79 protein-coding genes and 9 pseudogenes are annotated in these 87,153 nt (G+C 58.3%); 44 read left to right on the top strand and 44 right to left on the bottom strand.

Features of this window, described 5'->3' with window-relative positions:
* Positions 1-353: 353 nt before the first annotated feature.
* Both ACM6IK_RS12800 and ACM6IK_RS12795 read right to left on the bottom strand, forming a co-directional pair.
* On the bottom strand, positions 354-1,025 hold the full coding sequence (locus ACM6IK_RS12800) for a class I SAM-dependent methyltransferase (protein WP_414874627.1): 672 nt from the start codon (positions 1,023-1,025) through the stop codon (positions 354-356).
* A 127-nt stretch (positions 1,026-1,152) separates the two neighbouring features.
* Positions 1,153-3,456, bottom strand: a complete 2,304-nt coding sequence (locus tag ACM6IK_RS12795) for a DUF3772 domain-containing protein (protein WP_414874626.1) — start codon at positions 3,454-3,456, stop codon at positions 1,153-1,155.
* Between the two features lie 537 nt (positions 3,457-3,993).
* On the opposite strand from ACM6IK_RS12795, the gene ACM6IK_RS12790 reads away from it, so the two are divergent.
* Genes ACM6IK_RS12790 through ACM6IK_RS12780 form a run of 3 tightly spaced genes read left to right on the top strand, consistent with a single transcriptional unit; the run spans position 3,994 to position 6,967 of the window.
* A complete protein-coding gene (locus ACM6IK_RS12790; protein WP_414874625.1) occupies positions 3,994-4,959 on the top strand; it encodes a Bug family tripartite tricarboxylate transporter substrate binding protein in 966 nt (321 codons plus the stop codon).
* Between the two features lies 1 nt (position 4,960).
* Complete coding sequence (locus ACM6IK_RS12785) at positions 4,961-5,443, top strand: tripartite tricarboxylate transporter TctB family protein (protein ID WP_414874624.1); 483 nt, start codon at positions 4,961-4,963, stop codon at positions 5,441-5,443.
* A 15-nt stretch (positions 5,444-5,458) separates the two neighbouring features.
* Positions 5,459-6,967, top strand: coding sequence for a tripartite tricarboxylate transporter permease (locus ACM6IK_RS12780; protein WP_218432857.1), 1,509 nt, complete (start codon positions 5,459-5,461; stop codon positions 6,965-6,967).
* Positions 6,968-7,023: 56 nt separating this feature from the next.
* On the opposite strand, the gene ACM6IK_RS12775 is transcribed toward ACM6IK_RS12780, so the two are convergent.
* Positions 7,024-7,923, bottom strand: a complete 900-nt coding sequence (locus ACM6IK_RS12775; protein WP_414874623.1) for a LysR substrate-binding domain-containing protein — start codon at positions 7,921-7,923, stop codon at positions 7,024-7,026.
* Between the two features lie 163 nt (positions 7,924-8,086).
* Between ACM6IK_RS12775 and ACM6IK_RS12770 the strand changes: the two genes are divergently transcribed.
* Both ACM6IK_RS12770 and ACM6IK_RS12765 read left to right on the top strand, forming a co-directional pair.
* Positions 8,087-9,388 (top strand): NAD(P)/FAD-dependent oxidoreductase, encoded by a 1,302-nt coding sequence (locus tag ACM6IK_RS12770; RefSeq protein WP_414874622.1) that lies wholly within the window; start codon positions 8,087-8,089, stop codon positions 9,386-9,388.
* Between the two features lie 53 nt (positions 9,389-9,441).
* On the top strand, positions 9,442-10,530 hold the full coding sequence (locus tag ACM6IK_RS12765; protein ID WP_414874621.1) for a polyamine ABC transporter substrate-binding protein: 1,089 nt from the start codon (positions 9,442-9,444) through the stop codon (positions 10,528-10,530).
* Positions 10,531-10,682: 152 nt separating this feature from the next.
* On the opposite strand, the gene ACM6IK_RS12760 is transcribed toward ACM6IK_RS12765, so the two are convergent.
* Positions 10,683-11,201: a carboxymuconolactone decarboxylase family protein gene (locus ACM6IK_RS12760; RefSeq protein ID WP_414874620.1), complete on the bottom strand. Its 519-nt coding sequence runs from the start codon at positions 11,199-11,201 to the stop codon at positions 10,683-10,685.
* 134 nt (positions 11,202-11,335) lie between these two features.
* On the opposite strand from ACM6IK_RS12760, the gene ACM6IK_RS12755 reads away from it, so the two are divergent.
* A complete protein-coding gene (locus ACM6IK_RS12755; protein WP_414874619.1) occupies positions 11,336-12,151 on the top strand; it encodes a cupin domain-containing protein in 816 nt (271 codons plus the stop codon).
* Positions 12,152-12,285: 134 nt separating this feature from the next.
* Here the strand turns inward: ACM6IK_RS12755 and ACM6IK_RS12750 are convergent, their stop codons facing one another.
* A complete protein-coding gene (locus ACM6IK_RS12750) occupies positions 12,286-12,717 on the bottom strand; it encodes a nuclear transport factor 2 family protein (RefSeq protein ID WP_414874618.1) in 432 nt (143 codons plus the stop codon).
* Positions 12,718-12,875: 158 nt separating this feature from the next.
* Here ACM6IK_RS12750 and ACM6IK_RS12745 point away from each other — a divergent pair, with 158 nt between their 5' ends.
* Positions 12,876-13,526: a DUF2238 domain-containing protein gene (locus ACM6IK_RS12745; protein ID WP_414874617.1), complete on the top strand. Its 651-nt coding sequence runs from the start codon at positions 12,876-12,878 to the stop codon at positions 13,524-13,526.
* A gap of 144 nt (positions 13,527-13,670) precedes the next feature.
* Here ACM6IK_RS12745 and ilvD read toward each other — a convergent pair whose 3' ends face one another.
* Positions 13,671-15,353, bottom strand: a complete 1,683-nt coding sequence (ilvD, locus tag ACM6IK_RS12740; protein WP_414874616.1) for a dihydroxy-acid dehydratase — start codon at positions 15,351-15,353, stop codon at positions 13,671-13,673.
* A 471-nt stretch (positions 15,354-15,824) separates the two neighbouring features.
* Here ilvD and mqo point away from each other — a divergent pair, with 471 nt between their 5' ends.
* Complete coding sequence (gene mqo / locus ACM6IK_RS12735; RefSeq protein ID WP_414874615.1) at positions 15,825-17,471, top strand: malate dehydrogenase (quinone); 1,647 nt, start codon at positions 15,825-15,827, stop codon at positions 17,469-17,471.
* A gap of 944 nt (positions 17,472-18,415) precedes the next feature.
* On the opposite strand, the gene ACM6IK_RS12730 is transcribed toward mqo, so the two are convergent.
* The gene (locus tag ACM6IK_RS12730; RefSeq protein WP_414874614.1) at positions 18,416-18,769 is read right to left on the bottom strand and encodes an NIPSNAP family protein; all 354 of its coding nucleotides are present in this window, start codon (positions 18,767-18,769) and stop codon (positions 18,416-18,418) included.
* A gap of 303 nt (positions 18,770-19,072) precedes the next feature.
* Here ACM6IK_RS12730 and ACM6IK_RS12725 point away from each other — a divergent pair, with 303 nt between their 5' ends.
* Positions 19,073-19,693, top strand: a complete 621-nt coding sequence (locus tag ACM6IK_RS12725; protein ID WP_414874613.1) for a LysE family translocator — start codon at positions 19,073-19,075, stop codon at positions 19,691-19,693.
* A 31-nt stretch (positions 19,694-19,724) separates the two neighbouring features.
* Here the strand turns inward: ACM6IK_RS12725 and ACM6IK_RS12720 are convergent.
* Together ACM6IK_RS12720 and ACM6IK_RS12715 are read right to left on the bottom strand one after the other, a co-directional pair.
* Positions 19,725-19,895, bottom strand: a pseudogene (locus ACM6IK_RS12720) (transposase domain-containing protein); the annotation flags it as partial.
* Between the two features lie 69 nt (positions 19,896-19,964).
* Complete coding sequence (locus tag ACM6IK_RS12715; RefSeq protein WP_414874612.1) at positions 19,965-20,171, bottom strand: DUF2188 domain-containing protein; 207 nt, start codon at positions 20,169-20,171, stop codon at positions 19,965-19,967.
* A gap of 283 nt (positions 20,172-20,454) precedes the next feature.
* On the opposite strand from ACM6IK_RS12715, the gene ACM6IK_RS12710 reads away from it, so the two are divergent.
* The 3 genes from ACM6IK_RS12710 (at position 20,455) to ACM6IK_RS12700 (ending at position 23,111) form a co-directional block, all read left to right on the top strand.
* Positions 20,455-20,763, top strand: coding sequence for a DUF6124 family protein (locus ACM6IK_RS12710; RefSeq protein WP_414874611.1), 309 nt, complete (start codon positions 20,455-20,457; stop codon positions 20,761-20,763).
* A 451-nt stretch (positions 20,764-21,214) separates the two neighbouring features.
* A complete protein-coding gene (locus ACM6IK_RS12705; protein ID WP_414874610.1) occupies positions 21,215-22,456 on the top strand; it encodes a molybdopterin-dependent oxidoreductase in 1,242 nt (413 codons plus the stop codon).
* 10 nt (positions 22,457-22,466) lie between these two features.
* On the top strand, positions 22,467-23,111 hold the full coding sequence (locus ACM6IK_RS12700) for a c-type cytochrome (RefSeq protein WP_414874609.1): 645 nt from the start codon (positions 22,467-22,469) through the stop codon (positions 23,109-23,111).
* Positions 23,112-23,187: 76 nt separating this feature from the next.
* Here the strand turns inward: ACM6IK_RS12700 and ACM6IK_RS12695 are convergent, their stop codons facing one another.
* The 4 genes from ACM6IK_RS12695 to rsxC all read right to left on the bottom strand — a co-directional run bounded on the left by ACM6IK_RS12695 (position 23,188) and on the right by rsxC (position 27,491).
* Positions 23,188-23,985, bottom strand: a complete 798-nt coding sequence (locus ACM6IK_RS12695) for a glycosyltransferase family 2 protein (RefSeq protein ID WP_414874608.1) — start codon at positions 23,983-23,985, stop codon at positions 23,188-23,190.
* A 235-nt stretch (positions 23,986-24,220) separates the two neighbouring features.
* Positions 24,221-24,841, bottom strand: coding sequence for a dihydrofolate reductase family protein (locus tag ACM6IK_RS12690; RefSeq protein ID WP_414874607.1), 621 nt, complete (start codon positions 24,839-24,841; stop codon positions 24,221-24,223).
* Positions 24,842-25,119: 278 nt separating this feature from the next.
* Entirely contained in the window at positions 25,120-26,094 is a 975-nt protein-coding gene (locus tag ACM6IK_RS12685; RefSeq protein WP_414874606.1) for an RnfABCDGE type electron transport complex subunit D, read from the bottom strand.
* Positions 26,091-27,491 carry an electron transport complex subunit RsxC gene (gene rsxC / locus ACM6IK_RS12680; protein WP_414874605.1) on the bottom strand — a complete coding sequence of 467 codons (1,401 nt, stop codon included), beginning with the start codon at positions 27,489-27,491 and terminating at the stop codon, positions 26,091-26,093. The genes ACM6IK_RS12685 and rsxC overlap by 4 nt, the downstream gene beginning before the upstream one ends.
* Before the next feature lie 209 nt (positions 27,492-27,700).
* Between rsxC and ACM6IK_RS12675 the strand changes: the two genes are divergently transcribed.
* Positions 27,701-28,714 carry an FAD:protein FMN transferase gene (locus ACM6IK_RS12675; protein WP_414874604.1) on the top strand — a complete coding sequence of 338 codons (1,014 nt, stop codon included), beginning with the start codon at positions 27,701-27,703 and terminating at the stop codon, positions 28,712-28,714.
* Between the two features lie 65 nt (positions 28,715-28,779).
* Here the strand turns inward: ACM6IK_RS12675 and ACM6IK_RS12670 are convergent, their stop codons facing one another.
* Complete coding sequence (locus tag ACM6IK_RS12670; RefSeq protein WP_414874603.1) at positions 28,780-29,862, bottom strand: 2OG-Fe(II) oxygenase; 1,083 nt, start codon at positions 29,860-29,862, stop codon at positions 28,780-28,782.
* A gap of 456 nt (positions 29,863-30,318) precedes the next feature.
* On the opposite strand from ACM6IK_RS12670, the gene ACM6IK_RS12665 reads away from it, so the two are divergent.
* The 3 genes from ACM6IK_RS12665 (at position 30,319) to ACM6IK_RS12655 (ending at position 32,732) form a co-directional block, all read left to right on the top strand.
* Positions 30,319-30,480: a DUF2986 domain-containing protein gene (locus ACM6IK_RS12665; RefSeq protein WP_414874602.1), complete on the top strand. Its 162-nt coding sequence runs from the start codon at positions 30,319-30,321 to the stop codon at positions 30,478-30,480.
* Positions 30,481-30,696: 216 nt separating this feature from the next.
* On the top strand, positions 30,697-31,350 hold the full coding sequence (gene kynB, locus ACM6IK_RS12660) for an arylformamidase (protein ID WP_414874601.1): 654 nt from the start codon (positions 30,697-30,699) through the stop codon (positions 31,348-31,350).
* A gap of 368 nt (positions 31,351-31,718) precedes the next feature.
* Positions 31,719-32,732: a helix-turn-helix domain-containing protein gene (locus ACM6IK_RS12655; protein ID WP_414874630.1), complete on the top strand. Its 1,014-nt coding sequence runs from the start codon at positions 31,719-31,721 to the stop codon at positions 32,730-32,732.
* Positions 32,733-32,744: 12 nt separating this feature from the next.
* Here ACM6IK_RS12655 and ACM6IK_RS12650 read toward each other — a convergent pair whose 3' ends face one another.
* Positions 32,745-33,218, bottom strand: coding sequence for an Lrp/AsnC family transcriptional regulator (locus ACM6IK_RS12650; protein ID WP_108218106.1), 474 nt, complete (start codon positions 33,216-33,218; stop codon positions 32,745-32,747).
* A gap of 366 nt (positions 33,219-33,584) precedes the next feature.
* On the opposite strand from ACM6IK_RS12650, the gene kynU reads away from it, so the two are divergent.
* From kynU to ACM6IK_RS12635, 3 genes are all read left to right on the top strand, one after another.
* The gene (gene kynU / locus ACM6IK_RS12645; protein ID WP_414874600.1) at positions 33,585-34,835 is read left to right on the top strand and encodes a kynureninase; all 1,251 of its coding nucleotides are present in this window, start codon (positions 33,585-33,587) and stop codon (positions 34,833-34,835) included.
* A 102-nt stretch (positions 34,836-34,937) separates the two neighbouring features.
* Positions 34,938-36,251, top strand: coding sequence for an OprD family porin (locus ACM6IK_RS12640; RefSeq protein ID WP_414874599.1), 1,314 nt, complete (start codon positions 34,938-34,940; stop codon positions 36,249-36,251).
* 85 nt (positions 36,252-36,336) lie between these two features.
* Complete coding sequence (locus ACM6IK_RS12635) at positions 36,337-37,749, top strand: amino acid permease (RefSeq protein WP_414874598.1); 1,413 nt, start codon at positions 36,337-36,339, stop codon at positions 37,747-37,749.
* Between the two features lie 154 nt (positions 37,750-37,903).
* Here ACM6IK_RS12635 and ACM6IK_RS12630 read toward each other — a convergent pair whose 3' ends face one another.
* The 5 genes from ACM6IK_RS12630 to ACM6IK_RS12610 form a co-directional block, all read right to left on the bottom strand.
* Positions 37,904-38,110, bottom strand: a complete 207-nt coding sequence (locus ACM6IK_RS12630) for a co-regulatory protein PtrA N-terminal domain-containing protein (RefSeq protein ID WP_414874597.1) — start codon at positions 38,108-38,110, stop codon at positions 37,904-37,906.
* 81 nt (positions 38,111-38,191) lie between these two features.
* The gene (locus ACM6IK_RS12625; protein WP_414874596.1) at positions 38,192-38,845 is read right to left on the bottom strand and encodes a hypothetical protein; all 654 of its coding nucleotides are present in this window, start codon (positions 38,843-38,845) and stop codon (positions 38,192-38,194) included.
* A gap of 277 nt (positions 38,846-39,122) precedes the next feature.
* On the bottom strand, positions 39,123-39,401 hold the full coding sequence (locus ACM6IK_RS12620; protein ID WP_414874595.1) for a DUF2790 domain-containing protein: 279 nt from the start codon (positions 39,399-39,401) through the stop codon (positions 39,123-39,125).
* A gap of 442 nt (positions 39,402-39,843) precedes the next feature.
* The gene (locus ACM6IK_RS12615) at positions 39,844-40,119 is read right to left on the bottom strand and encodes a DUF3604 domain-containing protein (RefSeq protein ID WP_414874594.1); all 276 of its coding nucleotides are present in this window, start codon (positions 40,117-40,119) and stop codon (positions 39,844-39,846) included.
* A gap of 486 nt (positions 40,120-40,605) precedes the next feature.
* Positions 40,606-41,526 (bottom strand): universal stress protein, encoded by a 921-nt coding sequence (locus ACM6IK_RS12610; RefSeq protein ID WP_414874593.1) that lies wholly within the window; start codon positions 41,524-41,526, stop codon positions 40,606-40,608.
* Between the two features lie 267 nt (positions 41,527-41,793).
* Here ACM6IK_RS12610 and ACM6IK_RS12605 point away from each other — a divergent pair.
* Both ACM6IK_RS12605 and ACM6IK_RS12600 read left to right on the top strand, forming a co-directional pair.
* A pseudogene (locus tag ACM6IK_RS12605) lies at positions 41,794-41,973 on the top strand (NAD(P)-dependent alcohol dehydrogenase); the annotation flags it as partial.
* 258 nt (positions 41,974-42,231) lie between these two features.
* Positions 42,232-43,155, top strand: coding sequence for a universal stress protein (locus tag ACM6IK_RS12600; RefSeq protein WP_414874592.1), 924 nt, complete (start codon positions 42,232-42,234; stop codon positions 43,153-43,155).
* 54 nt (positions 43,156-43,209) lie between these two features.
* On the opposite strand, the gene ACM6IK_RS12595 is transcribed toward ACM6IK_RS12600, so the two are convergent.
* The gene (locus ACM6IK_RS12595) at positions 43,210-43,773 is read right to left on the bottom strand and encodes a GNAT family N-acetyltransferase (protein WP_414874591.1); all 564 of its coding nucleotides are present in this window, start codon (positions 43,771-43,773) and stop codon (positions 43,210-43,212) included.
* Positions 43,774-43,998: 225 nt separating this feature from the next.
* On the opposite strand from ACM6IK_RS12595, the gene ACM6IK_RS12590 reads away from it, so the two are divergent.
* A complete protein-coding gene (locus tag ACM6IK_RS12590) occupies positions 43,999-44,910 on the top strand; it encodes a universal stress protein (protein ID WP_414874590.1) in 912 nt (303 codons plus the stop codon).
* An 85-nt stretch (positions 44,911-44,995) separates the two neighbouring features.
* Here ACM6IK_RS12590 and fnr read toward each other — a convergent pair whose 3' ends face one another.
* Positions 44,996-45,739, bottom strand: coding sequence for a fumarate/nitrate reduction transcriptional regulator Fnr (fnr, locus tag ACM6IK_RS12585; protein ID WP_414874589.1), 744 nt, complete (start codon positions 45,737-45,739; stop codon positions 44,996-44,998).
* Between the two features lie 383 nt (positions 45,740-46,122).
* On the opposite strand from fnr, the gene ACM6IK_RS12580 reads away from it, so the two are divergent.
* Positions 46,123-47,007: a universal stress protein gene (locus tag ACM6IK_RS12580; protein WP_414874588.1), complete on the top strand. Its 885-nt coding sequence runs from the start codon at positions 46,123-46,125 to the stop codon at positions 47,005-47,007.
* Positions 47,008-47,078: 71 nt separating this feature from the next.
* On the opposite strand, the gene ACM6IK_RS12575 is transcribed toward ACM6IK_RS12580, so the two are convergent.
* Entirely contained in the window at positions 47,079-47,504 is a 426-nt protein-coding gene (locus ACM6IK_RS12575) for a potassium channel family protein (RefSeq protein WP_414874587.1), read from the bottom strand.
* Positions 47,505-47,864: 360 nt separating this feature from the next.
* Here ACM6IK_RS12575 and ACM6IK_RS12570 point away from each other — a divergent pair, with 360 nt between their 5' ends.
* Both ACM6IK_RS12570 and ACM6IK_RS12565 read left to right on the top strand, forming a co-directional pair.
* Entirely contained in the window at positions 47,865-48,785 is a 921-nt protein-coding gene (locus ACM6IK_RS12570) for a universal stress protein (RefSeq protein ID WP_414874629.1), read from the top strand.
* Positions 48,786-48,883: 98 nt separating this feature from the next.
* Positions 48,884-49,207 (top strand): annotated as a pseudogene (locus ACM6IK_RS12565) (MBL fold metallo-hydrolase); the annotation flags it as partial.
* 182 nt (positions 49,208-49,389) lie between these two features.
* On the opposite strand, the gene ACM6IK_RS12560 reads toward ACM6IK_RS12565, so the two are convergent.
* The 3 genes from ACM6IK_RS12560 to ACM6IK_RS12550 all read right to left on the bottom strand — a co-directional run bounded on the left by ACM6IK_RS12560 (position 49,390) and on the right by ACM6IK_RS12550 (position 51,122).
* Positions 49,390-49,767 (bottom strand): c-type cytochrome, encoded by a 378-nt coding sequence (locus ACM6IK_RS12560; RefSeq protein ID WP_414874586.1) that lies wholly within the window; start codon positions 49,765-49,767, stop codon positions 49,390-49,392.
* Between the two features lie 97 nt (positions 49,768-49,864).
* On the bottom strand, positions 49,865-50,317 hold the full coding sequence (locus tag ACM6IK_RS12555) for a thiol-disulfide oxidoreductase DCC family protein (protein ID WP_414874585.1): 453 nt from the start codon (positions 50,315-50,317) through the stop codon (positions 49,865-49,867).
* Between the two features lie 139 nt (positions 50,318-50,456).
* Positions 50,457-51,122 carry a LuxR C-terminal-related transcriptional regulator gene (locus tag ACM6IK_RS12550; protein ID WP_414874584.1) on the bottom strand — a complete coding sequence of 222 codons (666 nt, stop codon included), beginning with the start codon at positions 51,120-51,122 and terminating at the stop codon, positions 50,457-50,459.
* Between the two features lie 203 nt (positions 51,123-51,325).
* Between ACM6IK_RS12550 and ACM6IK_RS12545 the strand changes: the two genes are divergently transcribed.
* Positions 51,326-51,613, top strand: a complete 288-nt coding sequence (locus tag ACM6IK_RS12545; protein WP_414874583.1) for a PilZ domain-containing protein — start codon at positions 51,326-51,328, stop codon at positions 51,611-51,613.
* An 89-nt stretch (positions 51,614-51,702) separates the two neighbouring features.
* Positions 51,703-56,922, top strand: a complete 5,220-nt coding sequence (locus tag ACM6IK_RS12540; RefSeq protein ID WP_414874582.1) for a beta strand repeat-containing protein — start codon at positions 51,703-51,705, stop codon at positions 56,920-56,922.
* 149 nt (positions 56,923-57,071) lie between these two features.
* Here the strand turns inward: ACM6IK_RS12540 and ACM6IK_RS12535 are convergent, their stop codons facing one another.
* On the bottom strand, positions 57,072-57,977 hold the full coding sequence (locus ACM6IK_RS12535) for a LysR family transcriptional regulator (protein ID WP_414874581.1): 906 nt from the start codon (positions 57,975-57,977) through the stop codon (positions 57,072-57,074).
* 128 nt (positions 57,978-58,105) lie between these two features.
* Between ACM6IK_RS12535 and ACM6IK_RS12530 the strand changes: the two genes are divergently transcribed.
* From ACM6IK_RS12530 to ACM6IK_RS12500, 7 genes and pseudogenes are all read left to right on the top strand, one after another.
* The gene (locus ACM6IK_RS12530; RefSeq protein WP_414874580.1) at positions 58,106-58,957 is read left to right on the top strand and encodes a transporter substrate-binding domain-containing protein; all 852 of its coding nucleotides are present in this window, start codon (positions 58,106-58,108) and stop codon (positions 58,955-58,957) included.
* A gap of 15 nt (positions 58,958-58,972) precedes the next feature.
* A complete protein-coding gene (locus ACM6IK_RS12525) occupies positions 58,973-59,653 on the top strand; it encodes an amino acid ABC transporter permease (RefSeq protein WP_414874579.1) in 681 nt (226 codons plus the stop codon).
* Positions 59,643-60,305, top strand: coding sequence for an amino acid ABC transporter permease (locus tag ACM6IK_RS12520; protein WP_414874578.1), 663 nt, complete (start codon positions 59,643-59,645; stop codon positions 60,303-60,305). Before ACM6IK_RS12525 ends, ACM6IK_RS12520 begins: the two co-directional genes overlap by 11 nt.
* 26 nt (positions 60,306-60,331) lie before the next feature.
* Positions 60,332-61,294, top strand: coding sequence for an agmatinase (locus tag ACM6IK_RS12515; protein ID WP_414874577.1), 963 nt, complete (start codon positions 60,332-60,334; stop codon positions 61,292-61,294).
* A gap of 68 nt (positions 61,295-61,362) precedes the next feature.
* On the top strand, positions 61,363-62,082 hold the full coding sequence (locus ACM6IK_RS12510; RefSeq protein WP_414874628.1) for an amino acid ABC transporter ATP-binding protein: 720 nt from the start codon (positions 61,363-61,365) through the stop codon (positions 62,080-62,082).
* 197 nt (positions 62,083-62,279) lie between these two features.
* Positions 62,280-62,387: pseudogene (locus tag ACM6IK_RS12505) on the top strand (SAM-dependent methyltransferase); the annotation flags it as partial.
* Between the two features lie 109 nt (positions 62,388-62,496).
* Positions 62,497-63,402: a hypothetical protein gene (locus ACM6IK_RS12500; protein WP_414874576.1), complete on the top strand. Its 906-nt coding sequence runs from the start codon at positions 62,497-62,499 to the stop codon at positions 63,400-63,402.
* A gap of 169 nt (positions 63,403-63,571) precedes the next feature.
* Here ACM6IK_RS12500 and gfa read toward each other — a convergent pair whose 3' ends face one another.
* From gfa to ACM6IK_RS12475, 5 genes and pseudogenes are all read right to left on the bottom strand, one after another.
* Positions 63,572-64,150 carry an S-(hydroxymethyl)glutathione synthase gene (gfa, locus tag ACM6IK_RS12495; RefSeq protein ID WP_414874575.1) on the bottom strand — a complete coding sequence of 193 codons (579 nt, stop codon included), beginning with the start codon at positions 64,148-64,150 and terminating at the stop codon, positions 63,572-63,574.
* Positions 64,151-64,478: 328 nt separating this feature from the next.
* Positions 64,479-64,556, bottom strand: a pseudogene (locus ACM6IK_RS12490) (integrase); the annotation flags it as partial.
* Positions 64,557-64,671: 115 nt separating this feature from the next.
* Complete coding sequence (locus ACM6IK_RS12485; RefSeq protein WP_414874574.1) at positions 64,672-65,211, bottom strand: hypothetical protein; 540 nt, start codon at positions 65,209-65,211, stop codon at positions 64,672-64,674.
* Between the two features lie 188 nt (positions 65,212-65,399).
* Positions 65,400-65,695: pseudogene (locus tag ACM6IK_RS12480) on the bottom strand (transposase); the annotation flags it as partial.
* Positions 65,694-65,777 (bottom strand): annotated as a pseudogene (locus ACM6IK_RS12475) (diaminopimelate epimerase); the annotation flags it as partial. The pseudogenes ACM6IK_RS12480 and ACM6IK_RS12475, both read right to left, overlap by 2 nt.
* Before the next feature lie 21 nt (positions 65,778-65,798).
* On the opposite strand from ACM6IK_RS12475, the pseudogene ACM6IK_RS12470 reads away from it, so the two are divergent.
* Both ACM6IK_RS12470 and ACM6IK_RS12465 read left to right on the top strand, forming a co-directional pair.
* A pseudogene (locus ACM6IK_RS12470) lies at positions 65,799-66,113 on the top strand (SAM-dependent methyltransferase); the annotation flags it as partial.
* A gap of 281 nt (positions 66,114-66,394) precedes the next feature.
* A complete protein-coding gene (locus ACM6IK_RS12465; protein ID WP_414874573.1) occupies positions 66,395-67,159 on the top strand; it encodes a tetratricopeptide repeat protein in 765 nt (254 codons plus the stop codon).
* A gap of 85 nt (positions 67,160-67,244) precedes the next feature.
* On the opposite strand, the gene ACM6IK_RS12460 is transcribed toward ACM6IK_RS12465, so the two are convergent.
* Positions 67,245-68,159 carry a LysR family transcriptional regulator gene (locus ACM6IK_RS12460; protein WP_414874572.1) on the bottom strand — a complete coding sequence of 305 codons (915 nt, stop codon included), beginning with the start codon at positions 68,157-68,159 and terminating at the stop codon, positions 67,245-67,247.
* 151 nt (positions 68,160-68,310) lie between these two features.
* Here ACM6IK_RS12460 and ACM6IK_RS12455 point away from each other — a divergent pair, with 151 nt between their 5' ends.
* The gene (locus tag ACM6IK_RS12455; RefSeq protein WP_108219477.1) at positions 68,311-69,321 is read left to right on the top strand and encodes a zinc-dependent alcohol dehydrogenase family protein; all 1,011 of its coding nucleotides are present in this window, start codon (positions 68,311-68,313) and stop codon (positions 69,319-69,321) included.
* A gap of 498 nt (positions 69,322-69,819) precedes the next feature.
* Positions 69,820-70,122, top strand: a complete 303-nt coding sequence (locus ACM6IK_RS12450) for a GNAT family N-acetyltransferase (protein ID WP_414874571.1) — start codon at positions 69,820-69,822, stop codon at positions 70,120-70,122.
* Between the two features lie 93 nt (positions 70,123-70,215).
* Here the strand turns inward: ACM6IK_RS12450 and lhpI are convergent, their stop codons facing one another.
* From lhpI to ACM6IK_RS12415, 7 genes are all read right to left on the bottom strand, one after another.
* On the bottom strand, positions 70,216-71,163 hold the full coding sequence (lhpI, locus tag ACM6IK_RS12445; RefSeq protein WP_414874570.1) for a bifunctional Delta(1)-pyrroline-2-carboxylate/Delta(1)-piperideine-2-carboxylate reductase: 948 nt from the start codon (positions 71,161-71,163) through the stop codon (positions 70,216-70,218).
* Positions 71,164-71,301: 138 nt separating this feature from the next.
* Positions 71,302-72,090, bottom strand: a complete 789-nt coding sequence (locus ACM6IK_RS12440) for an amino acid ABC transporter ATP-binding protein (protein ID WP_414874569.1) — start codon at positions 72,088-72,090, stop codon at positions 71,302-71,304.
* A gap of 17 nt (positions 72,091-72,107) precedes the next feature.
* Positions 72,108-73,349 (bottom strand): NAD(P)/FAD-dependent oxidoreductase, encoded by a 1,242-nt coding sequence (locus tag ACM6IK_RS12435; protein ID WP_414874568.1) that lies wholly within the window; start codon positions 73,347-73,349, stop codon positions 72,108-72,110.
* 49 nt (positions 73,350-73,398) lie between these two features.
* Positions 73,399-74,109 carry an ABC transporter permease gene (locus ACM6IK_RS12430; RefSeq protein ID WP_414874567.1) on the bottom strand — a complete coding sequence of 237 codons (711 nt, stop codon included), beginning with the start codon at positions 74,107-74,109 and terminating at the stop codon, positions 73,399-73,401.
* Entirely contained in the window at positions 74,106-74,825 is a 720-nt protein-coding gene (locus ACM6IK_RS12425; RefSeq protein ID WP_414874566.1) for an ABC transporter permease, read from the bottom strand. Before ACM6IK_RS12425 ends, ACM6IK_RS12430 begins: the two co-directional genes overlap by 4 nt.
* A 113-nt stretch (positions 74,826-74,938) precedes the next feature.
* Positions 74,939-75,694, bottom strand: a complete 756-nt coding sequence (locus tag ACM6IK_RS12420; RefSeq protein WP_414874565.1) for a transporter substrate-binding domain-containing protein — start codon at positions 75,692-75,694, stop codon at positions 74,939-74,941.
* A gap of 13 nt (positions 75,695-75,707) precedes the next feature.
* Positions 75,708-76,583 (bottom strand): MurR/RpiR family transcriptional regulator, encoded by an 876-nt coding sequence (locus ACM6IK_RS12415; protein ID WP_414874564.1) that lies wholly within the window; start codon positions 76,581-76,583, stop codon positions 75,708-75,710.
* Between the two features lie 442 nt (positions 76,584-77,025).
* Here ACM6IK_RS12415 and ACM6IK_RS12410 point away from each other — a divergent pair.
* A pseudogene (locus ACM6IK_RS12410) lies at positions 77,026-77,166 on the top strand (hypothetical protein); the annotation flags it as partial.
* Positions 77,167-77,205: 39 nt separating this feature from the next.
* Here ACM6IK_RS12410 and ACM6IK_RS12405 read toward each other — a convergent pair.
* Positions 77,206-78,120, bottom strand: a complete 915-nt coding sequence (locus tag ACM6IK_RS12405) for a LysR family transcriptional regulator (protein WP_414874563.1) — start codon at positions 78,118-78,120, stop codon at positions 77,206-77,208.
* Between the two features lie 314 nt (positions 78,121-78,434).
* Between ACM6IK_RS12405 and ACM6IK_RS12400 the strand changes: the two genes are divergently transcribed.
* The 4 genes from ACM6IK_RS12400 (at position 78,435) to ACM6IK_RS12385 (ending at position 82,893) form a co-directional block, all read left to right on the top strand.
* On the top strand, positions 78,435-79,871 hold the full coding sequence (locus ACM6IK_RS12400; RefSeq protein ID WP_414874562.1) for a purine-cytosine permease family protein: 1,437 nt from the start codon (positions 78,435-78,437) through the stop codon (positions 79,869-79,871).
* Positions 79,872-79,944: 73 nt separating this feature from the next.
* The gene (locus ACM6IK_RS12395; RefSeq protein ID WP_414874561.1) at positions 79,945-80,922 is read left to right on the top strand and encodes a carbon-nitrogen hydrolase family protein; all 978 of its coding nucleotides are present in this window, start codon (positions 79,945-79,947) and stop codon (positions 80,920-80,922) included.
* Between the two features lie 410 nt (positions 80,923-81,332).
* Positions 81,333-82,109, top strand: a complete 777-nt coding sequence (locus ACM6IK_RS12390) for a DUF2092 domain-containing protein (protein ID WP_414874560.1) — start codon at positions 81,333-81,335, stop codon at positions 82,107-82,109.
* A 16-nt stretch (positions 82,110-82,125) separates the two neighbouring features.
* Positions 82,126-82,893 carry a hypothetical protein gene (locus ACM6IK_RS12385; RefSeq protein ID WP_414874559.1) on the top strand — a complete coding sequence of 256 codons (768 nt, stop codon included), beginning with the start codon at positions 82,126-82,128 and terminating at the stop codon, positions 82,891-82,893.
* A 218-nt stretch (positions 82,894-83,111) separates the two neighbouring features.
* Here ACM6IK_RS12385 and ACM6IK_RS12380 read toward each other — a convergent pair whose 3' ends face one another.
* On the bottom strand, positions 83,112-83,882 hold the full coding sequence (locus tag ACM6IK_RS12380) for a DeoR/GlpR family DNA-binding transcription regulator (protein WP_414874558.1): 771 nt from the start codon (positions 83,880-83,882) through the stop codon (positions 83,112-83,114).
* Between the two features lie 264 nt (positions 83,883-84,146).
* Here ACM6IK_RS12380 and ACM6IK_RS12375 point away from each other — a divergent pair, with 264 nt between their 5' ends.
* On the top strand, positions 84,147-85,427 hold the full coding sequence (locus ACM6IK_RS12375; RefSeq protein ID WP_414874557.1) for a haloacid dehalogenase-like hydrolase: 1,281 nt from the start codon (positions 84,147-84,149) through the stop codon (positions 85,425-85,427).
* Between the two features lie 415 nt (positions 85,428-85,842).
* Here the strand turns inward: ACM6IK_RS12375 and ACM6IK_RS12370 are convergent, their stop codons facing one another.
* Complete coding sequence (locus tag ACM6IK_RS12370; protein WP_414874556.1) at positions 85,843-86,232, bottom strand: hypothetical protein; 390 nt, start codon at positions 86,230-86,232, stop codon at positions 85,843-85,845.
* Positions 86,233-86,380: 148 nt separating this feature from the next.
* Positions 86,381-86,911 (bottom strand): DUF2867 domain-containing protein, encoded by a 531-nt coding sequence (locus tag ACM6IK_RS12365; protein WP_218433192.1) that lies wholly within the window; start codon positions 86,909-86,911, stop codon positions 86,381-86,383.
* Positions 86,912-87,153 lie beyond the last annotated feature (242 nt).

Raw genomic sequence — 87,153 nt, 5'->3', positions numbered from 1 at the left:
CTGCTCGCGAAGGCGGAGTGTCAGGCGACATCGATGTTGAATGTGCCGGCCTCGTCGCGGGCAAGCTCGCTCCCACAATGATTTGGGTGGTTCGCAGATTGTGCGTACGGCCACTGAACCTGTGGGAGCGAGCCTGCTCGCGAAGGCGGAGTGTCAGGCGACATCGATGTTGAATGTGCCGGCCTCTTCGCGGGCAAGCCCGCTCCCACAATGATTTGGGTAGTTCGCAGATTGTGCGTACGGCCACTGAACCTGTGGGAGCGAGCCTGCTCGCGAAGGCGGAGTGTCAGGCGACATCGATGTTGAATGTGCCGGCCTCATCGCGGGCAAGCCGGATCGCCGCACCGCCGCTCCTATAGCCGTGGTTCGGCCACCAACAACAACGACTGCGGCACGGGGCTTTGCGGGTGCTGTGGTTCCTGCAGTCCGGCCAGTGCGAAACCGGCCATGTCCAGCGCATTGAGCCAGCTGGGCAGGGTGCGGAAATACCACGGCATGGGCTGCCACTGCCCCTTGAAGCCGGCGAAGGTCTCTTCCCGCCAGCCATCCTGATAGTCGCCCGCCGCAGCCGTCCACGGATGTAACGTCTGGATCACCAGCGCGCCACCTGGGGCGAGCAGGGCGTTCATGGCAGCGAGCAGGGGGATGATGTCCTGATGCAGCAGGGCAAAGTTGGCGCAGATCAGGTCGTAGTCGCGGCCAATGTCGACTTTCACTTCGGCCAACGCTTCATAGCTCGCCACATGCACCTTCGACGAACCCGCCGCTCGCGCCGCCTCCACCAGCGTCACGTCGCCATCCACACCCACCGCGTCAATGGCCCGATCAGCCAATGCGCGCAACAACCAGCCTTCGCCGCAACCCAGGTCGAGCACACGCTCGGGCTGGCGGCCCAGCACCGCCAGCAGGATGGCCTGGTTGGTGACCTTGAGGCGGCTTTCGATGGTGCCGCTGCGGATGGCGTCGATCCAGGCTCGGGCGTTGTGGTGCCAGCTGTCGAGGAGGGTGGATTCGGGGGCTGACATGGTCGATGTCCGGCGTGATGGCTTGGATGAAAGGATAGGGCAACAGAAGGTTAACGGTGGGGTGGAGCCGGTTTTTACCCGGCATCACCGACTGCGCGTGCCTCCCGCTGCCACATGCGGTTGCGCCTCACACGGCAGGCGGTTTCGCCAGTTCAATGCCAGCGGCACCCAGCCGCTTGAGGATTTCAAACAGCAGCTCGCTTTTGATCGCGCCGACGGTGCGTGGGCTGCCGACATAACCGGTGATGGTCAAGGTGATGCCTTCAGGTTTCAGCTGACTGAAACGCAAGAACGGCACCGGTTTATCGAGAATGGATTCGTGTTCGGTGAAGGTATCGTGCAGCAGGTTTTGCACCTGCTCAGGGTCGATGTTCAGCGGGAACATCAGTTCGAGTATCACTACGCCCTGGGCGCTGCCGCCGAGGGTGACGTTGCGCAGGTTCTGCGAAATCAGGTGCGAGTTGGGCACGATCATGATCGAGCGGTCGGCCAGTTGTATTTCCGTGGCCCGCACGTTGATTCGGCGAATGTCGCCTTCCACGCCGCTGATGCTGATCAGGTCGCCGACCTTCACCGGGCGCTCGGTCAGCAGGATCAGGCCGGAGATGAAATTCTTCACGATCTCCTGAAGGCCGAAGCCGATGCCCACTGACAGGGCACTGACGATCCAGGCGAGGTTGGTCCACTTGATCCCCAGCGACGCCAGCGTGAGCAGGACGACGGACACGTAGCCGATGTTGGCGAACAGGGTGCTCAGCGAGGCGCACATGCCAGGGTCCATCTCGGTTTTCGGCAGGAACTCGCTATCCAGCCAGCGGCGTAGCGTGCGTATCAGGTAGACACCGATCATCAGTGTCAGGAGGGCATGCATCAAATTGTCCGGGACGATGTTCAGCTTGCGCAGCCCTTCACCGCCGAGTATGGCCACAGTGCCGGTGACCAACTGCCCGAGCGTCGTACCGATCCCACCGACAAACAACGCGATGACGCCGATCAGTATCAGGATGGCGCGGCCTGCGCCGGAAAACACGGTGCAGATCTGCTCCAGGCGCGGATTGCCGATGCCCAGCAGCTGTTTGATGGCCTTGCCGGCGGGTTGCCGGGGCGAAAAAACGTAGTCGCAGGTGTCCTGGTAAACCTGTGTGAGCAGGTAGAAAGCGGCGAAGATGATGAATATCCAGACCAATTCATAGGTGATGAACCGGGCCATCGTCACGTAGCCGATCACCAGGGCGAACAGGGACACCACCACGGCAAAGCCGGTAAACGTATAAATCAGTCCGGCGAAGGTGGTGACGCCTTCGGGAGTCTCTCCGGCCACTATCAGGTCTCGGCGCGTCTTGCTGACGCGCAACAGCAACGCGCCGATCACCAGTGCCGCGACCAACGCCACGATGCCCCGACCGAACAGCACCACTTCGGCGCTCATGCCGGTGACATTGCTCATCTGCACCAGGGTCACCAGCACCAGCAGCAGGCTTGCCAGCAACCTTGGATAGGGTTCCATCGCCAGCGCCACCGGATCGGCGATATCGGGCAGGCGCCATGAAGGATGTTTGGTCGATAGCAATGCGCGACTCAACCCGGTGATCAGCACGCAGGTATAGGCCAGCTTTTCCAGGTACTGCGCCAGATCGTTCAGCAGTGGGGTGTAGGGCAGTTGGTGGGTCCCGGCAACATGCAGCAGTTGCAGGGCGATGCCGGCGGTCAGTACCGTCGCCACTACCGATGCCAGCGCAAGGGAGCTGCGCCGCAACCGGCCTTCAGGCATTCGATGGATGCACAACCATGCCAGGGCCCGGCCGGCGAGTTTTCGCCCCACGGTCCAGATGGCCAGGGCCAGGATCAGCAGGGCGGCCGTGATCCCGCGTTGTCCGGGTTGCCAGACGGCCCGGTGCGTGGCCTCCAGTTGCTCGATGAGGGTGCTGAAACGCTGGCGGTCCTCGATCGGAAGAGCGAACAATGGCGACCAGAATCCCGGGTTCAGGATACTGCTGGTTTGCTGGGTCACTTCTGCTTCGATCAGGCTACGCCGAATACTGCCAATCTGGGTGATCAGTTCGGCGGCACTTGTTTTCAGAGCGGCCAGGGTTTTGAGCTGGCTATCGAGCTTGTTTTTTTGCTCGCCGAGGGCGTCTCGTTGGGTGGTAATGGCAGACGTCACCAAGGCGTTCTCGTCGAGCGGCACCGGCCCCAGCACGTTGAGTTGCGCCTGCAACTGCGCCTGTCCGGGCAACAGCGAAGTGGACAGGCGTTCAATATCCTGAATCAGTACTTGCACCAGATCCTGTGAGCTTTCCAGCTGGGTGTAATTGCTGGCCTGGGAAACCTGCTGCTTGAGGCTGTTCAGTTGATTCTGCACCCCCAGCAATTCGCTGTCGGCGATGCTGATGACCGGGGTTGCGGGGGCGGGGGCAAGGGTGTCGGCCATGGGCGCCGCCAACAGCCATCCCGGGCTGGCCGCCAGAAGCGCGAAGGCGACGCAGATCATTGACTTCAAGACATTGCACATCGGCGAACTCGACGGGTTGTTAGTCACTTAGCCAATGAGGTTAGGTCATGACACGCACTCTAGAGCATTGTTTTGTCGCAAGCGCCTCGGCGGGTTTTTGCCTGGGCGTGACTCATGTAGCCGGTGGCTGGCCTGACAGAGTTCAGGTTAACGAGGCGATCCGGACAGCCGACCAACAGCTTGATGACAAAGTTGTAATCAAACACCGGTCGGAACACCGCGAACCCTGTAGGAGCGAGCTTGCTCGCGAAGGATGTAAAGGCGCCGGGTTTATTCAGGTAACACGCGTAATCGTTCGCGACCATCGCGAGCGAGCTCGCTCCTACAGGGGGGTGCAGCGCTTTAAAACAGATCAACCCACGACTCCATGGCCTAAGCTTGTTCGCAGGCCCATGTTCATCGAGCACCTCGATGGCCAATCGGCACCTATAAAAACAATGCAATCAGGAGATGCCCATGTCCGCTTTGATCCGTCGTTTCAGTCGCTGCGTGGCCGCCGGTTTGACCGCTGCCGTGCTGGTCGCACCCGCCTTTGCGCTGGATACCGTGAAATTCATGGCCCCGGGTTCAGTGGGCGGTGGTTACGACCAGACCGCCCGGGTGCTGGGCAAGGCCATGGTCGAAGCCAATACGGCCAAAGCCGTCACCTTCGAGAACAAGGGCGGCGCGGGCGGAACCCTGGGCCTGGCACAATTTGCCAACAGCACCAAGGGTGACCCGAACGCCTTGCTGGTGGTCGGCGCGATCATGGTCGCGGGCATCGAACAGAACAAACCGCAGATCAGCCTGAAGGATGTGACGCCGATTGCCCGGCTGTTCACCGAGTACAACGTGATCGCCGTGCGCAAGGAATCTGAGTTCAAGACCCTCGATGACCTGATCAAGGCGTTCAAGGCCAATCCGACAAGCATCACTTGGGGCGGCGGCTCCAAGGGCTCGGTGGATCACATCGGCATCGCCGAGCTGGCGGGCAAGCTGGACGTGCCGGTCAACAAGGTCAACTACGTGGCCTTTGGTGGCGGTGGCGAGGTGGTTGCCCAGGCGCTGGGCGGCCAGCTCAAGGTGATCACCGGCGGTTACGCCGAGCTGGGCCAATACATCAAGACCGGTCAGTTCCGTGTCCTGGCCATCGGTGCGCCAGAGCGGGTTCCCGGCATTGATGCACCGACCCTCAAGGAGAGCGGCTATGACGTGACGATCGGCAACTGGCGCGGCGTTTACGGTGCAGCGGGCCTCACCCCGCAGCAGCGTAAAGAGGTGATCGACGCGGTGGTGGCCGCCACCAACAGCAAGGTCTGGCAGGACAATATCCAGACCAACGCCTGGACGCCCAGCGTGCTGACCGGCGATGAGTTCGGCAAATTCGTCGAGGAAGAACATGTACGGTTGCACGCCATGCTGGTCAAGGTCGGGCTGATTTGAAATGGCCACACTACGTACAGTGGTGCCGACGCAATTGGCCGTCGGCATCGGCCTGATCGCCATCAGCGTCGTGTTGGCGATGGGGGCCTACCGTTTTCCGCCGGAAATGGGTTTCGTCATCCTCCCGGCGTACGTTTATCCCTATGTCGTGGCGGCGTTTCTGGGTGCAGTGGGGCTGCTGCTGGGGTATCAGGCCATCAGCGGCGGTTTTCGCGAGCTGGATAACGACACCGCCACGGTGCCCGGTGGAAAAGCCGGTGCGGCCTGGGTGACCGCGGGGCTTGTCGGGGTGGCGGTGCTGATCAATCTGATCGGTTTCGTGCTGGCCGCCGGGTTGCTGTTTGCCTGTTCGGCGCGGGGTTTCGGCAGCCGCCATCCGCTGCGGGACCTGGCCATCGGCATTGCCTTGACCCTGCCGATCTACTGGCTGTTCAACGCCGGACTGGGGGTTTCCCTGCCGTCGCTGATCAACATCTGGCTTTGAAGGGAGATCGACACGGTGGACATTCTTTCAAGCCTGGCGATGGGTTTTGCCGCGGCGCTGACGCCGATCAATCTGATGTGGGGGTTCATCGGCTGCCTGCTCGGCACCGCCATCGGCGTGTTGCCGGGGATCGGTCCGGCGCTGACGGTGGCGCTGCTGTTGCCGATCACCGCCAAGGTCGACCCCACTGGCGCGCTGATCATGTTCGCCGGTATCTATTACGGCGCGCAGTTCGGCGGCTCCACCACCTCGATCCTGCTCAACACTCCCGGCGAGTCGTCGTCCATGGTCACGGCCCTGGAAGGCAACCTGATGGCGCGTAACGGCCGGGCAGGACCTGCGCTGGCAACGGCGGCGATAGGCTCATTCGTCGCCGGCACCATCGCCACGATTTTGTTGACGCTGTTTGCACCCATCGTGGCCAGGCTGGCGCTGAATTTCGGCCCGACCGAATACTTCGCGATCCTGGTGTTGTCGTTCACCACCGTGTCGGCGGTGCTCGGCGCTTCGATGCTGCGCGGGTTCGCTTCGCTGGGCGTCGGGTTGACCATCGGCTTGATCGGGCTGGACTCGACCTCGGGCATTGCCCGCTACACCTTGGGCGTTCCCGAACTGGTGGACGGTATCGAGGTGGTGCTGGTGGCGGTCGGGTTGTTTGCAGTCGGCGAAGCCCTGTACAGCTTGCTCTATCAAACCGAATCAAACGAAGGACGGCATCGCCTGACCTCGTTGTGGATGACCCGCGCCGACTGGAAACGCTCGGTGCCTGCATGGCTGCGGGGCACGCTGATCGGTTTTCCGTTCGGTTCGATTCCGGCCGGTGGCGCCGAGATTCCGACCTTCCTGTCCTATTCCACCGAACGCAAACTCAGCAAGTACCCCAAGGAGTTTTCCGCCAACAAGGGCGAGGGTGCCATCGAAGGCGTCGCCGGCCCGGAAGCGGCGAACAATGCCAGCGCGACCGGGTCCCTGGTGCCGTTGCTGACCCTGGGCATCCCGACGTCCGCCACCGCTGCGATCCTGTTGGCGGCGTTCCAGAACTACAACCTGCAACCGGGGCCGATGCTGTTCGAAACCTCCGCCGACCTGGTCTGGACGCTGGTGGCCTCGCTGTATATCGGCAACGTGATTTTGTTGGTGTTGAACCTGCCGCTGGTAGGGTTGTGGGTCAAGCTGCTGCAAATCCCCCGGCCGTACCTGAACGCGGGCATCCTCGTGTTCGCGACCATCGGTGTGTATGGCATGCGCCACTCATCCTTCGACCTGATCCTGATGTTGGCCATTGGCTGGGGCGGGGTGCTGATGCGCCGTTTCGACTTCCCCGTCGCCCCGGTGATCGTCGGCATGCTGCTGGGGCCGATGGCCGAGAAACAACTGCGTAACGCCTTGTCCATCAGCCAGGGCGACTGGATGGTGTTCGTCACGCAACCGATCTCGGCGTTCTTCCTTGCCCTGACGCTGCTGGTGTTGGTGGTGCCCCATGTGCTGCATAAACGCGGCATCAAGTTGCATGAGGATGATTGAGTCCTGCGAATGTGCAACTCCTGTGGGAGCGAGCTCGCTCCCACAGGTTCTGGGGCTTACTTGACGGACTGCGTTGTGGTTTGCGCGGTGAACCATTGCATGACGGGTGCGCAGGCCGGATGCGATGCCGCCGAAGGTTGCAGACACAGCGAGTAAATTCCTCGGGTCTTCAACGGCTCACCGAACGGGATCACCAGCTCGCCGCGCTGGATCGACTCGCCCGCCAGGGTCATGTCGGTCATCGCCACCCCCAGGCCCCGCGCGGCGGCATCGAGTGCCAGTTCGTCGAGGTTGAAGGGGATGTGCCGGTAATCCTGCAACGACCTGCCACCATTGGCTGACAGCCAGACCTGCCAGTCATTCTGGTCGCTTGAGCGGTGCAGCAAGGCGTACCCCGGCAAATCTTCCAACGCCGCCAATGGCTGGTCCGGGCTACCCAGGCCCGGTGCACACACTGGAACCAACGCTTCTTCGAACAGGGTCAGACAATCGGGCGCTGTGGACGGTTCAGGTAAATAGAGAATGTAGGCGTCGCTGTCACTGGCCGGCTCCACTACTTCGGTGGCCACGGTTTCAATTGCCAGGGATACGTCCGGGTGATGCCGGTAGAAGTCACTCAGCTTGGGCAAAAGCCAGCGCACCGCCAACGATACGTGCATACGAATGCGGAACGGGCGTTTTTGTGGCGCGAGCCGGTCTTCGAGGGTGCGCAACTGTTCGAGGATGCTGCGGGCGCTGGTAAGTACCTGTTCGCCCTCTGCGGTCAATTGCAGGCTGCGGCTGCTGCGCACGAACAGGGCGACACCGAAGTGACTTTCCAGCTGCTGGATCTGCCGGCTCACCGCACTTTGCGTCAGGCAAAGCTTTTGCGCTGCCTGGGTGAAGCTGCCCGAGGCGGCGACTTCCACCAAGGCCTGCAAGCCCTGCAGAGAGGGCACGTGGCGAATCTTGTCCATGCGTTTTCAGAATGCCTCGATGATTTAATAACGTTGGTTGCCCGTGTTTGGAGCCTTTAGATTCTAGTCATCGCCACCGTCTTCGAAAACCATTTATGCAAATCCTGCATGCAGTACTGCTTTGGATCGAAACGGTTCGCAGAACAAGAACCTGAGGTGACACATGGAAAATATCTGTGGCTGGATTGCGCAAGCGGGGAGTTCACCCCTGCGTGAGCCGCTCAAGGGCACGCAACAGGCCGACTGGCTGGTGATCGGTGCCGGCATCACCGGCCTCAGTGCGGCGCACGCCCTTGCGCAAATGCACCCCCAGGCGCGCATTGTGGTCGTTGACCGCCAGCGGGCTGCACAAGGGGCATCGGCGCGCAACTCCGGGTTTGTGGTGGCCCATGAGCATCCCGCCGCTGGCGAGTTGACGGGCAGCGACGGGTTCGCCGGGTATCAAGTGGATACGGCTATCGGCCGCGCAGCCGCCGACGAGGTCCGCAAGCAGATTACCCGCCATGGCATCGAATGCGACTTCAGGGAGTCGGGCTATTTCTTCGCTGTCAGCGATCCACACAAGCTGACCCACGTCGAGGCCAAGTTGCAGACTCTGCAAGCTGTTGGCGCCAGCGCGCAGTTCCTGCAAGGCGAGCCATTGATCGAGAAACTCGGCAGCCGGCACTACCGCGCCGCGATCTGGTGCGGTAACGGCAATGCGCTGCTGCAACCGGCGGAGTATGTGAAGGGCTTGCTCGATGCCTTGCCGCCGAAAGTGACGGTCTATGAGAACACCGATATCACAGGTCTTGAGCGCCTGAGCGACGGCCGAATTCGCGCCCGGGGCCAAAACGGCTGCGTCGAGGCCAAACAAGTATTGGTCTGCCTGAACGCCTTTATCCCTCGCGCGGGCATCGACGACAGCGGCACATTTGCAATGGAACTCAGCGCCAGCCTCACGCGGCCCCTCAGCGATCAAGAGTTTCAAGCCCTGGGTGCGCCAGAGCCCTGGGGCGTGCTGTCGACCCGACCACTGGGCGCCACGGTGCGCCTGACGCCGGATCGCCGGGTGATGATCCGCAACACTGCGGAATACCGCTCGCGGGATCTGTCATTGAGCGAATTGTCGACTCGTCGCCAACACCATGTGCTGGGGTTGCAACGGCGTTTCCCGATGCTCGGCGAGCAGGACATCGAATACACCTGGACCGGGCATCTCAGCGCTTCGCGCTCCGGGCAACCGTACTTCGCCAAGGTCGAGGAGGGCGTGTTCGCCGTGGCCGGGTGCAATGGTTCGGGAGTGGCGCGCGGCACGCTGTGGGGCCGCTTGCTCGCGGAACTGGCCTCGGGCCTTGATTCACCGCTGCTGCGCTCGGTCATTGAACGGGCGCAGCCCGGCTGGCTGCCGCCCAAGCCGTTGCTCGACATCGGTGCCATGCTGCGTATGCGCGTGGAAACGGTCCGGGCCAGAAGCGAAATCTGACAACACCCGCTTCACAACAAGAACAAAGCACTTCCCATCGAAGGTGATTCAACATGCGCGTCAATACGCTTTCCCTTGTGGTCCTTATCTCGACCTTTTCCGCCGCCACTCATGCCGACGAAACCGTCAATATTTCCAACTGGAACGGCTACATCGCCGACGACACCCTGGTCAACTTCAACAAGGACACCGGGATCAAGGCGACCTACGACATCCACGACAGCAACGAAGTACTGGAATCGAAGCTGATGACCGGCAACACCGGTTATGACGTGGTCAGCCCGTCGAACCACTTTCTGTCGCGCCTGATCAAGGCCGGTGCGATCCAGAAACTCGACAGGAGCCAATTGCCCAACTGGAAAAACCTCGACCCGGCGTTGATGAAGAAACTAGAGGTCAACGACCCGGGCAACCAGTACGGCTATCCGTACATGTGGGGGACGGCGGGCATCGGCTACAACGTCGAGAAGATCAGGGCGATCTTCGGCAATACCGACGTCACCCATTCCTGGAGCCTGTTTTTCGACGAGAACAACATCAAGAAGCTCAGCGAGTGCGGCGTGGCGATCATCGACAACCCGACGCAGATCCTGCCGATCACGCTCAACTACCTGGGCCTGCCGCCCCACAGCCATGAGCCTGCCGACTACAAGAAAGCCGAGCAGGCGCTGCTGAAGATCCGGCCTTACGTGCAGTATTTCCACGCCTCCAAGTACATCAGCGACCTGGCCAACGGCAACGTCTGCGCGGTGATCGGTTTCAACGGTGACATCGTGCAAGCCGCCGCCAGTGCAAAGGAGGCGAAAAACGGGATCGACATTGCCTACTCGATCCCGGACGAAGGTTCCACCTTGTGGCTGGACATGGTGGTCATGCCCAAGAACGCGCCGCACGAAAAGAACGGCTACGCCTACATGAACTACCTGCTGGAGCCGAAGGTGATTGCCAACATCAGCAACAGCATCCATTACGCCAACCCCAACAGTGCGGCGGATGCCTTCGTCGACCCGGCGGTGAAGCAGGACCTGGCGATCTATCCGCCGAAAACCGTCATGGACAAGCTGTTCACCGTCGAGGACTTGCCCGCAGCCATCGCACGCCTCAGCACGCGCTTGTGGACCAAGTTGAAAACCAATACCTGATTGCAAATCTGTCATTTGAGCAAAATCACTGTGGGAGCGAGCTTGCTCGCGATAGCGGTGTGTCAGACACCTAAGATGTCGACTGACACTCTGTCATCGCGAGCAAGCTCGCTCCCACAGGTTGTTTCAGACAAGACTTACGTTAGATCGGCTCAGGCTTCGATGGCCGGGAAGTCGATGTCAGTCAGCGCTGTGTTGTTCAGGTAGTTGGTCAACGTCTGCGAAGCCACGTGGGCGATCACTTCGATGATCTTGCCGTCGTCGATGCCGGCAGCACGTGCCGCGGCGATCTGTTCGACGGTCAGGTGGCCACGGCTTTCGGTGACCTGGCGGGCGAGGGTGGCATAAGCGTTGAGTTCGCCCTGACGCGCACTGAGGATGTCCTGGCCCGACAGCCCGGCCTTGCCGGCAAACAGCGTGTGGGCCGCCAGGCAGTAGTCGCAGCCGTTGACCTGGGAGGTGGCGAGGAACACCGCTTCTTTTTCCGTGGCGCTCAGGGATGTCTTGCCCAGTGCGGCCGAGTTTTGCAGGTACGACGCCAGCACCGCCGGGGCGTGGGCCAATACTTTGAAGAGGTTGGGCAGAAAGCCGATTTTTTTCTGCACGCCTTCCAGCAGCGGGCGGGTGGCGTCGGTGGCGTGTTCGATGCTGATCGGGGCAATGCGGGTCATGGTGATACTCCGTGGTGTGAAGCGCGGTATGCGCTGGGTACGGAGCTGATGTTAGAGACAGTGCTTGGCTTGTTGGGTGCAAATCGTCGAGGATATGCGACAGATCGTCCAAAACCGCCTTCGGGAGCCTTGTCATGGATCGCTTGTCCACGTTGCTCACGCACTTCGGCGTCAATGCCGGCACCTTTCACAGCGGTACGTTTTGCGGCACCACCGCCTACGACGGCCAACAGGCCAGCGGCCATTTGCATCTGCTTCAGGCGGGCGAGTTGCTGCTCAAGATGGGCGATCAGCCGGATCTGCAATTGACCGAACCGAGCCTGATCTTTTTCCCCCGGCCCTATCGACATCGCCTGTTCGCGTCTGATGCCTTCGGCACGCAACTGGTGTGCGCGACCCTGGATTTCGACGGCGGTGCGGGCAATGCCCTGGCGGCGGCGCTGCCGGATTATCTGGTGCTCAAGCTCGATGAAATCCCGACCCTGGCCGGGACTCTGGAATGGCTGTTCAACGAGGCGTTTGAAGGTGCGTGCGGACGCGAAGCGGTGATGGATCGCCTGTTCGAGCTGCTGGTGATTCTGTTGCTGCGGCACATCTTGAGCACCACTGGCCAGCAACCGGGCATGATGGCTGGCCTTGCCGATTCACGGCTGGCGCGGCCCCTGAGCCTGATGCACGAAAGCCCGGCCAAGGCGTGGAGCGTGGCCGAACTCTCGGTCGCCGCCAACATGTCGCGGGCCAGTTTCGCCGAGCACTTTCGCCGAGTGGTCGGGCAGACGCCGGTGGATTACCTGGTGAGCTGGCGCATCAGCCTGGCGCAGAAGCGTCTGCGCGAGGGCCGGCCGATTGCGTTGATTGCCGAGGAAGTCGGTTACGAAAGCCCCTCGGCGCTGGCCCGGGCGTTTCGGCGCAAGACCGGGCTCAGTCCCAGGGAGTGGAAAGGTAGTTGATTCACCCGAAAACCCTGTGGGAGCGAGCTTGCTCGCGATTCGGTAGCCCATTCAACATCAATGTCGACTGGCATGACGCTATCGCGAGCAAGCTCGCTCCCACAGGTCCGGCGGTGCGGCTTCTTACGTGAGCATCAGAACTTGAACGCCTGTCGTCCTACCAGCAGCCATTTACCGTCCTGTTTTTGCCAGATCTGGAAGTTCTCGATTTCGGTGGGCACCACTTCAGTGCCTTTGAGCGCTTGCGCCGAGAAGTGGTGACGGACCAGCGCGACATCGCCCGAGACGGTAATGGTCTGGTTTTGCATCTCCAGGGTCTTGAACGCGCTTTTGCCGGTTTCGATGTCGGCGATGAAGGCCTGCTTGTCCTGGATCTTGCCGCTGGAATGCCCGTAGGTCAGGTTCTCGGCGGTCAAGGCGTTCAGCTCCGGGATGTCTTTGTGCAGCATGGCCTGGGTCAGGTGATCGACCGCCTGGGCCACATCCTTGTCCGCGGCAACCGGGGTGGCGGCAACGTAGCCGCTGAACAGGCACAAAAAACCAAACAGCACTTTTGCTTTTTTCATGGGTATTTCCTTGTTGTTGTAGGGGTAGCGCGACGACTGGGAGAATATTCATCAGTCATCGTACAACTTATCATGCGATGGAGGAAAAAAGCGAACTTGCCCGACGGCCTTGTCTCGAAATTAAAAGGGCGATGTCCTGACTTCGAGGTAGTGCAGTCATGCAGCCGAATCAACGTTTACGGCACGACCTGACATTGCTCGTGGTATTCCTGCTGATTGTCGTGGTGTCGGGTTTTTCTCCCCGCAGCCGGGTGGACTGGGCGCTGGAAAACCTGCTGGTGCTGTTGCTGGTGGGGACGCTGGTGGCGGTTTCTCGCTGGTTCCGCTTGTCGTCGACATCGATCACGCTGGTGTTTGCGTTTCTCTGCGTGCATGAACTGGGTGCCCACTACACCTATTCCCTGGTGCCTTACGATCATTGGTCTTTGGCGTGGTTCGGCTTCAGTTTCGAGCAGGTGTCAGGTATTCATCGCAATCACTACGATCGACTGGTGCATCTGAGCTACGGACTGCTGCTGGCTTATCCGGTGCGCGAAGTATTGTGGCGCCTGACTTCGCTGCGCGGGTTCTGGCTGTTTTTCGTGACCCTGAACGTCATGCTGTCGACGTCCGCGGTGTATGAACTGGTGGAGTGGTTCGGCGGGGCCTTTCTGGGCAATGACACGGCGAATGCCTTCGTCGGCGCGCAAAACGACCCCTGGGACTCGCAAAAGGACATGGCCGTCGCGGTGGTCGGTGCGTTTGCCACTCTGTTGCTGGTGTCCTTGCGCGGCAGGGTGCAAAAACAAGCGATGACGACCGCAAGGTGATCGGGCAGACGGCTTCGGCGGGGTAGCTGTCGCGGTCAGGTTGCAGAGCACTGTAGGAGCTGGCTTGCCAGCGAAGGCGGCCTTGAATGATGCATCGGTCTTTCGGGCCTCTTCGCTGGCAAGCCAGCTCCTACAGATCGGAGGCTACAGATACTTGTCCGTCACAGCCCCCTCCGAAGCACTGGACACGGTCTTGGCATACTTGGCCAGCACCCCTCGCTTGTATTTCGATTCCGGGCGCACCCAACGGCTCTTGCGCTCGGCCAGGTCCGCGACAGACACATCAACGGTAATCTGCCGTGTCTCAGCATCAATGATGATCCTGTCGCCATTCTCGACCAGCGCAATCGGCCCGCCCTCAAAGGCTTCCGGCGTGATGTGACCGACCACGAAACCGTGGGAGCCGCCGGAGAAACGGCCATCGGTGATCAACGCTACCTCCTTGCCCAGGCCCTTGCCCATGACTGCCGAAGTCGGCGAGAGCATTTCGCGCATGCCCGGCCCGCCCTTGGGGCCTTCATAGCGGATCACGATCACCTCGCCGGGCTGCACTTCGCCATTGAGAATGCCGGCCAGCGCACCTTCCTCGCCGTGATAGACCCGGGCCGTGCCTTCGAAGCGCAGGCCTTCCTTGCCGGTGATCTTGGCCACGGCACCGCCCGGCGAGAGGTTGCCGCGCAGAATGACCAGGTGGGAGTCTTTTTTGATCGGCTGGTCGAACGGCCGGATCACGTCCTGGCCGGCCGGGTAGTCGGGCACGCTGGCGAGGTTTTCCGCCAGGGTCTGGCCGGTGACGGTCAGCACATCGCCGTGCAACATGCCGGCATCGAGCATGCGCTTCATCAATGGTTGAATGCCGCCGATGGCCACCAGCTCGCTCATCATGTATTGGCCGCTGGGGCGCAGGTCGGCGACCACCGGGGAAATCTTGCCCAGCTCGACGAAGTCATCCAGGGTCAATTCCACATCCACCGCGTTGGCCATGGCCAGCAGATGCAGCACGGCATTGGTCGAGCCGGCGAGGGCGATCACCACGCGAATGGCATTCTCGAAGGCTTTGCGGGTCATGATGTCGCGTGGCTTGAGGTCGAGCTTGAGCAGCTCCATGACCTGCTGGCCGGCGCGGAAACTGTCCGAGGCCTTGTCGCCGCCAATGGCGTCCTGGGAGCTGGAACCGGGCAGACTCATGCCCAAGGCTTCGATGGCCGAGGCCATGGTGTTGGCGGTGTACATGCCGCCACAGGAACCGGGGCCGGGAATCGCCACTTCCTCGATCTGCTTGACCTGAATCTCGCTGATGTCGCCCCGGGCGTGCTGGCCCACGGCCTCGAACACGGAAATGATGTCGGTATGCCCGGCCCCCGGCTGGATGGTGCCGCCATAGACAAAGATCGACGGGCGATTGAGCCGCGCCATGCCGATCAGGCACCCCGGCATGTTCTTGTCGCAGCCGCCGATGGTCACCAGGCCGTCGAACCCCTCGCAACCGGCCACCACTTCAATGGAGTCGGCGATCACCTCGCGGGACACCAGCGAATACTTCATGCCTTCGGTGCCGTTGGCGATGCCGTCGGAAATGGTGATGGTGTTGAAGATCACGCCCTTGGCGCCCGCGGCATTCGCGCCTTTTTCGGCTTCGAGCGCCAGCTTGTCGATGTGCATGTTGCAGGGCGTGACCATGGCCCAGGTCGAGGCGATGCCGACCTGCGGCTTATGGAAATCTGCATCGGTAAAGCCCACGGCCCGCAGCATGGCGCGTGCCGGTGCGGCTTCCACGCCGTCGATGACGTGGGATGAGTATTTGCGTAGATCGTCTTTGTCGCTCATGACAACTCCTCAAGGCCTCACCAGGGAAACCCGATGAGTATAGTCCCCCACCGCCAGACCCTACACGCGTGGCCCCTGTATACGCCGGTCCTGTAGGAGCTGGCTTGCCAGCGAAAGCGCCCGAAAGGTCAATACACGACTCAAGACCGCCTTCGCTGGCGAGCCGGCTCCTACAGATCCATAACGCGCGGGTTTGCCATGACGTGATATTCTGCGCGCCAACTTGGTTTGACCTATTCAGTTTGCATGTCCGCAAGACGTGCCGACGGAATCACTGTCGCTCAAGTAGCTGAAGCCAATAAAGATAAAAAGTCAGTTCAGAAGGGACATTAAAACTGGGGGCGACGCGGTTCGTCGGCCTTGTGTGCCCACCCTGCAATCCTTGAGTGCCGCATCCGTGACTGCCGTGAAACATGGGGCTGTGCGCGTGAGGATGGAAGGGCGGATGGCGTTTTATCATAGGTGCTACAGATGTTTAAGAAAGTGAACACGGCCCTGCTGGGGCTGGCTTTGTCGATGGGGATGATTTCCGTCCACGCGCAAGAGACAAAGAAAGTCGATGTGCTGCTGATTGGCGGCGGCATCATGAGCGCGACCCTGGGTGTGTGGCTCAATGAGCTGGAACCTGGCATGTCGATGGAAATGGTCGAGCGCCTCGACGGCGTCGCCCAGGAAAGCTCCAACGGCTGGAACAACGCCGGTACCGGTCACTCCGCCCTGGCCGAGCTGAACTACACCCCGGAAGACGACAAGGGCAACGTCCAGATCGCGAAAGCCGTTGAAATCAACGAAGCCTTCCAGATCTCCCGTCAGTTCTGGGCCTGGCAGGTTCAGCAAGGCGTGCTGAAGAACCCGCGTTCGTTCATCAACTCCACTCCGCACATGAGCTTCGTGTGGGGCGATGACAACATCAAGTTCCTGAAGAAGCGCTACGAAGCCCTGCAAGCGAGCCCGCTGTTCGCCGGCATGCAGTACTCCGAAGACCCGGCTGTGATCAAGCAGTGGGTGCCGCTGATGATGGAAGGGCGCGACCCGAACCAGAAAGTCGCGGCCACCTGGAGCCAGCTCGGCAACGATATGAACTTTGGCGAGATCACCCGCCAGTTCGTCGCGTACCTGCAAACCACGCCGAAGTTCGACCTGAAGCTGTCCAGCGAAGTGCAGGACATTACCAGGAACGAAGACGGCAGCTGGCGCGTCAGCTACAAAAACCTGAAAGACGGCAGCAAGACCGAAACCGACGCCAAGTTCGTGTTCATCGGCGCCGGCGGCGGTGCCCTGCACCTGCTGCAGAAGTCCGGCATTCCTGAAGCCCGTGAATACGCAGGCTTCCCGGTAGGCGGCTCGTTCCTGGTGACCGATAACCCGACCATCGCCGAGCAGCACCTGGCCAAGGCCTACGGCAAGGCTTCGGTGGGCGCACCGCCGATGTCGGTTCCGCACCTGGACACCCGCGTGCTGGACGGCAAGCGCGTCATCCTGTTTGGCCCGTTCGCGACCTTCAGCACCAAGTTCCTCAAGGAAGGTTCGTACCTGGACCTGCTGACCACCACGACCACGCACAACGTGTGGCCAATGACCAAGGTCGGCATCAAGGAATACCCGCTGGTCGAGTACCTGGCAGGCCAGTTGATGCTGTCTGACGAAGACCGCATGAACGCCCTGAAAGAATACTTCCCGAACGCCAAGGCCGAAGACTGGCGTCTGTGGCAAGCCGGCCAGCGCGTGCAGATCATCAAGCGTGACGAAGCCGCCGGTGGCGTGCTGAAACTGGGCACCGAAATCGTCGCTTCGCAAGACGGCAGCATCGCTGGCCTGCTGGGCGCCTCCCCAGGTGCTTCGACCGCCGCACCGATCATGCTGACCGTGCTGCAGAAAGTGTTCAAGGACAAGGTCGCGACCCCTGAGTGGCAGGCCAAGCTGCACCAGATCGTGCCGAGCTACGGCACCCAGCTGAACGCCAGCCCTGAGAAAGTCGCTGAAGAGTGGGCCTACACCGCCAAGGTGCTGCAGCTGACTCCGCCACCAGCGATGATCGCACCGGCTGTGAAGCCAGTGACTGTCGACACCGCTGTAAAAGCGCCGAAGGCTAATGCTGCGAGTGATATGGCTCTGTAATTAGAGACCGGATCAAAAAAGCCCACTGAACCGGCGACGGTCAGTGGGTTTTTTTGTGGGCTGGAAAATGATTCTGGAGGCATGATCGGCATTATGTTTGTAAGCGTCCGTCCAATACACCTTGCGCAACGAAACTGACCTGCACCGGGCTAGAATCCTAACCCAGCCGCGTCGGGGATGCTGTAATCGCCAAGCGGTTCTTGGGGCGGAGAACATGGGGACGAAATTAAGTCCAAGCTATATGCGGCAGCGCCACCTGATTTATCGGTAAGCTACGCTTTTCGCTCGCTGTAAATCCACTCCAAACCACACTCTGATGACCAATATGCTTGACTGGGACACGCCTTCCGACGCAGCGGGCGAGTGAGATCGAAGATGGAGCGAATCACAGTCGGACTGGATCAGTGCGCGCTACGTCCCGAATAAGGCCATTCCAAGCGATGGGTGAGAGTAGGGATACTACGATAAGGAAAGCTACCTGGGACAGGTAGAACGGCTCCACCCACTGTTGCTTCAATGCGACGTAATAAGTGTTATGGGTTACGTCGACCAAAATAATCGCTACCGTCAGCACGATTCCGGCTCTTGGTTTGATGAAAAGTAGCAGTGCTGCAAGCGGGTCAAAAAATGTAAGCGCCCCCCAGAAAATACGGCTGGCCAAGTAAGTGCTATGCCCGTACCCGTAGTCCCAGAGCAATCCATACGAAACGTCTGCACGGATGTGATTAACGGTTGCGATTAAAAGGCAGCATGCGAACAAAATTCTGACGGCGAATGACAATCTTGGCATAGCGTTATCTACATTCGTGATCTACGCCCTGCATGATAGCGGGATCGACCAACGACGCGTTGCAAACTGGGAAGGTGTGATTGCTGATCGCTTACCACACATCTTCCTGATCCCCGCATTTAAGGCTACGGGGGTCTGCCTTTGTCGATGTCAGCTATGCGGATCGAGCTTCGGCTCTAGAAGCTCTGAAGACCTCAATTACGTCTTGAGTGAGCGCCATAACTGTCGTTGTACTGACTTCAATGAGACTGATAATGTCTGCTCGCGGGCCCTGTTTCCAGGCAGCGCTTGCGTAAAAAATATCTTGAGATGCCAGGCGATGGCTCTCGCTTTGATAGGAGCGAATCAGGTGATAGCTGTCACAATCATGCAATGAGCTGCCATAAGAAACGACATCCATGCCGGCTTCCAGGTGAAGCGGAACACTTACACTCTGCATTATTCGGTGAAAATCCAATCCCGATCCTGGCTTTAAGGTGTACATCAGGATTTCAATAATTCGAGTCATTCCAAGTCTTCCCTGTGGCGTTTCAACGTGAGCATCCGTACATCCCGTTTTCCGTTGTTAGGCGGTAAGCGTCCGGCCAACAAACCCTCCTGAATCCAAACCTCAATGACGCACACACCAGCGCCCCAGCGTTGGGATCAGAACGAGATGTTGGCTGAATGGTTAGGTCGATGGTAGCGTCCGGGGGACACACCTTTGCATGTGGCTACTACTGTGCTGGCCGGCACTGAATTGGCTCTGCGGCTAATGGCATATCCTGGGCTTCAAATGTAGCATTGGCGCAGAATGATTATGGAGATGCATATGGATCATGCGACGTTAGCGTTATTCCTGCCAGCGTGCTTTGCACTGAATATGGCGCCTGGACCTAACAATTTGCTATCTATCAGCAATGCAACGAGATATGGATACCGCACATCTTGTATGGCAGGTGCCGGTCGCTTGCTGGCTTTCGCGATCATGATTGCACTCGCGTCGGCGGGCTTGGCTGTCGTGCTGGAAACCTCAGAACTGATCTTCTATGGGATCAAAATAGTTGGCGCTGCGTACCTATTCTACTTGGCGTATCAGCTATGGGGCGCTGTTCCGGAAGCTGAGGCTGAGTCAGAAAAAGTTCGAGCAGGTTTATGGGCGCTGGCACGGCAGGAGTTCCTCGTTGCCGCAGGTAATCCCAAAGCTATTCTGATTTTTACCGCGTTCCTACCGCAATTTATTGACCCGGCGGCAGATATTGGTTCTCAGTTTACGTTGCTTGGACTGTTTTTTCTGGCGTTGGAATGGATTGCCATTGGGATCTACGCATACATTGGATTGCATATGCGCCGCTGGTTTGCGCAGCCTCGGGGTAAGAAGATTTTCAATCGCTGCTGTGCTGGTTTATTGTCCGCGGCCGCCTCGATGCTATTGATGGCACGTCGGGCTTGATCGTATGCGCCGGACATCACGCCTTGCGTGATTAAACCGGCTGCCACTTATGCGGCAGCAACTGGTCAATTTCACTCGCCCGCTGCGTCGGCTGGCGCGCTAAAATATCCTTCAGGTAAGCAGACGGATCATGCCCGTTGAGCCGGACCGACTGGATCAAACACATGATCGCCGCCGCACGCTTACCACTGCGTAACGAGCCTTGAGCGATGGCATCAGGAAGGTGTGTTGCCCGGACGGTTATGACAATTAGCCTTTAGGTGGAGATGGATCATTTTTCATGACCATCTTTGCTTCCAGTTTTTCCGTCTTTATTGTGTATCAGTAACTCAGTTTCTTGGTTTTTGCTGATCTCACAAACTCGGTTTACAGCATCTTTTTTGGTATCGAAGTGACCAGATGAACGCTGACCACCACTATACATATGCAGCGTCCCGCCCGGCTTTTGATGACTTTTTGTTGGTTTGAAAGCGGTCATTAGTCTCAAGTTTTTCCATCTCCCATGGGGCTTGCACTTCACAACCCACCTCGCTAACCTTCGCCCGTCGCTGCCAATTCAGCGAACGGGTGTGGTAGCCCGGTTTCTTCATAGACCCAGAACGCCTCAGGGCGTTTTTTTGTGCTGGCTGCTTTGTGGCGGCTGTGCATGGGAGGCTTCGGCCTGCCGGGTTCCTATGACCGGTCTACCACCCCGTGTACAGTCGTCTCCCTATTTTGCGTGGTAGCGGATGGGGAGGGGCTCACTTCATAGGAGCTTCACAATGATAAAACCAACTCCGAATCCCCCTGAAACGGACGCGCAGATAGACACCGATTCCGAGTCCTCATCTCGCAAGCCCCAAGTGGCCGAGCGCCGTCCCAACCCCATCTTCACCATCGCCCCCAACGTCAACAACGAAACCCTCCTGGTTCATGCCTGTGAAACCCTTGCCTCGGCCAGTGTCATGGCCAGTGAACTGGCGTTTATCCTCTCTGGCCCAAAATGCAATTTGGCACTGGGGGTTCAACAGATGATTGCCTTGGCGGAGCTATCGGTGAACCGCGTGCTGGATCAGGTCGATCCGCAGTAGCAGGCGAGGGCGGTTTTAGCCTGACGTGAAAAAGCCCACTGAACCGGCGACGGTCAGTGGGCTTTTTTGGGTTCTTCACGCAATCCCGGGAAACTGTAGGAGCGAGCTTGCTCGCGATGGACGTTAACGATAACGCGTATTTACTGGCTAAACGTGGCGCTCTTGAGTCCATCGCGAGCAATCGAGCGTCGACCGGCTGCTCCTACAGAGGGCCACATTCGCTTAACTGAACAGCATTGCTCTCTATGCCGCACGCTTCGGCAGCCCCTGTCATCAATTGCCAAGTCACTGACGCTCAATGTGAAGCAGCCCGCTTGCACGTGACGATACTGGTTTGTTTTCCGAAGTCGAACCGTATAGCGAAACCGCATTGGCACATGAAGTCCTGCCCCACTATTCTGATGAAGGACTGTCAGTTGCTTCTCAATAAAACAATCAGAGAGAGCGCAGAATGAAGTTCAGTTTTGTAGACAGCAGCCAGCCGAGCCGCCGGCGGGTTTTACGCGATGCTTTCACTCTGGCTTTGGCGGCCTCGCCGTTGGCAAGCCTCGCCAGGGCAGCCGACGAAAACGCCGAAGAAGTGACCTTTGCCGCTGGCCCGCGACCGCTGGTGCAATACCCGCAAAAACGCCCGTTGACCCTGGTGACCACGCGCCCGCCGCATCTGGAGACGCCGTTCCCCGTCTTCAACGAAGGGCCGATCACGCCCAATGACGCCTTTTTCGTGCGTTACCACCTGGCCGATTTCCCGACCAGCATCGATCCCGACAGCTACCGCCTGACGATCAAGGGCACGGTCGACACGCCGCTGTCACTGTCCCTCGCCGAGCTCAAGGCCCTCGCCAAACCGGTGGAAGTGGTGGCCGTCAATCAGTGTTCGGGTAACAGCCGTGGCTTCTCGATGCCGCGGGTGTTCGGCGCTCAGTTGGGCAATGGTTCCATGGGCAATGCGCGCTGGGTGGGGGTGCCGCTCAAGGCGGTATTGGAAAAAGCCGGTGTGAAAGCCAGCGCCGCACAAGTGACCTTCCGTGGGCTCGATAAACCGGTGTTGCCGAGCACGCCGGCGTTCATCAAGGCGCTGGACATCAGCCACGCCATGGACGGCGAGCCGATGATTGCCTGGTCGATGAATGGCAGCGACCTGCCATTTCTCAACGGTTACCCGATTCGTCTGGTGGTGCCGGGCTATTTCGGCACGTATTGGGTCAAGCACCTGAGTGAGATCGAGGTCATCGACCATACCTATGACGGTTTCTTCATGGCCAAGGGATACCGGGTTCCGGATAACGATTGCTTCTGCATTGCCCCCGGCACCACGGCGGCGAAAACCCGGCCGATTTCCAGGCTGCCGGTGCGCAGTTTCATCACCAGCGTTAAACACGGCGATGTATTGCCGCTGAACAAAAGCGTGGCGCTCAAGGGCATCGCGTTCGATGGTGGCGTTGGGGTCAACAAGGTGGAGGTGTCGATCGACGGCGGAAAAACCTGGCGCGAAGCTGCGCTTGGGCAGGACCTTGGCCGTTTCTCTTTCCGTGAGTGGACACTGCCGATCAGCTTTACCAGCAAGGGCGCCACACAGTTGATGGTGCGAGCCAGCAACAGTGCGGGCGAGACGCAGCCGCTGCAAGCCGACTGGAACCCTGGTGGTTACCGCCGCCACGTCGTCGAAACCACCCACGTGACCGTCGCCTGAGGAGGACTGCATGAAACTTGTGAAACTCATGAGCGCCGTGCTGTGCGCGGCTCAGGTTGGTCTGGCCAGCGTGGCGAGTGCAGCGCCACTGTCGATCACCTTGCCGCCCGAAACGGTGGCGCTCAAGCCCAGTACGTTGCCGGGCTACCCATTGGCGCAGCAGAAGTGTTCGATCTGCCATTCGGCCGATTACATCAACTTCCAGCCGCCCGGCATGAACCTGGCGCAATGGACTGCTGAAGCAGGCAAGATGCAGCAGGTGTACGGTGCGCCGATCAGCGACCAAGAGGTGAAAGTGATCGGCGCCTACCTGGCCGTGACCTACGGCAGTGCCAAGGCGAGCGATGCCGATGTTCAGGCGGCCTCGAACCCGCCGACGGATCAGCCACCGACGGTGTCGGTAGCGAAAGTCGCCTCGGCCTTGCTCCAGGACAACGCCTGCCTGTCCTGTCACGCGGTCGGCCACAAGGTCGTCGGCCCGGCCTATCACGATGTGGCGGTCAAGTATGCCAATGACCCGCAGGCGCTGGCCCGGGTAATGTCGAGCATTCAGCACGGCGGTAGCGGCAAGTGGGGGGATGTGCCCATGCCACCGTTCGCGCAGTTGAGTTCGGACGACCTGAAGAGCCTGGCGACGTTCATCATGAAGCAGTGAGTCAGCGTTGGCCTGATGCGAAAAAGCCCACTGAACCGGCAACGGTCAGTGGGCTTTTTTGGGGGCGCAGGTTTGTCTAAGAGTTGGTTGCACTGAAGCGCTTGAGAATGTCCTGGTACATCTTGGTCCGTCGATGATTCTGGCCATATCCACCTGCGGCAGCAACGGTGCCGGCCTGGACGTGGTCCAGGTACTTGAAGATTTTGCCGGGCGACACAAACACGACCTTGTAGCCAAGCCCGATCACCCGGTCTTGCAACTCATAACCGGGCACACGGTCGTCGATCTGAAAATGCAGACCCTGCTGCTTCATCAGCCTGCAATTCCATAGGGTGCAAAAGCTTTTCAAGTAAGTTTCCCTGTAGGGTTTCGGCTCTTTTGAACGCAGGCCGAGCGATCGCTTGAGGCGCCGGTAATGGTGCTTGAGCAGGCGTGAAGTGAAGCGCCACAGGGTCCTTGGCAGTCCGCGGTTGAGTTGTTCCGTGCAGCCGACCGCGATGACTTCTCGATCTTTTGTGCAGTGGTCCATCATCATCGCGAAGACGTTTGCATCGAAGACGAACGTGTCGGTGTGCATCAGCAACAGATAGTCGGTATCGACCCTGGCCAGCGCCATGTCCAGTGCCTTGCCATGGGCGATGTGGCCCGGCTCTTTGGTGGGGGCATCCCGCTCGATCAGATTGATCCAGTCGAGTGAGCGCAAATACTCGACGCTGGCGTCCGCCGAACCGTTATCCACCACCCAGACCGGGATTGCGGCTTTGCGGGCAGGCTCGCGCAACAGGTCCAGGCAGATCCTGGTCAAATCAAGGGTTTTGTAATTAACCAGAACGATGCTGAACGGTGGCTTGGCGTTTGTATCGACACTACTCATCTTCGAAATGCTCGACGACTTGAAAACGTCGAAGACTAACAGAGGCAACCTTAGCTCAGGCTTAATTTCGGTTCTTCACGCAATCCCGGGAAACTGTAGGCGCCAGCTTGCTGGCGATGGACTCAAGTACGCCGCGTTTATCCGGCTCACACGCGTTATCGACCATCGCTGGCAAGTCGGATCGCCGCACCGCAGCTCCTACAAGGGAGCGTGCCCAGGCTTAATTTCACCTGGGCTATTGCTCGAATGTGCCTGTGCGCACCTCGCCGCTGCGGATGTAACGGGCGATCAGCACACCCCCGGGCGAGCTGATCGAGTTCAGCAAGGTGAAGGCCGACGCTTGTGCGTTGTCGTCGAACAAACGCTTGCCGCGCCCCAGCAGGATGGGATGAATCATCAGCCGCAACTCGTCTACCAGGCCGGCGGCAAGCAGTTGGCGCACCAGTTCGCCGCTGCCTTGGGTTAGTAGCTGAGGACCGTCCTGGCGCTTGAGTGCGCTGATCGCGTCGACCAGGTTGCCCTGCAGCGCGTGACTGTTCTGCCAGGCCAGCGAATCGGCGCGATGGGTGGCCACGTGCTTGGGTACGCCGTTGAATAGATCAGCAATGGTGTGGTGGGCGGAGTCGGCCTGAATGTGGGGCCAATAGGCGGCGAAGATGTCGTAGGTTCGACGTCCCAGCAGCAACTCGAACGGCTGGGAGAACAGGTCCTGTACGGCCTGACCGGTGGTTTTGTCGGCGTAGGGGACGATCCAGCCACCGAAGCGAAATCCGCCACTGGTGTCCTCCTCGGGCCCGCCGGGCGCTTGCATGACGCCGTCCAGACTCACGAACGCGGCAACGGTGAGTGTGCGCATGTTCTTCTCCTGATTCATCCGGGTGAAAGAGCTCAGGCAGGGAAGTCTGCGATCCCTTCAGACCATTGCCTGAAAGATAGTCGAACCGGACGCTGGGAAATCGACAACAGGCTGCGCGTTTTTATTTCTCGTGGGAATGCATGGCGATAAGCCCCCTGTTTTCCAGTGGCCGCTGGTGGACGCACGACGTAATGCGGTAGCCGGTCAACTGCTACCGCATCAGTGGGCGCGAATCCAACCACGCAAGGCGTGTCGGGTACCCGCCGAAGAGGCGCGGGCTACCCGCTGCACAGGCTCTGAGTGCCAGGTGTCCGTGTGTACCAGGGGCGCTGTAGGCGCAGCACCAACTGGTCGATCTGCGGCACCAGCAGATTGGCGGCCAGCACGGCGAAGCACAGTCCATCGGCATAAAGCCCGAATTCGCGAATCAATTCAGTCACCGCTCCAATGGCCACGCCGAAGAGGATGCGACCGGCGCGTGTATCGGGACTGGTGACCGGATCGGTGGCGATGAAGAAGGCCGTGAAGAGATAGCCACCGAGACTGAGGTTGTACAGGCTTTCCTGTAGGTTATGACCGGCTGCCAGGCACAGCAATACTGTGCTCGCGAGCATCGCCAGCGGAATCTCGATTCGGATCACCCGCAGGCCTGCCAGCATCAAACCGCCGGCAATGTAGCCGTACCCCGACAGATTGGGGGTGATCAGTGTGAACTGGTTCTTGGCCAACTGAGTGGCGCCGGCGAACGCATCGAGGTTAAGGCGTGGCGCCAGCTGCAACTGTTGTAGAAGAACCGCCTTGGCGTCCAGGGCGAGCGTCCAGGGGGCATAGTTCGAAGGCGCAGGGTACAGTTGCTGGTAGAAGCAGATAGCGATGATCCCCAGGCCAACCATGGCGGGGTTGAGGCGGTTGCGACCCAAGCCTCCACTGCCGTGTTTACACAGTGCGAGCGCGGCAAAACTGGCCACGGCGATCATCCACAGCGGCACCAGCAGCGGCAATGCCCGAGCCAGTATCAGGCCCAGCACCAGCCAGCTCAGGTCGCTCAAACCCTCACGGACATTACGTCCGCGCAGGCGCAGCAGGCCGGCTTCGAAGCCCAGGGCGAGCAGCACGCACCAGAAGGTCTGCAACCAGACCACGCTGCCAAATTGCCAGGCGTACAGGGTGGTGCCCGGCAGCAGACACAGGCTGACCAGCAGCATTATTGTGCGCAGTGGTCGGTGCGCGGTAGAACGGAATATCAGGCTCATGCACGTAGCTCCGTCTTGCTCTGGCGGAAACGTTCGCGCAGCGGCAGATTGCTCGGGCAGGTGCTGCTGCAGCTGCCGCATTCGATACAGGCATCCAATCGCAGTTCCTGCAGGCTGGCCTTGTCAAGGCGTTCGGCCGCAGCGTAGAGATCCAGCGGTCTGAGCGACATCGGGCAGACATCCACGCAGCGCGTACAGCGAATGCAACTGCTTGCGGGCTGAGGTGCCGGCAAGTAGCGCTCGGCGCCGAATATCAGGCAGCTACTGGTCTTGCTGATGACGGCAGTGGGGTCCGGTAACGGCTGTCCCATCATCGGCCCGCCGACCTGGGTCAACTGGCCTTCGGGGGCCGCGCCAGCAACTGCGCGCAGTGCGCTGACCGGGTAACCCACCGGCACCAGGACATTCCCGGGGCGCTCGCAGTACCCGGTCAGCGTCAGCACGCGTCTTACCAGTGGTTCGCCGTGGAAGACGGCCCGGCCCAGTGCATAGAGCGTCGCGACATTCAGCGCCAGTACGCCGATATCGGCGGGCAGGGTCCCTGGCGCCAGATTGCGGCCACTAAGGGCCTTGATCATCAACGGCTGCCCTCCTGCCGGGTAACGCGCTGGTAGCGGCCATATCTCGACCCGGGTGCGCGCCTGGCGAGCGGCGGCGCGTAACGCGGTAATCGCCTCAGGTTTGTTGGTTTCGATACCGAAGCGGGTCAGTGTTATTCCCATCAGGGTGGCGACATAGTCGGCGTACTCGATCAGCGCCTCGGCACGTTCGCGCATGAGACGGTCATCGCAGGTAAGGAAGGGCTCGCATTCGGCACCGTTGATCAGCAGAAGATCGGGCTGCCGGGCGCCGGCCAGCTTGAGGGCGGTCGGGAAACCCGCCCCGCCAAGACCGACTATGCCCATCTGCAATGCTCGTTCGACCAGCGCCTCGGGCGTTTGCGGCAGCCCCGGCACCGGGCGTTCGATCCACTCATCCAGACCGTCAGCGTTCAGAATGACGGCCATGACCGGCTCGGCCGAGTCGGCCGCGAAGGCGAGATCAATCCGTTCCACGATGCCGGAGGTGCTGGCATGCACCCAAGGGGTGTTGTCATCGCCAATACCGATCACCTCGCCCTTGCGCACATGCTGTCCCGGCTGCACGCAAGGCTGGACGGACCGGCGACCGCGCTCGAGCGGAATCGCCAGCTGTATGTTTGCAATCGGGACCGAGGCAACCGGCGTGGCGTTGGATAATTCTTTGTAGCCCCTGAGCTCGATCCCTCCCTGCCAACTAAGCTGTGAGGGTGAGGCGATGGCCAGCAGGTTGCGCCAGAAGGGTTTCTGTTGCGGTTGGCGCTGGGCGCGGACGCGGCTCTGCATGCGCTCGACGCTCTGCAACGAATGGTTAGACATTTTCTGTCCTCCAATTTTTGGGCAAAAAACACCCCTATGCGCTGATGCATATGATGGTTTTTTTGCTTCCAGGACGTTGAGCGAAAAGGGAGGGGGACAATTGATCACCCCGCAACTCAGAGTGCAGAGTAAAGGTTTTGTTCATTTTTTGATCAGGCTTGCTGATGAGCGGTAGGTCATCCCACGCGGGATCACAGAGGTGTTGATTGATGCGCGTAAGCCTGCTGGTGATGCTGTTGACGTTGCTGTATGGCTGTGGCGAACGGATCGAGCGCATTTCCGGACCCACCATGGGGAGCACTTATTCGATCCAGTACGTACCCGCCGCGCAGACGCCCGACTCGCAGCGAGTAAAGGCCGAAGTCGAGACGATACTCGCGGCGCTCGACCAGCAGTTTTCCAACTGGCGCGGCGACTCCGTGGTATCCCGCTTCAACGAATTACCGGCCGGCGCCTGTCAGGCGTTGCCGGAAGATATGCGTCGCTTGCTGGCGTACGGTGAGTTTCTGTTCCGCGAGAGTGGCGGGGCTTTCGACCTGACGGTGCAGCCATTGATGAACCTCTGGGGATTCGGTCCGCAGTCACGGGGGGAGCGCTTGCCGGATGCTGGCGCGCTGGCACGGGAGCGGGCACGGGTAGGGCATCAGCACTTGCACCTGGATGGCGTAAAGCTGTGCAAGGATGTGGCGGCGCAACTGGATTTCGACAGCATTGTCGCCGGCTATGCGGTGGATCAGGTCAGCGACAGGCTTTCGGCCCTGGGCATCCAGGCCTATCTGGTCGAGATCACCGGCGAACTCAAGGCGGTCGGCCGCAAGCCGGATGGCTCGCCCTGGCGCATCGCCCTGGAGGTGCCGAGCGGCGCAAGCGAGCGGCAAGTGGAGCGCACCATTGCACTGGATGGCTACAGCGTTTCCACCTCCGGCGATTATCGCAACTATTTCGAGGAAGGTGGCCAGCGCTATTCGCACACCTTCGATCCACGTGTCGGCACGCCAGTGAAGCACGCGCTGGCGGCAGTGACGGTGGTCGACCCTTCGGGGCTGCATGCCGATGGCTTGTCTACGCTGTTGATGGTACTCGGCCCGGAGGAAGGTTATGCCTTCGCCGAGCGGCATGACCTCGCTGCCTATTTCATCATGCGCCAGGGGCAGGGTTTCGTTGCCCGGGCGACGCCGCGATTCGAGTCGTTGTTTCCCGAGCAGGGCAAGACGAAGCAGTAGTTGACGCAAGCCTTGCCTACCGTTCGACCAAGCGCTAATGACAGCTCAATTGTGTTGCACACGAGTCAGCGTCCAATAAATGGAAGATTCTCTTCTCGAATGGCGCGAGCGGCATCATCGTATAGAAACGGGAGAAACATATAGCGGCGACCTTGGGTTACAGGCGTGGCTTCGTGCAAAAGTGAACACGAAAACACCACGGCTCCTCCTGTTGGAGCGCTGTAAAGCACTTTTCCAAATTCTGGAAAATGCAGAAAACCGCCTTCGTACTCTCCCGAATTAAGAAACAGGGAAACTGCAAAACGGCGATGCGCTGTACCCTTGGTGGTGTTGTCCCTATGGGGCCGGAAATGCCCGCCTTCGTCGCTGTTGTAGCAGGCCACCAGATAGCGCTCCATTCGAGTGGCATTGAACTGGAACGCTTTGTGTAACTCTGGAAGCAAACGGTTGGCTATACGCAGCGAGCATGCCTTGGATAGAGCCTTGTCTTCGATAACGCAGTCACGACGTTGCTTGTGGCCATGGTCGGTGACCTGGACGGTTTTACCCGACTGCTCCGTCATGAATCCGGATTCCTCCCCGCCACGTTCGTCGTAATAATGGATGAGTGCTTTACACAGCCTGGGCTCAAATATACGGGGAAGCACGAGGACGGGGGCGTGAGGAGTGGCGGCATGTGGCGCAGCCAGTGCGGGTAATCTATCCAGAAAGCGCATTAACGAGGGTATGTGGTTATCGACCGGCTCCTCTATCGGGACGATGGCCAGGACACGCAGCGCAGGGTCGAGCACATAGGTCATTTGCCTGAGGCTGCCGTCTGGCTGCAATGTACCGTAGAGCTGACTGACTGACCGATCGAAGTCCCAGATGAAGCGCATGCCAGGTATCGCACTTTCTACCCGCTTGAGTTTTTCGTCCTCGGGATCTACGGAAACACCAAAGAAGCTGACGTGATCGTCATTGAACCGCTGGCGATGGGCCCGAGCACCTTCCAGAACTTTGATTGATGCAGGATCAGCCGCGGAACCAAAAAAACAAAGCACGACATACCGACCGGCGACAGTGTCGAAACAAAAACGCTCTCTATGTTGAGTGCGGCAATGGAACCAGGGGGCAGGTCCACCGATTGAAAAGGCTGTGGCGCGCATCACAACTCCTTGCCGGCAGGCAGTGGATCGCTATTGTGGTCCTCTGTAGGAGCGAGCTTGCTTGCGATGGACTCAAGAGCGCCGCGTATAACCAGTAAATACGCGTTATCGTTAACGACCATCGTCGGAACGCCGCCCGGAGCAAGCTCGCTCCTACAGTTTCCTCAACTGAACAGCATTACGCGTACAAATGGGCTTGCGGCACCGCTCACTGCGATGCTGATGCAGGAAAAACGCCAGGCACTCGAAGCTTGGAGGTAAAACTAGCTCAGTCTTGTTGAATCTGCCCAGAGCGCGATTGCTCGGCTGCCTGACCAAACGCTGGGAGATTTCATGTGGCAACGCAGACCGTTTAACACGGTGCATGCGTTTTCACGCAGCCTGGACCTGAACAGGGAACTGGCCGGGCACTTTAAGCTGATATCATTCAGGCACTTGCAAAAGGAGCAGGAAAATATGAATCGTCGTAAAAAAATAAATCAGTTATTAAAGGCTAACGCCAAAAAGGCCAGTGCCAAATTGGCACCGAAAAGCAAGTCAAAATACATCAGTAAAGCGGACCGATTGAAGCTGGCCGCTGAGTCCGGTCAGGACTCCAGCACCTGCGCTGAGAGCTGATCCCTATCGTCGTTCGCCACAAGAAGGGCGGGTATGGCGTTTGAGAGAGCCCTGCACCGAACTTTGTGAAAACGACACGCGTTGAAATTTCCTGCCGCAATCGCGCTCATCCACGGCGGTTTGTGCGAAAGCCCGCACGGTTACCCAAGGTTTTTGCACGAATCTTCACCGCTGTCGCTCGTATCATTTCACTCGGTAAATCCGGTGAGCATTGCGATGACAAAAATCACAACGTTGTGGGACATCAGTCCACCCTTGAGTACCGAAACGCCGACCTGGCCGGGGGACACGCCGTTCCAGGAGGAGCGCGTCTGGACCTACGGTCCCGAGTGTCCGGTGAATGTCGCACGCATCACCCTGTCGCCGCATACCGGCGCCCACGTCGATGCACCGCTGCATTACAGCGCTGATGGTGCGCCGATTGGCGATGTGGCGTTGGACGTCTATATCGGGCCCTGCCGCGTGTTGCATTGTCTGGACAGTGGCGAACGGGTGCAGCCCGGGCAACTGCAGGGACGTTTGCACGACGTGCCCGAGCGCGTCCTGCTGCGCACCTATCGACAAGCGCCGCTGACAGCCTGGGATTCAGGGTTCACGGCCGTTGCCAGGGAAACCATCGACTTGCTGGCGAGCCTGGGTGTGCGGTTGATTGGCATCGATACGCCGTCACTGGACCCGCAGCAATCCAGGACCATGGATTCACACGCTGCCGTGGCCCGCCATCACATGGCGATTCTTGAAGGCATCGTGCTGGACGATGTCCCGGAAGGCGATTATGAATTGATCGCCTTGCCGTTGCGCTTTGCTCATCTGGATGCCAGTCCGGTCAGGGCGATTCTGCGGCCGCTGAGTACCTCGCAACGCGGGTGATGATCATCGGCTCGCGGCCGGCATACAGGGTCACGAAGTCGTGGTTGTTGGGTGGCGGTCTACCCGATAGGTCGACGAAGGCAGTCCGTGAATTGGGGGCAGGTAACAGTGGGTTGGGCAGCGATGACACAAATCCCGCACCAGGTGATAAACGGCTGCACCTGATTGCGCCAATCAGATAATGTTTTGCGCTACACCATGTGCTGATCGAGTGCTTTTGCGGCTTTGTCAGCCATGCCTTATCCGCTTGGTTGCCGATCACTATCCGTTAAGTGGGCGCCGACGATTCATGGCGTGGAAGTTGCTCCTTTCCAGCCTGGTACGCGCCGTCAGAGCGCGCCGAAAACATTGCCTGTGAGTGCACCATGATGAGCAGCAAAGTGGATCCGCAGTTTCGCGACATTCGTGTCGACAGCGATGACCTGGAGGCCGCCAGAAGCTGGATGTCCGGTATCTGCGGGCCCCATCGACTGGTGAGTGCGAACCCCGAACGGATCCGCTTTCATCACAATGCCAACATGTTCAAATCGATGGCCACTACCCTGGGCACTATCGAATACGGCACCGATGTCACCATCGATATCGAAGACGCCGAGCACTTCAGCAGCTACAGCCTGAGCCTGCCGTTGGTGGGCCAACAGGAGCTGAGCAAGGACGGCAGCGTGCTCAGGTCCGACCGCGATCAAGGGGTCATCGTGTCACCCAATGAAAACCAGCTGCTGGCGATCTCCGGTGACTGTCGCAAGGTTCAGGTGGTGATTACGCGAATCGCGATGAGCGAAGCGCTGGAGGGGATGTTGCAACGGCCTCTGGACGCGCCGCTGCGCTTCGAGCCGGTGATGGATGCGATCGATGGCGCATCGGCGTCGTGGTGGCGCATGGCGCGTTATTTTATCGACGAGCTTGCGCGCAGCAGCGAACTCTTCGAACAAGTGGCCTTCACCCGGGACATTGAAAGCTCGCTGATCAAGGGCCTGATCCTGGCCCAGCCCAACAACTATTCGCAGGCGCTGCGGGACGTGCTGGGCGTGAAGTTGCCGCACTACCTGATCAGGGCTCGACAGTACATCCACGACAACGCCCGCGAAGCGGTGCACCTGGAGGACATCGAGGCCGCTGCCGGCGTTTCGCGCTTCAAGTTGTTCGATGCGTTCAAGAAGTACTTCGCCATGTCGCCGATGGTCTACCTGAAAAAGTACCGCTTGAACGCCGTGCGCCAGGAGATGCTTGAGCACGGTTCGGCACGCAATATTTCCGCGATCGCGATGGGCTGGGGGTTCATGCACCTGGGGCGTTTTTCCACCGAGTACCGCAAGCTGTTCGACGAAACCCCGAGCATGACGTTGCAGCGCAACGAAGCCCGGCGCCTGCACGGGCATTGAAGGTCGACGTCCTTACTTGCGTACCACCAGATCCAGCAATTGCTCGCGCTCCTTGATTTTTTGCAGGACGATTTCCGAACGTATATCGGTGACGCCGGCGGTGCGGTTGAGGTGGTTGACGATGAAATCCGAGAAGTGTTTGAGGTTGCGGGCCTGGACCCGCAGCACATAGTTGCTTGCCCCGGTAACGACATACGCGGTGACCACCTCCGGCCACTGCTGAACCTTCTTGATGAAGGTCTCGTGCCAGTCCTCGACGTCCTGTCGCAGCGACACATGAACGATGGCTTCCAGTTCAATGCCCAGCCGTTCGGCATTCAGCACCGCGCGATAGCCGGTGATGATTCCTTCGCTTTCCAGCAGGCGCAAACGACGCAGGCAAGCCGACGGTGACAAGGCGACTTTCTCCGCTAATTCCTGATTGCTGATACGGCCATCCTGTTGCAATTGATGCAGGATTCGCAGGTCTGTCGAGTCAAGATTCATGGTTTGAATAAATCCGCGTTTATTGGGCGTTGATTAGAATATTCTGCGAAATAACTACTACATGACCAGTTACTTTGCACGAAAATTCTTCAAAGGTTCGTTCATTATCTCTCCACCGAAAGGCAGTCGGATTGCCTGGTACCGGTCAGTTAAGCCCCGGACACTGTGGGAGCGAGCTTGCTCGCGATTGCGACGGGTCAGTCAACATTGGTGTTGAATATTAGGCCCCCATCGCGAGCAAGCTCGCTCCCACAGATTTCGAGTGTTAACTGATCGGTATCAGGTGAATTGCCTTGATTCAGGGCGCCCGGGCAGGCTGATGCAACCTGCCCGGATGGCGTCGCATAACAAAAAACAGGACACCCGATGACGACAAGAAACAGTTGCCTGGCGCTTGATGCCCAGGACGCGCTGGCGCCCCTGCGCCGGCAGTTTGCGCTCCCCGAGGGCGTTATTTATCTCGATGGCAATTCCTTGGGTGCGCGGCCGGTCGCTGCTTTGGCCCGGGCGCAAGCGGTGGTCGCCGAGGAGTGGGGCAATGGCTTGATCCGCAGCTGGAACAGCGCAGGCTGGCGCGAGCTGTCCGAGCGTCTGGGCAACCGCCTGGCGGGCTTGATCGGTGCGGGGGAGGGTGAAGTCGTGGTGACCGATACCACCTCGATCAACCTGTTCAAAGTGCTGAGCGCCGCTTTGCGCGTACAGGCCACCAGGTCGCCGCAGCGACGGGTGATCGTCAGCGAATCGAGCAATTTCCCCACCGACCTGTACATCGCCGAAGGCCTCGCGCAGATGCTGCAACAGGGTTACACCCTGCGCCTGGTGGACAGTCCTGAAGCGTTGCCGCAAGCGATTGACCAGGACACGGCGGTGGTCATGCTCACCCACGTCAATTACAAGACCGGCTACATGCACGACATGCAGGCCCTGACCGCGCTGACCCACGAATGTGGCGCGTTGGCCATCTGGGACCTGGCCCATTCCGCGGGTGCGGTACCGGTCGACCTGCATCAGGCGGGTGCCGATTACGCCATCGGCTGCACCTACAAGTACCTCAATGGCGGGCCGGGTTCTCAGGCCTTTGTCTGGGTTTCGCCACAGTTGTGCGATCTGGTGCCGCAGCCGTTGTCCGGCTGGTTCGGCCATTCGCGGCAGTTCGCCATGGAGTCGCATTACGAGCCGAGCAGCGGCATCGCGCGCTACCTGTGCGGTACCCAGCCGATTACCTCATTGGCGATGGTCGAGTGTGGCCTGGACGTGTTCGCGCAGACCGACATGGCCAGCTTGCGCCGCAAATCCCTGGCCCTGACGGACCTGTTCATCGAATTGGTCGAGCAGCGTTGCGCGGCTCACGAACTGAAGTTGATCACACCCCGTGAGCACGCTAGACGTGGCAGCCACGTCAGCTTCGAACACCCCGAAGGTTATGCGGTGATCCAGGCCCTGATCGAGCGAGGCGTGATTGGTGATTACCGCGAGCCACGCATCATGCGTTTCGGGTTCACCCCGCTGTACACGACCTTCACCGAAGTCTGGGATGCGGTGCAGATCCTCGGCGAGATCCTCGACCGGAACACCTGGTCGCAAGCCCAATTCCAGGTTCGCCACAGCGTGACCTGAACCCTGCGGCATCCGATTCCTGCCGCAGGATTTTCTCCGCGGCAGGGCTTCGGCCGCCGGCAATAACCAGTTCTGCAATCACAATAATAAGGAGCACGCAGAATGAAACTGTCCCTCTGGCCTGCCTTGCCGCTCGCCATTTCCAGTTGCCTTGGCCAAATGGCCTGTGCCGCCTCCGACAACGGATTTGTCGAAGACAGCAGCCTGACCCTGACCAACCGTAACTTCTATTTCTACCGCAACAACCTCAACAACCCGGGCGGTCAGAACTATCGGGACGAGTGGGCCCACGGGATCATGCTCGATTACCGCTCTGGCTACACCCAGGGAACAGTCGGTTTCGGGGTCGACGCCTATGCGCAGTTGGGCCTCAAGCTCGACAGTGGCAAAGGTCGCACGGGCACGGGTCTGCTGCCGGTCGATGCCGATGGCCGTCCCGAGGATGAGTATTCCGAAGCGGGCGGTGCGGTGAAGGCGCGGATTTCGCAGACCGAACTCAAGTACGGCAACCTGACTCCGCTCAACCCGGTGTTCGGCACCGGCAATGCGCGCCTGTTCACCAGCAGTGCCACCGGCTTTCAGTTGACCAGCAATGAGCTCAAGGCATTGCAGCTGGACATCGGTCACTTCACCGCCGGCAACGACAGCAATTCGACCAATGCCAATGGTGCGCTCAAAGCGCTGTACGCCGGCGTGGAAACCCGTAGCGTCGATTATCTGGGCGGCAGTTATGCCCTGAGCGATCAACTGAGTGTCAGCCTGTACGGTTCGCAGTTCACCGACATCTGGCGCCAGTACTACGGCAACGCCAACTACACCTATGCCCTTGGCGAAGGCCAGTCGCTGAACCTGGATTTCAATCTCTATCGCACCAACGACAGCGGCCAGAGCCTGGCCGGCAAGATCGACAACACCACCTGGTCGCTGTCCACCGCGTACAAATTCGGTGCCCATCGGTTGACCCTGGCGTACCAGCGGGTCGATGGCGACGAGCCGTTCGATTACCTGGGCTTCGACCAGCAGCCAGGCACGTCGATCTTCCTCGCCAACTCGATTCAGGTCCTCGACTTCAACGCCCCCAACGAACGCTCCTGGCAACTGCGTTACGACCTGGACATGGCGCCTTTCGGCGTGCCGGGCCTGAGCTTCATGTCGCGTTACGTCAGTGGCGACCACATCGATGACAGCCATTACAACGGCGGGCCCAATGGCGCCTATGGACGTTACGGCGATGACGGCAAGCGCTGGGAGCGCGACATCGAGGCGCGTTATGTCGTGCAGTCGGGCAAGGCCAGGGATCTTTCAGTACGCGTGCGTCAGGCCAGTGTGCGTTCCACTGCGCAGGTCGCCCGCGCCGACACCACGGACAACAACGAAGTCCGGGTGATCATCGAATATCCGCTGAGTATTTTCTGATCCGTGTCCTGCTGTGCGTGGCTGATCCCCACCGTTAAACCTACGACGTGCTCTTCAAGAAAGACAAAATCCAGAGGACATAGAAATGACCGATAACTGCGGTTTCGAAACGATATCCAACCGTGAACACGGCTTGCGGCGTCAGCTGACGTCGGGGCAGATGAGCATGATCGCCATTGGCGGTGCAATCGGCACCGGGCTGTTCATGGGCAGCGCCTATGCCATCGGGTATGCGGGGCCGAGCGTATTGCTCAGCTATGCCATCGGCGCAATCATCACGTTGCTGTTGATGGGTTGCCTGGCGGAAATGACCGTGGCCCATTCGACCTCGGGTTCGTTCGGTGCCTACGCCGAATTTTATGTCAGCCCGCTGGCCGGGTTCCTGGTGCGTTATGCCTACTGGGCGGCGATCGTGCTCGCGGTCGGCACGGAAGTGACGGCGGTGGCGATGTACATGAAGTACTGGTTTGCCAACGTGCCGGAGTGGATCTGGATCGTCTCGTTCTCCAGCGTGCTGGTCGTGCTCAATGCCATCAGCGTGAAGACCTTCGGCACCTTCGAGTACTGGTTCTCGACCATCAAGATCGGCGCGATTGTCGGCTTCATCATCCTGGCGGTGTATGTGGTGTTCGGTTCCGGCAATCCGGACTACGGCGTGCACAATTACACCGCTCACGGCGGTTTCTTCCCCAACGGCCTGCAAGGGATGTGGATCGCGGTGATCGTATCGATCTTCAGCTACCTGAGCGTGGAGATGATCGCGGTGGCTGCCGGTGAGGCAAAAGACCCGGAGCAAGCGGTGAAGAAAGCCTTTCGCGGGACTATCGTGCGCCTGGTGGTGTTCTACCTGCTGACCCTGGCGTTGATGCTGGCGATCGTGCCCTGGGTCCAGGCAGGCAATGCCCAAAGTCCGTTCGTCACGGTGATGCAAGCCATCGGCATTCCCGGCGCCACCGGCGTGATGAATTTCGTGATCCTGATTGCCGCGTTGTCGGCGATGAACAGCCAGTTGTACATCACCACGCGCATGATGTTCAGCCTGTCCCGTGCCGGCTACGCGCCAAAATCCATGGGTGCGTTGAGCAAGACCGGGATCCCGTTGAACGCGCTGTTGCTTTCGAGTTCGGGTATCGCCCTGGCGACGTTGCTCAACATCCTTTACCCGGAAAGTTCGTTCACCCTGATGATGGCGATCTCGATGTTCGGCGCGATCTTTACCTGGTTCATGATCTTCCTCACGCACTTCTGTTTCCGTCGTTTTCACGAACGCAATGGCAACCGCAAACTGTCGTTCCGCATGCGTCTGTTTCCCTACAGCACATTGCTGGGGCTGGTGCTGATGGGGGCGGTGATGATCACGACCTATTTCACTGAGGCCTTCAAGATGACTCTGGTGTTCGGTGTGCCGTTCCTGCTGGTGCTGTCGATTGTCTACGGTATTTTCTTCAGGAAACCCAGGGCGGTCACGCGTCAAGAGCGAAAAATACTGGCCCCATAAAAAAATGCCCGTATCTCACGATACGGGCATTCTTCAACCACGACACTTTTGTGTAAGCGGGATTTGTGTCAAACAAGCAAAAGCAGCACATTGGGTGCTGCTTTTGAGGCTTGAGGCCGCACATTTCTGTCGGCCCGGGGACGCGCTATACGGATCAGCTGTTGCTGCGATCGGCTGCCTTGGCCTTGCTTTGAGCGACAGCGGCTTCAGCCTTCTGTTTCTGGGCAACCTGGAAGGCTTTCATCGAGACTGTCCGGGCCGACTCCATGCGTGCGACGGTCCGGTCACCGCCACCGGTGGCCATCGCCAGAGAAGAAGCGGTCAGGGTGGCGACTACGAAGAGAACTTTCATGGATTTCATTTGGGTATCCTCAAGTGAAGTTTGTTAACGGTTAAAGCGGAATTCATTGGCGAGCGCTGAACGTCCTTGTTCAACCGGACTTCACCAGCCAGCCAGGGCGGCGTTGCCTGGTGTCGCGGTGCCTTGCTCCAGGCGCGCTTGGGTGTCTTTGTCTTTGGCCCAGGCAGTGAGCAGTAGCATCATCCCGAACCCACCGACGATGAGCACCGGATAGGCTGCCAGCAATTCCAGCAGGGAGTACTTCCAGGCCAGCGGACGACCCACACCCAGCATGGCGGCATAGAACCACGACACGCCAGAGAACGCGCCCGAGAACAGCGCCAGCATGCGCAGGCTGAAGGAGAGTTTCAGTAACGAACCGGCTTTTTTCAGCGCCGGCAATACAGCGCGATGCAACACGAAGCCGTTAATGGTCAACAGCACAACGATGCCGATCTTGGCTTGTATTTTTGGGTTGAGGAAATACTCCATTCCCTTGCCGGCATAGTCGATCCCGACAATGGCAATGCCCGTAATCCAGAGCACCACAAGTGCAAGCGATACGGTTTTTTGAAGACTGTCCATGTGCGCGTCATCATGCTGACTCGACACATCGCCCTTCAGGAGTTGCTTGACCATTGCAATGTCACTGGTTAAAACCAGTCCGATTGCCACGCAGCAGGCGATAAGATGGAAATATACAACGCCCAAGCGCAAATATTCCACGGTGGACGAAGAAAACATACTAAGTTCCATGGTTACCTCTTGGATTCAATAGTGAATCGACTTGGCTATCGGCACGGCATAATTGGCGTTTACCGTGGCTGATTGCAGTTAAGACTCAGCCATGACGATTAGTTAATCTTGCGGCATTACGCTGCCAAGATAAGAGTGACGCTCGCGAATGAACTTTTAATCATTCGAATGTTTTCATTTTCAGGTAACAACAAACATCATCCGCACGGGGTGCCTATGAAGTTTGACTTCCGCTTGTGGGGCGCAGGCGAGGCCCGGAACCCTATCGGCGAGCGGATCAGGCAATGCTGGTGGGGTCGGCGGGGCTTGCACCCCATTCGAGGAAGCGGATCTTGTGAATCTCGCCCTCGCTGTCTTCGTAGACCAGGGTCACCGGCACCATGCCGGTCTTGTCGGAGGTATCGGTGCGCTGCAATACCCGTTTCACATCGATGTCCATTCCGTAGTGGTATTCGACGGCCGAGACATGCGCGCCGGGTTCCAGCAGGCTGCTCTGGTCGAAGACACTGGGTGCGAGACTGGAAATCACGGCACTGACAATTGTGGTGATGCTCATAAGGCTGACCTCTTTTGTAGTTCGCTTGACGAGGACCTAATGTGACACACGGTGAGAGTGAAGTTCACCACACCGCGACGAACGTGCCCGCCTGAAAAGCCTGTAGTGGCTGCAAACTCCCGGCAATTCCCCGCGCTTGACGCCTCTCGACCGTTCGTCCTTAAACCCCCGTATTTGTTGGGTAAAGTCCGTTTTTTAAGGAGGTCATGACATGTCATGACGGATTTTTGCGCGGTGGTTGTGACAGTACGTGGACCGAAAACGCCAGCTATCGAGCCAGGGGGAAATGTAGGGTATTGGCCGTTTTGTGCCTGTCACGACCGGCTGAAAACGACTCGAAGCAGACTTCCATCGATGCCTGCTTTCGGTAACAGTGCCCATTCAAGTATCAATGTCTGGATTAGTACATTGGGGCCGATTCGCGAACAGCTTTCTTTCTGAACTACGGCAATATCACCAGGCCTTGGCCTTCTGTGCCATAGACGATCTCGAACGTCTGGCCGTTTTTGCTCCAGCCCTTGATGATCTGGATTCGGTCGAGGTTGCCATCGTCGACATCCTTGACCGCCCACACCACGAAGGACAGCGACTGTTTACCCTGTTTTGCCGGCAAGTCGCCGCCCATGGCATCGAAGATCAATTCACGGGTGTTCTCTTCGGCCCAGACACCGGCCAGCACCTCGTTGCCTTTTTGCGTTGATCGTCCATCCAGCCCCACAAATCCTCCGGTTTGTCCGAATCGAGGGCTGTGAAGGGCAGGTTCGGCACCTTCTTCGAGTCGCGGGAAAACACATTTTGGCCGGCTGCAGCCCTTCGCGCGGGCAGCAATCGATTCATCTGTCGATATGCGCTGAGATTTTTCTCAACGCATGCAGAAATGCTGCCTTTCGCAATCAAGGCAGAGCATAGAGCTTGAACAGCATCCGGTGCGCGATTGATGTCTGTGCGCCAGGTCGGGCCGGTTTTAGCGACTTCACCTTACCGTTGGCTTTGTCACCGTGCTGGGTACTGAATGGGGCAACGTCAAGTACATACCCCAGTACCACCGACTGACTGTTTTGCATCCGTTCAGGAGTGTTGGCTTCAGCAACAGATGGCCTAATGCTGGTAGTTACGCAAGAATCAAATTGGCAGCTTTGGTCAGTTGAGCGTTCATTCCTCATTCTCCCATCACCTGTTTTTTTGATACGGCGTTATCCATCGTTCAGATTTTCTCTGGGGAAACCACCCACACGCTGCAGGGCAACTTGTACAGCAGATGTTCCACCGTACTGCCAACTAACCGCTCCATGCCGCGGTGTCCAACACGTCCCATGACAATCACATCGGTGTCATAGATCCCGGCGTAGCTGGATAGCACCCTGGCTGGATTGCCCATGATCATATGCTGGCGCTCTGGCGGGATACCATTGCGCTCAGAAAGGTTTCGAAACGCATCAGCCTGTGCGTCGAACAGGGTTTTGGCTTTTCCCGAGGAAAAAAACGCCGAGCCATTACTGAAACCGAATTCGTCCGCACTAATGCTGGAAAGGTCGTGGGCGTAGATCACGTCCAGTTCCGCATTGCAGGTGCTCGCCAGTTTGGAGGCCTCATGCAGAATTCTGTCGTTGAAGCCTTCGTATTGGTCATCGGAATGGAAAGGGTCGACGGCGGCGACAATCTTGCGCGGCAAAACGTTGTGCAAATGACTGACAAAATGCAGTGGCACTGGGCATTCGCGCAGCAGGTGGATATCCAATGGCGTAAACATCAGGCGTGAGAGAAGTGATTCGTGCTCCAAGGCCTTGATCAATGCGGCCATCGGCTGTTCTTTGAGGTGAATGAGGATTTCCTGCAAGGGCCTCTCTACCCAGACGACTTCAGTGGTCACGTGCACACCGATCTTGCGCAAGGGGCGGGCCTGGTCTTCGAGCCACTGGCGATGGCGCTCGACATAACCCAGCCGCATCTGTTCCAGCGTCTGTTCGTTGACCATTGCGGCAGTCGCCAGCCCTTCAAGATAATCGAACGCCACGATGTGCAGGGCAGCACCTGAAGCCTTGGCCAGGGCGGCGGCCCGGTCGAAGGCGGGGCTGTTTTCCATTAACGGCGAGACGACCAGCATGAAACGTGATTGATCGGACATGACAGATCTCCGGTAGGTAGTCGCTTGCCTCAATGGCTGCGGTGTTATTGGGCAGTGAAGCCTTGTACCTAGCCTGCCGATGTTCGGGGCGCCAGGGTTGATCTTTGTCAAATCGAGGGGAAAGGATGGTATTGCGTGACGTGCGGTAATCCGGGCTTCGTCCCGTGACGAAATGGTTGACCATGATCAATCTTTCGTCCAGCGCCCCAGCGCAGTCTTTGGGCTCGTGCTGAACGTTGACTTTCGAACGGTAATGGAGGGATCACCATGGCAACGATGAGAGCGGCTGTTTTCGTTGAAAAGAACCGTATCGTGCTGGAAGACAAACCCGTCCCTGAAGTCGGACCGCTGGACGCATTGATCCGTATCACCACCACGACCATTTGCGGCACCGACGTGCACATCCTGCGCGGCGAATATCCGGTGGACAAAGGGCTGACCGATGGCCGTGGTGCAGAGCGGTGGTGTGGACCTGTCCAATATGGTTACCGTTACGCAGGTTGGCCTGATTCTGGGGGGCGGGCGACGCTTCGCCGCTTACGTAATCCCGGGCCAGGTGTTGCTGACCCTGGCGTTGTGGGCGGGGATGGGGCTGTTCTGAAGGATATCGCGCGCGCAACTGATAAAAATCAAGTGGTCGGAACAAGGCGCAATCAATCTGTGGTTCTACTCCTGGATTGAAATGGCCGTGTGCCAAGGTGCCCAATGTCGCAATCTCAGCGTTTACTCTTGATCGCTCCTTCAGCCATGACTCGGACACCAGCATTCGACCGGGCTGCTGCGCTTGCGCTCGCGATGCAATTGCCGTTACACATCATGGCATTCGACTATTCACAGGCCCTGGCGGTGGCCGGGCTGTTCGCCCCGGAACAATTCAGTCTGGCTCGGGACGGCTATCTGCAAACCCATCGACAATGGCTCGTGGAGCAGGCCGGATTGATGAGCAAGCATGGCATCGAGGTCACCAGCGAAGTGGTGTGGGTACAGCATCCATATGACGAGATCCTGAACTTCATCAATGACATGCCGCTGACGCTGATCATCAAGGACGCCCAGGAAGAATCGGTGTTCAAACGTGTGTTTTTCACTCCGCTGGATTGGCAGCTGCTGCGCGATTGTCCTGTACCGGTGCATCTGGTGACGACTGCGCTGAATGCCCGGCCACGCAACGTACTGGCCATCATCGATGTGTTGCGCGATGAAAATCAGGACCGTGTGTTCAACGACCAGATCATCAACGCCGCGGCGAAACTGGCCGCGGTCTGTGATGCCAGTCTTGAGTTGCTGCATGTGTATGACTGGACGGCTGTATACGTCCAGGACATGGGCTTTGCCGCATTACCGCTGGCTACCGGAGTTTATGAAATGCTGGGAACGGCACAGCATGAGACATTTACCGCCATCGCTGAACGTCACGGCGTGCCCCCGCAACGTCGTCACTTCATCGAGGGGGCACACGTGCCGGGTATCTGTGAATTCGCCTCGGGCCACCGTACCGATATCATTGTCATGGGCACGGTGCAGCACAAGGGCTTGAGCAAATTACTCGGAACCACGGCCGAGCAACTGCTGCATCGGGCACCGTGCAGTGTGTTGGCGATAAAGCCAGGAAGAATGCTGCAATCCTGAGGGCTTGACCGCCCCGCGATGAGCGGTTGGCCGGAACATCGTGCGGGCGATTTTCTACAGGTAAAGACGATGAATCACCTGACGGCTGTCGTCGGGATCATTGTGGGTTTCGAATCCGAGCGCCTTGGCCAGGTCGCGCATGGGGGCATTGCCGGAGGAGTCCACTGAATACATCTGGCGAAAGCCGTTTTTGCGAGCTGCCTTGATCAGGTGTTCCATCAGTAATGTGCCCAGTCCCAGGTGTGTCCATTCATCGGCGACCGTGGCGGCACATTCACACTCATGCTCGCGGGTGGCCGCGTAACGGCTGATGCCGATTTCGACCAGTTGCCCGTTGTCATGGACCAGGGCGATATAGGCCACACGCTGGTTATTGTCCGTGTCCATCAACTGATTGAGCATCGCAGCGCCGGGTTCATTGATCTGCGCGAGAAAACGCATGTGTCGGGATTCGGGAGACAGTCGTTTGATGAAAGCATATTCACGGTCGCGATCCTTTTCCGCCAGTGGCCGAATCAGCACGTGGCGACCGTCCCTGAGCGCTTCGATCCAGTATTGGCCGTCGACCGCAGCGTAGGTGGCCGCGGCCCGATCATTGTGGTCTTTGACGGTAAGCATGGGGGTGTTCCTCCAGTGCGCTTTGAAAGGTTGGCATTCGGTAAAAGAACTGCGTTTGAACCCTGTTCTACACCGCTGTCGGTGCTTGAATCTGATCTGGATCAGACACCCGTGTCGGCATCGTTGATTCGTGTGTGCTTGATGTAAATCAAACTGCGCACGGTGATGGAGTGCAGTCTTGAAACATGCCGGCACTGTATGACCGGAGTCGAACGGAGGTGTGTGATGGGGCAATATCAACGTTTTCTGCTGATCGCTGACCAGACCCTGCATCAGTCTCCTGCCCTACTGCGTGCCGTCGCCTTGGCCAAGGCCGCCGGAGCCGTACTGGATGTGCGGGCCTTTGTCGAACCGGCGCCGGTGGTTCATTTATGGCAAGAAAAAGTCGATGACGCAGAGCATCAGCGCTATTTGCGTCGCTACCGTCGCTGGGAGGCCGAAGAGCTCGATCGGCTCAGCGACTTGGGGCTGGAGGTGACGGTCAAAGCCGTCTTCACCACTCATCCGCTGCTGGACATTTTGAAGACGGTCGAAGATCTGAAGCCAGACCTGTTGATCAAGGATGTAACACTTGAGCCTGTGCTCAAGCGGGTGTTCATTACCCCGCTTGATTGTCACTTATTGCGTGAATGCCCGATCCCCGTGCATCTGGTCAACCACGTCCGCTACAGCTTGCCGCACAGGGTCGTAGCGGCAGTGGACCCGTTCGATCCGTCGACACAAATCAGCGGATTGAACGACACCATCATTCAGACTGCCAACGCCTTGGCGCTGCAATGCGATGCGCCGTTGCACCTGCTTTACGCCTATGATTTATCGCCCGCCTTCAACGGCGACGCGCCATTGGCCGGGGGCGGTTGGGGTGTGGATTTCAGCGAAGAGCTGCGTCAATCCTTGCACCAGGCGTTTGTTGCACTGGCGGAGCGCTACGGGGTGCCACCGGAGCGACGGCATTTCGTCATGGGACTGCCGGTGCCGGTGATCAGTGAGTTTGTCGAGCAATACCTGGCCGATGTCGTGGTGATGGGCACTGCGCATCGGGTGGGGCTCGACCGGTTGATCGGTAGCAACACAGAGCGAGCGCTGTACTCTGTGCCAGGCAGTATTTTGGTGGTCCGGTCGCGCGTCAGGGAATGAGCACTATCGCGCCGTTCAACTGACCTGAGCACAACAGCGCCAGCCAGAACCATGGCATGCCTGAAGATTTTCCAGTCAGCAGGTGTCAGCGGATGTTGCGATGGCAGCCTACGATCAGTTGCTTGAGCCCGTCCATGTTCAGGATGTTTACGTCGCGGCCGTTTATTTCCACCAGTCCCTGGTCACGCAGGTGCGCGATGCCCCGACAGATGGTTTCAAGGCGCAGGCCCAGGTAGGAGCCAATTTCCTCCCGACGCATTTTCAGCACAAAGCTGCTGGATGAATAACCGCGCGCATTCAAGCGCTGCGACAAATTCAGCAAAAAAGCGGCCAAGCGTTCATCCGAGTTCATGTTGCCCAGCATCATCAGCATGTCGTGATCGCGAACGATCTCCCGGCTGAGGATTTTGTTCAGGTTGTGCTGCAATGACGGCAATTCTCGGGCCAGCTTTTCCAGGTGAGCAAAATGGACCGGGCAAACCTCGCTGTCTTCCAAAGCAACCGCATTACACGCATGCAGCTCGGTGCTGATAGCGTCTAGACCAAGCATTTCGCCCGGGATCTGGAACCCCGTGACTTGCTCGCGACCATCGACCGAAAGCACGCTGGTCTTGAACGAACCGATTCGCACGGCATAAAGCGAACGCAACGGATCGCCTGCGCGGTAGAGTGCTGCGCCTTTTTTGACCTTGAATCGTTGAACGATCAGTGTGTCCAGACGTTCAATTTCCAGCCCGGTCAGGCCAAGCGGCAGGCACAGCTCCAGGACGCTGCAGTTGGAGCATGCAGACTTGAGGTTTTGACTTTGGATCGGCCTGGTTTCAGACATGCTCTAAATGCCCCCCGTATGGATGGGATAAGCATAGGTGCTGCCTGTCCAAACCACTTTTTGTTCCAAACGATTGTGGACGTAACAGACGAACGGGTAAAACACCCGTTCCGGCGGCTGGCTCCCATGCGCAATTCAGTTCATATGCAGTCTTTGAGACTTGATGCAAATCAAGTCGTGAGCGCTTCAGACTCTCAGAATCGAGGAAAAACCTGCTGGTTGCCTGATCCTTTGGCGGAGAAGTTCATGATCGATTATCTGAGTGCCGAGCAACTGCAGGGACATGACGTCCAGGCTGTGCCGGCAATGGACATTGATGGCCAATCCCTGTCGTCTACACAGAGGCAGTCTGCGTCGAATATCCACCCCACTGGAAATTAATCATGAGCCAGTATCAAAGCCTGTTACTGATCATCGACCCGGCCTTGCGCCATTCACCTGCCATGAATCGTGCGGCAGCGCTGGCCAAGGCCAGCGGCGCGAGTTTGCATGTCGCGGCGCTGATCCCCTCATTCAAATGGTTATCACTTCTTGAAGAAGGCGATCGAGAACTGGCTCGGGAGCGTTACTTGCAGGACCATCGTGGCTGGCTTAAGGCTCAGGCCGAGAATTTGCGTGGCAGGGGAATTGAGGTAACCACCGAGGTGGCTTGGGCTGAGGACATGAAGCAAGCCATCATTGATCACGTCACAGACATGCAGCCCGACTTGTTGATCAAGGAGGTTCAGCATGAGTCCGTGCTCAAAAGGGCCTTCTTCACTCCGTTGGACTGGCACTTGTTGCGCCACTGTTCGGTACCGGTTTATCTGGTGGGCGGGAGCGGCTTCGTTTTGCCCCGCAAGGTTGTAGCAGCGGTCGAGGTATCGGATGTCGAACCAGCCGACAATGAACTGAACGACCGAATCATCAAGCAGGCTTGCAGCCTTGCGATGCAGTGCAATGCCGAACTGCATTTGCTGTTCGCCTGCGATATCTCAGCCGCTTTTCTGGCGGACATGGGCGGCCTGGCACTTGCTGACCTGACCAAAGCGCTTCGCAGAGACCTGGAAAAGTCTTTCCTTGAGTTGGCAGGTCGGTTCGGAGTGCCCTCCGATCGTCGACATTTCATTGAGGGAAACCCGGTCACGGCGTTGAGTGAGTTTGCTAATGAACACAACGTGGATGTGATCGTGATGGGCAGAGTCCAGTCCCATGGGGTGGACAAGCTTCTGGGCAGCACGACCGAGCACATTCTGTATCAGGTGCCATGCTGCGTTCTGGCGGTTTAGATCGAGTCTGTACCAGACTTGAACCAGACCCTCAGTTCGACAGTTGAGTCTGATACGAGTCAGAAAGGGGATTATTTGCGCTTCCAGTACTTTTGCATCTCCAGAAACAGGAAGGATGCGGTCCATGTGATGAGCACCAGCCCGGTCAGGGCTTGCAGGCCGGTCAGGTATTTGAGGTTGCCCACCGGTGAAATATCGCCGAAGCCGATCGTCGTGTACGTCGTAAAGGAAAAGTAAACGCAGTCCATCAACGAACCGTCGAAGTTGCCCGTCAGGCTGCCCCATCTCCCTGAGTGCACCATCAGGTAATAGACCAGCGCAAAGCACCAGACCTCTATTGCGTGGGCCAGGAGGGCGCCGAATACTCCAACCACGATTCTGAACCGGCTCCACAGCTTGAGCCGGGGTAGCCAATCATTCAGGCGTAACAGGCATTCGTAGTGGATCACTACGGCGACGATGACCACCAGCGTATTGATCAGCGTGACTGCCAGCATGGCAAATCTCCAGCGATAGGGGAGGCGGTGAATCAGAGTGTTTCTACGCCAGGAAGCCGGAAAATCGTTGAGCTGAATCAACAAGGTTTTAAGTAATCCAAAATCAATCGTCCCGTTAACGATAGCTGCTGATTAGTTGATAAAAGTCAGGTCCCTCGCGGCACAACGCCAAATAATCAAACTACAGCTTTGCGGTCGCAACCAATCGACAGGACGCTTATGAAAACGTACTTGTTCGTTGTATTGCGGGATATTTTGCTGGCTGCAGTCACGAGCCTGCTCGAAGTCACAAGCGTTTGACTCAAGGCTTCGACAGCCAGGCGGGATTGCACTCAGGCAGGTTTCAGGGCGAGGTATGTGATGCTCAAACTCAAACGCATTCTATTGATAGCCCCCAGCGAAATGACCTTGACCCCGGCGTTTGAGCGTGCGCATGCCTTGGCTCGTGCAACCGGAGCCTTATTGCACATTGTCGCGTTCGATTATGTCCAGGTCCTGGCGGTAGCCGGTCTGCTTGACCATTACGCGATGGCTCAGGCACGAGAAGGCTATCTGCAGGTGCACCGTCATTGGCTGGAGCAGCAGGCCCGGTTTCAACGATGCGGCGGCATACAGGTGACCACCGAAGTGGTCTGGGCCAAGTCGAGCCTGATAAACCTGCTTGAGTACGTGAACGACTTTCATCCGGACCTGGTGATCAAGGACACCCATTATGTGCCGGCACTTGACCGGGCCTTTCACCGGCCTGTGGACTGGCGACTGCTGCGCGAGTGTCCGACCCACCTGCACCTGGTGACCAGCGCGAAAAATCCAAAACCCTTGAAAATTCTCGCGGCGATCGATCTGTCCCATTTGGAAGAGATGACGCAGGGTTTAAATGACCGAATACTTGACCTGGCCTCTACTCTGGCGGCCAGTTGCGGTGCCGAGTTGCACTTGCTTAACGTCAGTCGCTGGTCAGAGATAAACGATGTGCCGATGAGTGTGCCGACAGGCAGTCTGGGTGACAGTTTGAGGGACGCAATCGAAGATGCCCAACAAGAGGCTTTCGATGTGCTTGCCGAGCGCTATTGCATCAAGGACGCCCGTCGACATTTATTGACGGGCTCCCCCCACAAGGTCATCGGATTGTTCGCTCAACAGCATGCCTTCGACATGGTGGTGCTGGGCACGGCTTATCACCATGGGCCTGACCGGTTTATCGGCGATACCGCCGAGAGCGTGTTAAACCGGGCGCCGTGCAGTTTGATAATCGTCAAGCCGTTAGCCTCGCCCGATTGACAGCAACGCCGTCGAGCTGGCAGTTGATAAAAATCAGCTGGCCTTGAGCCAAAAGGAGCGATCAATAGCGTTCCCCTGAATGCGCAGGGAAAACGGCCATGCGAATCACATTTCCAGGTGCCGCAGGCATGGTGACAGGTAGTAAGTACTTGCTGGACCATCGCAACCAGCATGTGCTGACCGATTGCGGTCTGTTCCAGGGCTACAATCAACTGCGATTACACAATCGGGACCCGTTCCAGCTCCCGGTCAGCGATCTCGACGCCATTGTCCTGACCCATGCCCATCTCGACCACAGCGGCTATTTACCTGTCCTGGTGCGCAATGGGTATCGCGGCCCGGTCTACGCCACGCCCGCTACCTGTGAGCTGGTGAAAATTCTGCTGCTGGACAGTGGCCGCCTGCAGGAAGAAGAGGCTGATTTACCTGTCACGACTGCAGCCGATTGCTGCGAGATGCGAAGAACCACCCGAACTTGTATTAATCCGAGATTGTTCATTAGCGATGTGCCCGCGAGAGGTTTGAGGGCTCACCGGCATTGCCCCGCAAGCCCTCAAACCTGAAATGGCTCCTGGATTTCTGTGCCTGCCTCTCAACTCGAAAATCATCGGGTTTTTGAAATCACGCCACTCATGTATTGATTTAAATCGCGCAGATCTTGAATACTCCATGAGTGCGGCGATAGCTTTACACCATTCTCTCGCAAAGTTTTTGGAATCAAGTCTCCATTGGGACGAAGTATTATCGATGATACAATCACGCCCGGATAATCATTCAATCGTTTTTTGAAAGTGGATGTTGTTAGATCAGGTGCAGGAGGATTGCTTTTATTAGCCAATGGTCCTGTTGCTTTGAGATCTGTTCCGTGGCACATGGTGCATCGCTGTACATAGAGATTTTTTCCATTAACATTATCCGCGAAGGATAGTGATGTTTGAATTAGCGATAAAATTCCCAGCGACGCGATGAATGATATTTTCATTGTTTTTATCTTCCTTGATGGATCAGCAGCGTTTACAGGCATTTGGCGGTGATGCCAGATGTGCAACGGGTGATCCGGTTAATGCGTGTGCGGGCGTTCACAGGGGCGCTTTCAAAAAGCGCTGTTCATGATCAGGCTCCGGCAACAGGCACGTGTCGTATTTCCCGAAGAGCCGATAACGATTAAGCGCAATGCGGTCGTATGCCCAATTTCGAAGTTTGCGAGGGACGATGCGCAACAGGTTCACGGGGCGCCAGAGTGTGGAAAACTGGGCGATGATTTCGAAAAATGCATCCGAACGGTCCCAGTAGTGTCGGTCGCGGATCACCGCTATGGTGTCGAATTGATCCATGGGCAAACCTGCCCACGCGAGCAGAGCCTGCCCCTCGGGTGACTGAACCGCCGCCAACCGCACTCGCTGCTGGCGGTCATGGCGAATCACGAACTTCACCCAGCCATTGCACAGCTTGCAGACGCCGTCGAACAGGACCACCGTCTCTCCTGGATTGAGCAGTGGCGCGGGTGAGGGGCGGATTTGTGAGGCTGGCATAAGCGTGGGTCCAAGGGCGCCTGGTTATCCCGGATCATAACTGCGTGCCAGCGTTAAAGTCTGCATTTGGCTGTGGATTCAACCGGCCGATGCAAAACATCTGAATTCTGAGTCAGCAGAAGGCGTATTGCCGCAGTCCTCAGTCGCCTGTGGAAAGGCCATGCTTGTGTGCGTAGGCGTACAGATCTACGCGGTTCGTCAGGCCCAGCTTGCTGTAGATCGATGTTAAATGGTTACGTAGCGTGTGCTCGCTGATATGCAGCTTCTCGGCCACCAGCTTGCCAGGGGCTGAGGGGTCGCTGGCCAGCGATGCAATGGTTTGCTGCTCGCGGCGCGTCAGCTTGGCGATTTTGTGTTGCTCCGGGCCTACATCGCGCTCGGCTTTCTTGCGCGCCAGTTCAAGGAAGATACGGCTGGTCGCATTGCGGTCAATCCAGAGTTCGCCGTCATGCACTTTTTCTATGGCTTTGAGCAATGTCGATGCGGAGGCCGACTCCCGTTTGTCCACCACGCCACGTGCGCCCGCCAGCACCGCTCTGTCATGCAGCGCCACGTCGCTCGACCCTGTCACTACCAGAATCCTGGCTTTGGTCTGGCTGTGCAAGTCGATCAGCGACTCGATACAGTCCTCGCTGTCCAGATCCAGTACCACCACATCTGGCGTGTATTGGTGCAGCGAAAGCAGGTATTGCGCCACCGACGACACCGAACCCGCCAGCATCAATCTCGGTTGAGCGCTTTCCACCAGACGCTCAAGACCCCAGGCCACGAGCGGTAGTGCTACTAACAGGACTTGAATTGGCATGCAGGTCGCTGCCTCTTTAGACGGGTTGTGTTAGCTGATCATGATAGCAATCGTTGCAGCCTGTAGCTTTTTTCTATAGCGCTTCAGGCACCCCCTCCCATGACATTTGTCCCGTAAAGCCCTGTTTTCATGGCTGATTGACTCCCAGAAAAAAGGGATAGCGCTCCCATGTATAAAACAGCGGTCGTTTTTAGACTGCAGCCATGAAAGGCACCTACCGAGTTGAGCCCCGTGAGCAAGTCACCCTGTCGCTGCAACTGATCGGCGGGGGCAACGGTGTCACCCGTGACATCAGCGCCTGCGGTTTGTATTTCGAAACCGATAGTGAACAGCAGGTGGATAGCTTGATTGACTTCGAGATCGAGCTCGACACTCCCGGCGGCCCCATGAAATTCAAGGCTCAAGGACAAATCGTGCGCATTGAACCACTGGGCGGCAGGACCGGGGCGGGCGTGAAGCTGCTGGCCAGCCGGCTGGTGCCGGTGGAATGAGGTTTTCGTGGGTTGAGGAAGAAGCGGGTTGTGGCTGTTAGCGGCCCACGGCGGTTTTTTGCTCAGAGTGACATTCTTGGGAGAGAGACATGGCTAGCACTACAACTACAAGCGGCGGAACCGTTACCTCGTTTTCCAACACGCCGCAGGGGAAGGATGACATCTTCACCACCACTGAAAATCTGCTGGGGGTCGTGTATTGGGACGTCATGTCCAATGACCTCGGTGGCAACGCGAAGACACTCTGGTCACTCGACAACGCGGACAGTCTTTCTACTGTCACCAAGGTTTATGCTCCGGCCGACCTCCTGACCCAGGATACGGCGAGGGCTGAGGCGACGAGTGCTGACACCAGCGAGAACGGTGCAAAAATCTGGATCACCTCGGACGGCAAGGTCGGCTACGACGCCGCTACTTTTTCAGATGCTTTCAAGGCACAACTCCAGGCGCTGGCTACTGGCGAGCTCCTGACGGACAGCTTTACCTATGCGATTCGTCTCGGCAACGGAACGCTCAGTTGGGCCACTGCGACGGTACAGTTTTCGGGTGTGAATGATGGTATGACGATCTGCCTTGGCGCGCAGGCCGGCTCGGTGACCGAAGACGCCGACACCACGGCGAGCACGACCGACTCGCTGACGGCCAGCGGCACGATTGTCTTTAACGACGTCGACCTGAGTGACACGCACATGGCCTCGTTCGCGCCGGCGGGGGACAACGCTACTCATCTTGGTACGTTCGTGCTCTCGCCGGTAAGCGAAGCTGCGAACTCGGCCAACGGTTCGGTGCAATGGACGTACAACCTGAGCAATGCGGCGGCGCAGTACCTGGCCCAGGGACAGACAGTTACCGAAACTTACCTGGTCACCCTCAGCGATGGTCATGGTTCATCGGTAACGCAGAATGTGACCATCACTATCACCGGCACCAATGATATGCCGACGGTGACGGCGGCAGAAATCGAAAGCGGGGCGGTGACCGAAGACGGCACCACGGTGGCCAGCGGCAGCTTCGCCTTCGGCGACGTGGACCTGGCCGATGACGCCCATGTGGTCAGCGTGAGTGCGCCGTCTGGTGCGCTGGGTACGCTGGTGGCCAGTGTCAGCGACGAGAGCACCGGCGACGCGGTGGGCAGCGTGGGCTGGAGCTATACGCTGAACAACAGTGCGGCACAGTACCTGGCCGCGGGTCAGATCAAGACCGAAGTGTTCAAGGTGACGCTGACCGACGATTTCGGGGCGGCGGTGACCAAGGACGTGACGATTACCATCACCGGCAGCAACGACGCACCCGTGCTCAGCTTCGCGACGGGCAATGAGGCCGGCGCGGTGCGGGAAGACACCACGCTCAGCGTCAGCGGCCAGTTCAGCTCGGCCGACATCGATCACGACGCCACAGCGACCTGGAGCATTGCGGGTACGGATACGGGCACCTACGGTTCAATCGCGGTGGACACCACCGGCCAATGGACTTACACCCTGGCCAATGGCACCAATGGGGTCGCCAGTGCGGTGCAGGCGCTGAAGGCGGGCGAGAGTCACGATGACGTGTTCACGGTGCAGGTCAGCGACGGCCTGGGTGGCGTCGACACCCAGCTGGTGACCGTCACCGTCACCGGCAGCAACGACGCGCCCGTGCTCAGTTTCGTGACGGGCAATGAGGCCGGCGCGGTGCAGGAAGACACCACGCTCAGCGTCAGCGGCCAGCTCAGCTCGGCCGACATCGATCACGACGCCACAGCGACCTGGAGCATCAATGGCGCGTCAACAGGCACCTACGGTTCGATCGCGGTGGACACCACCGGCCAGTGGACCTACACGTTGGCCAATGGCACCGATGGGGTCGCCAGTGCGGTGCAGTCGCTGAAGGCGGGCGAGAGTCACAATGACGTGTTCACGGTGCAGGTCAGCGACGGCCTGGGTGGCGTCGACACCCAGCTGGTGACCGTCACCGTCACCGGCAGCAACGACGCCGCCGTGCTGTCCTCGGCCAGTGTTACGCTGAGCGAAACCAATGCTCCGCCGACCACCGCCGGCAGCCTGACCATCAGCGACGTCGACAGCCCGGAAAATTTCCAGGCGCAAACCAACACCGCCGGCAGCTACGGCCAGTTCTCCGTCGGCACCGGCGGTGCCTGGACCTACGTCGCCGACTCCGCCCACAACGAGTTCGCCGCCGGCACCACCTACACCGACACCTTCGCGGTGAGCAGTGCCGACGGCACCCTCACTTCGGTCGCCGTGCATATCCTCGGCAGCAACGATGCGGCCGTGCTGTCCTCGGCCAGCGCTACGCTGAGCGAAACCAATGCTGCGCTGACCACCGCTGGCACCCTGACCATCAGCGATATCGACAGCCCGGAAAGCTTCCAGGCGCAGTCCAACACCGCCGGCAACTACGGCCAGTTCTCCATCGGCACCGGCGGTGCCTGGACCTACGTCGCCAGTTCCGCCCACAACGAGTTCGCCGCCGGTACCACCTACACCGACACCTTCGCGGTGAGCAGCGCCGACGGCACCCTCACTTCGGTCGCCGTGCATATCGCCGGCAGCAACGATTCACCGACGATCACTTCCAACGGCGGCGGTGCAACGGCTTCGATCAACGTGGCGGAGAACACCACGGTGGTCACGACAGTGGTGGCGACCGATGCTGATCTGCCGGCACAAACGCTGAGCTACAACATCGTCGGCGGAGCGGATGCCGCGAAGTTCTCGATCGTTTCAGGCACAGGCGTGCTGAGCTTTATCTCTGCACCCAACTTTGAAGCACCGACTGATTCGGGAACGAACAACGGTTATGACGTGATTGTGCGGGCGTCGGACGGCACGCTGTTTGACGACCAGGCAATCGCGGTAACCGTGACGGGAGTCAACGACAACTCCCCAGTGATCACCTCCAACGGTGGTGGTGCGACGGCTTCGGTCAATGTGGCGGAGAACACCACGGCGGTTACGACGGTGGTGGCGACCGATGCCGATCTGCCGGCGCAAACGCTGAGCTACTCGCTTCTGAATACGGCCGGGACGGACTTCAGCAAGTTCTCGATCAGTTCGAGCGGGGTGCTGACGTTCAACTCAGCGCCCGATTACGAGAATGCCCAGGATGTCGGTGGTACTGACGGCGACAACGCCTACGTTGTGGGCGTTCAGGTGTCCGACGGCAATGGTGGAATCGACACGCAAACGATTACGGTGAACGTGCAGAACGTCGTTGAGACGCCAGTTGATACCGTGGCGCCAACGGTGATAGTGACAGGGACTGCCTTAGGGAGTTCGATGGATTCAACGTCGACGGTCACATTCCAGTTCAGTGAGACGGTGAGCGGTTTCAACCTGTCTGATGTAGCAGTGACGACAACGAGCGGAACGCCACGCGGAATCTTCAGTAACTTTACCCAGGTTGACGGCGATACCTACACGGCAACGCTGACCAGAACGCTGGGCGGTAGCATAAAAGTCGACGTTGCCGCGAACAGCTACACCGACCTGGCGGGTAATCCTGGTGCGGCCGGGAGCAGTGAAAACCTTCCGGCAGGCGTTGCCGGCGAACCCATCAATCTGGCCCTCAACGTTCCACTGGTCGATATTAGCGGCCCCGTGACGGTGACTATCAGCGGTGTTCCTTCGGGGTGGGTGTTCAATGCAGGAACCGACAACGGCGACGGCACCTGGACCGTGCAAACCAGCGATCCCGCCGCATTGACTGTGACAACTCCAAGCGACTTCGCCGGTGCGTTGGTGCTCGATGTCAACATGCACTGGAGCAACAGCGACGGCAGCCCAGCAAGCGCCTATGTGTTCAACAACGTCGAAGTCTATGCCCCGGGCACGCCGATCTTCGCCTTGTCCGCCGACGACAACCTGACCGGCTCGTCCGGTGCCGACACCTTCGTGTTCGCCCGGCCGATCGGCAACAACGTCATTTACAGCTTCGACGCGGCGACGGACAAGATCGACTTGATCGGCTTCACGGGCGTCAACGATTTTGCCGATGTGAGTATCGCCAACGACGCGAACGGCAATGCAGTGCTCAGCATCAGCGCCGACCAGACGATCACGGTCGATGGTGTGGATGCAGCGGCGTTGAGCGCAGCCAACCTGCAGTTCGATGTGAACCCGGTCACGACCAATACGGGCACCATCACCATTGCCGACGGCGCGATCATGCCGTTCGGTGGCAGCATCGACAACAGCGGTACCATAGCGCTCGGCTCCACCGGCAGCGGAACCGATCTCGAGATTCTGTTCCGTGGCGCGACGTTGATCGGTGGCGGGCAAGTGGTGCTGTCCGACAGCGCGCAGAACGTGATTTTTGGTGGCAGCGCGGACACAGTGCTCACCAACGCCGACAACACCATCTCGGGTGCCGGCCAGTTGGGAGCGGGGCAGATGATGCTGGTCAACTCGGGCCTGATCCTTGCCAGCGGCGTCAATGCGCTGGTGATCGATACCGGTAGCAGCACCGTCACCAACACTGGCGTGCTGCAAGCCACCGGCAGCGGCGGATTGGTGATTGAAAGTGGGCTCGTCAACAGCGGCAGCCTGTGGGCGAACGATGGCAATATCATCATCCACGCAGATGCCGAAGGTGCGGGAAACGCGACTATCAGCGGTTCGGCGATACTGCAATTCGCTGCTGCCTCCGATCAGCACGTGACGTTCGACAGCGGCGCGGCAGGCACGCTCAAGCTCGATGTGTCGACGGCGTTCAGCGGCAGCGTCAGCGGTTTTGCCGCAGGTGACACGTTGGACTTCGGCGATGTTGCGTTCGGCGCCAATACACAGATCACCTATGCCGCGAATGACACAGGCACCGGCGGGATGCTGAGTGTGAGCGACGGCACACATGTGACGCAGGTCGCGCTGAATGGCCAATACGCGGCGGCGGGTTTGCAGGCGAACGCCGAGGGCAGTGGCAGTGAGTTGGCCTACGATGCAGCGGCGGCAAACCACACGATGCTGGGCAGCCAGGCCAATGACATTCTGCTCGGCGGTGCGGGTGACGATCTGTTCTTTGGCGGGCTGGGCAACGACACGCTCAACGGCGGCCTCGGCAACGATACCTTCGCGTTTGCTGCCGCAGGCTTCGGCAACGACTCGATCCAGGGCTTCGACGTCAACCCGAGCGGAGGGCAGGACTTGCTCAATATCGCGGGGCTGGGGATCAGCAGCGAGACGTTCGCTACCAGCGTGAGCATTGCGGCTGACGGGGCAGACACGGTGATCGGGATCGGAGTGGACTCTATTCGCCTCGTCGGTGTTAACAGTGCAGGCATCGATCAGACGGACTTTATCCTGACGACGTGATGCTTTTGCTGCTGGCCGCACGTTGCTACGCGGTTGCAGTCCTCATCGCGGGTAAATCCGAGATGGGGACTGTGCGGGGTGTTTATCTCCTCACGCCTCCCGGGTATCTACGAAACCTGGGACGATTCATGCTGCTGGAACAATTTTTTCTATCTGGCGCTATTTCGATTCGAGAGGGAGGCGTCGCTTGCATGCAATTCCTCAAGGATCTCGAGAAAAAGCTCTGCGCTTCGTGACAATGGGCGAGAAGCCTCGGTTATTGCGCAGATGGTGTTATGGAACACGGGGCTGTCCGGTAACTCCCGCAAATCGAAGCGCGGGGCAATGAGTTCGACATAGTGCTCCGGTAGTAACCCGGCATAACCACCACCTTCAACGAGCATCGCGATCGCTTCCAGTCCCGCGGCTTCGGGCCCTCGTTCAAAACCATGTGTAGCCAGCGTTTCTTCGACGAAGGGATGCGGTCGATAAACCAGTTGAGGTCGGAGCTGCTTCTCGCCCGGCGCTTGATTAGCGACATAGACACGATGCTCTTCGACGAACAGCTTTTGGTAATGAAAGGCTCGCTCTTTTTTGTACATCCCACGAATGGCCACTTGCACCCGGCGTTCGCGCAGTGCCTGGTTCAAATTGGCAAAGGTCATCACGGCCACTTCTGCCTGAACGTTAGGTGCCCTGCGTCTCAGTTCTTTCAGCGCGTCGACCAGTCGGCAATTCGGATCGGCGAGCATATGCTCGACAGTTCCGATCGAGACGGTGCCGGATATCACGGCACGTACCGCATCAATTTCCGGCTTGATCCGTTCAAGGGAATTGAGTGCATTAGTGGTCAATTCCAGCGCCACTCTCCCGGCCGCGCTCAGCTTGAAACCTGCCGGACCTCGCTCGCACAGACGCACACCCAGGCGCTCCTCGACCTCCTTGATATGCCTGCTGATCGAGGCCTTGGTCATATTCAGCCGGCGTTCAGCCGCAGCAAATCCACCGGCTTCAGCGGCGGCACAGAAAATACGCAGAGAGCGTAAGTCACGCTCGGTAAGGTCGAATCGGTTCATGGATAAAAGGTATCAGATTCCAAGACCATATCGCTAATAAAGTGATTTTACTTGCGCTTTCGCACTGGCTAATTTGGTTCCAGCAACCTTCACAACTACAACACTCCAAGAAATGGGGGAACTGCATCATGACTACACACAGTCGCCGAAGCATCGTGAAAACCGTGCTCTTAACCTCGCTGGTTATCTGTACTTCCACCTTCGCATTAGCCCAGGCAAGCACGCTTGCCGACATCAAGCAGCGTGGCAAGCTGACTGTGGGTACCGAAGCCGCTTACGAACCTTATGAGTTCGTTGAAAACGGCAAGGTTGTGGGTTACGGCCACGATATTCTGGAACAAATGGCCGCAAAACTCGGCGTCGAGCTGGAGCAGTTGAACTTGCCGTTCAACGGCTTGCTTCCGGGTCTGATGAGCAACAAATTTGATTTCGTGGCCACTTCCGTCGGGATCACTCCTGAGCGTGCCAAGCGGTTCGCTTTCAGTCAGCCCATCGGTATCGTCCGCTCATTGTTCGTCGTCAAGGCGAACAACACCACCATCAGCAGGCCCGAGGATGTAGTAGGCAAAGTAGTCGGGACCCAGATGGGCTCTTCAGCCCAACAAGCACTGCAGGAATACGATCGAGAACTCAAAGCCAGCAAAGGGCAGGGCTACGCGGATCTCAAACTATTCCAGGGCTATCCCGACGTCGGCCTGGCGATTGCCAATGGCTCGATCGATGCAGGTGTTCTACCCAGCAACGTATTGGCCGTGCAAATGCGCCGTCAGCCGGACGTTTATAAAACGGTGGGCGAAGTCGGCGACTCCAAACTGTTGGCTTGGGTAGTCAATGCCAAGAATCCAGAAGTACGTACCTTTATCAACGAAACGCTTGATGAGATGCGTGCTACGGGCAAGTTGGCCGAATTGCAGAAGAAATGGTTCGGCGAAACGCTGACATTACCGACTTCAGGGTACCTCCCTGACGCGGCCCTCTAAGTGGAGGGCCAGGTAATGATGAGCTGGTTGAGTGCGCACACCGCGCTGGGTCCGTTTTTCGATGGGTTGCTACAAGGCGCGGCAACAACATTTATCGCAAGTAGTCTGGCTTTTCTCATCGGGCTCGGATTAGGCGTGCTTTTACTTCTCCTGAGAGTCGCGGCGGGGCCGATTGGCCGATACGCGGTGATGGTCTACGTCAGTGCCATCCGCGGGACACCATTGTTGATTCAATTGCTTATCGCGTATTTCGTTGTGCCGGGCCTGATCGGTATTTCGCTGACACCACTGGAGGCAGGGATCCTGGCCCTGTCTTTCAACACGGCGGCCTACATCAGTGAAATCTTGCGCGGTGCTTTGACTTCGATTCCTCGAGGCCAGGTGGCTGCAGCCCAGGCACTGGGGATGCGCGCTCATCAGAAGTGGCGTTACGTGCTGTTGCCACAGATGTTCCATCGCTCCATTCCTCCGCTGACCAACGAGTACACCGTACTGCTCAAAGCCTCATCACTGCTGTCGATCATTGCCGTCAGTGAGCTCGCTACCGTGGCTCGTAACGCGACGCTGCAAAGTGATCTGCCACTGCAAGTGTTCAGTGCAACAGCGGTCGTTTACTTCCTGATTCTGCTGTGCGCTTCGTCGATCTCGCGACTCATCGAGCGCCGCCTTGCCAAGGTGATGCCAAATGCCCATTGATCTTGAAGTGGTCAGTCACGTAATCCCCGCATTGCTGCAGGGACTGAAAATTACCGCGACGGTCAGTGCCATCGGTATTCCGTTGGGGATGTTGATCGGAACGCTGTTCGCTTACATGGCTGATGCCCAGCATTGGCTGCCAAGATTGTTTGCCCGTAGTTATGTCGAACTTGTACGAAACGTACCGTTCCTGATCGTGGTGTACCTGCTGTTTTTCGGCCTGCCGCAGCTGGGAGTGCAAGCCTCATCCTTTGCGATCGCCATTGGTGCCACGGCGTTTTATACGGCCGGTTATTTCAGCGAAATTCTGCGCGCCGCCTTGAAGAGCGTGCCGGCCGGGCAGGCGCGCGCAGCGCGGTCACTGGGGTTTTCCGTCTGGCAGGTTCAACGCTACATAGTCGTGCCACAAAGCTTTGGCTACCTGATCCCGCCGACTACCAGCCTGGTCATCATGATGTTCAAGGACACCGCGATCTTCTCGGTAACCAGTCTTCCCGAGCTCACCTATCAGAGCAATCTGATGACCGCTGACACCTTTGCTTACCTCGAAGTGCTCGGCACCGCTGCATTGCTCTATTGGTTGTCGAGCATGGTCCTCGATGCACTTGGCCAAGTTCTGGAAGCCCGTGCAAGACACTGGCGGCATCGCTAGAAAATCCCATCACTCAGGAGTTTTTTATGAAGAATCTGACCGTTGCTCCACGTACCAGCCATCAGACCCTGCTTTATTCAGAACTGATGACCGATCTGGAAAACCTTCAACAGGCCGATATTGCCGTGCTTGGCATGCCTTTCGGTTCGCCCTACGGCCCGCGCTCATACACCAACGACCAGACCAATGCGCCGCAAGCAATACGTCAGCTCACGGACCGCATGGTGCGTGATCCGCGGCATTACGATTTCGATATCGATGGCCCGCTGCTGCAAGGTCGTAGCGATATCCGATTCATCGACTGTGGTGATGTATTGCCCGATGTCGCCAAACCAGGTGAGCACTATGAACGTGCCGAGCAGGCCGTACGCCAGCTTCTCAAAGCCGGAGCACTGCCAGTCATTCTGGGTGGTGACCACGGAATTACCACCCCGGTTTTACGGGCCTACGACAGTCTGGACCCGATCACCATCATCCATATCGATGCGCACCTTGACTGGCGCGACGACGTAAACGGGATCCGGGAAGGGTTGTCCAGCCCGATACGTCGTGCCTCCGAAATGGCCCATGTCGGCCGGATCTTCCAGATCGGACTGCGCGCCCAAGGCAGCGCACGCCCCGAAGATCTCGAGGTCGCGCGCGAGTATGGTGCGCAGTTGATCAGTGCCTATGAATTGCATGAGATCGGCATGGACGCGGTGCTTTCGCGTATTCCCGATGGTGGAAACTACTACCTGACCATTGATGCCGACGGTCTCGACCCGACCATCATGCCTGCTGTCGATGGTCCGGCCCCGGGTGGCGTGACTTTTTTACAGGCACGCAAGCTCATTCACGGACTGGTGAAAAAAGGACGGGTAGTGGGTATGGATATCGTTGAAATCCAGCCGGGCAAAGACAACGCAAGCAATCTCACCTGCGTGACGGCGGGACGCTTGATTGTCAATCTGATCGGCGCCTCTATTCGCGCGGGGTATTTCGACAAATGATTCAGACTACAGCCGCGGTGTCATCGGTTTCACGCTTTGCTGCAGATGTTCAGCCCCACTGCATCAGAATGCGCGGAATCAATAAATGGTATGGAAACTTGCAAGTCCTCAAAGACTGCTCGACGCACGTCAGTAAAGGCGAAATTGTGGTGGTGTGCGGGCCGTCAGGTTCAGGCAAGTCGACATTGATCAAGACGGTCAACGGTCTGGAGTCTTTTCAGAAAGGCGAAATCCTGGTGAATGGGCTGTCGATCGGCAGTGCAAAAACCGACCTGCCAAAGTTGCGCCAGCAAGTGGGCATGGTGTTTCAGCATTTCGAACTGTTCCCCCATATGTCGATCATCGAGAACCTCACGTTGCCACAAACGAAGGTGCTCCATCGTCCGACAAACGATGCGAAAGCCAAAGGTCTGGCATTGCTTGAACGTGTGGGCCTCAGCGCACATGCCCACAAGTATCCGGCGCAGCTCTCAGGTGGTCAGCAGCAGCGTGTTGCCATCGCCCGGGCGTTATCGATGGATCCGGTCATCATGCTCTTCGATGAGCCAACCTCGGCGCTGGACCCAGAGATGATCAACGAGGTACTGGATGTGATGGTGTCGCTGGCCAAGGACGGCATGACGATGATGGTGGTCACCCATGAGATGGGCTTTGCTCGGCGCGTGGCAGATCGGGTGGTTTTCATGGAAGAGGGGATGATCATTGATGACACATCCTCTGACGCATTCTTTAACGGGACGTCTTCGGAGCGGGCAAAGCTTTTCCTGTCGAAAATACTGGGGCACTGAGTTCCACGTTGTATCCAGCGTTCAATACGGAGTCAGTCAATTAAAGCTCGGTCAGCAGGTATCGATTATGGTTTGCCCTGCTGACTGACGCATTTCGTATTAGGTCTGCTTCGCATCGCGTGACAATAGCTACAACCAACAGTTGAACGATCTGAATACGGATATCCACTTAAGATGGAAGTCTGTTGCATGGGTAGCTGGGGAAAATCCTTCAACGCGCTGACCCTCCACATTCTGAGGCGGCGGTTCAAAACTGTTACACGACACCGGATTCGGGGGACGCTACCCGTTTCTTCAGCTGCCTGTTGCTCACGTCCCCAGGGCCTGATCCGTGCTTTTTCGCCCCACCTGCCACTTTCGCCACAATCGGCGTGGAACTAAAGTCAGGGGCGCACCTTCAGGGGATTTCCAGTCATGTACAGCTCGCTTGCCATACCGAGCACCGCTCGCCAATTGCATGACCGGATCTATGCTGGCGAGATCATCCGCTTCACTAACCTGCAGCCCATGACGGCGCTGGTGGAATATACGCGTGCGTTCCTCGAAGACGCGCTGCATCCCTGGTCGCCGCAACAGATCCATCGCCATTTGAGCCACCCTGAGCAGATTGAGCGCTTTGCGAAAATCCAGAACGACTTCGCAGGCTCGGCTGAGGTCCAGCAGCGCTGGCAGGACGTCGTGCAAAGCCTTGGCATCGCCCCCGATACCCTGGCGTGCGATCGCCTGCATTTGCGTTTTCAGCCGCATTGCGAGCCAGGGCAGTCGACGCCGCGTGCCCGCACGACGGCCACCATCGCGTTTCACCGCGATACCTGGGGGTCGAATATCTATGCACAAACCAACTGGTGGGCGCCCATCTATCCCATCTCGGCAGGGCGTACCGTCGCCTTGTATCCAGGCCTCTGGCAGCGACCGCTGGGTAATTCGAGCGCAGATTTCGATATGCGCGCCATTTTGCAGCGATCCCATCGAGACGGCCGCAATGTCGTGGATGCCGACGAAGCCATTCCGCATCTGCTGGAAGCGATCAGCCCGCAGGAGGGGATTGCCGTCGATATCGCTCCGGGGAGCCTGATCGCCTTTTCCGGGGCTCATGCCCATGCCGGTGTCGGCAATAGCACTGGGCTGACACGCATCTCTTTCGAGACCCGATCAATACTGATCGCCGACCTGTTGGCCGGATTGGGAGCGCCCAATGTCGATGGTCACGCGCCGTGGAAGACTATTGGACTGTTTCGCCGAATGAACGATGCGCAACGCCTGAACGAGATCCTTGGCTGCGGCTTTATCGAGCCCTATCTGCGGCCAGCAGAGCCCTGACGCTGGCGGCGGTAGTCGCTTGGGGAAAGACCGGTGTGCTTGCGAAATACATGGGCGAAGTGAATGGAGTTGGAGTAGCCCCATGGCCCCCCGTTAATTATGTGGGGCGCACAACATCACAGGTGAACCGGAGCCGCGGTCCGGAAAAGAAACCGCGGCAACCGATCGATCAGGCGGCGGGGAGCAGGCCTTTCTGTTTGGCGACATGAGTCGCCAGTGCGTCCATCAATTCCGGGGACAGGCAGTCATAGGGTTCCAGGCCGATCGAGCGCAAGCGCTCGCGGATAGCCTTCATTTGCGCTGGCGGTGTGCCGGTTTCGATGATGGAGGACACGAACGCCGCGAATCCCGGCGCAGCCCATCCGCTCTGTGGCGAAAGCTCGGTGTGGACGAAGTCCAGGCCATAAAATGCATGGTCCTTGTTCTCGATGCGCCCAAAGAGATGGGCGTGACACTGCTTGCAGGCGTGGCGCTGGATGGTGGCGGATTCGTCGACAATCGCCAGTTTTTCGCCGTGGGCAATGACGCTGACCTTATTTCGAGGCACCACGGCGATGACGGCGAATATTGCATTTTTTGGTTTCCAGCATTTGCTGCAGCCGCACGCGTGGTTATACAGAGTTTGCGAGTCGATCTTGACCTCGACCTTGTCGGTCGCACACAGGCATTGCAGAGTGCCACCTGTGAAATTCGGGGCGGCGGGTTGGATACCATTGTCCAGTGCAGGGTGAAGTTGCAAGGTGCTCATGCTGGCGTCTCCGTTTCAGGGTGTCAGACAAAAGTGCCTGGGGCCGTGCCCCAGACCGGTAGTTCATCGGAACTCCATGACCGCGCGGATCGATTTGCCTTCATGCATCCGATCGAACCGCGGCGGATTGCGAAAAGGACACAGTGCATAAACGAGTGACCTCCTTCGGTGCGACCGATCGGTTACCCAGATCAAGAATAGTCTGCGATGACGTCTCGAGCGCGGCCAGGACCAGCGCACGGACGAGTGTGCCGTATTCAGATGGAATCCACACACGCCCAAGGGTTTTCAGGTCTGCTTCTGGCCGGACAGAGACGGTCAAGCATTAGATCAACGATGCATTGGTTCGCCGTAGCATGTGGGTGCCGTACATGGTTGGGTCAAGGTCAATGGCTGTCACCCACGCTTATGTTCTCCGTGGGTTATGTCCAGGACTCGTAGCGCTATCCGACCCACGGCGGTCATTCGCGCAATCGCTGGATCGGTGCATGTTTTCCTGCATCGTCAGGAGTGCCACGTACCTATCTCAGGGTGAATGCTGTTTTGAGCGGTATGGCAACGTTGCGCAAGTTGTCTTTAAGCGTGATATCTACCGTCCAGATACCTGTGGGATCGCCTGGTTCTCCGATGAAATTGATCACGGGGGCGGCGTGGTACAGGTGATTCGACTCCCCCTTGAGGTGTCCTTGAAAACAAACGATATCTCGCTGATTGATCGACTCAGTACCATCCGGCCTGATGACTTTCAGGTCGCACGTTATGTCTGCTTCGTGATTGGCGTTGAGCTTCGGGTTGGCAAAAAAAATCAGCGTAAAGATCCATTTACCTTGGGTAGCAACCTTTGCTTCGTTAAATACGGGAATGGTTTCGGGCGAAGTATCCCACTTTTTTTCCCAATCGGGATCGGAGGTGATTAATAGTGAGCCACCAAACTCGCCGACGGATCGCCTTGATTCAGTGTCTGGGTATGGATTGCCATTTGAATCCTTCCAGTAACCGGCATGCAGATTTGACCATGAAAGTGACATCGCGATGAAAAAGGTGAGCAGTCGACGGTTCATGGGCGACTCACTATAAGTGAACGATATAAGTTGCGTAATGTTTGCGCCATTTGTGACTGATGACGCGCCTTGTCCATGTGTAATGCCTTGTTCCGCTTGAGTGTAGCGGCAGAAAACGCAACACAGAGTCACGAGAACCAATGGCAGGTTTTTTGTGCTCGTAAGGCGTCTTGAGCAAGGTGCTCAGGCATGCCCTCGTATCCGCTACGCACTTGTACCGTCAGATGGAAGATCGAAGCTGCCCAGCCAATGTCTCGCGATGAGCCTGTTCCCCGCTACGTTTGAGCACTGCCAGGACGTTGTAGGCCAGGATCGCCGAGGCAAAACCCAGCAACGCCGCCCGCGGAGCACCAAGGCTTTCGATTTCACTGTCCAGCACCGATTCCAGGCGCTGGAACATCCCTTCGATACTCCAGCGACGACGGTATAACTCGGCGATTTTCCCGGCGCTGACGGTGTCGGGCAAGTTGCTCCAGAACCACATCACCCATGCTGCAAGCTGTTGGGCTACCCGCAAGTGGCAAACCTACAGTATCCATTTCCAGAGCCAGAGGAATAACCGACCAGTCTTCCGATGCCTTTTCCTTGATAGGTCGGGTCGACAAATTCTGCGATCCATTCGGGTTCATCTCAAACCAGGTGCGCCACTGGTCGTCGCCGGGAATCAGTATGCCTATGCCAGCCAACCGTTATTGCTTGCAGCTTGGGGGCAGCGGTGGCGACAGCATGGCGCCAGCCCGGAAGAAGTGCAGGTCAAACTTGGGAAAATCCTTCAAGGCGCTGATCCTCCACATTCCGAGGCGGCGGTCCGGAAGCTGTTGCATGATGCCGGATTCGGGGACGCAACCCGTTTTTTCAGCAGCCTGTTCTGGAGTGCCTGGCTGACGTGTAAAACGGTCTGAACATCGATGTTAAAGGCTGCTCTCGGCCGTTTTCCGCCCTGCGTGAAGTCCAGCAACAGATCATGCTCAGATGTCGGGGTGGTAAAAAACGATACTGGTTGCGACGGCCGTTGCAGCAGGAACTTCAGGGTATTGGCCAGGTCAATAGCGGCCCTGTATCGCAAATGCCGAACAGCGCTGTGATCTGTTTTACTGTAGGAGCTGGCTTGCCAGCGAAGAGGCCCGAAAGATCGATGCACAATTCAAGGCCGCCTTCGCTGGCATGCCAGCGTCCGCCACTGATGCCAACCAAGAGTTTTCTGCCGGGCCTCATCCTGGTGTTCTGCGCCGTCGCGTCGTTTTGTTCCGTCGCTGCCGAGCGAAGCGCGCCCGCGCAAAGCAACAGCGCATCGACCACCCTGATCGAAACAGCCTCGCGGCAGTATGAAAATGGCCAACTGGACCAGGCCGCCGCGACGTTGGAGCGCGCTCTGCATATCCAGCCGAATAACCCCGCAACGCTGCATTACCTCGGTGTGTTGCGTCTTCAGCAGGGGCAGTACCAGCAGGCTGAAACCTTGGCGGCTCGCTCGAACATGCGGGTTGGTCGCAACGTCGAGTTGCGCAACCGCAACTTCCAATTGATCCAGGCGGCGCAGCAGGCCCAATCTTCGGGTACCCCACCCAATGCCAAAGAGGATCTGGTCGCAGTACAGAAGGGTCTGGAAGAGGAGACCCAAAGGCGCCGCGAAGCGGAAAAGGCCGTTGCTGAACAATCCACTCCGGTCACTGGGCACGACGCTGGCAACTTCGCTGGCGCAGAGACAGATCAGGTTTCGGATGCGCCGATGGCCGGAAGAGCCGGGCCCGAAGGAACATTACAAATGGCTAATGTCGAGCCAGAGCGGGCGTACGCTGAGGCTGAGATTCCCCGTGGCCAAATGCCGCCACCGGGTAAATGCCGAATCTGGTTTCCTGATCGTCCGCCCGGGCATCAGCCTGCACCCGGCAAATGCAAGAAGCTGCGATATCGGGTTCCTTCAGGGGCCTATCTGGTGCGCGGTTGAGTTTGCGAGTGTGGCCGTTTTCTGCCTGTCGTGACCGGCAGAAGGTGACCTATTGCGGTCGTAGACGGCACCGATTGAATGATCGCTATTGTTCCAGCCAGTCACGATGAATCTGCGGAAAGCGCTCTTGCAGCCATTTGATAAAAGCTTGCACTTGCGGCGCCAAGTGCGTCCGGCTTGGGTACAGCATCGACACAGGGCGAGGGGCCGGCCGGTAGGGTCTTAGAATCTCCACCAAAGCGCCGCTGTCCAGATACTCAGCCACGGCGATTCCTGGCGCCTGGATAATTCCGAAGCCCGACACGCCGCACTGAACGTAGGCATTCGACTCGGTGACTGTGACACCGGAGTTACTCACAAAAGCCTGATCCTGACCTTTTACAGAGAAGTGCCAAGGCAATGTTCTGTTGCTCTGACCGGACAAGAAGTTGACGCCGCGATGGGAGGTCAAGTCGTCGAGTGTCTCGGGTTCGCCGTGCTCGCTCAGATACTCGGGCGCCGCACACGTCACCATGGTTGCCATCGCGATGGGGTGAGCGATCAATGTCGAGTCCGGTAAATCGCCTATACGCAATGCACAGTCGATGCCTTCACCTATCAGGTCAACGGCCCGGTCGGTCACGCCCAGTACCATGTTGATGCCGGGGAAGATGTCAGTGAATTCTTTCAGGCTTTTGATGAACTTTAATTGCGCGAAAGCGGTCGGGATATCGACGCGAAGTCGGCCCACCAGCGTTGCTCCTGTGCGGTCAAACATCGAGGTCGCGGCAGAAATATCCGCGAGAATTTCCTGCACTCGCTCATAGAACCGTTCGCCCTCGGTGGTGAGCGCTACCTTTCTCGTGGTGCGTTGAAACAGGCGTACGCCCAAAGACGTCTCCAGCTCCTGGATATAACGGGTGACCTGAGGTCGCCCGATGTCCAGCGACTCGGCGGCTTTAGTGAAGCTGCCGAGTTCAGCAAGCCTGGCGAACAGTCGCATTGATTGCAGCAATTCCATAATGTCCTACCTGACCGAATACAATTGTTGTCTCAAGATAGAACAATCATGTCCTTTTCTACGTATTTATTGCGCCCCCTAAACAGCGAAAGATATGTCCAAGGCGAACCCGGTGCGGGTTGCAGCCATTGACTCGTTTTGGAGATTCGCAATGAAAGCTTGGTTATTGAAAGATTTCGGGCTCGACAACCTGCAACTGGGAGAGACTGCGACCCCGCAACCCAAGGCCGGTGAGTTGCTCGTAAAGGTCGGCGCTGTCTCGCTCAATTTTCGTGACAAGGCGATCGTTGACGGTATCTATGAGCCGCATAGGGTGCCCAAACCCCTCATCCCGGTTAGTGATGCAGCCGGCACAGTGGTCGCGGTGGGTGACGGCGTCACGCGTTTTAAAGTCGATGATCGGGTCAACTCGCATCTGTACTCCCGTTGGCTGGATGGCGAGCCTGGGCCGAATGAACCGGATTACTGTTTCGGTTCGCCATTGCCTGGCGGTTTGGCCGAATACATGATCATCCACGAAGACAGCGCCGTGGCTGCGCCAGACAACATGAGCGATGAAGAGGCGGCGACGCTGCCGATTGCCGCGCTCACGGCGTGGTACTCGCTGGTAGACTTTGGACAAATTCAGCCCGGGCAAACCGTGTTGGTTCAAGGCACTGGCGGTGTGTCCATATTTGCCGTGCAGATCGCTACTGCGCTTGGCGCGAAGGTGATCGCAACGTCGAGTAGCGACGAGAATCTGCAAGCCGTGAAGAGGCTGGGAGCCGTAGCGGGCGTCAACTACAGAACTACTCCGAACTGGGCAGACGAAGTGCTGAGGTTGACCGAAGGGAAGGGCGTGGATCTGCTGCTCGATGTGGCCGGTGGCGCCGGCATCAATCAATCGGTCGCAGCGACCAAGGCATCCGGGCGTATTGCGCAGATCGGCTTTTTGACCGGGCAGACCGTTGAACTCGATCTGATGCCACTGATTTTCCGCCAGACGACCATTCGCGGTATTGCCGTAGCGCCGCGCTCATCGTTCGACCGGATGAATGCGTTCCTTGACGAACACAAGATTCGTCCCGTGATTGATCGGGTATATCCGTTCGAGAAAGCACGAGACGCTTACGAGCATCTCGCGAAGGGAGCATTTGGAAAGGTTGTAATTAAAATCGCTTGATACCGTCAAGGCGCCAATATGCCGCCTTTTTTCACCTACCTCAGTAGATCCACTTACGAAGTCTGAGCCGGGCGAGACTCAGACTCGAACGTCCGCTTCTGGCTGATTCTATTGAAAATAGTCGACCATGGTTTGCGCAGCAGAAAAGTATGCGTCCGAGATTGAAATCTTTACTTGCGGCAGAGGTTTCGGACTCGGATTTCACGTAGCAGTGTGCAAAAAGGCGTTTTAACCAGTCAATGACCCGGCTGTTGGGGCGAACCGACTTTTTCAACAGAATCGGCCGGTTCCTGCCTGTCGTGACCAGCAGAAGTCGACCCAGGGTGTGTAAAAACGCCTGCGCGAACCCTTGCTATGATTTCTGAGGATTTCATCGCAGGGATCGCCCATGAAGCGCTTTATCCAAGGTGAACATCGAGGCCAAGGCACCTAATTCGGTTCCCGCCGTGGATCGACGCGTGGTAAGCGTCGGCGATCGAGGAACTAAAATATGGAGGCTTGGAGGGGGCTGGCCCCGATCTTCTGTTGCGCTCTCTAGTTGTTTGCGAGGAGCATCATGGAGCGGGACTGGGAAAAGCGGTGTTGTCGGAACTGGAACAATCAGCGGCCTCCCAAGGCGCAGCCCGACTGCATTTGTTGACCCAAAACGCGGTTGATTTTTTTGCAACCAGTGGGTACGAACTGCTTGATAGGGACAAGGCGCCTGTCGCCATAACCCAGACAGCTCAGTTCAAGCATTTGTGCCCTTGCTCAGCAAGCTACCTGCGGAAAACTTTAAGCGCTTCCCATTGTGCGGAGTAACCCATCGAATCGATTCCGGGCCATCGCTAGCGTGGAGGGTCACGCGAGCGATGGCTGAGTGCTATTTAGATAATTCAAAGCTTCCGAATCGGGTTATTGGCTGGCAAGGGCGTGGAGCGCGACCCGCGAAGCGGCCAGGTCCCAAGCCGCGGTACCAACGCTTTTAAATACAATGGGCCGCGACGAATCGATTGGGCCGCGAATGGCTGCGGCCAGCGATCTGACTTGAGACCAGTCCACACCTGCCCGCAACAGATCGCCTGCTTCGTGCTGCGCACCGGCGGGATCGTCAGCATAGAGAACGCTACCGTCCAGAGTGACTTTGCCAAGCTCCGCCATCTCTGGCTTGAAAGCGCCTACACCAATAATCAATCGACCAGGTTTGGCTGGTTCGTTGTAGACCGGCTCGGTGCTGGTGGTTACGGTGATTACCACATCCACGTCGGGAATGCTGTCGCCGCACGGTTGCAAATGCTCGTGCAGGACTCGATTGTTGTTGCAGAAGCCTGCCGTCGCTTGTGCGTCAATTCCTCGAACCCACAGCATGCACTGTGGGTAAAGAGCATTGATGGCTTGTACGTGATGACGTGCTTGTGCGCCGGTCCCGAACAGCAAGATCTGTTTCGGTTCATGCTTGAACAGCGTCCGAATTGCCAGGAGGGTTACTGCCGCTGTGCGACGCCCTGTGACCTCCGGGCCGTCGAGCAAGCACTTTATTTGTCCGGTTACGGCATCACATACGGTTACCGTGCCGTTGATCGTGGGCAGCTGACGCTGCACATTCCCCGGCTGGACGTTAACCAGTTTGTGGATGCCGATGTCCTGTGCGGTGGCGGGCATGCTCAGCAAAACACCGCCGTCACCCAAGGGTACAACCAAGCGCTCAGGGCTCAGAATTGAACCGGCTTGCAGCTCGGTTGCGGCTTGGGCAATAGCGTCAACGAGTTTTTTGAAATCCAGCAGTGCCGCTGTCTGCGCTTGATCACAGACGGTAACCGAAAGGTTTTTCGGGGCGGCATTATTCGCCAGCCTATTAGTCATTGGATATTCCTTTTGCTCAGATCAGTGGTGGCGGATGTCGGAACGAAACTGCTGTGCACGCAAGTGCGTTGATAAACGGCCTGCGCCTGGCATATGGGCGGCACAGCCATCTCAGGCAAGCCGTACCCTTATGTGGCCTCAGTGTAAAATTTGCGCAAGAAAGGCCTTGGCCCGCGCGCTGTTCGGGGCGCTGAAGAAGTCCTGAGGCGGTGCGTCCTCAATGATCTGGCCGCCGTCGAGAAACAGCACGCGCTCGGCCACTTGCCGGGCAAAGCCCATTTCGTGGGTCACGCAGAGCATGGTCATGCCGCTGCCGGCCAGGTTAACCATCACATCCAACACTTCGCTGACCATCTCCGGGTCGAGCGCCGAGGTGGGTTCGTCGAACAGCATGATTTTGGGTTCCATGCACAACGCCCGGGCGATGGCCACGCGCTGTTGCTGGCCCCCCGAGAGCTGGCTGGGGTACTTGCTGGCCTGGCTGGCGATACCGACTTTTTGCATAAAGTGCCGGGCCAGTTCCTCGGCCTTCTTGCGGCTCATGCCGCGCACCGAAATCGGGGCCAGGGTGCAGTTATCGAGCACGCTCATGTGCGGGAACAGATTGAAGTGCTGGAACACCATGCCAATTTCACTACGGACCTTGGCGGCCTCGCGGTTGGTCTGGGCCAAGTCGGTGTCGTTGACCAGAATGCGGCCTTTTTCGGCGATTTCCAGGCGGTTGATGCAGCGGATCAGCGTCGATTTACCGGAGCCGGAAGGCCCACAGAGTACGATGCGCTCGCCTTCGCGCACTTTCAGATCGATGTTGTGCAGCACATGGAAGGCGCCATAGAACTTGTTAAGGCCGGCGATATCGACCACCACCTTACGGGTGTCCGGGCTTGCGGCGAGCGGAGTGTCTACAGCGGCAGAGAGGGCATGCATGGTCTTGTCTCCGGCAATCAGTGGAAGCGCTCGGCGCTGTACGGGGCAGGGTCGGTAAAGGGCATGGCACCGGTCATCAACTCGGCCAGCAGACGGCCGCAGACCGGGCCGAGGGTCAGGCCATGGTGGGCATGCCCGAAGTTGAACCACAGGCCTTTGTGTCGTGGCGCCGGGCCGATCACCGGGCACATGTCCGGCAAGCATGGACGGCGTCCCAGCCAAGGCTCGGCATCCAGGCGTTCGCCCAGCGGGTAGAAGGCGCGCGCCAGCTCTTCACAGCGACGTAGCTGGATTTCGTTGACCGGATCCTGGCTGTCGGCGAACTCGATCCCGGTGGTCAGGCGAATGCCGCCGACCATCGGCGCCAGGACATAACCGCCCACCGGGTCAAGCAGCGGTTGTTGCAAGCGCGTGCCAGGCAGGGCGGCATAGTGCATGTGATAACCGCGCTTGATCGCCAGTGGAATGTCATACCCCAGTGGCTCGAAAATGCCCCGGGCTTGCGGGCCGAGGGCGACCACGGCTTCGTCTGCAATCACCAGGCCCTGTTCGCTCTGCACTTCCCATTTACCCACGCGCTGGCGCAAGGACAGGGCTTGACCAAGGGCGAACACGCCGCCGCGTTTGACGAACAGTTTGGCATAACCGCGTGTCAGGCCGCCGGGGTCGCTGACGGTCTTGGGGTCCAGCCAGTGAATGCCGCCGACCACGCAGCTGTGCATGCCCGGTTGACGGGCATGCATCTGGTCGCGGTCGAGCACTTCGTAATTCAGGCCATAGTCCATGAGCGCAGCCGCGTCGCGTTGGGCCTTGGCAAACGCCGGTGGAGAGTTGTAGGCCTCGACCCAGCCACTGGCCTGGATCAAGTGATCCATACCGGCCGGTGCGCAGAGCAGGTCGTGTTCGCTGACGCAGCGCTCCACCAACGGCAGCATGGCCCGGGTTGCGGCGGCCAGGCCCTTGGCCCCGGAGTGCCGCCAGTACTGCAGCAGCCATGGAGTGGCCTTGGGCAGGTACTTCAGGCTGTAGCGCACGTCCGACTGCTGGTTGCCCGCGTAGCGCAACAGGCTCGACAACTGTCGCGGGAACGCGTAGGGAATCACGCTGGCGCGCTCGATCAGCCCGGCATTGCCGTGGCTGGTGCCGTTACCCGGCTGCTGGCGGTCGATGAGCACGACCTTACGGCCACGGGCCTGTAACTGGAGTGCGGTACTGACGCCGACAATCCCTGCGCCCAGAACGATGGTTTCGCAATGCATGGTATTTCCCTGATGCAGGGGCGCGCACGGCAGCCCGGGGCAATTTGGTTTACTGCAGGTGACGGCCGAGGCGGCCCTCGAGCGCTTTCAGGCTGCGCCGCACGACTTCCACAATCAGCAGATAGAGCACGGCGGCCCAGAGGTAGATCTGGAAGTCGAAACTGCGCGAGAAGGCCAGCTTGGTCACCCCCATCAAGTCGTAGATGGTCACCAGCGAGGCAATGGCGCTGGCCTTGATCATCAGGATCAGTTCATTGCCCAGCGGGCCAATGGCGACCAGCAGCGATTGCGGCAGGATGACTTTGCGAAAAGTGGTCCAGCGCGACAGGCTGAGGGCTTTCGAGGCCTCGCGCTGGCCTTGGGTCACGGCCAGGATGCTGCCGCGCAAAATCTCGGCCTGATAGGCCGCGGTGTTCAGGGTGAAGGCCAGCAGCGTGCAGAACCAGGCGTCACGGAAGAACCACCACATACCCACGTCCTGCCAGAAGCCTTTGAACGAACCCAGGCCGTAATAGAGCATGAACAGCTGTGCCAGCAGCGGCGAACCGCGGAAGAAATACACGTAGGCGCCGGTAAAACGGCTGATAAAGCGGTTACTCGACAACCGGCCCAGGGCGATCAGCAGACCGAGCAGGGCGCCAAGGGTGAAGGAAATGGCCACCAGCTTGGCAGTCACCAACAGACCTTCGATGAAACGGGGACCGTAGCGCTCCAACAAGTCAGGGCTGAGGAACAGATTTTGCAATTCATCGAAGCTCATGGGCGAACGCTCCGTTGATGGCGGCTGAAATACTGCTCCAGGAACTGGAACAGGCGGCCGGAAATGGCCGAGAAAAACAGGTAGCCAAAGCACGCCACGGTGTAGAACAGCATCGGTTCCTTGGTGACGCTGACCGCCAGGTTGGTCTGGCGCATCAGGTCGACCAGGGAGATGGTCGACACCAGCGAGGTGTCCTTGAGCAGTGACAGCCAGTTATTCGACAGTCCCGGCAAAGCAATGCGTACCAATTGCGGCAGTACCACCTTGGCAAAGGTCGCGCGTCGGGACAGGCCAAGGGCGGCGGCTGCTTCGAACTGGCCCTTGGCCACGGTTTTGAAGGCGCCGAGCCAGATCTGGCTGGAGAACGCGGCGAACACCAGGCTGAAGGCGATCATCGCGGCGACGAAGGGGCTGATCGCGACTTCGGCCTCGTAGCCCATCGCGGCCAACAGTTTCTGCGCACCGATCTGGCAGCCGTAATAGATTATAAGCAGGGTCAGCAGTTCGGGCAGTCCGCGGAACACGGTGGCAAACACCGTGCTCATGGCACGCGGCCAGCGACGTCGGGAACGGGCGGCCAAGGCCAGGCCCAGGCCCAGCGGCAGGCCAATCGGCAGGCAGCTCAAGGCCAGGACAATGGTCACCAGGGCGCCGGCCAGCAAGGCCGAACCCCAACCGCCGCTGGCGAAGGATAGCAATGACAGGTTTTCGAACATGCTCGAACCCTCTCGGTAAATTAAACTCGCACGCCCTCGCCGCACCCGTGTGCGGGTGCGGTGCAGCATGTCGGCAAGTAACGACCCTCAGGCGCGCCTGAGGACTCGGGGGATCAATAGATATCGAAGGCGAAGTAGCGACTGGAGATCTTCTTATAGGTGCCGTCGGCGACGATTTCATCCAGCGCCTTGTTGAAGCGCTCGCGCAGGGCATCGTCACCCTTGCGCACTGCGATCGAGGCATCGGCGGTGGTGCCGTTGACGTCGCCGATGATCTTGCAGCAGTCCTTGCCAGCGCTGTCGACCCAGGCCAGCAGCGGAAACTTGTCGGCAATCACCCCGTCGATCCGGCCAGTCGCCAAGTCGCTGTTGGCTTCATCGAGGGTAGGGTAGAGCTTCACGTCGGCACCGGCCGGGCCGTAATGATCTTCGGCATAGATGGCCTGGGTCGAGGATGACTGGGCACCGACCGTGCGGCCCTTGAAGTTAGTCTGGGCGTCGGTGATGTTCGAGTCCTTGGATACCGCCACGGACAGGGGGGTACGGTAGTAGTGCCGGGTGAAATCGATTTTCTGCTTGCGCTCATCGGTGGCGATCATCGAAGCCACGACCGCATCGTATTTCTTCGCCATTAGCGCCGGGATAATCCCTTCCCAGTCCTGGGCGACGATGCTGCACTGCACGTTCATGCGTTCGCACAGCGCGTTGGCGATATCCACATCGAAACCGTGCAGCTTGTTGTCCGAGTCAACGTAGTTGAACGGCGGGTAAGCGCCCTCGGTAGCAATCTTCAGTACTTCAGCCTGCGCGCTGGTGGCCCCGGCCAGGACCATTGCGCATACACCGGCAAAGCGAATGACGTGTTTCATCCAGCACCTCGTTTTATTGTTTTAAGTTTGGTGACGATGTGTATCCAACGAACTCGTTGTGTAAGGCCGCGATGGCTTCAAGACGCTTTTCGACCTCGGGACCCAGCTGTTTGCAGACGTCGTTGACCAGCAGATGGACCAGCGACAGCATTGCCGCTGTCGATTCCCAGAACAGGTTGAACTCGGTGGGCACGCGGAACACTTCATCGGCGTTCTGTTCGGCCCAGTCGCAAAAGGTGTCGGTGATCAGCGTGACAGGGATTCCGGCATCGCGGGCCTTGCGGCACAGGGTCAGGGCGTGGCGGGAATAGCGGCGGGCTTCGAACACCACCAGTGCACTGTCTTCGGGGGCACTGAGCAACACGTCGGCGTAATGCCCGGCGGCACCGTCGACCCAGTGTGTGTCATCGCGCAGGTACTGCAGCAGATGCACCATGGATGCTGCGATGCCACGCTCTGTCTGGAACCCGGCGACGAACACCTTGCGCCGGGTGGCCAGGCGCTGGCTGACGTTGTGCCAGGTCGGAGTGAGGCTATATTCGTAAACCTTGACCAGAGCCGCGACTTCCAGCTCGAAGCTGCGCGGCAGGCCTTGCGGGCCCCGGCTGGCTTGATGGCGAAACTCCTGCAAGCGATCGCCCACCAACCATGGGCCTTCGCCCAGATCGACCTTGAGGTCGTTTTTCAGGTCTTTGAAGTGGCTGTATCCGAGGGAGCGACAGAAGCGCCCCACACTGGACTCACTGACGTTCAATTTCGCGGCAATATCAGCGGCAGTCTGGAACGGCAGTTCATAGAGGTTGGCCAGCATATAGTTAGCAATCACCCGGCCTGAGGCGGAGGCGGTTGAAAGACTGCTTTCAAGGCGTTGTTTGATGGGCGGGCTCAAGGCTGCTTCCTGTTGTTTTTCAGCGCTTACGAAAGAAAATGCGTGTTTTCTGGCATAAAGTCAATACATGACAGATAACTGTCATGATCGGCGATCGTCACTCTGGTACGCAGCATCGACAACTCGGTTTGAGGTTCAGGATGCCCCAGGCACGACCTTGGACAGTGAAGACGCCAGGAATCCCATGTGCGCCATCCTCTTGGTCACCTGGCACGACATCAGTCATTTTCTAATCCATCGTCGGCAGGACGCCTGAGGAGGGAGAAACGCAACGTTCTGAAACGGTCAACTGTGAGTGAACGTCCAGAGATCGGGGGTATTCATCTGCCAGGTATTCGATAACCGTATCGTCATCCCGAGGGCCGAGCGAGGTCAGATAGTCCGTTGAATCAGACCGCAACCGGCCCTCGTTTTTCTTCACCATCACTATTGCTGCCATCGCCTTGGGCCGGCCGGTAATTTCTCATCATTACCGGATGCTGCCAAATGGCTACTGACCGTTGGAATGCTACTGGGAAGGCTCGAAATCCTGACTGTGTTGGTGCTTGTCACTCCCGTCTGTGGATTCAACTGGCCGATGTGACACGCTCGATCCCTCTGAGCGGTGTTGCGCAATCAATGGCTATTTCTGTCCCAAATTTTGTTGAGCAGTAAACAGCGCGCCGAGAAATTGCTCCAATGCGCCTTTCGGTGTTTGTCCCTGACGAGTAATGCAGTGAAAAGCCGCGGTATAAGCCAGCCTGGCGGGCAAAATCGGGCGGAGCAACCCGCGGCTGACCCAGATGTTGGCATAGTGCGTCGGTAGATAACCGATGGATGTCCCGGAGGACACCAGCATCGCGATAGCTTCCATGGAGAATGCGCTGACCGAATTGCCGAAATGCAAGTTGTGCGGTCTGCGGCTTTCCAGCATATAGCCACGATTGACGTAGTCCGCTGCGCAGATTTCATCGTCACTCAGGCTAGCGTCTGAGCGCGAAAAGAACGGATGTTCTTTTCCGCAGTAAAGGTTTTGCTCTTCCTCGAAAAGTGCCTGGTAGTGCAACCCTGACAACTGGTGATTGAAGCAGCCAATGGCAAGGTGCAAACGCCCCTCCAGAACGGCTTGCTCCAGTTCATCTGCGCGCATGATTTGCAGATCGATCCGGGTGTCCGGTGAGTCTTTACGAAAAAGAGTGATAGCCAGAGGCAAAGGTGCGATGTCTAGCGTAAGCAGGTTGTCGACGCTACCAATCTGCAAAAACTCGGGAAAGTGCTCGTTGAGCATGGCGACGCGCTGGCGAAACCGGTCGATGTCTGCATACAGCTCCTGCGCAGCCGCATAGGTTTGCGCCCCTTGCTCGGTTAACTGGAAACCACCCTTGCCACGCAGGCACAGCGTAAAGCCCAGGCGTACTTCCAGATCCCGTACCAACACGCTCAGGCGCGACAGGCTGGTGTTCAAGCGCACCTGCGCGGCGGTGAAGCCGCCCGCATCGACGATAGAACAGAATATGCGCAGCATGCGCAGATCGACGTCGGAGAGATTGGTCAGCATGACGGTCCCCTGATCAGAAAAATTCCCGTCCAAAAACGGCGCGCGCTCTTATACCAGCAATATCGGTTTGCGGGTTATCCCCCGCAACTTCGACTTATCGATCATGACATCTGCCGGGCCGCTCGCACGTTTGTAACGCACAGGGGCGGGCGGAGGTTTTCACTTTCGCTTTTGCGAAAGTCAGGTTCTGCGTTGTGGAATTTACCCCCGATACCTTTTTTCCAATACTGACTCCAGTGCCGGGTAGCGTTAGCCGAAGGTCAAGTACACGTTAAACCCTCAAGAATAAAAATTAACTTGTAACGGAGTGCTATATGGCAATTCAGCTGAAGTCCGGACAAGCCAGACCGACCATCGAGGTCCGTTCCATCGATTACGTTCCGCGTGCGGAAAGGCACGGGAAGGTATGGCATCAAGGTCCGTTCTGGTTCACTGGCAATTTCGTCTTTCTCACGATGATGGTGGGCTTCATCGGGCCGAGCATGGGCCTGGGAGTTTTCTGGAGTGTCCTGGCCGTGGCCATAGGCGCGTGCTTTGGCACTTTGTTCATGGCGTTGCACGCCAACCAGGGACCGAAGCTGGGTATGCCGCAGATGATCCAGTCGAGGGCGCAATTTGGAAGTCGCGGCGCCATCGTGCCCTTTGCGGCAACCATCTTTGTCTACATTGGTTTCATCGTGTTCGGGGTCATCCTGGTAACCCAGGCATTGCAACTCGTATTCCCCGGATCGAAGTGGTTCTGGTATCCGATGCTCATTGTGTTGAGCATTGTCATCGCCGTGGTCGGGTATGACCTGCTGCATTTCGTTCAGCGTTGGTTGACCTACTTGCTTATCGCCGTTTTCGGCGTCGTTACCGCGATGGCCATTACTGCGCTTCCCGCGGCCAGTAGCGTGACACCGGGCGGCGGGTGGAACACGACCGCTTTCCTGGTTCAGCTCTCGCTCGCCGCTGGCTACAACATCAGCTATTCCGTCTACGTCTCGGATTACTCTCGCTACCTGCCCGAAGATTCATCCAGCCCGAAACTGATTTTCTGGACGTACCTTGGCGCCGCCGCCTCCGCGGTATGGCTCATGTCGCTCGGCGCTGTTCTGGCCAGCTATATTCCCGGTGCCGACGGCATCGTCTCCCTGGTGCAAGTCGGTGACTATTTCTTCCACGGTTTCGGGACCATCGTCGTGCTGGTCGGCGCCGTCGCCCAGCTATCGGTGACCGGTATCAATTGCTACGGAGCGATGCTGACCGGTATTAGTGCGCTCGATGGCTTCAAACCTGTGCGGCCGACGATAAAGCTGCGAGTGATGGGGTTGCTGCTGGTAGGCACGGCGTCACTGGTGATTGCCCTGGCCATCCCCGAAGCCTACCTGGGCAGCTTCAATGGTTTCGTGCTGCTCATGCTGTATTTCCTGATCCCCTGGACGGCGGTCAACCTGGTTGATTTCTACGCCATTCGCAAAGGCGAGTATGCGATCGCCGACATTTTCAATCCGCAGGGTGTGTATGGGCGCTGGGCGTGGCGTGGGGTGCTGGCGTACTTCGTTGGTTTCGTGGCCATGATTCCGTTCTTCTCGATACCGTTTTTCGTGGGACCTGCGGCACAGGCCCTGGGCGGGGCCGACATTGCCTTCGTCCCCGGCCTGCTTGTCGGCGGCGGCCTCTATTACCTGTTGGCTCGAAAAGTCGAGCGTTCGGCGGAGGCCAAGGCCCGACACCAGAGCCGGCTTGAGCTCGAAGGTGCAATCGACTGACCCCGGCGGGCTCACTCACACCCCATTCGTTCTCATCAAGCAGTTACAACTCCGGACCCAATAAGGATTTGCAATGACAAGCCAGACAGAAAAAACCGTAGCCATCGTGCAGAAACCTGCAGCCGTACTCGATGTACCTGAATCACTGCGACGGGCAGCAGCCCATATTGCCGAGGCGGCGTCATTGGGGGCAGAGCTTGTCGTATTTCCCGAGACATGGCTCAGCTGCTATCCCGCCTGGGTATTCGGGATGGCCGGATGGGACGACGCAATCGCCAAGGCTTGGTACGCAAAATTACTCGCCGACAGTCCAGCCATCGGTCGACCCGACCAAATGGACGATGACCTGGCGATGCTTCGCGAAGCCGCCCGGGAACACAGAGTGACTGTCGTGATGGGGATGAACGAGCGCTCCCGTCCACACGCAGGTTCGCTATACAACTCGCTCGTCACGATCGGGCCTGATGGGCACATTTTGAACGTGCACCGCAAACTCACTCCCACGCATACCGAGCGAACGGTATGGTCCTGTGGGGATGCGTCCGGACTGCGCGTAGTCGACACTCCGGCGGGTCGTGTGGGGGGATTGGTCTGTTGGGAGCATTGGCATCCTCTCGCACGTCAAGCTCTGCATGCTCAAGATGAGCAGATTCATGTGGCCGCCTGGCCGGATATGCCGGAAATGCATCACATCGCTGCGCGGTCGTACGCATTCGAGGGGCGATGCTTCGTTTTGTGCGCAGGCCAATACCTTTCGACAGACGACATCCCCGCTGACTTGCTGGCTGCGTACCGGCGTGGTGTGGGGCGGGACGCTCCGGAACAGGGGCTTTTGTTCAATGGCGGTTCGGCGGTCATCGCGCCAGACGGTTCGTGGGTGACGGCCCCGCTTTTTGGCGAACCTGGCATTGTTTTAGCCAAAATCGACCTATCGCAGATCGACGCACAGCACCATGATCTCGATGTGACGGGGCACTATCTGCGACCTGACATTTTCGAACTGTCAATTGATCGGCGTGTACGAACGGGTTTGAGCCTCTGTGACAGCTGAAGCCAGGGAGAGCTCGCATATTGCGCAGACAAACCGAATGACTGCTATTGGCCGACACTGGTGAAAAAGTCGGTCTGCCCGAACTGCCTGACCATTGACTGGTGAAAACGCCTTTTTTGCGCGCGCCATGTGAAATCCGAGTCCGGAAGCCTCTGCCAAAAGTAAAGATTTCAATCTCGGACGCGTACTTTTTCGATGCGCAAACCATGGCCGACTTTTTCAACAGAATCGGCCGATTTTTGTCTTCCACGACCGACTAAAATCAACCCGTAGCAGGCCCTTAGATTAAAAAAAATAAATCCATCCCCAAAGCTTGCTGCAAAGCTAGACTTTAAGTCCTGCCTTTGCTTGTGCGGAGAAGAACGATGTTGGCACTCCATCAACATGTCCGATTGCTCTCGTTTGGCCTGTTGATCGGCCTGTTCGCAGCGCCATTGCAGGCGGCAGAAAAACCCACCACTGCTCCTGCGCCCGCGGTTCAACTGGAACCCAAGGCGCTGGAAGTTCTGCAGGCGATGAGCGCGAAGTTGGCCGGCGCGCAGGGTATGAGCTTCACAGCCATCACGACCTACGAGAAGCCTAGTCGGCTTGGGCCGCCCTTGGCCTACAGCACGGTGGCGCAAGTCAACGTGCAACGGCCTGATCACCTACGCGTAATGACTTCGGGTGATGGCCCGGCGACCGAGTTTTACTATGACGGCAAGCGTGCCTATGCCTTTGCTCCGACGGAAAACCTGTTGGCGCAAGCGGATGCGCCACCCACCATCGATGCGACCCTTGAGGCTGCGTACCAGCGTGCCGCAATTTACTTTCCTTTTACCGATGTGATCGTCGCCAATCCTTATCAGGATTTGGCCAGGGATATGCGTTTGGCGTTTTTCATCGGACAGTCCACGGTGATCGGGGATACCACGACTGATGTGATCGCTTACGCTAATGACATCGTATTCGTCCAAGCCTGGATCGGCGCGCAGGACAAGCTTCCTCGCATGCTGCGTGCAGTGTTTCGCGATGACCCCACCCAATCCCGGCATCAGGTCGCGTTCAGCGATTGGAAGCTTGCCTCGGCGTTGTCAGCGGACAACTTCAAACCAGAACACCTCGACAAGGCCCAACAGATCGAGTTTGCCCCGCCGCCAGACATGCGCGCCCCGGTTGGGGCTAAACCGCCGCAAGCAAAACCCTGAGTGAGGAGGATGAACCATGACCCGATCAACCTTGAGGCTTGCCGGCCTGTTAGTTGTGGCATTCACCTGTGATCAGGCTGCGGCCTGGTCGCACGCTTCCAGTTTTGGGCGCACATGGGGAGGCGGTGGCTCGTGGAGCCACTCCGGTGAATTCGGCTCGGCTTCAGGAGGGGGGGGCAGTTGGAGTGGCTCAGGCTATCGCGGCGGCTCGGCTTCCGGGGGAGATGGCAGTTGGAGTGCCAGAGACGAGAATGGCGGGACCGCATCCGGGGGCGAAGGCTCCTGGCATGGCACTGGGGCCGAAGGTGGAACGGCCTATGGCGGCGAAGGCTCATGGCACGCCCAGGGTGAATATGGGGGAAGTGCCAGTGGCTATCATGCGGACGGTTATGGCACGACGGTCTACCATCCATCGACCTACGGAACCACCTACTACCACCCGCCAACTGCTGTCTATGCCAGCAGTGGTTGTTATAACTGTGGCTACAACGACAGCGTAAGTCCTGCCGCCGCAGCAGCCGTTGGCGCGGTTACCGGTGCCGCCATCGCTGATGCTGCTAATACGAATGCCAGCAACAATGCCTATGGTGCAGGCTACAACACCGGAATGATGGCCGCTGCACCGCCTGCCATGCCCATGGGTTCGACATTTGTTAGCTTGCCAACAGGGTGCGGGCTGAGGACCGTTTCCAGTCGCACGTACTATCAATGCGGGGATTCCTGGGTGCGACCGGCCTACGGGGCCAATGGAGTTTATTACACCGTTGTACCAATGCCGGAATAAAACCTCGACACGTCAATCTGCCGATATCGAGAAAGGCGGATTTTGGCCGATCTCTGCCTCTCACGACCGACGGAAATCGAGCCATTGCAGGCGATCGCAGCCAATACAGTTACGGTCAGTTTGCCAGCGCCGAGATTCGCATCGTGCAAGATCTACCCGGTTGCGCTGCACTTGAGCATCACGCTGCGTCAATGCCTGTTGCAACCGCCAAACCACCGCTACACCAGGACAATACGTTTCAGCTTGGCGTTCAGTGCGGCGAACGCCGCTTCGGTACTGGCCTTGTGGTTGGTGATGAGCACGTCGATGCGTTCTGGCGGGCAGAAAGCGACGCGGCTCTCCACGCCAATCTTGCTGTAATCGGCGAGGATGACTACGCCTTCGGCATTGTCGGCCATGGCGCGCGCCACTTCGGCTTCGCGGTGGTCGTAGTTGCTGGCACCGCGCTGGGCGTCGATGCCGACCGGCGACAACAGCGCCAGGTCGGCCCGATAGCGGGCAATTTCCGACACCGTGGTGCTGCCGACCGTCGCCGGCGCACGATCGTCGAGTGAACCGCCCAGTACGAGCACCTCGTTGTGCCGACCGCCCGACGCGGCGGGGTTGCGCAGTTGCAGTGCCACGTTGAACGAGTTGGTGATCACGGTCAGCCCTCCCAGCTTGGCCAACTCTTCGGCAAGGATGACGGTGGTGGTGCCCGCGTCGATGAACACTGTCTGCCCATGTGACAGCAGACTGACCGCGGCGCGCGCGAGGTCACGTTTGAACTTGACGTTGCTTTGCGCCCGCTCGGCGATGGGTGCTTCGTCCTCAACGCGGATGGCGCCGCCGTGTATCCGCTTCAACTCTCCCTGTTCTTCCAGAGCGACCAGGTCGCGCCGCACAGTCTCGCGAGAAACATTCAGCTCCGTGACGATGCGGTCGGTGGTGACGCGCTGCAAGGTCGATAGCAGTGCGCGGATCCGCTGGTAACGCTCTTCTTGCCACATACCGGGTGTCCCTGCTGTTCGAGTCGCTGTCCGAGCACGCATTGTGGAGGGGCGTCAGTCGCTGTCAAGTTTGGCGCGGCCCCAGGATCATTGAGCTGACACGGTCCGCGCGTCATGTTTGTGCAATATTGAGGCAATATTGTTTTTTTGTGTATTTGGAGCTAGCCTCGTGGCCGGACGGGCTCTTCCCCTCGTCCGTATTTCGAAACACGCTTTCGCCATCGCCTCGGTTGTAACCTCTCGTCTAGAAGTAGGAGCTATGCCATGCAGCGTCGCCAGTTTCTGAACACCCTCGCCACCGTTTCCGTCGTCTCTGCGCTGTTGTTGTCATCCCGTATAACGCAAGCCGCCACGCCTGCGGCCACACCGAGTGCGCTGGACCCAGCGCGCTGGTCGCCGCTTAACCAAAAGCGTCTGCAAGCGGTGATCGATGAGCACGGCGTCAAAAGCGCGTCCTACCGTGCTGACCAGCGCCCATACGCGGTGTTCGACTGGGACAACACCTGCATCATGAACGACTGTGAAGAAGCGCTGCTGGTCTACCAGATCAATCATTTGCAGTACAAGCTGACGCCTGATGAGTTCGCTGCTGTGGTGCGTCAGGACGTGCCGAACGGCGCGTTCATGAAGGACTACACCACGGTGGACGGCAAGCCGGTCAAGATGGAAGACATCGCCAGCGATGTGGAAGCGGATTACCGCTGGTTGCACGCCAACTACAAGGGGCTCGCTGGCGACAAGAGCCTGGAAGAGATCCAGGCCAGCGAGCAGTACAAGGATTTTCTCGCCAAGCTCTACTTCATGTACGACGCGATCTGCGACAGTTACCCGGTGGAGATCGGCTACAAGTGGATTCTGTATTTCTACAAGAACATGACCACGGCTGAGTTGCAGGCGATGGCCGAGGCTTCCAATAACTACGCCATCGGCGACGCGCTGCGCAAGGTCAAGTACGAGAGTTCGCGCACATTACCGGGCAGGGCCGGGGTGGTGGCCGATACCCATTTCCATGGCATTCGTATCCATGAGGAGATTCGTGGCCTGATGCACACGCTGCGCGCCAACGGCATCGACGTCTATGTCAGCACCGCCTCGATCGACGATGTGGTACGCGTGTTCGCGGGTAATCCTCATTACGGATACGGCGTGCCGCCTGAGAACGTGATCGGCCTGCGCATGGCGATGGAAGACGGCAAGTACACCACTCGCTATCAGCCAGACTGGCACTTCAATTACGGTCCGGGCAAGACCGTCGGCATCAAGAACGTGCTGGTTAAACAGAAGGGCTATGGCCCGGTGTTGGTGGCTGGCGACAGCGATGGCGATGCCTGGATGCTGCGCGACTTCAACGATACGGCGGTGGGGGTGATCGTCAACCGCATTAAGAAGGGCGAGATCGGCGCCGACAGCCAGCAGGCCGCTACCCAACTGGGCAAGCCGGACGCCCGCTTCGTCCTGCAGGGGCGCGACGAGCACACCGGCCTGATGATTCCAGACGAGAAATCGCTCAAGTACGGTAAAGACGAGCTTAAGCTGCTGGCTTGATGGCACTGGCTCGCGGGTGGCCGGCGGCCATCCGCGAGCCGCAGTGCAACTCGCCTTGTATCTGCGGGAATGATGATTCTGCGTCGGAAAATCGGTACCGCTGCCGGCCCGAGTGAGTCTGTAACGAGTCAAAATTGTGAGTTGCCCCAGGTTTTCGAGGCGCGCCCCACAGGCCGCTTTTGGCCCAGAGTGTGTAAAAACGCAGACACCGTTTGGAAGTCTGCGTTGCTACGTAAAATCTGCCAGCGCTTGGCTAGTCAGTAGACCTGAAATTTGCTTAGGAACGCGATTTTCGTTCTAGTTGTGACCGTCAAACCTGCTCTAAGACGTTTTTACACAGCCTCGGCCGATTGTTGCCTGTCATGAAGGGCTGCAATCGACTGTGGATTCAACCGCTCGATGGACGAGTTAGGCCTCAGTGCTGGTCCGCCAGGATAGGCCTGATCGACTGAGCATCGGCTTTCAGTGCGAAGTAGGTCCATATGCCTCCAAAAAGATCCGCTACTGCGAAGAGAACGATCATTGGACTGGCGAGGCCAACGACAGCGAAGGTAGTGAAGGCCACGAAGACGACGAAGCGCGTGTACACCGACGCTTCCAAAAATGGCCTGTTTTCGTGCTCGGCTGCGACCCATGCGTAGATGCCAAAATTGAACGTGATAACGCCAACCACGTGAATCCAGACCTCGGAGGTTGGTGGAATCCGAAAGATCGACAGCAAGAAGTTCGGCGCTACGACTAACACGGCACCAACGACGAACAAATAGATGGCGAAGGCCTTGGCACTGAACGCAGACCTGGACATATTTTCCTTTCCTTTAGTGATGTACGGCAGATGGAGCGAATGAATCCTGGAGGCCTGACGTTTGACTTGAGAAGCTTGCCAGGGCTTGCCGGAACAAGCCTCTCGATGGAAGGGTTAAACTTCAGAGGGGCACACAGCGTTCTCAGCCTTAGGGGCAGGTAGCCAGAGGCCAACCGACGCGCGCTGCACGCAGGAGGCTGGCCTTGACAACCAAGCGGTGAAACGGGGCAATGACGAAGATGTAGGCCCGGCCTAGACGGTTGTGACACTGGACCACGGTTGAAACAACGAGTTGGTGACTGCCTTCTGGCTCTGCCTCTCCAGAACACAGAACCGATATCCGGAAGTCGAGGTGCTTGTCGTCCTCTCCCAACACGATTTCAGTCTGGTTCGTGCTGTAGACCTTGAAGATTCCAATCCGATTAGCAAGTGATGCCAAGTGTTTGGCTGTTTTGAGACCGAAACAGGCAACGATAGTGTCTCGGACTTTCATGAGCCATCCGATCCAGGATGGCTGGTGGGAAAAGATGAATCGAGCCAGCAAATCTGGATTGCTGGATGTGCCCGCAGGGAGCCGAATCGCAAAAGCGTCCGCTAGGTTCATCGACTTGTAAAAGTGGGAGATGCCGGACCTCGAGGGGACTGGCACGGACGTAATGAGCTCGAACTCTCTGGGCATCGGGGATCTCTCCTGAGATCTAACTACTAATTAGGCGACATGCCATGTCATGTTTCTTGTTGCGATGGCTTGTCGTATAACGCTCCTTGTCGCCCTGTCAGTGCTTGTCTGGCTTAGGGCAAACGCGACATCGCCCTGAGAGAAACACGACAAGGGCGACGGTAAGCCCTGTTGCCTTTTAGACTCGAAAGCAGCATCGGTAACGCTACCCATTTGCAATCACTGTGTCCACCGTCCGCTCC

This window comes from Pseudomonas sp. IT-196MI5 (assembly GCF_949767415.1).
In the GTDB taxonomy this organism is placed as follows: domain Bacteria; phylum Pseudomonadota; class Gammaproteobacteria; order Pseudomonadales; family Pseudomonadaceae; genus Aquipseudomonas.
Note: the sequence above shows the minus strand (reverse complement) of the source record. Positions and strands in the feature narration are given on the sequence as shown.

What these genes read in the sequence shown, in the direction of transcription:
- ACM6IK_RS12800 (WP_414874627.1), bottom strand. Translation starts at nt 1,025, where the DNA reads ATGTCAGCCCCCGAATCCACCCTCCTCGACAGCTGGCACCACAACGCC.
- ACM6IK_RS12795 (WP_414874626.1), bottom strand. Translation starts at nt 3,456, where the DNA reads ATGGCCGACACCCTTGCCCCCGCCCCCGCAACCCCGGTCATCAGCATC.
- ACM6IK_RS12790 (WP_414874625.1), top strand. Translation starts at nt 3,994, where the DNA reads ATGTCCGCTTTGATCCGTCGTTTCAGTCGCTGCGTGGCCGCCGGTTTG.
- ACM6IK_RS12785 (WP_414874624.1), top strand. Translation starts at nt 4,961, where the DNA reads ATGGCCACACTACGTACAGTGGTGCCGACGCAATTGGCCGTCGGCATC.
- ACM6IK_RS12775 (WP_414874623.1), bottom strand. Translation starts at nt 7,923, where the DNA reads ATGGACAAGATTCGCCACGTGCCCTCTCTGCAGGGCTTGCAGGCCTTG.
- ACM6IK_RS12770 (WP_414874622.1), top strand. Translation starts at nt 8,087, where the DNA reads ATGGAAAATATCTGTGGCTGGATTGCGCAAGCGGGGAGTTCACCCCTG.
- ACM6IK_RS12765 (WP_414874621.1), top strand. Translation starts at nt 9,442, where the DNA reads ATGCGCGTCAATACGCTTTCCCTTGTGGTCCTTATCTCGACCTTTTCC.
- ACM6IK_RS12760 (WP_414874620.1), bottom strand. Translation starts at nt 11,201, where the DNA reads ATGACCCGCATTGCCCCGATCAGCATCGAACACGCCACCGACGCCACC.
- ACM6IK_RS12755 (WP_414874619.1), top strand. Translation starts at nt 11,336, where the DNA reads ATGGATCGCTTGTCCACGTTGCTCACGCACTTCGGCGTCAATGCCGGC.
- ACM6IK_RS12750 (WP_414874618.1), bottom strand. Translation starts at nt 12,717, where the DNA reads ATGAAAAAAGCAAAAGTGCTGTTTGGTTTTTTGTGCCTGTTCAGCGGC.
- ACM6IK_RS12745 (WP_414874617.1), top strand. Translation starts at nt 12,876, where the DNA reads ATGCAGCCGAATCAACGTTTACGGCACGACCTGACATTGCTCGTGGTA.
- ilvD (WP_414874616.1), bottom strand. Translation starts at nt 15,353, where the DNA reads ATGAGCGACAAAGACGATCTACGCAAATACTCATCCCACGTCATCGAC.
- mqo (WP_414874615.1), top strand. Translation starts at nt 15,825, where the DNA reads ATGTTTAAGAAAGTGAACACGGCCCTGCTGGGGCTGGCTTTGTCGATG.
- ACM6IK_RS12730 (WP_414874614.1), bottom strand. Translation starts at nt 18,769, where the DNA reads ATGACTCGAATTATTGAAATCCTGATGTACACCTTAAAGCCAGGATCG.
- ACM6IK_RS12725 (WP_414874613.1), top strand. Translation starts at nt 19,073, where the DNA reads ATGGATCATGCGACGTTAGCGTTATTCCTGCCAGCGTGCTTTGCACTG.
- ACM6IK_RS12715 (WP_414874612.1), bottom strand. Translation starts at nt 20,171, where the DNA reads ATGACCGCTTTCAAACCAACAAAAAGTCATCAAAAGCCGGGCGGGACG.
- ACM6IK_RS12710 (WP_414874611.1), top strand. Translation starts at nt 20,455, where the DNA reads ATGATAAAACCAACTCCGAATCCCCCTGAAACGGACGCGCAGATAGAC.
- ACM6IK_RS12705 (WP_414874610.1), top strand. Translation starts at nt 21,215, where the DNA reads ATGAAGTTCAGTTTTGTAGACAGCAGCCAGCCGAGCCGCCGGCGGGTT.
- ACM6IK_RS12700 (WP_414874609.1), top strand. Translation starts at nt 22,467, where the DNA reads ATGAAACTTGTGAAACTCATGAGCGCCGTGCTGTGCGCGGCTCAGGTT.
- ACM6IK_RS12695 (WP_414874608.1), bottom strand. Translation starts at nt 23,985, where the DNA reads ATGAGTAGTGTCGATACAAACGCCAAGCCACCGTTCAGCATCGTTCTG.
- ACM6IK_RS12690 (WP_414874607.1), bottom strand. Translation starts at nt 24,841, where the DNA reads ATGCGCACACTCACCGTTGCCGCGTTCGTGAGTCTGGACGGCGTCATG.
- ACM6IK_RS12685 (WP_414874606.1), bottom strand. Translation starts at nt 26,094, where the DNA reads ATGAGCCTGATATTCCGTTCTACCGCGCACCGACCACTGCGCACAATA.
- rsxC (WP_414874605.1), bottom strand. Translation starts at nt 27,491, where the DNA reads ATGTCTAACCATTCGTTGCAGAGCGTCGAGCGCATGCAGAGCCGCGTC.
- ACM6IK_RS12675 (WP_414874604.1), top strand. Translation starts at nt 27,701, where the DNA reads ATGCGCGTAAGCCTGCTGGTGATGCTGTTGACGTTGCTGTATGGCTGT.
- ACM6IK_RS12670 (WP_414874603.1), bottom strand. Translation starts at nt 29,862, where the DNA reads ATGCGCGCCACAGCCTTTTCAATCGGTGGACCTGCCCCCTGGTTCCAT.
- ACM6IK_RS12665 (WP_414874602.1), top strand. Translation starts at nt 30,319, where the DNA reads ATGAATCGTCGTAAAAAAATAAATCAGTTATTAAAGGCTAACGCCAAA.
- kynB (WP_414874601.1), top strand. Translation starts at nt 30,697, where the DNA reads ATGACAAAAATCACAACGTTGTGGGACATCAGTCCACCCTTGAGTACC.
- ACM6IK_RS12655 (WP_414874630.1), top strand. Translation starts at nt 31,719, where the DNA reads ATGAGCAGCAAAGTGGATCCGCAGTTTCGCGACATTCGTGTCGACAGC.
- ACM6IK_RS12650 (WP_108218106.1), bottom strand. Translation starts at nt 33,218, where the DNA reads ATGAATCTTGACTCGACAGACCTGCGAATCCTGCATCAATTGCAACAG.
- kynU (WP_414874600.1), top strand. Translation starts at nt 33,585, where the DNA reads ATGACGACAAGAAACAGTTGCCTGGCGCTTGATGCCCAGGACGCGCTG.
- ACM6IK_RS12640 (WP_414874599.1), top strand. Translation starts at nt 34,938, where the DNA reads ATGAAACTGTCCCTCTGGCCTGCCTTGCCGCTCGCCATTTCCAGTTGC.
- ACM6IK_RS12635 (WP_414874598.1), top strand. Translation starts at nt 36,337, where the DNA reads ATGACCGATAACTGCGGTTTCGAAACGATATCCAACCGTGAACACGGC.
- ACM6IK_RS12630 (WP_414874597.1), bottom strand. Translation starts at nt 38,110, where the DNA reads ATGAAATCCATGAAAGTTCTCTTCGTAGTCGCCACCCTGACCGCTTCT.
- ACM6IK_RS12625 (WP_414874596.1), bottom strand. Translation starts at nt 38,845, where the DNA reads ATGGAACTTAGTATGTTTTCTTCGTCCACCGTGGAATATTTGCGCTTG.
- ACM6IK_RS12620 (WP_414874595.1), bottom strand. Translation starts at nt 39,401, where the DNA reads ATGAGCATCACCACAATTGTCAGTGCCGTGATTTCCAGTCTCGCACCC.
- ACM6IK_RS12610 (WP_414874593.1), bottom strand. Translation starts at nt 41,526, where the DNA reads ATGTCCGATCAATCACGTTTCATGCTGGTCGTCTCGCCGTTAATGGAA.
- ACM6IK_RS12600 (WP_414874592.1), top strand. Translation starts at nt 42,232, where the DNA reads ATGTCGCAATCTCAGCGTTTACTCTTGATCGCTCCTTCAGCCATGACT.
- ACM6IK_RS12595 (WP_414874591.1), bottom strand. Translation starts at nt 43,773, where the DNA reads ATGCTTACCGTCAAAGACCACAATGATCGGGCCGCGGCCACCTACGCT.
- ACM6IK_RS12590 (WP_414874590.1), top strand. Translation starts at nt 43,999, where the DNA reads ATGGGGCAATATCAACGTTTTCTGCTGATCGCTGACCAGACCCTGCAT.
- fnr (WP_414874589.1), bottom strand. Translation starts at nt 45,739, where the DNA reads ATGTCTGAAACCAGGCCGATCCAAAGTCAAAACCTCAAGTCTGCATGC.
- ACM6IK_RS12580 (WP_414874588.1), top strand. Translation starts at nt 46,123, where the DNA reads ATGAGCCAGTATCAAAGCCTGTTACTGATCATCGACCCGGCCTTGCGC.
- ACM6IK_RS12575 (WP_414874587.1), bottom strand. Translation starts at nt 47,504, where the DNA reads ATGCTGGCAGTCACGCTGATCAATACGCTGGTGGTCATCGTCGCCGTA.
- ACM6IK_RS12570 (WP_414874629.1), top strand. Translation starts at nt 47,865, where the DNA reads ATGCTCAAACTCAAACGCATTCTATTGATAGCCCCCAGCGAAATGACC.
- ACM6IK_RS12560 (WP_414874586.1), bottom strand. Translation starts at nt 49,767, where the DNA reads ATGAAAATATCATTCATCGCGTCGCTGGGAATTTTATCGCTAATTCAA.
- ACM6IK_RS12555 (WP_414874585.1), bottom strand. Translation starts at nt 50,317, where the DNA reads ATGCCAGCCTCACAAATCCGCCCCTCACCCGCGCCACTGCTCAATCCA.
- ACM6IK_RS12550 (WP_414874584.1), bottom strand. Translation starts at nt 51,122, where the DNA reads ATGCCAATTCAAGTCCTGTTAGTAGCACTACCGCTCGTGGCCTGGGGT.
- ACM6IK_RS12545 (WP_414874583.1), top strand. Translation starts at nt 51,326, where the DNA reads ATGAAAGGCACCTACCGAGTTGAGCCCCGTGAGCAAGTCACCCTGTCG.
- ACM6IK_RS12540 (WP_414874582.1), top strand. Translation starts at nt 51,703, where the DNA reads ATGGCTAGCACTACAACTACAAGCGGCGGAACCGTTACCTCGTTTTCC.
- ACM6IK_RS12535 (WP_414874581.1), bottom strand. Translation starts at nt 57,977, where the DNA reads ATGAACCGATTCGACCTTACCGAGCGTGACTTACGCTCTCTGCGTATT.
- ACM6IK_RS12530 (WP_414874580.1), top strand. Translation starts at nt 58,106, where the DNA reads ATGACTACACACAGTCGCCGAAGCATCGTGAAAACCGTGCTCTTAACC.
- ACM6IK_RS12525 (WP_414874579.1), top strand. Translation starts at nt 58,973, where the DNA reads ATGATGAGCTGGTTGAGTGCGCACACCGCGCTGGGTCCGTTTTTCGAT.
- ACM6IK_RS12520 (WP_414874578.1), top strand. Translation starts at nt 59,643, where the DNA reads ATGCCCATTGATCTTGAAGTGGTCAGTCACGTAATCCCCGCATTGCTG.
- ACM6IK_RS12515 (WP_414874577.1), top strand. Translation starts at nt 60,332, where the DNA reads ATGAAGAATCTGACCGTTGCTCCACGTACCAGCCATCAGACCCTGCTT.
- ACM6IK_RS12510 (WP_414874628.1), top strand. Translation starts at nt 61,363, where the DNA reads ATGCGCGGAATCAATAAATGGTATGGAAACTTGCAAGTCCTCAAAGAC.
- ACM6IK_RS12500 (WP_414874576.1), top strand. Translation starts at nt 62,497, where the DNA reads ATGTACAGCTCGCTTGCCATACCGAGCACCGCTCGCCAATTGCATGAC.
- gfa (WP_414874575.1), bottom strand. Translation starts at nt 64,150, where the DNA reads ATGAGCACCTTGCAACTTCACCCTGCACTGGACAATGGTATCCAACCC.
- ACM6IK_RS12485 (WP_414874574.1), bottom strand. Translation starts at nt 65,211, where the DNA reads ATGAACCGTCGACTGCTCACCTTTTTCATCGCGATGTCACTTTCATGG.
- ACM6IK_RS12465 (WP_414874573.1), top strand. Translation starts at nt 66,395, where the DNA reads ATGCCAACCAAGAGTTTTCTGCCGGGCCTCATCCTGGTGTTCTGCGCC.
- ACM6IK_RS12460 (WP_414874572.1), bottom strand. Translation starts at nt 68,159, where the DNA reads ATGGAATTGCTGCAATCAATGCGACTGTTCGCCAGGCTTGCTGAACTC.
- ACM6IK_RS12455 (WP_108219477.1), top strand. Translation starts at nt 68,311, where the DNA reads ATGAAAGCTTGGTTATTGAAAGATTTCGGGCTCGACAACCTGCAACTG.
- lhpI (WP_414874570.1), bottom strand. Translation starts at nt 71,163, where the DNA reads ATGACTAATAGGCTGGCGAATAATGCCGCCCCGAAAAACCTTTCGGTT.
- ACM6IK_RS12440 (WP_414874569.1), bottom strand. Translation starts at nt 72,090, where the DNA reads ATGCATGCCCTCTCTGCCGCTGTAGACACTCCGCTCGCCGCAAGCCCG.
- ACM6IK_RS12435 (WP_414874568.1), bottom strand. Translation starts at nt 73,349, where the DNA reads ATGCATTGCGAAACCATCGTTCTGGGCGCAGGGATTGTCGGCGTCAGT.
- ACM6IK_RS12430 (WP_414874567.1), bottom strand. Translation starts at nt 74,109, where the DNA reads ATGAGCTTCGATGAATTGCAAAATCTGTTCCTCAGCCCTGACTTGTTG.
- ACM6IK_RS12425 (WP_414874566.1), bottom strand. Translation starts at nt 74,825, where the DNA reads ATGTTCGAAAACCTGTCATTGCTATCCTTCGCCAGCGGCGGTTGGGGT.
- ACM6IK_RS12420 (WP_414874565.1), bottom strand. Translation starts at nt 75,694, where the DNA reads ATGAAACACGTCATTCGCTTTGCCGGTGTATGCGCAATGGTCCTGGCC.
- ACM6IK_RS12405 (WP_414874563.1), bottom strand. Translation starts at nt 78,120, where the DNA reads ATGCTGACCAATCTCTCCGACGTCGATCTGCGCATGCTGCGCATATTC.
- ACM6IK_RS12400 (WP_414874562.1), top strand. Translation starts at nt 78,435, where the DNA reads ATGGCAATTCAGCTGAAGTCCGGACAAGCCAGACCGACCATCGAGGTC.
- ACM6IK_RS12395 (WP_414874561.1), top strand. Translation starts at nt 79,945, where the DNA reads ATGACAAGCCAGACAGAAAAAACCGTAGCCATCGTGCAGAAACCTGCA.
- ACM6IK_RS12385 (WP_414874559.1), top strand. Translation starts at nt 82,126, where the DNA reads ATGACCCGATCAACCTTGAGGCTTGCCGGCCTGTTAGTTGTGGCATTC.
- ACM6IK_RS12380 (WP_414874558.1), bottom strand. Translation starts at nt 83,882, where the DNA reads ATGTGGCAAGAAGAGCGTTACCAGCGGATCCGCGCACTGCTATCGACC.
- ACM6IK_RS12375 (WP_414874557.1), top strand. Translation starts at nt 84,147, where the DNA reads ATGCAGCGTCGCCAGTTTCTGAACACCCTCGCCACCGTTTCCGTCGTC.
- ACM6IK_RS12370 (WP_414874556.1), bottom strand. Translation starts at nt 86,232, where the DNA reads ATGTCCAGGTCTGCGTTCAGTGCCAAGGCCTTCGCCATCTATTTGTTC.
- ACM6IK_RS12365 (WP_218433192.1), bottom strand. Translation starts at nt 86,911, where the DNA reads ATGCCCAGAGAGTTCGAGCTCATTACGTCCGTGCCAGTCCCCTCGAGG.